Raw genomic sequence first — 82,258 nt, 5'->3', positions numbered from 1 at the left:
GCAGCGCCTCGTAGGCCATCGCCGGGCCCAGATCGGAGCCGCCGATACCGATGTTGACCACGTTGCGGATCGGCCGGCCGGTGTGCCCGGTCCACTGCCGTGAGCGCACCCGCTCGGCGAAGCCGGCCATCTTGTCCAGCACGGCGTGCACATCGGGCACCACGTTCTCGCCGTCGACCTCGATCACCGCGTCCCCAGGGGCGCGCAGCGCGGTGTGCAGCACCGCCCGGTTCTCGGTGGTGTTGATCCGCTCACCGCGGAACATCGCGTCCCGCAACCCGAACACGTCCGTCGCGACAGCCAGATCCCGCAACAGAGCCAGCGTCTCATCGGTGATCAGATGCTTGGAGTAGTCGATGTGCAGGTCCCCGACCCGCAGGGTGTAGGTGCTGCCGCGGCCGGAGTCGGCGGCGAACAGCTCGCGCAGCCCGACGCCGTCGAGCTTCTCGCGGTGCTGGGCGAGTGCGGTCCACTCGGGCGTCTGGTCGAGCCTGGTACGGCCGTCTGCGTTCATCCCGGTCTTCAGCCTTCTTTCCTGTCCTGCGTACCTTGCCCCGCGGTCCCAACCTAGTTGATCAGCGCGTGACGTCAGTCGCCGTACGGTCGTCCGCCTCGACGACAGATACGTCCGTGCGCAGCGCCGGTATCAGTGCGAGGACGGACAGGACGAAGAAGCCGGCCGTCAGCAGGGGCGGGGTGCCGGGCCCCCAGGCGGTGGCGACGGCACCGGCCAGCAGGGCGCCCAGGGGCACTCCGGCCGTGGCGAGGGTCCGGAAGGCCGAGCTGACCCGGCCGAGCATCCCGGCGGGAGCGCGCTCCTGCATCAGGGTGGTGGTGCTGACGTTCCACACCATGCCCATGAACCCGAAGACCGCCAGCGCACCCACGAGGGCGGCCAGGCTGCGCACGGTGCCCATGACGACCAGGGCGGCCGTCTGCACCACCCCGGCGAGCAGCACCGAGCGCAGGCGGCCCAGCCGCGTCACGATCCGGCCGGTCAGCACTCCCCCGGCCAGGCTGCCCACGGTGAAGGCGGTGCCGGCCGCCGCGTAGCCCCCGGGTCCCGCCCGCAGCCAGTCGGTGACGACGACCACGAGCAGGGCGAGCAGGCCGCCCATGCCGATGTTGCACAGGGCGGTCGCGGCGCACAGTCCGCGCAGCGGGCCGTCCCGCCACAGGGTGCGCAGGCCCTCGGCGATCTCCCGGCGCAGGGTGCTGCCGGCGGGTCCGGGCGCCCGGTCGGGCCGGGCCCCGGGCAGGGAGGCGATCAGGGTCGCGGCCACCAGGTAGGTGAGGGCGTCGACCGCGAACGGCACCGCCGCCCCGGCCACGAGCAGCAGCGGCACCGCAGGTCCGCCGAGCAGGCCTCCGGCGACGCGCTGGCCGGTCATCAGCCGGGCGTTGGCGGCGCCCAGCACCTCCCGGTCGACCAGGTCGGGCAGCAGCGCCGTGGCGGCGTTGTCGAAGAGGGTCTGGAGGGTGGTGAGCGCAAAGGCCAGGGCGAGGAGCAGGCCGATCGAGGCGTGGCCGAGGGCGACGGCCACCGCGAAGGCGCCGGTCAGCAGTGCGCGCACGGCGTCGACCGTCCACATGGCGCGCCGCTGGTCCACCCGGTCCGCGACGGCCCCGCCGAGCAGGCCGAAGACGATCCAGGGCAGGTAGCCGCAGGCCGTGACGGAGGCGACGAGCAGCGGCTCGTCGGTCAGGGTGACGGCCAGCAGCGGCAGCGCGGCCGTGCGCAGGGCGTCCCCGAAGCTGGAGAGCACCGCCGCGCTCCACAGCCGCCCGAAGCCCCCGCGCCAGGCGGGCGCACGGGTCTGCCCCTCCTCCACCACGGCCACCGCTCCCCCTCCGGTTCATCCGATGCGCACACCGTAGGGGGTGGCACTGACAACCGGCCGAGGGCGTCAGGCGGTCGAGCCGAGAGCAGCGGACAGCTTCGGCCGAGGGCCTCGAGCAGTTCCGGCCGGGCACCTGTGGGTGCCCGGCCGGTGTCGACTTCTAGATCTCGCCCCGCAGTTTGGCGAGCGCCTCGGCGAGGATCGCCTCACCGTCCGCGTCGCTGCGCCGCTCCCGGACGTACGCCAGGTGCGTCTTGTAGGGCTCGGTGCGCGGCGGGGCCGGGGGGTTGTCCCGGTCCTGGCCGGCTGGAAAGCCGCAGCGGGGACAGTCCCAGGTGTCCGGCACCTGCGCGTCGCTGGCGAAGCTCGGCTGGGTCTCGTGTCCGTTGGAGCACCAGAAGGAGACGCGCAGCCGCGGCGCGGACTCGCCGCGCTCGGCCTCGCCCATCGGCCCCGCCCCGACCCGGCTTCCCCGGATCGCGTTGCCACTTGCCACGGTCGTAACTCCCTGCGTGATGGTGCCGCGAAGCGATTCGGCGTTCCGCTTCGCTGCGAGCGCCTCAGTCTACGTAAGGCCCAACGCGCGTCCAGTGATTGGAGTTACAACCCTCACCCCTAGACGCAAGCCCCATGATAGGCCGCGCTCAGCTGCGCGTACCCGACATGGGGCCTTACGTACGAGTCCGTGCGGAGTGCCGCTCGGTCAGTTGTTCACCTTCATCAGGATGCCGAGCACGACAATGCACGCGAACCACAGCAGACCGATCACGACGGTGATCCGGTCGAGGTTGCGTTCGGCGACCGAGGAGCCACCGACGGAGGACTGCATGCCGCCACCGAACATGTCGGAGAGGCCGCCGCCCTTCCCCTTGTGCATCAGCACCAGCAGCATCAGCAGCAGGCTGAAGACGATCAGGGCGATCGAGAACCCCAAAACCACGGCTGGACCAACTTCCTCGGAATGCGGATGGACGACGCGGGGTCCAGCGCAGCGCTGGACCCCGCAAGGGTACGACGAATCGCCGTTAGCGCATACTCACTGGTCGCGGAAGCGGACGATCTTGACGAACTCGTCGGCGTCCAGTGAGGCACCGCCCACCAGGGCGCCGTCGATGTCGGCCTGGGCCATGATCTCGGCGACGTTGCCGGACTTCACGGAGCCGCCGTACTGGATGCGGACCTTGTCGGCCAGTTCCTGGGAGTACAGCTCGGCGATCTTGGCGCGGATGGCCGCGCAGACCTCCTGGGCGTCCTCGGCGCCGCAGACCTTGCCGGTGCCGATGGCCCAGACGGGCTCGTAGGCGATCACGACGGTCTCGGCCTGCTCGGCGGGGAGGTCCTTCAGACCGCCCTCGACCTGGGCGAGGGTGTGGGAGACGTGGTTGCCCGCCTCGCGGACCTCCAGCTCCTCGCCGACGCACAGGATCGGGGTGATGCCGTGCTTGTAGGCGGCCTTGACCTTGGCGTTCACCAGCTCGTCGGTCTCGTCGTGGTACTGGCGGCGCTCGCTGTGGCCGATGGCCACGTAGGTGCACTTCAGTTTGGCCAGCATGGGGCCGGAGATCTCGCCGGTGTAGGCACCGCCGTCGTGGGCCGAGATGTCCTGGGCGCCGTACTTGATCCTCAGCTTGTCGCCGTCGACCAGGGTCTGCACGGAGCGCAGGTCGGTGAAGGGCGGCAGGACGGCGACCTCGACGGCCTCGTAGTCCTTGTCGGCCAGGGCGAAGGCGAGCTTCTGGACGTGCGCGATGGCCTCGAGGTGGTTGAGGTTCATCTTCCAGTTGCCCGCCATCAGCGGCGTGCGCGTGCTCATAAGGGGTCAGTCCTCCAGTGCGGCGAGGCCGGGGAGCGTCTTGCCCTCGAGGTATTCGAGGGAGGCGCCGCCACCGGTCGAGATGTGGCCGAATGCGTTCTCGTCGAAGCCCAGGATGCGGACCGCGGCGGCGGAGTCGCCACCGCCGACCACCGTGAAGGCCTGGGAGTCGAGGAGGGCCTGGGCGACCGCCTTGGTGCCCTCGGCGAAATCGGGGTGCTCGAAGACGCCCATGGGGCCGTTCCAGAAGACGGTGGCGGCGTCGGCGATCTTCGAGGCGTACAGCGTGCGGGACTCGGGGCCGATGTCCAGGCCCATCTGTCCCTCCGGCATGGCGTCCGCGGCGACCGTGCTGGGCTTGGCCGGGGCCTTGGTCTTGAGGTCCGGGAACTCCGGCGCGACCACGACGTCCACGGGCAGGACCAGCTCGACGCCGTTCTTCTCGGCGCGCTCGATGTACTCCCGGACGGCCGGGAGCTGGTCCTCCTGGACCAGGGACGTGCCGATCTCGTGGCCCTTGGCCTTCAGGAAGGTGAAGACCATGCCGCCGCCGATGAGCAGGCGGTCGGCCTTGCCGAGCAGCTGGTCGATGACGGCGAGCTTGTCGGAGACCTTGGCGCCGCCCAGGATGACGGCGTAGGGCCGCTCGACGTCCTCGGTGAGCTTCTTCAGGACGCCGACCTCGGTGGCGATCAGGTGTCCGGCGTAGTGCGGCAGGCGCGCGGGGAGGTCGAAGACCGAGGCGTGCTTGCGGTGCACCGCGCCGAAGCCGTCACCGACGTAGACGTCGGCGAGGGCGGCCAGCCGGTCCGCGAAGGCGCCGCGCTCGGCGTCGTCCTTGCTGGTCTCGCCGGCGTTGAACCGCAGGTTCTCCACGACGGCGACCTGCCCGTCGGCCAGGCCGGCGACGACGCCCTGGGCGGACTCGCCGACCGTGTCGGTCGCGAAGGCCACGTCGGCGCCGAGCAGTTCACCGAGCCGTGCGGCGGCCGGGGCCAGCGAGAACGCCGGGTCCGGGGCGCCCTTGGGGCGGCCCAGGTGCGAGGCGACGACCACGCGGGCGCCCGCCTCGGCGAGGGCCTGGACCGTCGGCAGCACCGCGCGGATGCGGCCGTCGTCGGTGATGGTCGTGCCGTCCAGGGGGACGTTCAGGTCGGCGCGGACGAACACCCGCTTGCCTGCCACTCCCTCGGAGAGGAGTTCGTCGATCGTCTTCATGCAGGGGACTCCTGAAACAGCTCGTGAGCGCTCGCAAGCGCTCGTGATCGAACAGCTCTGATCTGTACGTGCGTCAGGGCTCGGGCAACGCGACCGCGCGCTGCCCGAGCCCTGCTCTCACACCGTGGTGCCCGGTCTATTCGATCAGAGCTGGTTACCGACGAAGACCGTGAGGTCGACGAGACGGTTGGAGTAGCCCCACTCGTTGTCGTACCAGCCGATGACCTTCACGTTCTTGCCCTCCTGGACCATGGTCAGGGAGGAGTCGAAGGTGCAGGACGCCGGGGCGTTGACGATGTCGGACGAGACGATCGGGTCCTCGGTGTACTCGAGGATGCCCTTCAGCTCGCCCTCGGCGGCCTTCTGGAAGGCGGCGTTGACCTCTTCCTTGGTGACCTCGCGCCCGAGCTCCAGCACCAGGTCGGTGACCGAGCCGGTCGGGACCGGGACGCGCATGGCCATGCCGTCCAGCTTGCCCTTGAGCTGCGGCAGGACCAGCGCGGTGGCCTTGGCGGCACCCGTGGTGGTCGGGATGATGTTCTCCGCGGCGGCCCGCGCGCGGCGCAGGTCCTTGTGCGGGAAGTCCAGGATGCGCTGGTCGTTGGTGTACGCGTGCACCGTCGTCATCAGGCCCTTGACGATGCCGAAGTTCTCGTCGAGGACCTTGGCCATCGGCGCCACACAGTTGGTGGTGCAGGAGGCGTTGGAGATGACGTGGTGGTTCGCCGGGTCGTACGTGTCCTGGTTGACGCCCATCACGATCGTGACGTCCTCGTCCTTGGCCGGAGCCGAGATGAGGACCTTCTTGGCGCCGCCGGCGATGTGCTTCTCGGCGTCCGCCTTCTTGGTGAAGATGCCGGTCGACTCGATGACGATGTCGACGCCCAGCTCGCCCCACGGGATGTCCGCGGGGTTGCGCTCGGCGAGGACCTTGATGGTCTTGCCGCCGACGGTGATGGTGTCCTCGGTGTGCGTGACCTCCTGCTTGAGGCGGCCGAGGATGGTGTCGTACTTCAGCAGGTGAGCGGTGGTCGCGGTGTCACCCAGGTCGTTGACAGCCACGATCTCGATGTCTGCACCCTGCTCCAGCAGCGCGCGGAAGTAGTTACGACCGATGCGGCCGAAGCCGTTGATGCCTACGCGGATCGTCACGAACCGATCTCCTCGTTGGTACGCCGGCCATGAGGTGCCGGCGAGCTCTGTTTGGGATGTCCCCGACCGCCTACGACCCTACCTCCCTGGAGCCCGGGTGGTGACATCCAGATGCCTCATACACGGCAGGGCGGTCCGTACCCGCCAGTAGGGGTACGGACCGCCCACCGCCGGAGGGGGATCAGCCGATCCCGCCGTACGGTGCGGGTCCCCGTCGACCGGGGTGTCACACGTCCAGGGAGGCCAGCGCCTTCCTCATCAGCGCCGCCCGGTCGGCCGGCGAGGCGACGTGCTCCAGGCCGAAGCCCAGCAGCACGGTGTCGTCGGTGGTGACCGCGCCGTACGTCTGGAACAGGGCGCCGGTGCGTGCCCAGTCCTTGAGGACGGCCGGGCTGCCCGCGGGAGGTCCGGCGACCTTCCAGGACCCGAGGGAGGTCTCGAAGCCCTCGGTGTCCTTCGCCGCGCCGCCGACGACGAGCGAGGCGTTGTCGGCGAGCACACCGCGCCCGCCGGTGCCCGGGTCGGTGACGTAGCTGATGGACAGCTCGACCGACTTGCCCGCGTAGGCGCTCAGGTCGAACTCCACCTGCTGCCAGCCGCCGGAGGAGCCGGTCAGGCTGTTCCAGGCGCCGGTGGTGCCGGTCGCGGTGCAGCCGTCGGTGCCCTGGGTCAGGTAGTGCTTCAGCCACGGGTGCTCGGCGATGAAGAACCCGCCCTCGCACTCGGTCGGCACGGTGCCGCGGGTCGCGCCGCCCTTCTCGGGCAGGGTCGTCCAGTCGTCGGCGCCGGTGGTGTGCGCCTCGACGACGACGTGGTCGTAGCCGGCCTCGGTGTCCCACAGCAGGCGGGTGCGCAGGGTGGGCTGCTCCGCCGCGGTGGTGCCGCTGAGGTCGACGGTGCGGCTGAGGCGCTTGTAGGCGTCGTCGGTGTGGACGGCGGCGGCCATGCCGGTGCCCTCGTAGGGGCCGTACGGATTGACGGTGCCGGCGAACTGCCCGGCGCCCTTGCCGGCGAACTGCGGGTACTGCGCGACCGGCAGCTCGTCGGAGGTGACGCTGTAGGTGCCCGCCTTGTCGAGCGGGTTGCCGGGGGCCGCGCCCAGCGCGCCGGTGACGCCGGCCAGCTCGCCGGAGCCGGTGAAGCCGGTGGCCCCAGGGGTGGAGGTGCGGGTGTAGGCACCGAGGTAGTACTGGCTGAAGTCGTTCGACAGGGCGCCGCCGAGGTCCACGCTGCCGCCGGCCTGCTCGCCCGCCTCGATCAGCCGGCCGCCCTCGTTGAGGAAGGCCCGCAGCTGAAGCTGGGTGGCCACCCCGGGGGTGCCGGCGCCGGTGTAGTGGACGACGGTGTCGAAGTGGCTGAGCACGCCGAGCGCGTCGGGCGCGCCCTGCCGGGTGACGTCCCAGACGACCGCCTTGCGGCCGTTGGCCTTGAGCGCGTCGACGTACTTCTGCGCCTGCGTGGCGGTCGCGCCCTCCTCGGCGACGACGAGGGTGCTCGCCCGGGGCCGTTCCGCGACGGTGTAGGTGAAGTGCTCGCTGGAGACCTTCCTGCCGTTCCTGGTCTCGCCGGTGAACCAGACCTCGACCTCGTCGCCCGGCTCGCCGTCCTTGACCTTGGCGCGGTACTCGTCGAAGTAGAGGTTGTCCTCGCCGCCGTAGGTCTCGCCGCCCTTCCAGGGCCGCAGCGCCATGTCGAGGGTCCGGCCGCCGTTGACGCGGTACTTGAGCTCCTTGTCGCGCACCGCCTTGCGGACGACGACGGACACTTCCTGGTCGGCGCCGCGGGAGTAGGACGTGCCGAACGCGGCCGGGGTGAAGTCGGCCGGCTTCAGTCCGACCGACGAGGCCGGGCGGTCGGGGCGCGCGGCGGACTCGGCGACGGAGAGCGCGAACGGGACGTTCTTGGCGAACTCCTGCTGGATCAGCTTCTCGTCGTCCGGGAAGGTGAAGACCGACTGGCAGTCGGATGCCTTCCACTCGTCGTTCGGGTCGAGGTCCGAGGCGCTCTGGCAGGTCGACATCTCGGGCGTGAACATCGCCAGGCCGTTGACGTTCGCCGCGTGGCCGTCGGCCTCGCCGTTGGTGGTGTACAGCTCCGAGGAGAGCTGCGGGTGGTAGCCGGGGATCGCGGAGTTGCCGGGCGTGCCGGCGAGCGCCTCGTACAGGACGTCGTCCGGGGTGTGCGTGGCGACCTGCCAGCCGACTCCGTAGAGCAACAGTTCGGCGGCGGAGTGGTAGTTGATGCCGTACGTGAAGCCGACGCGCTTCTGGAAGGCGTCCAGGGCCTTGGTCTCCGGTTCGGAGTTCGGCCCGGGGCCCCGGTAGGTCTGGCTGGTGGGGTTCGGGGACGAGCCCTCGTCGTCGTAGCCCCACTTGTAGGCGAAGTTGCGGTTCAGGTCGACGCCGTCGCCGGTGGTGATGGCGCCGTCGCCGTTGACGTCCCGCAGGTTCTTGCGCCACTGGCGGTTGGCGGGGTCGGCGAAGGTGAAGTCGTAGCCGTCGGGGTTGGCCGACAGCAGGAACCACAGCTCGGTGGAGTCGACGGCCTTCTTGATCCGCCGGTCCTTCTTGTAGTTGTCCAGGTAGTGGTGCATCAGGCGCCGGGTCATCTCCGGCGTGATCCACTCGCGGGCGTGCTGGTTGGACATGTAGAGGACGGCCGGCTTGGAGCCGTCCTCGGTCCTCTTCGCGCCCTTGGTGAGCTTCAGCGCCAGGATGTCCTGGCCCTTGACCGTCTTGCCGATGGAGACGACCTTGGTGAGGTCCGGGTTCTCCTGAGCGGTCCGCAGCAGTTCCTCGCGGAGCCCGCCCTTGCCGCTCCAGGGGCGGAACACGCCCTCGGCGGCGGCCTCGACGCGCTTCTCGGCCCGGGCCGAGAGGTCGTGCTCGGTGAGGCCGACGCCCTGCTTCTCCAGCTTCCGGGCCTGTGTGTCCGTCAGGTACACCTCAACGGTGGCGGTGCCCTTCTCGGGCACCCGCTCGCTGAGTTCGTGCCCGTCCTGGCCGGCCGCCAGCAGCAGGGGTAGCTGCTTCTGCGTGACGTCGGCGCGGAAGACCTTGACCTCGTCCGGGTCGGACGGGGCCGGACTCCCCGGTTGTGCCTGGGCGATGGGTGCGATGCTCGCTCCGCCGAACAGGAGCGCGCCGACAGCGAGGATCGATCTCGCTCTTCGTCTCATGAACCCCCCTAGCGTGGGTCCGCCACAGCAGCGAACAGATGCCAGGCTCATGACAGACCATGATCGAGTCAAGGGGGCCTCGGACACGCGGAACACCGGTGCCGACCACCCAAGTGGGCGTCGGCACCGGTGTGATGACGGACCGTGAGATCAGCCGACGAGGTTGTCGGCCAGCTCGTCGCTGAGGTTGGCCTCGGTGCCCGGGACGCCGAGGTCGGAGGCGCGCTTGTCGGCCATGGCCAGCAGGCGGCGGATCCGGCCGGCGACCGCGTCCTTGGTCAGCGGCGGGTCGGCCAGCGCACCGAGCTCCTCCAGGGAGGCCTGCTTGTGCTCCATGCGCAGCCGGCCGGCCGCGGCGAGGTGCTCGGGCACGTCCTCGCCGAGGATCTCCAGCGCGCGCTGCACGCGGGCACCGGCGGCGACGGCCGCGCGGGCCGAGCGGCGCAGGTTGGCGTCGTCGAAGTTGGCGAGCCGGTTGGCCGTGGCGCGCACCTCGCGGCGCATCCGGCGCTCCTCCCAGGCCAGCACCGACTCGTGGGCGCCGAGGCGGGTCAGCAGGGCGCCGATCGCGTCACCGTCACGGACGACGACCCGGTCCACGCCTCGCACCTCGCGGGCCTTCGCCGCGATCGACAGCCGGCGGGCCGCGCCGACCAGGGCGAGCGCCGCCTCGGGGCCCGGGCACGTCACCTCCAGGGAGGAGGAGCGGCCGGGCTCGGTGAGCGAGCCGTGCGCGAGGAACGCGCCGCGCCAGGCCGCCTCGGCGTCGCAGGTGGCCCCCGAGACCACCTGCGGGGGCAGGCCGCGGATCGGGCGGCCCCGCCCGTCGACCAGGCCGGTCTGGCGGGCGAGCTGGTCACCGCCCGCGACCACGCGCACCACGTACCGCGAGCCCCGGCGCAGACCGCCCGGGGCCATCACGATCAGTTCGGAGCTGTGGCCGAAGATCTCCAGGATGTCCCGCTTGAGGCGGCGGGCCGCCATCGCGGTGTCCAGCTCCGCCTCGATCACGATGCGGCCGCTCACCAGGTGGAGGCCGCCGGCGAACCGCAGGATGGCGGAGACCTCCGCCTTTCTGCAGCAGGTCCGGGTGACGGGGAGCCGGGAGATCTCGTCCTTCACCGCTGCCGTCATCGCCATGGGCCGATCCTTCCATGCATCCGAAAAATACGGTCGTACGCGGCGGCCAACAGCTCCGGGTCGTGCCTCGGGGTTCCGTCGGGCCTGGCCACCGGCGCCAGCTCGACCGCGGCCCCGAAGCGCTTGGCGGCGTCGGTCAGGGAGTCACGGTCGGGCACGGCGGCCTCGTCGGCCAGCACCACGTCCAGGGCGAGTTTAGGGGCGTGTCGTCCCAAAACCTCCAAATGACGCTGCGGGGAGAAGCCCTCGGTTTCTCCGGGCTGCGGGGCGAGGTTCAGCGAGAGTACCCGGCGCGCCTTGGTCTGCGAGAGCGCGTCCAGCAGCTCGGGCACCAGAAGGTGCGGGATGACCGAGGAGAACCAGGAGCCGGGGCCGAGCACCACCCAGTCGGCGTCCAGCACGGCCTCGACCGCCTCGGGCACGGCCGGCGGGTCGCAGGGCACCAGGTGCACGGACTGCACCTCGCCCGGGGTGAGGGCGACGGTGGCCTGGCCGCGGACCGTGTCGACCTCGTCGGGGCGCGCCGGGTCGTGGCCCCTGACCAGGGCCTGCAGCTCCAGCGGCACGGCCGACATCGGCAGCACCCGGCCCTGCGCGCCGAGCAGGCGTCCGACCAGGTCGAGGGCCTGGACGTGGTCGCCGAGCTGCTCCCACAGGGCGACGATCAGCAGGTTGCCGACCGCGTGCTCGTGCAGGTCGCCCTTGGACTGGAAGCGGTGCTGGATGACGCGCGCCCAGGTCTGGCCCCAGTCGTCGTCCCCGCACAGCGCGGCCAGCGCCTTGCGCAGGTCGCCGGGCGGCAGGACGCCCAGCTCGTCGCGCAGGCGCCCGCTGGAGCCGCCGTCGTCGGCCACGGTGACGACGGCGGTGAGGTCGCCGGTGATCCGGCGCAGTGCGGCGAGCGAGGCGGACAGGCCCATGCCGCCGCCGAGGGCGACGACCTTGGGCTGGGTGCCGCGGCGGCGCGGTCGGCCGCCCCGGGCCTCGGCGGGCCGGCCGCCCCGTTGCACGGTGCTGCCTTCGGGCACCACCCGGCGCAGCCGGCCCAGCCGCGGTGTACGTGGTGTCATTCGCGTCCCATGTCCCGGTGTACGACCACCGTCTCCACGCCCTCGGCGGCGAGCCGGGCGGCCAGCTTCTCCGACATGGCGACCGAGCGGTGCTTGCCGCCCGTGCAGCCCACGGCGATGGTCACGTAGCGCTTGCCCTCGCGGCGGTATCCGGTCGCGACGAGCTGGAGCAGCTCCGTGTAGCGGTCGAGGAACTCCTTGGCGCCGGGCTGGTTGAAGACGTAGCCCGAGACCTCCTCGTTGAGGCCCGTGTAGGGGCGCAGCTCGGGGACCCAGTGCGGGTTGGGCAGGAAGCGGCAGTCGACGACGAGGTCCGCGTCGACGGGCAGGCCGTACTTGTAGCCGAACGACATGACCGTGGCCCGCAGCTCCGGCTCCTCCTCGCCGGCGAACTGGGCGTCCATCTTGGCGCGCAGCTCGTGCACGTTCAGGCTGGAGGTGTCGATCACCAGGTCGGCGTCGCCGCGCAGCTCGCGCAGCAGTTCCCGCTCGGCGGCGATGCCGTCGACGATGCGGCCGTCGCCCTGGAGGGGGTGCGGGCGGCGCACCGACTCGAAGCGGCGCACCAGGGCCTCGTCGGACGACTCCAGGAAGACGATCCGGCGCGTGACGTGCTTGGCCTCCAGGTCGGCGAGGGACTCGCGGAGGTTGTCGAAGAAGCGCCGGCCGCGCACGTCCACGACGACGGCGATGCGGGCCACGTTGCCCTGGGAGCGGGCGCCGAGCTCCACCATGGTGGGGATCAGGGCGGGCGGCAGGTTGTCGACGACGAACCAGCCGAGGTCCTCCAGGCACTTCGCGGCCGTCGAGCGGCCGGCCCCGGACATGCCGGAGATGATCACCAGCTCGGGGATGGCCGCCTCGGGGACCTGGGCCTTGTCGTTGGGCTTGCCCGTACTCACCTGTGCTCCGTCTCCGGCTTGTTCGTGTGGCCCGTGGTGCTCGTTCACGTTCATGTCTCCTGCCCCCGTCGTTCGTCCGGGGCGCCCGCTGCCACGGGCTCCCCACCGGAACCCATCGTGCCCGGTTCCTCTTCCATGATCTCTCCAGTCGCCGTGTTGACGGCGGGTGCGGCCGGGGCCGAGCGGGCCAGGGCGACGGCGATCGTCTCGGCCGTCTTGCGGCCTATGCCGGGGACCTCGCAGATCTGGTCGATCGTGGCGGCCCGCAGCTTCTTCAACGAGCCGAAGTGCTTCAGGAGTGCCTGCTTGCGGGTGTCGCCGAGGCCGGGGACGTCGTCCAGGGGGCTGGACCGGAAGCGCTTGGAGCGCTTGGCGCGCTGGTAGGTGATCGCGAACCGGTGGGCCTCGTCACGGACCCGCTGGAGCAGGTAGAGGCCCTCGCTGGTGCGGGGCAGGACGATCGGGTCGTCGTCGCCGGGGACCCAGACCTCCTCCAGCCGCTTGGCCAGTCCGCACACGGCGATGTCGTCGATGCCCAGCTCGTCCAGGGCGCGCCGGGCGGCGGCGACCTGCGGGGCGCCGCCGTCGACGACGACGAGCTGGGGCGGGTAGGCGAACTTCCTGGGGCGGCCGTCCTCCTCCGTGAGGCCCCCCGAGGCGACCGGGGCGCCGGAGGCGGTGAGGACGTCCGGCGCGTCGTCCCCGGGGGCGCCGGGGCCGTCCGGGGTCCGCGTGAGGGCGTCCGGGCCCGCCGGGGGCTGCGTACCGGTGAGGGCGTCCGTGCCGGTGAGGGCGTCCGTGCCGGTGAGCGGCGTGTCATCCGCTCCCGGACCCGCTCCGTCCGTCCACTCGCCGGTCTTCTCCTTCTCCGCCAGGTAGCGGCGGAAGCGGCGGGTGATCACCTCGTGCATGGAGCGCACGTCGTCCTGCCCGGCGAAGCCCTTGATCTGGAAGCGCCGGTACTCGCTCTTGCGGGCGAGCCCGTCCTCGAAGACGACCATGGAGGCCACCACGTCGTCGCCCTGGAGGTGGGAGATGTCGTAGCACTCGATGCGCAGCGGGGCGCCGTCGAGGTCGAGAGCGTCGGCGATCTCCTCCAGGGCGCGCGAGCGCGTGGTCAGGTCGGAGGCGCGCTTGGTCTTGTGCAGCACCAGCGCCTGCTGGGCGTTGCGCTGCACGGTCTCCATCAGGGCCTTCTTGTCGCCGCGCTGCGGGATGCGCAGGGACACGTTCGAGCCGCGCCGCCCGGCCAGCCACTCCTGCACCGGCTCGACCGGGTCGGGCAGGGCGGGGACCAGCACCTCCTTGGGCACCGCGTCGCCGGTCTCCTCGCCGTACAGCTGCTGCAGGGCGTGCTCGACCAGGGCGCCGGTGGTGATCTCCTCCACCTTGTCGGTGACCCAGCCGCGCTGGCCGCGCACGCGTCCGCCGCGCACGTGGAAGATCTGGACGGCCGCCTCCAGCTCGTCCTCGGCGACCGCGATCAGGTCGGCGTCGGTGGCGTCGGCGAGCACGACCGCGTTCTTCTCCATGGCCTTCTTCAGGGCCCCGATGTCGTCCCGCAGCCGGGCCGCGCGCTCGTACTCCATCTCCTCGGCCGCCTCCGTCATCTGCCGCTCCAGGCGGCGGATGTACGTGCTCGTACGGCCGGTCATGAAGTCGCAGAACTCCTCGGCCAGTTCGCGGTGCTCGTCGGCGGTGACGCGGTCCACGCAGGGCGCGGAGCACTTGCCGATGTACCCGAGGAGGCAGGGGCGGCCGGTGCGGGCGGCGTTCTTGAAGACGCCCGCCGAGCAGGTGCGCACGGGGAAGACACGCAGCAGCAGGTCGACCGTGTCGCGGATCGCCCACGCGTGCGCGTACGGCCCGAAATAGCGCACGCCCTTCTTCTTGTGACCGCGCATCACCTGCACACGCGGGTACTCCTCGTTCATCGTCACCGCGAGGTACGGGTAGCTCTTGTCGTCGCGGTACTTGACGTTGAACCGGGGGTCGAACTCCTTGATCCACGAGTACTCCAGCTGGAGCGCCTCGACCTCCGTGGACACCACCGTCCACTCCACGGACGCCGCCGTGGTGACCATGGAGCGGGTGCGCGGGTGCAGCCCCGCCAGGTCCTGGAAGTAGTTCGCCAGGCGCTGGCGCAGGCTCTTCGCCTTTCCGACGTAGATCACCCGGCGGTGCTCGTCACGGAACCTGTAGACCCCCGGGGTGTCGGGGATCTCGCCCGGTTTGGGGCGGTAGCTGGAGGGGTCGGCCATGTCTCACACCCTACTGGCGGCGACCGACAGCGCGGCGGGCGGCGGGGCGTGCCCGGGGACCCGGTGAGCGGGCAGTTTCCAACGGCATGTCCCACCCCGGGATTACCGGGGCCCGGGAGCGGGAATGCAGGCTTCCCACGGGGCACGGTGACGTCCGGGCGGGCGGAGGCGTGTCGGTGCAGACACAGGTTGTCAGGCGGACCGGCCGCTTCCGGCGCGGAGGCGGTACGGGCCACGGGTCGGAGGGCTGCGCGGATGAAGCGGATGCGGATCGAGAAGAACCGGCGCACGACCCGTGCCCGCCGGTACGCGGACGAGCCGTTCGCCCTGAGCGACGTGCTGGACCCCCGCGACCCCGACATAGTGCGCGCCAAGCGGCTCGCCCTGGAGCAGCGCGCCGGGAGCGAGCCCTCCTAGGGCCTGTCGTTTGGATCTTGGCGCAGGGCATCGGCAGCACAGGTGAACGCCGGTGAGCGGGGTCTGGTGCGTGCAGCTGCAAGGCGGAGGAGGGAGTCGATGCGGAGCATCGGCGAGTGACGACAACGCGGCAGATGCGCGTGCCAGGCCCCGCGTCTGCGTCATGATCCGAACGACAGGCCCTAGGTGCCTGGCGGCACCGCCCGCCGGACACACGTCCACCACGAACGCCCGGGGCGCACGCCCCGGGCGTTCGCATGCCCGGCCCACCCCGGCCGGGAGTACGTCACTGTCCGGCATCAGGTGTTGTCGGGATCAGGTCAACACGCTTCAATGCGGGGGAACTCGGGGCCTGAACGCCGGCGTACGGATGTGAAGAACCGTCGCCCACGCCGGCCGGGCGTCCCGGGAGCACCGTGCGAACGGTCTGACCAGCCGTTGCCGACTCACAGAGAGGCCCCTGCATGCCGCACGCCACACAGCTCGCCGACGTCGCCCCCACGGAACTGGACTCGGTCCTGCGGGGCGGACCCTTCCACGTCGCCCTGCGTGCCGCGATCGCCGCCCGGGGGCTGCCGCTGCAACGCGTGCAGCACCACCTGTCCCGCCACGGTGTGAAGGTGGGCGTCACCAGCCTCAGTTACTGGCAGCAGGGCGCACGCCGCCCGCAGCGCCCCGAGTCCCTGCGGGCCGTACGGGCCCTGGAGGAGATCCTGCAGCTGCCCGAGGAGTCGCTGATCCGGCTCCTGGCCGAGCCGGGCGACGGTCCGGCCGGGCAGCGGTCCGCCGCCCGGTCCCACCGCTCCCTGGTGGAGGCCTCGGGAGTGCTCGACCAGCTGCTCGCCGAGCTGGACTGCCCGCCGGACACGGGCCTGCACACCCTCGCCCACCACGAGCGGCTGCGGATCGGTCCCCGACGCGAGCTGGCCGGCCGCGAGTCGCACCACATCGTGCGCGCCCACCGCGACGGCGTCGACCGCTTCGTCGCCGTCCACCACGGCGACCGGGGCGCCGTGCCGGAGCGCATACGGGTCCACGCCCTGGAGAACTGCCGTCTGGGGCGCGTGCGCCGCCACGGCGGCACCGGCGTCCTGGCGGCCGAGCTGCTGTTCGACACCCGGCTGCGCTCCGGGGACACGTTCCTGTTCCGCTACGGCGTCGAGGACGGGACGGCGGGCGTGTCAGGCGAGTACGTGCGCGGGTTCGACACCCCGGGCGGCCAGTACGCGCTCCAGGTGTCCTTCGACGCCGCGGCCCTCCCCGTACGCTGCCACCGGTTCGCCCAGCACTCGGCGGCGGCGCCGCGCAGCGGGTGCCAGGAGCTGCCGATCAGCGGGCACCACCGCTCGGTGCACCTCGTCGAGCCCCGGGTGCGGGCCGGGTTCCTGGGAATCGGGTGGGACTGGGAGTAGGCAGCGGCGGGCGGCACCGGCACCGGCACCGGCACCGGCACCGGCACCGGCACCGGCACCGGGCAGCGTCCCCGGGCGAGGGGGCGGACGCATGACCGGGGGCCTGCGCGTAAACGCTTGCGCAAGCGTTTACGCGCGCTGGTGGATGCGATACCTTCCCGCCTGAGCCTCCGAGCCCGCCGAGCCCGCCGAGCCCTCCCGGCCCTTCGCGCCGGTGAGTCGTGCGGAGCCCGGTGCGCTCGGTCGTGAGGAAGGGAGCGGCATGGCCACGATGGCCGACGTCGCCCGGAGCGCCGGAGTCTCCGTGGCGACCGTCTCCCACGTGCTGAACGGCACCCGGCCGGTGCTGCCGCACACCCGCCAGGCGGTGCTGGACGCCGTCGAGGAACTGGGCTACACGACGAACACGCTGGCCAGGTCTCTGGTGACAGCCCGTACCCGGTCCATCGGACTGGCCGTGTCGGTGATCGGCAACCCCTACTTCACCGAGATCCTCCAGGGCGTGGAGGCGGCGGCCCTGGAGGCCGGCCACAGCCTGCTCATCGCCGATCCCCACGACGACCCGGAGCACGAGCGCAAGGTCGTCCGGCTGCTCCACGAACGCCGGGTGGACGGCTTGATCGTCGCGCCGTCGGCGCACCCGAGCGGGCTGCTGGCGTACCTGTCCCGGCACCGCGTTCCGGCCGTGCTGCTCGACCGGCTGGCCGACGCGCCCGGCACGGAGGGCGGCCCCCGCTTCGACCAGGTCTGCGCCGACAACGCCGAGCCGATGTCCCGGCTGGTCACCCATCTCGCCGGGCTCGGCCACCGGCGGATCGGGCTGGTGGCGGGGCTGCCCGGGCTCAGCACCACGAGCGAGCGGATCATGGGCTACCGCAGCGGCCTCGCCTTCGCGGGGCTGCCGTACGACGGGCGGCTCCTGGTGCACGGAGACTCCGAGTCGGCCGGCGCCGAGCGGGCGACCGCCGCGCTGCTCTCCCTCGGCGCGCCGCCCACCGCGCTGGTGACCGGCAATAACGCCATGACCATCGGCGCCCTGCGGGCCCTGCGCTCCCAGGGCGTCCCGGTGCCGGACGGCATGGCGCTGTGCTGCTTCGACGACTTCCCCTGGGCGGACCTGTTCTCGCCCCGGCTCACCGCCGTCGCCCAGCCCGGCAGGGACATCGGCGCCCGGGCCGTCCGCGTGCTGCTGGAGCGTCTGCGCGAGCCGGACCGGCCCGCCCGGACCGTGCGCCTGCCCTGCACTTTCGTCCACCGCACGTCGTGCGGTTGCTCCGACGCGTCCGGGAAGCCGCCCGCGGACCCGGCCGCCGACCCCGTCAGCAACCCGTCCGAGAAGGGACCCCGTCGTGATCGTCGTCGCCGGTGAGGCACTGATCGACCTGGTACCGCGGGGCGCCGGCGCCCTCGCGGCGCTGCAGCCGGCGCTCGGCGGCGGCCCGTTCAACACGGCCGTGGCGCTCGGCCGCCTCGGCTCCCCCACCGCGTTCTGCTCCCGGGTGTCGGACGACGCCTTCGGCGAGGCCCTGCTGGACCGGCTGCGCGCGACCGGGGTGGACGTGTCGTCGGTGCAGCGGGGCGGCGAGCCCACCACGCTGGCCGTGGCCACGCTCGGCGAGGACGGTTCCGCCGCGTACACGTTCTACGTCGAGGGGACCGCGGACCGCCTCTTCTCGGCGCCCGCCGCGCTGCCGACCGGGACGCGGGCCGTCTCGTTCGGCACGTGCTCGCTCGTGCTGGAGCCGGGGGCGAGCGCGTACGAGGAGCTGATGCGCGCGGCCGCCGGGCAGGGGGCGTTCACGGCCCTGGACCCGAACATCCGGCCGGGGCTGATCGCGGACGCGGATGCCTACCGGGCGCGGTTCAAGAGCTGGCTGTCGTCGGTGTCGCTGCTGAAGCTGTCCGCGGAGGACGCCGAGTGGCTCGGCGGCACGCCCCGGGAATGGCTGGCGGCCGGTCCGGCGGCGGTCGTCGTCACCCGGGGCGGTGCCGGTCTGACCGCGTACACGCGCGACGGCGGCGAGTACACGGTGCCGGGCGAGCGGGTCGAGGTCGTCGACACGATCGGCGCGGGCGACACGGTGAACGCGGCGCTGCTGCACGGGCTCGCCGTCCGTGACGCCCTCACCGACCGGGGCGTGGCCGGCCTGGGCGAGGACGGCTGGACAGAGCTGCTGCGGTTCGCGGCCCGCGCTGCGGCGGTCACGTGCGCACGCGCGGGCGCGGAGCCGCCGTACGCCCGGGAGCTCGGGGACTGACGGACCTCGGTCCGTCAGTCGGCCCGGCTCCCAGGGCACGACTCACGACGACGCGCCGTGTCCCCGGGTACTCCCCGGGGACACGGCGCGTCATCAGCAGGCGAGTGGCGTCCGCAGACGCCGGGGTCAGCCCTTGGTCGAGCGCGTCGCCTTCTTGGCGGCGGCCTTGCCCGCGGCCTTCGTGGTCTTGGCCGCCGGCTTCTTGGCGGCGCCGACCGAGGAGGTGGCGGTACGGGCCGTCCGGGACTGCGACGGGACCGTCTTCTTGGCCGTCCGGCGCGGGGCCTTCACGGAGGACGAGGACGCGTCGCTGATCCGGTCGGCTCCGAGGATCTCCCGCAGGAACTTGCCGGTGTGGCTGGCCGGGACCGCGGCGACCTGCTCGGGCGTGCCCTCGGCGACGACCAGTCCGCCGCCGGCGCCGCCCTCGGGGCCCATGTCGACGATCCAGTCGGCGGTCTTGATCACGTCGAGGTTGTGCTCGATGACGATGACCGTGTTGCCCTTGTCGACCAGGCCGGACAGGACCTTCAGCAGCTTGCTGATGTCCTCGAAGTGCAGACCGGTGGTGGGCTCGTCCAGGACGTAGACCGTGCGGCCGGTGGAGCGCTTCTGCAGTTCGCTCGCGAGCTTCACGCGCTGCGCCTCACCGCCGGACAGGGTGGTCGCCGCCTGGCCGAGGCGGACGTAGCCGAGGCCGACGTCCTTGAGCGTGTTGAGGTGCCGGGCGATCGCGGGGACGGCCTCGAAGAAGTCGGTCGCCTCCTCGATCGGCATGTTCAGCACCTCGGCGATGGACTTGCCCTTGTAGTGGACCTCCAGGGTCTCCCGGTTGTACCGGGCACCGTGGCAGACCTCGCACGGGACGTAGACGTCCGGGAGGAAGTTCATCTCGATCTTGATGGTGCCGTCGCCCGCGCAGTTCTCGCAGCGGCCGCCCTTGACGTTGAAGGAGAAGCGGCCGGGCAGGTAGCCGCGGACCTTCGCCTCGGTGGTCTCGGCGAACAGCTTGCGGATGTGGTCGAAGACGCCGGTGTACGTCGCCGGGTTGGACCGCGGGGTGCGGCCGATGGGCGACTGGTCGACGTGGACGACCTTGTCGACGAGGTCGTCGCCTTCCACGCGCGTGTGCCGGCCGGGCACGCTCCGCGCGCCGTTGAGCTCGCGGGCCAGGTGCGTGTAGAGGATGTCGTTGACCAGGGTCGACTTGCCCGAGCCGGACACGCCGGTGACGGCGGTGAACACGCCCAGCGGGAAGGACACGTCGATGTCCTGGAGGTTGTTCTCCCGGGCGCCGTGCACCGTGAGCTGCCGGGACGGGTCCAGCGGGCGCCGGATGTCGGGCAGCGGGATGGCCTTCTTGCCGGACAGGTACTGGCCGGTCTGCGACTCTTCGTTGGCCAGGAGCTCCTTCAGGGAGCCGCTGTGCACGACCTTGCCGCCGTGCTCGCCGGCGCCGGGGCCGATGTCGACGACCCAGTCGGCGACCTTGATGGTGTCCTCGTCGTGCTCGACGACGATGAGCGTGTTGCCCATGTCGCGCAGCCGGACCAGGGTCTCGATCAGCCGGTGGTTGTCGCGCTGGTGCAGGCCGATGGACGGCTCGTCGAGGACGTACAGCACGCCGACGAGGCCGGAGCCGATCTGGGTGGCCAGGCGGATGCGCTGGGCCTCGCCGCCGGAGAGGGTGCCGGCGGCGCGGTTGAGGGAGAGGTAGTCCAGGCCGACGTCGACCAGGAAGCGCAGCCGCTCGTTGACCTCCTTCAGCACGCGCTCGGCGATCTTCTTGTCGCGGGCGGTGAGCTTCAGCTCGCCCAGGAAGTCCGCGCAGTCGCTGATCGACATGGCGGAGACCTCGGCGATGGACTTGCCCATGATCGTCACCGCGAGGACGATCGGCTTCAGCCGCGTGCCCTCACAGGTGGGGCAGGGCACCTCGCGCATGTAGCCCTCGAAGCGCTCGCGGCTGGAGTCGCTCTCGGCCTCGCTGTGCCGGCGCTTGACGAAGGGGACGGCGCCCTCGAAGGCCGTGGTGTAGCGGCGCTCGCGCCCGTAGCGGTTGCGGTAGCGCACCTCGACCTGGGTCTTGTGGCCGTACAGCAGGGCCTTCTTGGCGCGCTGCGGCAGCCCCCCGAAGGGGATGTCCGTGCGGAAGCCCAGCGCGTCGGCGAGGGCGCCGATGAGGCGGGCGAAGTAGTCCTTGGTGTGGCCGTGGGACCAGGGGTGGATGGCGCCCTCGTCCAGGCTCTTGTCCGGGTCCGGGACGATCAGCTCGGGGTCGACCTCCATGCGCGTGCCGATGCCGGTGCACTCGGGGCAGGCGCCGAAGGGCGAGTTGAAGGAGAAGGAGCGGGGCTCCAGCTCCTCGAAGGACAGGTCGTCGTAGGGGCAGTACAGGTGCTCCGAGAACATGCGCTCGCGCTCGGGGTCGTCCTCGGGGAGGTCGACGAAGTCGAGCACGACCATGCCGCCGGACAGGCCCAGGGCGGTCTCGACGGAGTCGGTGAGGCGGCGCTTGGCGCTGTCCTTGACGGTGAGGCGGTCGACGACCACCTCGATGGTGTGCTTCTCCTGCTTCTTCAGCGTCGGCGGGTTGGACAGCTGCACCGTCTCGCCGTCCACGCGCGCGCGGGAGTAGCCCTTGGTCTGCAGGTCCGCGAAGAGGTCGACGAACTCGCCCTTGCGCTCGCGCACCAGCGGGGACAGCACCTGGAAGCGGCTGCCCTCGGGCAGTTCCAGGACCCGGTCGACGATGGCCTGGGGCGACTGGCGGGAGATGGGGCGGCCGCACTGGGGGCAGTGCGGCTTGCCGATGCGGGCGAAGAGCAGCCGCAGGTAGTCGTAGACCTCGGTGATGGTGCCCACCGTGGAGCGCGGGTTGCGCGAGGTCGACTTCTGGTCGATGGAGACGGCCGGGGACAGGCCCTCGATGAAGTCGACGTCCGGCTTGTCCATCTGGCCGAGGAACTGCCGGGCGTAGGAGGAGAGGGACTCGACGTAGCGCCGCTGCCCCTCGGCGAAGATCGTGTCGAAGGCCAGCGAGGACTTGCCCGACCCCGACAGGCCCGTGAAGACGATGAGCGAGTCGCGCGGGAGGTCGAGCGAGACGTTCTTCAGGTTGTGCTCGCGCGCTCCACGGACGATGAGACGGTCGGCCACGCCGGTCCGCACCTTTCTTGAGAGAAGTGACAGGGGCGAGGCCCCCGTCTTTCCCAGACTAGGGGGAGCCACTGACAACGCCGGACGGATTCACGGGTGTCAACAATCCCCGGCTCTCCAGCATGCCCGACGCCACGTCCGACCATATAGCACGTGCTTTCGATTAACGGCACTCCTTCACCACCTTCACCCGAACGAGTGGCGGAGCTAAGGTCAGCACCATGATTGATCACGCTCATGACCTGGCCTCTGTACGGGACGCGACGGAACGGCTGCTGACCGCTGTCGGCACACTCGACAACGCGGCTGTGACGCAGCCGTCACGGCTGCCCGGCTGGAGCCGCGGCCACGTACTGGCCCACCTGGCCCGCAACGCGGACGCGCTGGTGAACGTCTTCGAGGGACGCCCCATGTACGCCTCCGCCGCGGCCCGGGAAGAGGACATCGAGCGGGACGCCCCGCGCGCCCTCGACGTCCAGCTCGCCGACGTGCGCGACAGCGCGGCCCGCCTCCAGGACGCCGGGGACGCCCTCGCGGACTGGTCGCGCACGGTGGAGCTGCGCAACGGGGTCACGGACTCCGCCTCCCGTGTGCCGTTCCGGCGGTGGGTCGAGGTCGAGCTGCACCACGTGGACCTCGGCATCGGCTACGAGCTGGAGGACCTGCCGGCCGACTTCACGGAACGGGAGATCGCGTTCCTCACCGAACGCTTCAGCGGGCACCCGGACGTGCCGCCGACCCGCGTCACGGACGGCACGCGCGCGTGGAGCACGGGCCGCGCCGCGGAGGGCGGCGGGGGCGCGGTGACCGTCACGGGCTCCCCGGCCGACCTCGTGGGCTGGCTCTCCGGCCGGCGCACCGGGGAGGCACTGCGCGTCGAGGGCGGCCCGCTCCCGGCGCTGCCGCCTCTGTAGGACCCGGGCCGGTCCCCCGCTATAGGCTGACGGACATGACGTACAGCGGACAGGTGACGGTCGGCGGGCCTGCCGACGTGCATGAGCTCAAGGACCTGATGATCACCAAGATCGCGGTCGGTCCGATGAACAACAACGCCTATCTGCTGCGCTGCCGGGCCACCGACGAGCAGGTGCTGATCGACGCCGCGAACGAGGCGTCCGTGCTGCTCGGCATGATCGGCGACGACGGCATCGCCTCGGTCGTGACGACCCACCGGCACGGCGACCACTGGCAGGCGCTCGCCGAGGTGGTGGGCGCCACCGGCGCCCGTACGTACGCGGGCCGGGACGACGCCGAGGGCATCCCCGTCCGCACCGACGTGCTCGTCGACGACGGCGACACCGTCCGGGTGGGGCGCGTGGAACTCACCGCGCGCCACCTGGTCGGGCACACCCCCGGCTCGATCGCCCTCGTCTACGACGATCCGCACGGGCATCCCCATGTGTTCACCGGGGACTGCCTGTTCCCCGGTGGTGTGGGCAACACCCATCAGGATCCGGAGGCGTTCGCCAGCCTGCTCCACGACGTCGAGACGAAGATCTTCGACGTCCTGCCGGACGAGACCTGGGTCTACCCGGGCCACGGCCACGACACCACCTTGGGCGCCGAGCGCCCGCAGCTGCCGGAGTGGCGCGCACGCGGGTGGTGAAGCACGCGCGCGGCGCGCGACACGCAGGGTGAAGGTCACGGGGGGGGGCGCGGGCGTCGGCCGGCGGGCCGGGTAAGCGCCCCGTCCAGCCCGTCGGTGTCCGGCCTCCGGGCTGCACACCGCTCGGCAGGATCCGGTCGCCTGCCGTCGCCCGGCCTCCCCTCTTATGCCGCGGGCCTAGGCGTCCGCCTTGCCCGTCCCGGCCAGTGCGGCCACCCGTTCGACTCCGAACACGTATCCCTGCACCCCGCAGCCGGCGATGACCCCGTCGGCGCGCAGCGACACGTAGGAGTGGTGCCGGAACGACTCGCGCTGGTGGATGTTGGAGATGTGGACCTCCAGCACCGGCATGCCGTCACAGGCGTTGAGGGCGTCCAGGATCGCGACCGACGTGTGCGAGTAGGCGCCGGGGTTGATCACGATGCCGCAGTGGTGCGTCCGCGCCTCCTGGATCCAGTCGACCAGCTCCCCCTCGTGGTTGGACTGCCGGAAGTCGACCGTGCCGCCGTGCGCGGCCGCCGCCTTGACGCACAGGGCCTCGACGTCGGCGAGGGTGTCGGATCCGTAGATCTCCGGCTGGCGCCGGCCGAGCAGGTTCAGGTTGGGGCCGTTGAGGATCATGATCGGGGCGTTGGCCAGGGTGCGGGGCACGGTTCCTCCGGTCCGGACGGGGTCGGCGGCCCGCGGCGGGCCGCTGCTCACAGCCGGTCTATCACGGTGCGCCGACCATCCGGCCGGCCGCGGCCTCCGGGCAGGACGCGCGCGATCGTCCCGACCCTCTGATCGGGCGAGCGTGGACTGCTCGGCCGCTTCGGCGCCCTGCTGATCGTCCGCGCACCACGGTCACGTCCTGAGTCCGGGCGGTGCGGGGCGGAGCGCGCCTCACGGGTTGATCGCCAGCTCCAGATACGCCGCGAACAGCACGAGGTGCACGCCGCCCTGCAGCGGTGTGGCCCGCCCCGGCACGACCGTCAGCGAGGCCACCACCACGGTGAGGGCGAGCAGCACCATGTGCGTCGCGCTCAGGCCGAGCACCAGCGGGCCGGAGAGCCACAGGGAGGCCAGGGCGACCGCGGGGATGGTCAGGCCGATGCTGGCCATGGCCGAGCCGAGGGCGAGGTTCAGGCTGGTCTGCACCCGGTCGCGGCGCGCGGAGCGCAGGGCGGCGATGGTCTCCGGGAGCAGGACGAGCAGCGCGATGACCACACCGACGACGGCTTGGTGCAGGCCGGCGGCCTCGACTCCCGACTCGATGGTGGGCGACACCCCCTTGGCCAGTCCGACCACGCCGACGAGGGCGAGACCGAGCAGTCCCAGGCTGATCAGTGCGGTACGGGCGGTGGGCGCCTCGGCGTGCTCCTCGGCGGTGATCACCTCGCCGTGGCGGGTGATCGGCAGGAAGTAGTCCCGGTGCCGCACGGTCTGCGTCGCGACGAACAGGCCGTAGAGGGCCAGCGAGGACAGGGCCGCGAAGGTCAGCTGGACGGTGGAGAACTCCGGTCCCGGCTTGGTGGTGGTGAACGTGGGCAGCACCAGGCTCAGCGTGGCCAGTGTCGCCACGGTCGCCAGCGCGGCGCCGGTGCCCTCGGGGTTGAAGACGGCCGTGCGGTGGCGCAGCGAGGCGACGAGCAGGGACAGTCCTACGATGCCGTTGCAGGTGATCATCACGGCCGCGAAGACGGTGTCCCTGGCCAGCGTCGCGCTCTTGTCGCCGCCGTCGATCATCAGGGTGACGATGAGGGCGACCTCGATGATCGTGACGGCCACGGCGAGGACGAGCGAGCCGAACGGCTCCCCCACCCGGTGGGCCACCACCTCCGCGTGGTGCACCGCCGCCAGCACCGCACCCGCCAGGACGAGGGTCACCACGGCGACGACCGCCGCCGGCAGGTCACGCCCCCAGGTGAAGACGAGCAGCACGGCAGCCAGCAGCGGCACCAAGGTCGTCCACTGTGCTGCGAGCGGCCTGCGCCGAGCGGTCATGCGGTGATCGTCGCAGAGGCGCGGGGGCCCCGCACTCCGGTCGCGCCGGGATCGTGACGACCAGCGGACCGGCTAGGTGAGGTCATGCTCGTCGACCACGTCGCAGTCGGTGTGCTTCCGTTCGCCGATGCTGAGCGCGTCGAGCCGTTGCGCCATCCTGCTGGTCTCGGGGTCGTCACTGTTGCGCATGGCCTCCTGATACGAGTCGAACTCGATCAGCGCAGGTGACGGTGGGGCCGGTCCCGGTCCTGAGCAGGATGCTGCGGGTGGGGCCGCCGGAACGGCCGGCGGTGCGCCGGCCCGCTTCCGCGACCAGCTGCTGCATCTCCTCCAGGCGCTCCGTCTCGAAGTCGATGATCTGGACGAACTTCATGGCGTCTCCCGCCGGCCGCGGCGTCCCCGGGCCGGGAACGCGTGTGCACCCAAGCAAGCACCGGGAGCGGAGCTCGGCCATTCGCCGCACTCCGCTCCCGGCTGCTGTGATTCCCTCAGGCGCAGGACGCGCTCAGACGTCGACGCTGTCCTTCGTGGCGTCCCCGTCCTTGCGCGATGCCGCCTCGGCCGCCGCCTGCTTCTTGGAAGCGCGCAGGCTGGTGATCGTGGTGACGATCAGGACGGCGCAGATCACGCCGAGCGAGACCGGGATGCTGATCTCGGGGACGTGCACCCCGGACTCGTGCAGGGCGTGGAGCACGAGTTTCACGCCGATGAAGCCCAGGATGATCGACAGGCCGTAGCTCAGGTGCACCAGCTTCTTGAGCAGGCCGCCGATGAGGAAGTACAGCTGGCGCAGACCCATCAGGGCGAACGCGTTGGCGGTGAAGACGATGTACGGGTCCTGGGTCAGGCCGAAGATCGCGGGGATGGAGTCCAGGGCGAACAGGACGTCCGTCATGCCGATCGCGAGCATCACGACCAGCATCGGGGTCATGACCCGCTTGCCGTTCTCCCGGATCCACAGCTTGGTGCCGTGGTAGCGGTCGGCCACGCCGAAGCGCCGCTCGGCGGCCTTGAGGAGCTTGTTCTCCTCCCACTCCTCGTCCTCCTCGTCCGCCCGGGCCTCCTGGATGAGCTTCCAGGCGGTCCAGATGAGGAAGGCGCCGAAGAGGTAGAACACCCACGAGAAGCTGGCGAGGATCGCCGCACCGGCGGCGATGAAGATCGCGCGCAGGACCAGGGCGATGAGCACACCGACCAGCAGCACACGCTGCTGGTACTGCGAGGGCACCGCGAACTTCGCCATGATCAGGACGAACACGAAGAGGTTGTCGACGCTCAGCGACTTCTCCGTGATGAAGCCCGCGAAGAACTCACCGGCCGGCTGTCCGCCCGCGAAGACGAACAGGCCGAGCCCGAACAGGACGGCCAGGACGATCCAGACGACCGTCCAGATCCCCGCTTCCTTGATCGACACGTCGTGCGGCTTGCGGCCGATGAAGAAGTCGACCGCGATGAGGGCGGCCAGGCCCACGATCGTCAGGACCCATAGGGTCACGGAAACATCCACTGCGCCTCCGGCAGTCGTAACGGCAAATGTCAGCGTCGTCGCTGCCGGAGGTCTCTTCCACCCAAGGTTGGGCCGACGCCCCGGGATCTGGCCTGATCCGTATTGACGGGTACGCCGCAGCAGACAGGGAGTACTCCCCTCCGTGCCGTCTACAGTACCCCCATCACCAAGAACAGGTAAAGCGCTTGGCAAAAGAAAGACCAAGACCCCAGGTCAGAGGTCTTTACCAATGCTTGGCGCGGGCTGCCGCCACCTGACTCAGCACCTGCTGCAGCACTTGGCTGCCCGGCGGCACGAGCGAAGGCTCGTAGGTCCAGGCATGGCCGACCCAGGGGTCGGCGAGGTGGTCGTCGGCCACCGGCGTCAGCCGCAGCAGCGAGCGCCACAGCGGATCGAGCAGCGGCCCGTAGGCCGAGGACTCCTCGCGGTCGGCCACCATCATCAGGTGGACGCCGAAGGCGGGTCCCTCGTCGGCGAGGTAGCGCAACTGGTTCACGGCACGGTCGTCGAAGCCGTGGGGGAAGTCGTTGACGATCAGCAACTGCTGCGCGGTGTCGAACCCGGGCGGGAGGGCGTCGGCGGCGCCCCCGCGCACGGCCATCTGCACCAGGTCGACCCGCTGGGTGAGCCGGCCCAGCACGTCCGCCACCCCGGCGGCGCCGAGCGCGGGCGGGCCCGCCAGCACACCGGTCTGCACCAGCGGGGCCAGGGCCTGCGCCCCGGATCCGGCCGGGTCGATGACGTGGACCGTGAACTCGCCCGTCGGGTAGACGGCCAGCAGCCGGGCCGCGTGCGCGACGGCCGTCTCCATGGCCAGCCGTCCCACCGCGTGCGCGTCGGTCAGCGATCCGCCGGCGGAGGAGACCCGTCCGCTGTCGATCCACAGACCGCGCTCCAGCGGCAGCCGGACCAGCATGGGGATGCGGATCCCGTCCGCCTCGGGCAGGTGCAGATCCCCCAGCCGCAGGGCCATGGGGAGTTCCATCGGCACCCGGTAGGCGTGCCAGACGGGGCTGTCCCAGCGGGCGTACGGCGCGGGCAGGGCCGGTTCGACGACGTCGGCCTCGGCCTTGAGCTGGGCGAGGTCCCGGTCGAGGGCTTCCCTGGCCTGATCGACGAGCTGGGCGTGGCGGGCACGGGCCGCCTCGCGGGCCGCGTCGCCCTGCCCGCCGATCCGGTTGCGCGGGTCGGACAGGACCTGTTCGAGCTCCTTGTCCATGCGGGACTCGGCGAAGTCGACGGCGCTGCGGTAGGCCGCGGTCGTGCGGGCCAGGTCCTCGAACATGCCCCAGACCTGGTTGTAGAGCCGCTCGTCCATGGACCAGCCGGTGGCGTCGCCCGCGACGGGCCGGGCGGGCTGCCCGGGTGCGGCCGGGGGCGCGGTCGGCGGGGGCGGGGGCGGCGCCGCGTTCTGCCGGCGCGGGTGGCTGTAGTCGACGGGGCCGCCGGCCGGGGGCGCGGACGGCTGGGTGACGGGACCCGGGTCGGGCGCGCCCCCGGCGTACGGGTGCTGCGGCTCTCCGGGCCCGCCGGGCAGCGGGCCGTCGTACGGGGACCGCGGCGGGACCGGACCGGGCTGGGGCGCGGTGCCGCCCTGGTCGGGGCCGAGGGCGGGGGCCGCGGTCTGCCGCGACCGGTCCCCGTCCGCCGTGCGCGGTGGCGGTGCCTGCACCGACCGGGCCAGGCCCCGGGCGACCGCCTCGTCGATGTCGGCCGCGAGCTGCCGGGCCTGCGGCAGGCCCTGGTCGGTGAGGAGTTCGGCCAGGCCGCCCGCGTAGCCCTGGCCGACGGCGCGCACCTTCCAGGCGCCCTGCCGCCGGTAGAGCTCCAGGGCGACGACGGCCGATTCGGTGTCCAGACCCGTGAGGGTGAAGTTGGCGATCTCACCGCCGTCGAGGCCGGTGACGGCCGTGAAGGGGGCGGCGACGGCCCCGAAACGGACCGGGCCGGCCCCGCCCGTGGGCAGGGCGAGCAGCACACCGACCCGGTGCACGGCCTCCGGCACGGCGTCCAGGTCGACCGCGAGGCGGTGCGCCGCAGCGGCCTGCCGGGAGACCTCGAGACCCGGCTGGGTGGGTGCGCCCGGGTGGGCCACCCACTCCACACCGTGGATCCGGCCGTTCTCGTCGCTGAGCGCGGCCGCGGCCACGATCGGCGTGCCGGCCGAGATCCGGATCTCGAGACGGGCCTGGGAGAGCGGGTGGTTCTGCCCCCGCACCAGCTCGGCCGTCATCGCCTTCGTCCCCCTGTGTCGTTGTGTGGTGTCGTGTGCTGCTCGCCGGCCCGGCGGCCGGGCCGGCGTGCCCTCAGAGGAGCGGCAGGATCGCCGGCATCAGGTCCTGGAAGGTGCGGCCGTTGGCCGGGTTGCCCAGGGCCGTCATCGTCCAGCCGCTGCCGGAGCGGTGCACCTTGGCCATGATCTGGGCGGTGTACTGGCCGCCACCGGCGAGCGTGTAGCGGGCGAGCTCCTGGCCGTTGGTCTCGTCGACCAGGCGGCAGAACGCGTTCTGCACCTCCTGGAAGGTCTGCCCCGTGAAGGAGTTCACGGTGAAGACGATCTGGTCGATGTGGACCGGGATCCGCGCGAGGTCGACGAGGATCGCCTCGTCGTCGCCGCCCTGCCCGACACCGCCGACCAGGTTGTCACCGGTGTGGCGCACCGAGCCGTCGTCGCTCACGAGGTGGCGGAAGAAGACCACGTCGACCGGCTGCTTGTCGGCGAACAGCACCGCGGAGGCGTCCAGGTCGATCTCCCGCGTGCGCGAGCCGAACAGGCCGCGCCGGGGAGCCGCCTGCCAGCCGAGACCCATGCGTACCGCGGTCAGGCTGCCCCCGTCGTTCTTCTGCAGACTGATGGCCTGACCCTTGGTCATGTTGACGGTCACGCGCTGATTCCCCTCTCGAACGTCCCCTGTTGCCGCGCGATCGCGGTTGACCAGAACCCTACGCAGGGGCACTGACAGCGACGTAGCCCCGGTCGTACTTTGTGTCGGTCTTGCAACACAGCCCGTACAGGGCCACGCCGTCAGGCCAGGCCGGCCTCCTTCATCTGGCGCAGTTCCTTCTTCATCTCGGAGACCTCGTCGCGCAGCCGGGCCGCGATCTCGAACTGGAGGTCGGCCGCGGCGGCCCGCATGCGCGTGGTGAGTTCCTCGATCTGCTCGGCGAGTTCGGCCGCGGGGCGGTCGGTCACCGCGGTCTCGGCGGCCTTGCCCTTCCCCTTGCCCTTGACGGCCTTGGCCGGTCCGCTCGCCTTGCTCAGGGCGGGCACCGGGGCCTTGGTGCCCCCGCCGTCCTTGCGGGACTTGCGGTAGCCGGACCCGAGGAGCTGCTCGGTGTCGATGTCCTCACGGGCGATCTGGGCGACGATGTCGTTGATCTTCTTGCGGAGGGGCTGGGGGTCGATGCCCTTCTCCGTGTTGTACGCGATCTGCTTCTCCCGGCGGCGGTTGGTCTCGTCGATGGCCTTCTCCATCGCCGGGGTGATCTTGTCGGCGTACATGTGGACCTGGCCGGAGACGTTGCGCGCGGCGCGGCCGATGGTCTGGATCAGCGAGGTGCCGGACCGCAGGAAGCCCTCCTTGTCGGCGTCCAGGATCGCCACCAGGGACACCTCGGGCAGGTCGAGCCCCTCGCGGAGGAGGTTGATGCCGACCAGCACGTCGTACTCGCCGGCGCGCAGCTCGCGCAGCAGTTCGACGCGGCGCAGGGTGTCGACGTCGCTGTGCAGGTAGCGCACCTGGATGCCCAGCTCCAGGAAGTAGTCCGTGAGGTCCTCGGCCATCTTCTTGGTGAGGGTGGTGACCAGGACGCGCTCGTCCCTCTCGGTGCGCTGCCGGATCTCGTGCACCAGGTCGTCGATCTGGCCCTCGGTCGGCTTGACGACGACCTCCGGGTCGACGAGGCCGGTGGGGCGGATGATCTGTTCGACGTAGCCGTCCGCGCGGGACATCTCGTAGGTGCCGGGGGTGGCCGAGAGGTAGACGGTCTGGCCGATGCGCTCCTGGAACTCCTCCCACTTCAGCGGGCGGTTGTCCAGGGCGGACGGCAGCCGGAAGCCGTGGTCGACGAGGGTCCGCTTGCGGGAGGCGTCACCTTCGTACATGGCGCCGATCTGGGGCACGGTGACGTGCGACTCGTCGATGACGAGGAGGAAGTCGTCCGGGAAGTAGTCCAGCAGGGTGTTGGGCGGGGAGCCGGGCAGGCGGCCGTCGAAGTGCATCGAGTAGTTCTCCACGCCGGAGCAGGTGCCGATCTGGCGGAGCATCTCGATGTCGTAGGTGGTGCGCATGCGCAGGCGCTGCGCCTCCAGGAGCTTGCCCTGCTTCTCCAGCTCCGCCAGGCGCTCGCCCAGCTCCTTCTCGATGTCGTTGACGGCCCGCTCCAGGCGCTCGGGGCCCGCGACGTAGTGGGAGGCCGGGAAGACGTAGAGCTGCTGGTCGTCGCTGATGATCTCGCCGGTGACCGGGTGCAGCGTGGACAGCGCCTCGATCTCGTCGCCGAACATCTCGATGCGGACGGCCAGCTCCTCGTAGACCGGGAAGATCTCGATGGTGTCGCCGCGTACGCGGAAGGTGCCCCGGGTGAAGGCCATGTCGTTGCGCGTGTACTGGATGTCCACGAAGCGGCGCAGCAGGTCGTCCCGGTCGATCTCCTCGCCGACCCGGAGGGGGACCATGCGGTCGACGTACTCCTGCGGGGTGCCCAGGCCGTAGATGCAGGACACCGAGGCGACCACGACCACGTCGCGCCGGGTGAGCAGCGAGTTCGTCGCGGAGTGGCGCAGGCGCTCGACCTCCTCGTTGATCGAGGAGTCCTTCTCGATGTAGGTGTCCGACTGCGGGACGTACGCCTCGGGCTGGTAGTAGTCGTAGTACGAGACGAAGTACTCGACGGCGTTGTTCGGCAGCAGCTCGCGGAACTCGTTGGCCAACTGGGCGGCGAGCGTCTTGTTCGGCGCCATGACGAGCGTGGGGCGCTGCAGCTTCTCGATCATCCACGCGGTGGTGGCGGACTTGCCCGTGCCGGTCGCGCCGAGCAGGACGACGTCCTTCTCGCCCGCCTGGATGCGCCGGGCGAGGTCGGCGATGGCCGCGGGCTGGTCGCCGTTGGGCTGGTAGGGACTGACGACCTCGAAGGGCGCCACCGAGCGTTCGATCTGGGAAACGGGCCGCATGCCATCAACGGTACGACCCCCCACTGACAACCGGCTCCGAGCAGCGGTTCCGCGGGGCGCGGGGGGGGTCGGACCTTCGCCGAGCGTCCGGGGAACGCGGGGCGCTCCGGTGCCGGCTCAGCGGTTCAGCGGTTCAGCGGTTCAGCGGGACGCGGACGCTCCGGCGCTCCGCTCCGCTCAGCGGTTCTGCGGGGCGCGGGCACCGCGGTGCTCGACCTGGCGGCGGGGGCGGAAGCGCAGGCGGCCCGCGGAGTGCCGGACGGTGGTGCGGGTGTGGGCGGGGACACCCGGCTTGCGCTCGTCGGTGACGACGGCGGGCCTGCCCATGACCATCATCGGGTCGAACATCACGACGACCCCGGCGAGCAGGAGGAAGGCGAGCGGGCCGATCATCATGGGCGCGAGCAGGGCCGCGGGCGACTCCCCCGCGACGGGCCCGGCCGCCTCGTGCAGGTGCACGTCGAGGGCGGCCATCCCGGTGTAGTGCATGCCGGTCACCGCCAGGCCCATGACGAGGCTCGCGCCGACGCTCCACGCCCACCCCCGGACCTGGCCGGCCGCCCACAGGGCCGCGGTGGCGGCGGCCATGGCGATCGCCACGGACACGGAGACGGTGAGCGTGTCGTACTCCAGCCGCCCGCGCAGGCGCATTCCGGCCATGCCGAGGTAGTGCATGGAGGCGATGCCCAGGCCGGTGAGCGTGCCGCCGGTGAACAGGGCCGTTCCGCGGGCGCCCTTGTAGCCGACGATGAAGATCCCGACGCCCACCATCACGATCGCGACGGCCAGACTCGCGAAGGTCATCGTCATGTCGTAGTGGATGGGGCTGCCGTGGACGGTGAAGCCCATCATGGCGATGAAGTGCATGGTCCAGATGCCCGAGCCGATGGCGGCGGAGCCGAGGGCGAGCCATCCGGGCCGCCAGGACCGGGCGACGAGCAGAGACCTGGTGGTGCAGCGCAGGCCCAGCGCGCCGCCCAGGCAGGCCATCAGGTAGGCCACCAGGGGTGTGACCAGGCCGTAGCTGAATCCGTCGACCGTGCCCTGCATGCGCGGCTGCCCTTCCCGCCGTGTGCTTCCCGCAATACCTGTTGTGCGCCCCCCTCCCGGGACCGCGCGGGCGGTCAGGGTCGACGCGAAGAGTATGACTCCCACCGGAATGGTCGAACGACTTTCCGGCAAAGAAACACGGCCTCGCCGCAGTTGTGCGGTACCGGTGAGCGGAGTTGGGCCTCGACTGTTCAGCGTGTGGCCATCTCGCACCCCTCTGCCGGCGACTCTCTGCTGTCACAGTTGTGCTGTCCGTGATGGCGTTGATCGCTCGACACGAGGAGTACGCATGCACGCGCGCGTTGTCGCCGCCTCGACCACCGCACTCCTGGGGACCGTCGTCCTTGTTCTTCCCTCCTCCCCCGCGCAGGCCGCCGACGACGGTCCGGTGCCGCTGGTGGTCGCGCACCGGGGGGCCTCCGCGTACGCGCCCGAGAACACGCTGGCGGCCGTCGACAAGGCGGCGGAGCTGGGCATCCGCTGGGTGGAGAACGACGTGCAGCGCACCAAGGACGGTGAGCTTGTCGTCGTGCACGACGACAACCTGCGGCGCACCACCGACGCCGAGGAGGTCTTTCCCGACCGTGCCCCGTGGAAGGTGAAGGACTTCACGGCCGCGGAGATCGCCCGCCTGGACGCGGGCAGCTGGTTCGATCCCGCGTACGCGGGCGCGCGCGTGCCGACGCTGGAGCAGTTCGTGGACCGTCTGGAGCTCCGTCACCAGAAGCTGGTGCTGGAGATCAAGAACCCGGAGCTGTATCCGGGCATCGAGCGGCAGACGCTGAAGGTCCTCAGCAACGAGGGCTGGCTCGACCGGTCGCACGTGTCGGCCCGGCTGATCGTGCAGAGCTTCAGCCCGGAGAGCGTGCGGACGGTCCACGAGCTGAGGCCCTCGGTGCGGACCGCGGTCCTCGGGACGCCGTCCGTGTCCGACGTGCTGGACTACGCGAGCTTCACCGACGCGATCAACCCGTCCGTGGGTTCGCTCACCCCGGCCTATGTGGCCTCGGTCCAGGCGTTCTCCGGACCGCACGGCCGGCCCTTGAAGGTGTTCGTGTGGACGGTCGACGACGGGACCACGGCCCGGCGGGTCGCCGACTACGGCGTCGACGGCATCATCACCAACCGGCCGGACGTGGTCCGGGACGCCGTGGGCGGATGAGCGGGCACCCGGTGCCCGGCGAGTGCGGATGACGACGGGGTGCCCGGTGCCCCGTGTGCGGATGACGGGGTGCCCGGTGCATGGCGTGCGCGGATGCCCGGGCGGGCAGCGGCCGCGCTGTCAGTGGTGGCACGTACGGTGGGCGCATGGACAGTCAGGGGCAGACCGGACCACGGGTGGTGTGGACGGTCGTCGAGAGCCGGATCGGGCCGCTGCTGCTGGCCGCCGGCCGGACCGGCCTGGTCAACGTCGTCTTCCACGCCACGGACGCGGTCCGGGACCGCGCGGTCGAGCGGTTGGCGTCGCGACTGGGCACCGAGCCCGTCGAAGCGCCCGGTTCGCCGCTGCTGGCCGAGGCGATACGCCAGTTCCGGAGTTACTTCGCCGGTGAGCGGCGCGACTTCGACCTGCCGCTGGACTGGTCGCTGATCTCCGGCTTCCCCCGCGAGGTGCTGCGCGAGCTGGCTTCGGGCGTCCCGTACGGCACGGTCGTGGGGTACGGCGAACTGGCCGGCCGCGTCGGGCAGCCCGGCGCGGCCCAGGCCGTCGGCATGGCGATGGGCGCCAATCCGCTGCCGGTGGTGGTCCCCTGCCACCGGGTCGTCGAGAGCGGCGGGGGCATCGGCGGCTTCGGCGGCGGCCTGGAGACCAAACGGCAGCTTCTCGCCCTGGAAGGGGTGCTTCCCGAGCCGCTGTTCTGAGCGGGTGCGCGTCCGCGCCCGTGTGTGGTCCGAAGCGCGTGCGCGGTCAGTCGTAGTGCCGGGCCTCCAGGACGTTGCCGTCCGGGTCGCGGAAGTAGAAGCTGCGCGTCGCGTGGCCGCGGGCGCCGAAGGAGTCGTACGACGGGTCCGACACGGGGACGGAGTGTTCCCGCAGCCGCGTGAGGAGGGCGTCGAAGTCATCGCGCGGCAGCGAGAGGCACACGTGGTTCACGGGATGCCCGGCACTCTCCACCGACCCCGGCAGCATCGTCATGCGGTCCGTGAAGGTCAGCGGCATCAGGTCGAGGAGCGTCTCGGCGTTGACGCGTACGGACGGGAAGGGCACCTCGCCGGCGGTGAACTCCTCCAGCCGCACCGCCTCCAGACCGACCGCCTCCGCGTAGAAGCGCGCGGTGGCGACGGGGTCGCGTACCCAGAGGACGACGTGGTCGAGGCGCGGCGTGTGATCCGTCATGCGTTCCAGGCTCCGGATCACGAGGGCCGTTCGCAAGGGCGCCGGTCTGACGTCGAGGGCCCGGACGACGGACGGAGGCGGCACCCTGTGCACAGGAGACCGTCCTGGCGCGGCGGGCCTGTCGGGGCCTGGGGGTTTGGCCCGGGGCGCGGCTCGCCAGAGATGAGGGTGAACCGACTGGCCGACTGACAGGAGGCGGGCGCGTGGTGCTGATGGTGTCGGAAGAGGTGCGGGCGGCGGTCGAGGAGCGGCGTCCCGTGGTGGCCCTGGAGTCCACGATCATCGCCCACGGCCTGCCACGGCCGCGCAACCTCCAGGTGGCGCTGGAGCTGGAGTCGGCCGTACGGCAGGAGGGCGCGGTGCCCGCCACGATCGCCGTGCTGGACGGGCGGCCGCATGTCGGGCTCGACAAGGAGCAACTGGAGCGGGTCGCGAACGAGGACGGCATCCGCAAGCTCGGCCACCGTGACCTGGCGCCGGCGGTGTCCGCGGGGGCGAGCGGGGCGACCACGGTGTCGGCGACCGCACTGCTCGCCTCCCTGGCCGGCGTGCGGGTGTTCGCGACGGGCGGGCTCGGCGGGGTGCACCGGGAGTGGACGGTGACCCAGGACGAGTCGGCCGACCTGGGACTGCTGGCGCGCACGCGGATCACCGTGGTGTGCGCCGGGGTGAAGTCCATCCTGGACGTGCCGGCGACCCTGCAGCGGCTGGAGACGCTGGGCGTCACGGTTGCCGGCTACGGCACGGACCGCTTCCCCGGCTTCTACCTCTCCGACTCGGGACATCCGGTCGACTGGACGCTGCGGACGCCGGAGGAGGTGGCGGGCGTGATGAGGGCTCAGGACGCGCTCGCCGGGCCGGAGGCCGCGCTGATCGTGGCCAACCCCGTTCCCGAGGAGGAGCAGCTCGACCCGGACCTGCACGCGCGCGTGCTCGCGGAGGCACTGCACGCGTGCGAGACCGAGGGCGTCACCGGTCAGGCGGTGACGCCGTTCCTGCTGGACTACCTCGTCCGGCACACCGACGGGGCGTCCCTGAACGCCAATCTCGCGGCGGTCCGCGGCAACGTACGACTGGCGGCACGGATCGCGGCGGCCTGGGCGCGGGGATGAGCGGGGTCGGCGACCCGGCGGTGCCCGGTGCCGGCAACCCGGGTGCCCGGGGAACCGACGCGGGCGAGGCCGGTCCTGGGGCCGTCGGTAGGGACGACACCGATCCGGTGGCCGTCGGGACGGGCGCAACCGATCCGGTGGCCGTCGGGGCGGGCGCTGGTGCCCGGGGGTCGGGACGGGCCCTGGGGCCGGGACGGGCCCTGCTGGTCGTCGGGGACGTGATCACCGACGTGGTCGCACGGCACCGCGGACCGCTGGCGGCCGGTACGGACACGGCCGCGTCGATCCTGACCGTGCCGGGCGGTGCCGGGGGCAACGTCGCCTGCTGGGCGGCCCACCAGGGTGCGGCCGACGTGCGGCTGCTGGGTCGCGTGGGTGCGGACTCAGCCGCTTGGCACGAACGGGAGCTCTTGGCCCGCGGGGTGCGGCCGCGGCTCGTCGTCGACCCTCACCTGCCCACCGGCACGGTGATCTGCATGGTGGACGAGGGCGCCGCGGCGGAGCGGACGTTCCTGACCGACAGTGGCGCGTCGCTGCGGCTGGACGCCGGCGACTGGTCGGACGTGCTGCTCGACGGGGTGGCCCGGCTGCACCTGTCCGGCTACCTCCTGTTCTCCGAGCCGAGCCGGGCGCTGGTGACGGTGGCGCTGCGCGCCGCACGCGCGCGTGGAGTGCCGGTGAGCCTGGACCCCGCCTCGGCCGGGTTCCTCGCCGGCCTGGGCCCGGCGCGGTTCCTGTCGCTCGTCGACGGCGTGGACGTGCTGATGCCCAGCCGGGACGAGGCGTGCCTGCTGACGGGGCTGGCCGACGCCTCCGACGCGTCCGCCGAGCTGAGTCTGCGCGTACCGCTGGTGGTGACCAAACAGGGCTGCGCAGGGGCGCTCGTGGCGCGCGCGGGGAAGGTGACCGCCCGCGTCCCGGCCGTTCCGGCGACGCCCGTGGACACCACGGGTGCCGGTGACGCGTTTACCGGTGGGTTCCTCGCCGCTCTGCTGGCGGGCGCCGGGCCGGAGGACGCCGCGGCGCAGGGCTGCCGGGCGGGTGCGCTGGCGGTGGCACGGATCGGTGGCAGGCCGCCGGCTGCCGGGTGAGAGCAGCGTCCGGCGGGCGCGTGCCGGGGGCGGCGCGCGCCCCTGGGCTCTTCTCCGCCACCGGCGACCCGGCTAGGGCTTGCGTCCCCACGCCGTGATCATCGGAGCCGTCGCCAGGTCGAGCGTGCCGGACGTGACGTTCCGCAGGTGCCGGTCGACGTCCTGCTCCGTGGCGAGGCCGGCGCCGACGAGCTGGTCGCGGATCTGGCGGATGGTGACGGCCTCGAGCGCGGCGCAGTCAGGTGACGCGAGAGGGAAGTAGGCGTCGGCGTGGACACGGCTCAGTCCCGCCTCGCGCAGGAGACGAGGCAGGGTCCGGCCGCAGGGCAGCTCGGTGCCGCGATCGGCGAGCAGCGTCCGGAAGCCCTGGCGCAGCCGGTTCGCGAGCCGCTGTTCGGGGCCGTGCTCGTCGGGGCAGGGCAAGGGCTGCAGGGCGGGATCGGCGTCCTCGACCAGGAGGCGGCCGCCGGGGCGCAGCGCCTTGACCATCGATCGCAGCGCCCGCTCCCGGTCGGTGACCTGGACCAGGGCGAGCCGGGCGTGCACCAGGTCGAAGCCCTCCCCCGGCGGCTCCGGCGCGCCGAGTTCGTGGACGCGCACCTCGACCGGTGGCCGGGCGGCGGACGCGAGCCGTGCGGTGTCGGTGTCGGTCGCCAGGACGCGTCCGGTCGGGCCGACCTTCTTGGCCAGCCAGGAGACGACCGTGGTGCCGGCGCCGACCTCCCAGCAGCGCCAGCCCGATCCGACGCCGAGTGCGTCGAGGTGGCGGAACGTCGTGGGGTCGAAGAGGGCGGCGAAGGCGCTGAAGTGCTCCGCCGTCTCGTGCCGGCGGTCGTCGAGCAGATACTCGTCGGTTGGCGTCATGCCGGGATCATCCCATTCAGCCGGACTTGTCGTACTGGTCGACGCTCCGGGACCGGTCGACGTGCCGGGACCGGTCGACGCGCCGGGACCGGTCGACGCGCCGGGACGGAGAACCGCGTGACACCCGCGGGGCGTCGATGTGGTCGGCGCGCCCAAGCCGGTCCGCCGAAGCCGGTCCGCCCAAGCCGGTGCGTCGAAGCCGGTCCGCCGAAGCCGCGGCCGCTGTGGCCACAGCCGCTGCGACCTGGCCGTCCACAGGTGGGCACCAAGCGGAATGCGCCGTTTCCACAGGCTCGCACGCCGCTCGCACGAGGCTGGCAGACTGGCGCGCCAAGGCACAGGACGGCACGAGAAGTCCACGCAAGGAGATCGGGATGTCCATGGCAGGGAATCTGCGGAAGGTGACGAGCCTCGGCGGGGTCGGCGGCCTGCGCAGGGTGGCCCGTCTGGCCCGGCGGCGTCCGCGTGTCGACCTCAGTCACCCCGCCCGGTCCCCGCTGGGCTCCTCGGTGGTGAACTGCGTGACGTACCGGGACGGTGCGCGCGTCGCCGCGCGCGGCGACCTGGTGGAGACCGTGGAGCGGGTGCGCAAGCACCGGGAGGGGTTCGTCTGGCTCGGGCTGCACGAGCCCACGGACGCCGAGTTCGCGGGCATCGCCGAGCTTTTCGACCTGCACCCCCTGGCCGTGGAGGACGCGGTCGAGGCGCATCAGCGTCCCAAGGTGGAGCGGTACGGGGAGACGCTCTTCGCGGTGTTCAAGACGGTCTGCTACGTGGAGCACGAGCAACTCACCGCCACCAGCGAGGTGGTGAACACCGGGGAGATCATGGTGTTCGTCGGCCACGACTTCGTCGTCACGGTGCGGCACGGCCGGCACGGTTCGCTCGGGCCACTGCGCGAGGAGCTGGAGTCCGCCCCCGAGCAGCTGGCCAAGGGCCCGTCCGCCGTGCTGCACGCGATCGCGGACCACGTGGTGGACGACTACCTGACCGTCACCGACGCGGTGCAACTGGACATCGACCAGGTCGAGACGGACGTGTTCGCCGAGAACGGCGCGCGGGCCGACCCGGGGCGCATCTACCAGCTCAAGCGTGAACTGCTGGAGCTGAAGCGGGCGGTGGTGCCGCTCAGCCGGCCGCTGGAGGATCTGGCCACCCGGCCGATGCGGGCGGTGGACCCCGAGATACAGGCGTACTTCCGCGACGTGGCCGACCATCTGCTGCGGGCGAAGGAGCAGATCGCCGCCTTCGACGAACTGCTCAACTCCATCCTGCAGGCGCACCTCGCGCAGGTCACGGTCGCGCAGAACGAGGACATGCGGAAGATCACCGCGTGGGCCGCCATCATCGCCGTGCCGACGATGGTGTGCGGGGTGTACGGCATGAACTTCGACCACATGCCGGAGCTGCACTGGCGGTACGGCTACGGCATGGTCGTCGGCGTCATATCCGTGGCGTGCCTGACGCTGTACCGCGCCTTCCGCCGCACCGGCTGGCTCTGACCGGGCCGCACCGCGGGGTGCTCACCCGGTCCGGGGCGTCGGCCCGGGGGTTCGACGGCTGCGCCGGTCAGGCCGTGGTGGTCCTGGCGTAGACGCTCTCCGCCCAGGTGGCCATCTGGTCGTCCGTCAGGTGCCGGGCCAGGTCGGCTTCGCTGATCATGCCGACCAGGCGCTTGTCCTGGATCACGGGCAGCCGGCGGATGCGGTGCTCCTGCATCTCGTGGAGCACCTCGCTGACATCGGCGTCCGCGTCGATCCAGCGGGGCGTGCCTTTGGCCAGGTCGCCCGCGGTGACCCTCGCGGGGTCGTGGCCCATGGCGACGCAGCCGACGACGATGTCGCGGTCGGTGAGGATGCCGCAGAGCCGCTCGTTCTCGTCGCTGATGGGCAGGGCGCCGACGTTCAGCTCGCGCATGAGCTGGGCGGCGCGGTCGAGGGTTTCGTGGGCGGGGATCCACTGGGCGCCGCGGTGCATGATGTCTCCGGCTGTGGTCATGGGGTACCTCCCGGTGCCGGACGGCCGGCGCGGCGCGGGTCGCACCGCGAGTCCCGGCCCTGCAATTCTCACCGGGCCCGGGGGCACCCGCACACCGAGCCGCCGGCGCCCCAGCCCGGTGCACCGGGGCCCGTCGACGCCCCAGCCCCCGGCCGTCGGCCCGTCGACGCCCCAGCCCGCCGGCACCCCAGCCCCCCGGCGCCCCGGCCGGGCGCTCGCGAGCTCGGGGCGTCACCCCGCCGGTGCCCGTGGCACCGGGCGGCCGGGGCGGCTCCGCTCAGCCGCTCCAGGCGGGATGCCGGGGGTCGTCCGCCCGGACCAGGACGTCGGCGGTGTGCACCGGGTCGGTCTCCTGCTCGTACCGCTCGAAGGCCGGGAGGGTCCAGTGCTCGTCCTCGGGCGTGCGGCGGCGCAGGGCACCTGGGGAGAGGAGGACATGGACGCTCAGATCGAAGGGGAACCAGTGCCGGAGGAGGAAGGGTCCGTGCAGCAGCAGGACGCCGCCGGGCGGGAGGGTGGTGTAGGGGGTGCGCGTGGCGCGGTCGGTCACCGGGTCCCACAGGTCGCGCAGGACCCGGCCGTCGCCCTCGGCTTCGAGGGGGCCGAACACCTCGCGCCACAGGGCGCCGGTGTCGTACCAGCCGCTGTAGTAGGCCTCCACGTCCCGGTGGCCGTACTCCAGACGTACGGAGGCAGGACGCAGGAATCCCTCGGTGCCGACGGCCAGCGAGGGGCGGCCCCGTTCGCGCAGCGCCTCGCCGACCCGCCGGGCGAGGTCACCGGGGCGGGCGGCGGGGGCGCCGTCGAAGGCGATGCGGGGCCAGGGACTGCCGTCGGCGGACTTCAGTTCGAGCAGGCGCTCGGCGAGCAGGTCGCCGAGCCGGTCCCAGGTGATCGCTTCGAGTCGCACACGGCCCATGATGCGTCAGCAGGCGGCAAGGGAGGCATCACGTGTCTCACCCGACCCGGCGCGGGCGGGGGGACGTCCCGGGTGGCCGGGCGGGCGGTGAGCACGCCGCCCGCCGTGGCCGTCCGGGTCCTGGGCCGCGGACGTGGTGCGCACCGCGTCAGAGGGAATGAACTCCTCATGGTCCCCCGCGTGACGCTCCCGCCCCTCGGCGGACTTGTCGTCTTCCAGCCCCTGAAGCGGCGGTACTGCGCCGAGTGCCGGCGCGGCCCACTGGCGTTGCTCGCTCTCGAAGAAGGCGCCCCGCGCTGCCTCGACTGCGCCGACCTCGGGCACCTGGTGTTCCTGCCGAGCGGCGACACCGCACTGACGCGCCGGTCCCGGGAGGAGAGCGCGCTGTCGGCGGTGGTGGTGCGGTTCAACCGGCGCAGGAACCGTTACGAGCGGCAGGGTGTCCTGGTCGAGGAGAGGGCGCTGGCGCGGGCCGAGCAGCGGTGTCTCGCGGACGCCGAGGCCCGGCGGCGGCGCCGGGTGCGGGACGCGCGGCGGCGGGCGGCGCAGGACGTGCTGTTCGCCCGGGCGTTCGCGGCGGAGATAGTCCGGTTGTTCCCGGGGTGCCCGGCCGATCGGGCGCTGGCCGTCGCCGCGCACGCCTCGGAGCGGGGCAGCGGCCGGGTCGGGCGCAGTGCGGCGGGCCGGGCGTTGTCCGAGGAGGCGGTGACGGCGGCCGTCGTGGCGTCCGTGCGGCATCTGGACACGCCGTACGACCGGCTGCTGATGAGCGGGGTGCCGCGGCAGGAGGCCCGGCGGCGGATCGCCGCGGCGGTGGAGACGGTGCTGCGGGGCTGGTCCGGGGCAGGACTGGGTTCGGCGGGGTGAGGGCGGCCGGGGCCGGCCGGCACGCCTTCGCCCGCCGCTGCCCGCCGCTGCCCGCCGCTGCCCGCCGCTGCCCGCTGCCCGCTGCCCGCTGCTGGGGCGTAAGCCGATCGCACCGGCCGTCGCCCTCGGCCGCCGGCGGGCACCGGTGTGCTCGCCCGACGCGAGCGGCCGGAGGGCAGGCCCGACCGGTGGACGCCCGCGCATGGCTGCGCGCCCCTCGGCCATGGTCCCGGGGGCCGTCGGGCACTTCACTGATGGGCAGGCAGGCGCCGGACGGCAACCGGCCCGACGGGTGGGAGAGGACATGATCGAGGGACCGTACTTCGCGCTGACGGTGCTGGGGGTGCTGGGGACGGGTCTGGTGGCCGGGGTGTTCTGCGGCTTCTCGGCCTTCGTGATGCGGGGCCTCGCGGCGCTGCCGCCGGCTCGGGGAGCTGCCGCGATGCAGGCGGTCAACGAGGCGGCGGTGCGACCGCCCTTCATGATCGTGTTCCTGGGCACGGCGGTGCTGTGCGCGGTGCTCGCCGTGGTGACGTTCGTGCTGTGGCCGGACCGTGGGGCGGTGGAGCTGCTGGTGGGCAGCGCCCTGTACCTGTTCGGCTCGTTCGGGCCGACCGTGACGGCGAACGTGCCGCGCAACGAGGCGCTGGCCAGGCTGGAGCCGGAGTCGGCCGAGGCGGCGGCGTACTGGCCGGTGTACCTGCGCGAGTGGACGCGGTGGAACCACGTCCGCACGGTCGCCTCGGCGGGGGCGGCCCTGTCGTACGTGCTGGCCCTCACCTGACCGCAGGCGGCGACGGGCACCGGGACGGACACGGACGTATCGTGGCGGGAAGGGGCGCCGCCCGACGACGCACGGCCCGTCACCGCCCACGCAAGGAAGACGGCCATGGCCGATCCCAAGGGTTTCCTGACCACCCCCCGGCAGGACTGGCCGCGCAGGCCGGTGGAGGAGCGGGCGCGGGACTGGGACGAGGTGTACGTCCCCGGTGCGCTGCTGCCGATCATCGGCGCGCAGGCCGGCCGGTGCATGGATTGCGGGATCCCCTTCTGCCACGACGCCTGCCCGCTGGGCAACCTGATCCCGGAGTGGAACGACCTGGTGTCGCGGGAGGACTGGCGGGCCGCGGCGGACCGGCTGCACGCGACGAACAACTTTCCCGAGTTCACCGGCCGGTTGTGCCCCGCGCCGTGCGAGGCGGGCTGCGTGCTGGCGATCAACCAGCCGGCGGTCACCATCAAGAACGTCGAGTGCGCGATCGCCGACCGGGCCTGGGAGGAGGGCTTCGCGCCGCCGCGGCCGCCGGAGCGGCTGTCCGGCAGGACGGTGGCGGTGATCGGTTCGGGCCCGGCGGGTCTGGCCGCGGCCCAGCAGCTCACCCGGGCCGGGCACACGGTCGCGGTCTACGAGCGGGACGACCGGCTGGGCGGGCTGATGCGGTACGGCATCCCCGAGTTCAAGATGGAGAAGCGCCATCTGGAGCGGCGGCTGGAGCAGATGCGGGCCGAGGGCACCAAGTTCCGCACGTCGACCGCCGTGGGACGTGACATCGGCGGGGACGAGCTGCACAGCCGCTACGACGCCGTGGTCGTCGCCACGGGTGCAACGGCGTGGCGCGAACTGCCCGTGCCGGGACGGGAGCTGACGGGGATCCACCAGGCGATGGAGTACCTGCCGCTGTCCAACCGCGTGCGCGAGGGGGACCTGGAGGCGTCCCCGTTGTCGGCGGCCGGCCGGCACGTCGTCATCGTGGGCGGCGGCGACACGGGGGCGGACTGCCTGGGCACCGCCGTGCGGGAGGGCGCCGCGTCGGTGACGCAGCTGGACATCTACGCGCTGCCCGACCCGGAGCGCGACGAGGACGCCGAGCCCTGGCCCACGTACCCGGTGCGGGTCTACCGGCTGTCGGCGGCCCACGAGGAGGCCCGTGACCTGCGCACGGCCCCGCTCGCGGACGCGGACGCCCGGCTGTTCGCGGCGTCCACGCTGCGCTTCGAGGACGACGGGAGCGGGCACGTGCGCGCGCTGCACCTGGTCGAGGTGGACGAGCGGCGGCGCCCGGTCGACGGTACGGGACGCACACTCCCCGCCGACCTGGTCCTGCTCGCCCTCGGCTTCACCGGCCCCGACCGGCACGACGGGCTCGTCGACCAGCTGGGGCTGGCGCTCGACCCGCGGGGCACGATCGCGCGGGACGCCGGTTTCGCCACCAACGTGCCCGGTGTGTTCGCCGCGGGCGACGCGGCCCGGGGCCAGTCGCTCGTCGTCTGGGCGATCGCCGAGGGGCGGGCGGTCGCGGCCGCCGTGGACCGCCATCTGACGGGCGGTTCGGTCCTGCCGGCTCCGATCGGCCCGTACGACCGGCCCATGACGGCCTGAACCGTCTCCGCCCCCACCCACCCCGGCGTCCGTTCACCGTTCGTCCGTGCCCGCCACCTTCCCGGTGGCCAGGGCCACCCGGTTCCAGGTGTTGATCGTGCAGATCAGGGCGAGGAGCTGGGACAGCTCCCGCTCGTCGAAGCATGCGGCGGCCTCGGCGTGGACGTCGTCCGGGACACCCGCGCCGGCCACGAGCGTCACCGCGTCCGTGAGGGCGAGGGCCGCCTGCTCGCGCTCGGTGAAGAAGTGGCGGGCCTCGCGCCACACGGCGACCATGTGCAGCCGGTCCTCGCTCTCGCCGGCCTTGCGGGCGTCGCCGGTGTGCAGGTGGAGGCAGTACGCGCAGTGGTTGAGGTGCGAGGCGCGGATCTGGACCAGTTCGACGAGGGCGAGGTCGAGCCCTTCGCGGGCGGCGGCGTCGAGTGCGACGAGCGCGCGGAAGGCCTTCGGCGCGGACTTCGCGAACTGCGGCCGGGGCGCGGCGACTTCGCTGGTGTGCGTGCTCGGGTTCGTCGTCATGCGTTCAGCCTAGGGATCGGAAAGACCCCCGCTAGGGTGCAGTTCCGTGACGGATTCGTGGGTCGATTCGGCGGAGCGGATCGGTTCGGACCTGCACTTGGTGCTGTCCGGGCCGGGTGGTCGGCGCGCGGCGCTGATCCGTGCGCTGCGGGACGCGGTGCGCGACGGCAGGCTGGCCCCGGGCACGCGGCTGCCGCCCTACCGCTCGCTCGCGGCGGACCTGGGAGTCGCCCGGAGAACGGTGGCGGACGCCTACGCCGAGCTGGTCGCGGAGGGCTGGCTGACCGCCCGGCAGGGGTCGGGCACCCGGGTCGCGGAGCGCGCCGAGCCGCTGCGGCCCGCCGCGCCCGCCTCACGGAAGGCACCGCCTCGCGCGCCGGGCCCCCGGCACGATCTGCGCCAGGGCAGCCCGGACGGCTCGGCCTTCCCGCGCACCGCCTGGCTGGCCTCCTACCGGCGGGCCCTGCAGCACGCGCCCGGCGAGGCGTTCGGCCCGGGCGACCCCGCGGGGCGGGCCGAGCTGCGGGAGGCGCTCGCCGAGTACCTGGCACGCGCGCGCGGGGTGCGGACCGAGCCCGGCCGGATCGTGATCTGCTCCGGTTTCGCGCACGCGCTCAGGCTGCTGTTCGGCGGGGGTGTCCTGCGCGGGCCGCTGGCCGTGGAGGCGTACGGGCTGGGCTTCCACCGGGGGCTGCTGGCCGCGGCCGGGGTGCGCACGGTGCCGCTCCCGCTCGACGAGGACGGCGCCCGGGTCGACCGGCTGGGGCGCGAGCGGGCCGTGCTGCTGACCCCCGCGCACCAGTTCCCGACCGGCGGGCCGCTGCATCCCGCGCGCCGGGCCGCGGTGACCGACTGGGCACGCGCGCGTGGCGGGCTGGTCCTGGAGGACGACTACGACGGCGAGTTCCGCTACGACCGCAAGCCGGTCGGCGCGCTGCAGGGCCTCGACCCGGAGCGCGTCATCCACCTGGGTTCGGTCAGCAAGAGCCTGTCGCCGGCGGTCCGGCTGGGCTGGATGGTGCTGCCGGAGGGGCTGGTCGACGCCGTGCTGGCCGCGAAGGGCGAACGTGAGGCGTGGGCGAGTGTGCTGGACCAGCTGAGCCTGGCGGACTTCATCGCCTCGGGCCGGTACGACCGGCACGTGCGGCGGATGCGGCAGCGCTACCGCCGGCGGCGGGACCGGCTGGTCGCGGCGCTCGCCGGGCACGCGCCGCACGTCGAGGTGACCGGTGTCGCGGCGGGCCTGCACGCGGTGCTGCGCCTGCCGCCCGGCAGCGAGGCGTCCGCGGTCGAGGCCGCCGCCCGGCACGGCGTCGCCCTCGACGGCCTGGCCGCGTTCCGGCACCCGGGGACGGACATGCCGGTGACCGACGGCCTGGTCGTCGGCTATGCGGCACCCCCGGAGCACGCCTACGGGGGTGCCCTGGAGGCGCTGTGCGGCGCGATGCCGCCGCCGTGACCGGCCCGTGGGACGCGCGTGCGGCTCAGGGCTTGCGCGCCACCGCCCCGTAGCCCGGGATGATCCCGTCGTCCTGGCCGGGTACCGGCTCGCCCAACTCGGGGTGCCACAGGTGCGGCACCTCGATGCCGGGCTCGACGAGGTCGAGGCCGTCGAAGAAGCGGGTGACCTCCTCGCGGGTGCGCAGGGCGAGGGTGACACCGGCGGCGCGCAGCTTCTCGGTGGCGGCCCTGGACTCCTCCGGCGTGAAGTCGGAGGTGGCGTGGGTCATCACCAGGTAGCTGCCGGACGGCAGTTCGGCGAGCAGCCGGCCGACCAGCCCGTGGGCGCCGTCCTCGTCGGGGACGAAGTGCAGCAGCGCGATCAGCGACAGGGCGACGGGCCGGGTCAGGTCCAGGACCTTCCGGGCGCCCTCCAGGATGGCGTCCGGGTCGCGGACGTCGGCCTGGAGGTACTCGGTCGCCCCCTCGTCCGTGCCGCGCAGCAGGGCGGCCGCGTGCGCCAGGACGATGGGGTCGTTGTCGCAGTAGACGACCCGGGCGTCGGGCGCGATCTGCTGGGCGACCTGGTGGAGGTTCGGCTCGGTCGGTATGCCCGTGCCGATGTCCAGGAACTGGCGGACGCCCCGGCCGGCGAGCCAGCGTGTGGCCCGCTGCATGAACGCGCGGTTGACGCGTGCCATCACCGGCACCCTCGGGTCGAGGGTGAGCATCTGCCGGCCCATCTCCTCGTCGACCGGATAGTTGTCCTTGCCGCCGAGGTACCAGTCGTACATCCGCGCGGGATGCGGCTTGGTGGTGTCGATCCGTGCGGCCGACGTGGGGTCCTGCCCGGTCATGAGGCACTCCATGAGGCACAGAGGGTGGTCGATTCGGTACCGGCGCTTCGCCGCGGGTGGCAAGCAGGGTGGAGCGGGAGCGGAGGCGATCGCCTCAGGACAGCAGGAAGTCGGCCTCCCCGGCCTTCGCCCCCTCGATGAAGGCCGTCATCTCGGCGGTGGTGTAGATCAGCGCCGGACCGTCCGGGTCGGTGGACTGGCGGACGGCGATGCGGCCGTCGGCGAGCTTCATCGCCTCCAGGCAGTTCCCCCCGTTCCCTCCGCTCCACGGCTTGTGCCAGCCTTCGCTGCCCAAGTCGCGCGCGGGCATGCCGTTGTAGACGTGTTTGCGCGGCTTGATGCGATCCATTTACAGCTCCTTGCGGAGATCCCGGAGGATCTCCTTCGTGCGATGTGCCGTAGCGGCCTGCGCCGCCATGCGGTCCATGACCTCCAGGTGGGTCGCCACCTCGGCGCGCGCGTCGAGGTAGACGGCGCCGGTCAGGTACTCGCTGTAGACCATGTCCGGCAGTTCGGGCATGGCGAATCGGAACAGCACGAACGGCCCGTAGGTCCCCGGATGCGGACCACCGGCGAACGGCGCCACCTGCAGCGTCACGTTCGGCAGCCGCGTGGCCTCGAGCAGCCTGTCGATCTGGGCGCGCATCACCTCCGGACCACCGACCGGACGCCGCAGCGCGGTCTCGTCCATCACGACCCACAGCCGGGGCGCGTCCTCGCGGGTGAGCAGGGCCTGGCGCTGCATGCGCAGGGCGACGTGGCGCTCGATGTCCTCGGGCCGGGTCTGCCCTATGGCGCCCGAGCGCAGCACCCCGCGCGCGTACTCCTCGGTCTGCAGCAGGCCGGGGACGAAGTGGGGCTCGTAGCTGCGGATGACGCTGGCGGCGCCCTCCAGGCTCACGTACATGGAGAACCAGCCGGGCAGGATGTCGTGGAACCGCTGCCACCAGCCGGGTTTGTTGGCCTCCTCGGCGAGCAGGACGAAGGCCTCGGCCTCCTCGTCGGAGATCCCGTAGGCCTTCAGCAGCAGCTGGAGGTACGGGATCTTGAGCGAGACCTCGGCCATCTCCATGCGGCGGACGGTGGCGGGGGCGACGCGCAGGATGCGGGCGGCTTCCTCGCGCTTCATCCCGGCGCGTTCGCGCAGGTCGAGCAGGCGCCGGCCGAGGACGACCTGGCCGACCGTCGGTGCGGACCGCGGTTCGCTCACGCCCCACCTCCACGCTGTTGACGAATCGGCCGTTCGAACACGCTGACAGCCCGGCGGCGCCACTCGAGAACCCGCCGAAGAGCTGGTTCGAACGGGTTTTTCGAACTGAGCTTCGACGATCTCAACTGGCGCCGCACGGGGTGCTGTTGCGAGCAGTGTGCCACGCCCTTCCAGACCGTCACACAGCACTCTGCAATTTTCAGAGTGACACTTGCCAAGTGTTCACGCCGGGGAGATAGTGGCAAGCGTGATTCCGTCCGCGCCCTTAGGAACAGACGCCGCCGCAGGCCTTCCCGGCCTCGGTGCCGGAGCAGACCCCCTCGGGGCCGCTGCCCCGCGCCGGTTCCGCTTCGAGCTGGCCGCACATCCGGGTTCTCCCGCCCAGGCCAGACGTCTCACCCGGGCTCGGCTGACCGGCTGGTCGGTGTGCGAGGACACCTGCGACAGCGCGGCCCTCGTGGTCTCCGAGCTGGTCACCAACGCCATCGTGCACACGGCGAGCACCCACATCGTGTGCGAGCTGCACGACGGCGACGACCTGGTGCGCATAGCCGTGCGCGACGAGGGCTGCGCCCCGGGACAGCCCCATGCGGCCAGCCGGACCCGTCCCGAGGAGGAGCACGGGAGGGGATTGCTTCTCGTCGACGCCCTGTGCCACGCCTGGGGCGCGCACGAGCACGGCCCGGGACTGCTCGTCTGGGCCGAGCTGCCGCGCACGGCGGACGCCGGCGCGGACCCCGCCGGGCCGTGGAACGACCTGGACTGGGCAGAGCCCGGCCAGGACGGCACCGCGCACCTGCCGGGAGAGCACGAACCCGACGGCACCGCGCACCTCCCGGGCGGGGACGACCGCGACCACCCCCGGACGACGTCGCCCGGCAGCGAGCCCGACCGGCACCCGGCCGCTCCGTTCCGCCCCGCCCCCGGCCACCACCTCGCGGCTCCGCTCCGGGACGAGCCCCGCAACGACCTCGGCTGGGGCGCCCGCCCCAAGCGGGGCACCTCCGACGGCTCGGAGGACGACGAGGACCCCGCCCCCGAGGCGTCGCGCCGGGCACCCGGTACCCCGGAGGTCCCCGCACAGCACCGCCGCACGGAGGGGGGGCCGGTATGAGCGCACCGCACGGCGCCTCCGTGCTGAGCCTGGACACACTGGTCCGCCTCGGCCGCGGTCTGCGCACCCCGGGGCCGGTCCTGCGGCTTCCCGTACCCGAGGGCATGACGGCCCCGCTCGGCTGCGACGCGGTGGCGATGCCCGCCCCTCTCGGCCACCGGGTCATGCCCCGCCTGCCACGCGTGGGCTGCGTCTACGCCGACGGCACGCACTGGTGGTGGCTGGTGCCGGCCGACTCCGACCACGCCCTGGAGTGGCCCTCCCCCGCGCACTACGCCACGGGCGCGGTCGTCCCGGACGCCGAGCGGCTGCCCGGCCTGGTCCACCGCCCGGAGGGCACCCTGCCCTACACTCCGCCGATCCCCCTGTACCTGGCGCTGTGCCGCGTGACGGGCACGGCCCCCTCGTGGTCACGGCCGGTCAGCGCGTAGCACCGCCCGGCCCCCGGCGGCAGCGGCACCCCGCGACGCCCCGGTCCAGCCCGCCGCCCCCGTTCCCGCCACCCGCGCCGCCCCGTGCCTCACCCGGCCGGGCCGTGCGCCCGCACGCCTCCGGCGCCCCGGACTGCGCCCTGCCCGGGCACGTCCCGCCCCCGCGATAGTGACCGTTCCGTCCGCGCACGGACGGGCGCGGATGCGAGCGGACCAGGTGGGGGAGGTCGGTCGACGGTGGCGAAGAAGCGGACCGCGCCGGAGGTGTCCGAGTCGGAGCGGCTGCTGTTCGGCGGGCCGCTGCGCTACGACATGGGCTGGAACCAGCACGCCGAGGCGTTCCTCGAACTCGGCTTCCGGGCCATGGTCCGGCGGCTGCCGTCGCTGCTGGTGTCCAGCCTGGGGCTCGCCCGGCAGGCCGACCCGGGTGCCGCGCGGACCGTCCTGGCCGCCGAGGCGGGCCGGGGCGTGGCGCAGGCGGTGAGCCTGCTCGCGGTGAACAGCGTGCTGGCCCGGCTGATGGGCGGCGGCTCCCTGGAGGAGCGGCTGCACGGAGCCGTCCCGGCCCTGGTCACCGTGGCCGCCGCGATGCTGGTCGCGGCCCTGCTGCGGGCGGCCAGCACCTACGCCACCGGCCGCCTGGAGCCGAAGGTGGAGCGGGTGGCGACCGAGCGGTACCTGGAGCGGGCGGCGGCCGTGGAGCTGTCCGCGATCGAGGACCACGCCTTCCACAAGCTGCTGGACACCGCCCAGTACGGCGCCGCCTCCGCCCGGCGGATGATCTCCTACGGGACCCGCGTCATCAACGCGATGATCTCGCTGACCGCGGCGGCGGGCGTGCTGACGGTGCTGCACCCGGCCCTGCTGCCGCTGCTGATCACGATGACCCTGCCGAGTGCCTGGAGCGCGCTGACCCTCGCCCGGCGGCGCTACGAGTCCTTCCACGCCTGGGTGCAGCACGCCCGGGCGGGCCGGCTGCTCGGCGCCCTGCTCATCGAGCCGGAGGCGGCCCCCGAGATCCGGGTGCACGGGGTGGGCGGCTTCCTGCTGCGGCACTTCCGCGCGATGTCGGAGACGGCCGAGGCCGAGCAGGCCCGGCTGGCCCGGCTCGCCGCCCGGACAGGGCTGATCGCGGCGGCGTGGACCGGCGTGGCGACGGTGGCGACGTACGCCACGCTCGGCGGGCTGCTGCTGGCCGGGGCGATGGCCCTGTCCGTGGCGGGGACGGCCGTCATCGCGATCCGCACCGGCTCCCAGAGCCTCGACACCCTCGTCGTCGAGGTGAACGCGCTGCACGAGGAGGCCCTGTTCGTCGGCGACCTGCACCGGCTGTACGCGGAGGCGGCGCAGCGGGCGATCCCGGAGGGCGGCCGGGCCCTGCCGGAGGAGCCCCACGAGATCCGCTTCGAGAACGTCACGTTCCGCTACCCGGGCGACTCGGCCCGCCCCGCGCTGGACGACGTGTCGCTCACCCTGCCGCTCGGCCGGATCGTCGCCCTGGTCGGGGAGAACGGCTCGGGCAAGACGACGCTGGTGAAGCTGCTCGCGGGGCTCTACACGCCGGACCGGGGACGGATCCTGTGGGACGACGTGGACGCGGCCACCGCGGACCGGCACCGGCTGGCCGAGCGGATCGCGATGGTGGCGCAGGACTTCAAGCGGTGGCCGTTCACGGCCCGGGTGAACATCGCCCTCGGCCGCACCTCCGCCCCGGTGAGCGAGGAGCGGCTGGCCGCGTCGATCGCCGAGGCAGGGGCCGAACCGGTGGTGGCGGACCTGCCCCGGGGCCTGGACACGCTGCTGGCCCGCAACTTCAGCGGCGGTCACGAACTGTCGGGCGGCCAGTGGCAGCGCCTGGGGATCGCCCGGGCGGCCTACCGGCGCGGACGCATCCTGATCGTGGACGAGCCGACGGCGGCCCTGGACGCCCGGGCCGAGCTGGAGGTCTTCGAGCGCATCCGGGCCCTGGCCGACAGCGGCCAGACGGTCGTGCTGATCACGCACCGGCTGGCGTCCGTGCGCCACGCCGACCTGGTGCACGTCCTGGACCAGGGCCGGCTGGTGGAGTCCGGCACCCCCGACGAGCTGCTCGCGACGGGCGGCCTGTACGCCGAGCTGTACGCGCTCCAGGCGGAGCAGTTCTCCCCGTCGGCCACGGCGGTGCCGCCGGTGCGCAAGGTGCCGGCGCCCAAGGCGGGATGAGGGCGCACGTCGCGCCACGGGCAGCGAGCGCCACGGGAGCGCGCCCCGGACGGGTGAGGGCCCGTTTCGGACGAGGCGCACGCCGGGCGGGGCAAGGGCGTGCCATCAGGCGGGGCAAGGGCGTGCCGTCAGGCGAGGCGCACCTCGGCAAGGCGAAGGCGCGCGGCAGGGGAAATGCGCCCCGGTCGGGTGAGGGCGCGCCTCAGGCAGTGGCGTCGGGGGCGTCTCCCCGGCGCACGATCACCAGGAACATGTCCGTGGCCAGATCCATCACGACCTCGGCGGGCATGCCTTCCAGACGCCGCGCCTGCGCGAACTCCTCCGCAGGCCAGGAGCCTCTCGGTCCGCCGGCGGGGAAGCGCTCGAGCACCGTTCGCCCGTTCACCCTGCACCTCCATGTAGCGCTGTACTCGTAGAGTTAAACGCCAACGATGGGGTGGACGGCTCGCGAAGTGACGGTTCTGAGACGTTATCGACACGCGTTCACCGTGAAGTGTGAGGAAGTTCTCAGCCGCTTGGCTGATTTCCTCACTGCCGGTGTCAGTCGTCGTACTCGTCGTGATACCTGATGCGCGCACTTCCCGCAGGCGCCCCACTGGCCGACGCGCGTCCCTCGGGCTCCTCCCACTCCTCCTGGCGGCCGAGCGCGGTCAGGTCGAGCAGGCTGGTGGTCGAGCCGAGCCCGTCGAGGCCGCGCTCGTACGTCGAGTAGGTGTGGAAGACCCGGCCGCGGTCGCGCAGGAAGCAGCTCAGGCCGGGCCGCTCGACCAGCTCCCCCTCGTGCTCCAGGGTCACCTCGAAGTCCCGGTTGAAGTCGCTGCCGTGTGCGGAGTACCAGGGCAGCGTCCAGCCCATCCGCGCCTTGAACGGCAGGATCTTCGGGTAGGGGGCGCGGGACACGACGGCGAAGGACGTCCCGCGGGCCTTCAGATGGGCGAGGTGCCCGATCTGGTCCAGGAACGCGGAGCAGCTGCGGCAGCCCGCGTCCCACTCGGGCGCGAACATGAAGTGGTGGACGACGAGCTGGGGCCGGCCCTCGAAGAGGTCGAGCAGCGTGGCCTTGCCGTCCCCGCCCTCGAAGACGTACTCCTCCCCCACCTCCACCATGGGGAGTCTGCGCCGCTCGGCGTTGAGCGCGTCCCGCGCGCGGGTCGCGGCCTTCTCCCGAGCCAGCAGGTCTGCGCGTGCCGCGCGCCACTGCGCGCGCGAGACGATCTCCGGAAGCGACATGGGCCCTCCTGTGACAACGGTCCGTCGGAGTGCAGACCGCGTGCGGCGGCGGAACTCATCGCCGCCCGGGGAAAGGGGCGCATCCGGCCCGTTCTTGATCGTCGTGCACGAGGGCCGGGCATGCGCCGATGATGAGCTCGGCGGGACCGTCCGCTGCGGAAGGCGTCATCACGCCGACGTACGGCTGTGTCGTGGGGCGGCATGAGCCGAGCCGCGCATCCCGTCACAGCTCTGTCGCGGGGCGGGCCGGGCACGCACGCTGGGCCCACCACCCCGTCTGTCGGCTTCTGGAAGGAGCCCGGCATGCTCCTCGGCACCTGGAACCTGGAGAACCTCTACCGCCCCGGCGGCCCGTACGGCCCGCAGGACGAGGCCGCCTACGAGGCGAAGCTCGCCGCGCTCGCCGCCGTGATCACGGAACTCGACCCGGCCCTGCTCGGCGTGCAGGAGGTCGGGGACCCCGAAGCCCTCGCGGACCTCACGGGCATGCTCGGCGACGACTGGCACCTCGCCCTGTCCGCCCACGCGGACAGCCGCGGCATACGCGTCGGCTTCCTCAGCCGACTGCCGCTGACCGTACTGGCGGACACCGCCGCCTTCCCGGCGGAGCTGCGGCCCGTGCAGGTGGACGACACGGGGACCACGGTGGCGGGGGCGGGACGAGGGTTCCTGGCCGTGGAGGCCGGGCAGCCCGGGGAGTCCGGGCCCGCCGGCGGGCCGCTGCGGGTGGCGGTCTGCCACCTCAAGTCCAAGCTGCTGTCGTACCCGGACGGCCGCTTCCAGCCGCGCGACGAGGGCGAACGGGCCCGCTACGGCGCCTACGCCCTGTACCGGCGGGCGGCCGAGGCGGCGGCGCTGCGCGCCCTGGCCGACGTGCTGCTGGCCGGGGACGGGCAGGGCCGGGACGTGGCGCTCGTCGGTGACCTGAACGACGAGGTGCAGGCGGCCACGACCCAGATCCTGCTCGGCCCGCCCGGCTCGGAGATCGGCACGCCGGGCTACGACCGGCCGGACCGGGGCGACGCGGCCCGGCTGTGGAACGTGGCCCCGCTCATCCCGCCCGGGCAGCGCTACTCCCGGGTGAACTCCGGGCGCCGCGAGCTGATCGACCACGTGCTGCTGAGCCACCGCCTGGTGCGCCGGGCGACGGCGGCGGGCACCGGACTGCCGGACGAGGGCCCGCCCGGCCTCCCCTCGGTCGGCCCGGACCCGGCGGACCGCAGGGGCGTGGCGGGCTCGGACCACGCGCCGGTGTGGGTGCGGATCGGGTGAGTGCCGACGCACGGGCTCCCGGCAGGGGCCCGGTGCTACCCGGCCAGGGGGGTCCGGGGCAGTCGCAGGCCCAGCCGCGCGCCGGGCCCGGCGAGTTCCTCGACCAGCGCGGCAAGCCGCTCGATGTGCCCCTGGCCGATGCGGCCGGTGTCGTCGAGGTGGACGGCACAGGCGGTCGTGGTGTCGACGAGGCGTTCGAGCAGGTCGGCCACCTCGTCGGCGCCCTGGGTGTGCCGGGCCAGGGCGGGCAGTTCGTGCGCGGCCAGGGTGAGGGCGGAGCGGGCCTCGGCGAGGGTCCGGTAGGCCTCGCGGCGCAGGGTCCAGCGGGCGGCGCGATGGTCGGAGGCGGTGTGGGGCCCGGACGGTCCCCGGCGCCGGCCGGTGCGCGTCCCACCGGCGGGAGCGCCCGCGGGCCGGTCCGGTCCGCGGTCCCGCACGACCGGCGCGGCCGGCCCGACGCGCGGGGTCTCGGCTTCGGCGAGGACGTGGGCGAGGTAGGCGTACGCGGCGTCGGCCGCCGCCGAGAGCCGGCCGCGTACGCCTCCGCCCTTCTGCCCCGGCATGGTCAGGTGCCCGACGAGGAGCACGATCGCGCAGGCCAGCAGCGTCTCGCCGATGCGGCCGGCGGAGGCCTGCGGCTCACCGCCGACCATGACCAGGGCGAGGACGAGGACGGTGACGACGGCGGTCTGGGCGGCGAAGTGCCGCGTGGCGACGGGGATGAGCGCCCCGCTGAGGGCGACCAGCGCGATGAGCCCCTCGGGGCGGGGCAGGACGGCGGCGAGCCCGGCGAAGAGCAGAGCGCCGAGGACGGTGCCGGCGGCCCGGTTGAGCACCCGTGAGGCCAGCGGCCCGAGGTCGGGCTTGACAAGGAAGACGGCCGTGGCGGGCAGCCAGTACCAGTGGTCGTGCTGCCCGTACCACTGGGCCCGGTGCAGGGCCTGGGCGAGTGCCGCTGCGGCCCCGAAGCTCAGGGCGACGCGCAGCCCGTACTCCCGCCCCGCGCTGCCGAGGGCGGCGCGCAGGCGGACTCGGGCGATCCGGGGACGGGTGTGCAGGGCGCCGCCGCGGCCCCGGTCGAAGACCTCGGCGGCGTGCAGCAGGGCGTCGTCGAGGGCGCGCAGGGCGGGCGCCGACCGGGCGGGGGCGGGCAGCGGCCCGGTGTGGGCGCTGCCGCGGACGGCGGCGGCGAGTCGCCGGGGGCCTTCACCGGCCCGCCCGGTGACGGGTTCACCGGCCCAGGCGAGGGCGGTGGCGGCCTCGGCGAGGGGCAGGGCGGCGGCGTACTGGGCGTGCAGTCGGCGCTCGGCCGAGGAGGACGCGTACCGGCGCAGCCGGGGCCCGGACAGGGCGTCCTGCGCGTGGTCGAGGGCGGCGGTGAGCGCGGCGCGCCGGCGGATGGCGTCCGCTCCTCCGGCGGCGTCGAGGAGTCCGGCGACGGCGTCGTAGACCCCGGCGACGGCCTCGCGCTCGCCGTCGAAGCGGAAGTCGCCGCCGAGGGAGCCGGGCGTGGGCAGGGCGAGCCGCAGCGCGAGCAGCCAGCCGGCCCCGGCGAGGAAGGCGAGCGCACGCTCCCAGCCGGGTTCGGGCAGGGGCATCCCGGCCCCCACCGCCGCGCCGACGAGCAGCTGGGTGCCGGTGGCGGAGGCGACGGGTCCGACGGCGCTGATCGCGCCGGCGACCAGACCCACGAGCGTGAGGATCACGGTCAGCACGACCGCGCCGGCGCCCTGCCCGGCATACGTCCCGACGACCAGCCCCGCGGCACCGCCCAGGGCGGGCACCCCGAGCCGGGTGACGGAGGCCCGCCGGCTGCCGGGCCGGTCGTTGATCCCGGCGAGCATGGCGGCGATGGCGGCCACGACACCCAGCGACGTGCGCCCGGCTTCCACGGCCACCAGCAGCAGCGGACCGGCCGACAGGGCCCCGCGGGTCACCGCGCTCCAGGGCACGGGCCCCCGCTGGGCGCGCAGCGCGTGTGCGAGCCAGGGCGGAAGGTGCGGGGCGGTGCGGCGGGACACGGGGCTCCTGTCGTCTCACAGAGGCGGGGACGAGCCTTCGGGCGACGGCGACCGGGGCGGGGTGGGGAGATCCACGGTAGGCCGGGTTCCTCGCCAGGAGGTTTCCGGAACGTGTCGGAGGCCGGCGAGGTGCGGGTTCTTTATGAACGCAACCTCAGACGCGGGCCGCCGCCAGGGCCCGGGTGAGCAGCGCCTCCACCTCGGTGAGAGTCCGGGCGAGGTCGTCGGGCCGGACGGTCAGCTGCCCGACGCACGCGTCGACCTCCTCCAGTCCCGCCCGCGCCACCAGGCCCTTCTCGTTCGTCACCCACTCCCCCCGGGCCGCCAGCACCGCGTGGGCCGTCTGCGTGGTGGCCAGGGCGATCGCGCCGGCGACCTGGGTGGCCGCGCCCTTCGGGGCGTGCCCTGCCCTGGCGTAGGCGAGGGTGGCCGCGGCCATGCCGTGCCAGCGCGGTGGAGCGCTCTCGCGCAGGGCCCGGGGGTAGGCCGCGGGGCGGGTCAGGTCGCCGCGCAGGACCTTGTTGATCGCGAGTTCGGCGACCAGGAGATAGGTGGGGATGCCCGCGAGGTGGAACATCAGGGGCTCGATCCGGAAGCGGCCCGCCGCCGCCTCGGCGCACTCGCGTTCGACGACGTCGAGGTCGCGGTAGTGGACGTCCACCCTCCGGCCCGCGACGGTGAGCCAGGCGCCGCCGTTGAAGACGCCTCCGCCCCACGCCCCGATCTCGGAGACCTCGCCCTCCCAGCCCACGGCGCGCAGCTCGGCCGGGTCGAACGCGCCGCGGTAGTAGACGGCCAGGTCCCAGTCGCTGTCGGGACGTGCGGCGCCCTGCGCGCGGGAGCCGCCCAGGGCGACGGCCCGGACGCCGGGCAGGGCGGCGAGACGGTCCGCCGTGGTGTCGAGGAAGGTCTGGTCCGAAACGGTGGGCACGCCGGCTCGCTCCTCGGCAGAACACTCGGGGTCCGGGACAGGGGCAGAGTAGGGAGGACGCCCTGCCTGCGTGAAGTGAAATACGGGTGCGCCCGGGGGCGGGGCCGCGCATGATCGGCGGGTTGCCCAGTCGCCGCACAGATCGGAGATTCCCGTGATCCGCCGCGTCACCGTCCCGAGCCTGTTCCCGCCGCCCGCCTACTCGCACGCGTCCGTCGTCGAGGCCGGCACACGGCTGGCGTTCCTCGCCGGGTCCGTGCCCCTGGACGCGCAGGGCGACCTCGTCGGCCCGGGGGATCCGGTCCGGCAGGCCGAGCAGGTCATCGCCAATCTGCGGGAGCAGCTGGATGCCGTGGGCAGCGATCCGGCCCACGTCGTGACGACCGACGTGTACGTGGTGAGCGCCGACCCGGCCGTGCTGTCCGCCGTGTGGGCCGTGGTCGAGGCGTCGGGGCTCAGCGCCGGTCCCCACGCGTCGACGCTGATCGGCGTGGCGTGCCTCGGGTACACCGGGCAGCTGGTCGAGATCACGGCGACGGCCGTCGTTCCCGACCAGGGGCTGTCGTTCGGATCTTGACGCAGGGCTCAGGAGCGTTTCGCCGGCCCGGGTGTCCCCGGCTCAGCCGTCACCGGCAGGCCCGCCGCCCGCGCCGCCGTGCGCAGCACGTCCCGCAGCATCGCCGGGGTGAGACGGCCGGTGAAGGTGTTGCGCTGGCTCACGTGGTAGCAGCCGAAGAGTTCCAGCCCGTCCAGGCGGACCCGCTCCCCGTGGCTGAACGCCGGCCGCGGCCTCGGCACCGGCCAGCCCGCCTCGGTGAACGCGGGCAGCGCGGCCTGCCAGCCGAAGGCGCCGAGCACGACCGCGGCCCGCAGGGTCGGTCGCAGCAGGCGCAGCTCCTGCACGAGCCAGGGGCGGCACGTGTCCCGCTCCTCCGGGGTGGGCTTGTTGGCGGGCGGGGCGCAGTGCACCGGTGCGGTCACGCGCACCCCGTACAGCTCCAGCCCGTCGTGGGCGTGCACGGCGGTCGGCTGCGAGGCGAGTCCGACGTCGTGCAGCGCCTCGTACAGGACGTCTCCCGAGCGGTCGCCCGTGAACATCCGTCCGGTGCGGTTCCCGCCGTGCGCCGCCGGGGCGAGACCCACGATCAGCAGCCGCGCGTCGGCCGGCCCGAACCCGGGCACCGGCCGCCCCCAGTACGTCCAGTCGGCGAAGGCCGCTCGCTTCACCCGGGCCGTCTCCTCGCGCCAGGAGACCAGCCGCGGACACGCCCGGCACTCCGCGATGCGCCGGTCGAGAACGGGAAGGCCGCTGGTGTCCATCACTCCACCGTAGGACGAGGCAGGGGCCGGGGACCTTCGGGGGCGTGATCTTCGGCGCGGCGGTCCCGGAGGAGGTACCCCCTCAGCCTGCGGCCGTCGCCCGTACGGCTCGGTCGTCGGTTCGGGAAGTGCCCGCCTCAGCCGACGGCCGCTGCTCCCGCGGCCCGTTCGTCCGCTCGCCGCAGCCACAGCAGCGCGCCCGCGGACAGTACGGCGCCGGTCAGCAGCCACGGCAGCGGCCCGGGCCGCATCCACCCCACGGCCAGCCCGGTGAGCGCGCCGACCAGTTGCTGGGCCAGGGACTGGACGGACAGGGCGGTGGCACGGCCCGCGCTGGAGACGCGGCGGTGCAGCAGCTCGTTCTCGTTCGGGGACGCGGCCCCGAGGCCGAGGTAGACCAGGCAGAACCCGGCGACCGCGGCAGCCGTGGCCATGGGGTGGACGGAGTTCGCGGAGATCCCGAGCAGGAGCAGTCCGGCCGCCCCGGCGCCGAAGCCGGCCAGCACGGCCCGCTCACCGCTGCCCGCGACGCGCGCGGTGAACGGCGCCAGATGGCTTCCGGCACCGCTGCACAGGAAGCCGGCGCAGGACAGCGCGGCGTAGGCCATCGCCCCGGAGCCCGGCGTCCCGGTCACCTCGGCCGTACGCCCGGGCACGAGCAGTTCGATCGCGGCCAGGGCGCTGCCGGCGGCCGCGGCGCTGAGCAGCACGCGGCGGACGAGTGCGTCCCGCCCGCCGAGCCGCAGTCCGTCCAGGACGGTGGCCGGGACCCCGCGCACCACGGAACGCACGGTGGCCGGCGGCCGCGGGGGCTCCCGCAGGACGGCGAGGACGTAGCAGACGAAGAGGATCCGCACCACGGCGCCGAGCAGCAGGGGGACGGCCAGGGGCAGCACCACCCCGCCGGTCGCCGCGCTCAGCCGGGCTCCGAGGCCGGGCCCGAGACCGAGCAGCCAGGGCAGCGCGCCGCCGAGCAGGATGCCGGCCGCGAGCGCGGCGGAGGTGGCGGAGCCGCCCCGGGCCAGCCCGGTGCGCACCTCGGTGTCCGGCCCGGAACACTCGTGCACGGTGTCGACGTACCAGGCCTCCGCCGTGCCGCTGGACAGCGCCCGGGCCGCACCCATGAGCACCATGCCGGCGGTGAGCACCCAGGCCGTGGCACCGAGCCCGAGCAGGACGCAGGCCACCGCGTTCAGCACGCCGGCCACGGCGAGCACCGGCCTGCGTCCCAGGACGTCGGACAGCCCGCCCGTGGGCAGCTCCAGCACCGCCACGGTCAGTGAGTGGACCGCGAACAGCCCCGCGATCGCGCCCAGGGACATCCCGCGCTCGCTGAACAGCAGCACCATCGAGGCCATGCCCAGGCCGGGCGGCAGCCAGAGCAGCGCGCAGAGGATGACGTACCGACGCCGAGCGGTCTGCGCCCCCAGTGCCCGGGAGGGGCCGGACAGGCCGGTGGAGCCGGCGACGGGCTCTCTCATGAGAGAGCCCCGTCCTCGGTGCTCGGGGTACCTGCGGCGCTTGCCCCACCTGCGGTGCTTGCCGTACTCGCGGTGCTCGCGGGACGTGCCTGTCCCCCGGCGTCTTCCGCCGCCCCGCTGCCGTCCTGCTCGTACCGGGCGACCGGCAGAGCCGCGGTGAGGAGCACGACCCGCTCCGCGTCCGGGTCGTCCGCGTCGCGCGCCGTCAGTTCCTCCAGCTTCGCCGCGACGGTGGCCCAGAGCTCGGAGACCGACCCGGGCGTCAGCCGGGGCATGAGGTCGCTGATGCCGGAGGGCTCGACCCACTCCGGGTCCAGCCGCCCGGCGGCCATGTCCGACTCGTGCTGGGCGAGGGACGCCTCCAGGTGCTCGATCTGCTTCCGCCGCGCCAGGCTGACGAACGCGCGCCCCGCCGAGGACGACTCCATCGACTCGTTGCTCCACGACGTCACCGTGTGCAGCGCCCGCCAGCGCCGCTCCCGCCCGTCCCGGTGCTCGGCCTCGGCGATGAACCGGTACTTCGCCAGCACCCGCAGGTGGTAACTGGCCGACGCGGACGACTCCCCCGTCCGCGCCGCCAGTTCACTCGCCGTCGCGGGCCCGTCCTGGCGGAGCAGCCCTAGCAGCCGGATCCGCAGCGGGTGCGTCAGGGCCTTCAGGGCGGCGGTGTCGTGCTCCGGGTCGAGTACGCGCTTGTGCTGGTCGCTCTCCATGCCGGGAGGTTAGGCGGAGCCGGGCACTTGGCAAAAGACTTTTTGCAAAAGTTCTTTTGGGTTAGGCGACCGGACCCCGAAATCCCCGTTCGGTCGGGCCACCGGGAGGGCTAAGGTCGGAGGCATGGCTTCACGAGGTCCGGAGTACGGCAGCACGGGCGCGACGGCCGACGCGGCGTCCGGGGACGACACGCCTGTGCGCAGGGCGCCCGACGGCGCGCCCTCCCCGCACTCTTCCCCCGCGGACCCCTCCACGGACGCACCCGCCGGTACGTCCGCCGACGAACCGGCCGCCGGCACCGCGCCCACGGAGGCCACCGACGGGTCCGCGGCCGACCGGGCCCGGGCCGGAGACGGGGCCCTCGACCCCAAGGTCGCCGCGGCCATCGCCGCCGCCGAGGCCGCCGGTCCGCAGAGCGGCCAGACCGTCCGCGTCGACAGCTGGATCTGGTCCGTACGCCTGGTCAAGACCCGCTCCATGGGCGCCACCGCGTGCCGGGGCGGCCACGTCCGCGTCAACGGCGAGCGCGTGAAGCCCGCCCATGCCGTGCGCATCGGTGACGAGGTGCGTCTGCGCCAGGAGGGCCGGGAACGGGTCGTCGTCGTCACCCGGCTGATCCGCAAGCGCGTCGGCGCTCCCGTGGCCGTCCAGTGCTACGTCGACAACTCCCCTCCGCCCCCGCCCCGCGAAGCCGTCGCCCCCGCCGGCATCCGCGATCGCGGCGCGGGCCGCCCGACCAAGCGCGACCGCCGCGAGCTGGAACGCCTGCGCGGGCTCCCTGGTTTCGGCAGCGCTGCTTCGGCTGCCGGCTTGGGCAGCGGCTCGCGCCCGGGCCCTGCCACGGGACAGGGGCAGAGGCAGGGACAGGGCCAGAGCACCAGCAGAGGCAGGGGCAAGTCCAAGCCCTGACCCACCACCCGAGGCCCCCACGAACCGGGCGCCCCTCCGGGCCGCTACCGGCCCGGCAGTGAGCACCGCCGGCACCGCCCCGAGCCGGACCGCCCGCAGCCGGACCGCCCCGGGTCGGCCCCCCGCACCTCTCACGCACGCACCCGCAGCAGCCGCAGCAGCTCCGCGTTGTGCCGGCGCCGCGCCCAGGCGATGAGGGCGAGCGGCAGGAGGAGGATCAGCGGCGTCGCCGCGTGCTCCCCGTCGAACGCGGTCATCTGGACCACGAACGCGCCCACCATCAAGGCACCCAGCGCCATCGCCGCCACCGACTGGAGCACGGGTATCAGGAGGGCGATCGCGCCGGCCAGTTCGAGCGCACCGATCGTGTACATCCCGGCGCTGCCCCAGCCCAGTCGGTCGAAGGACTCGGTGGCCGAGGCGTGCCCGATCAGCTTGGGCAGGGCACTGGCGACCGCGTAGAAGAGGGCGAGCAGGATCTGCAGGCCGCGCAGGGCGATGCGCGCACGCCGCCCGCGCGCGGTCGGCGCCTCGGCGAGGACGACGCCGGCCCGGGCGGAGGGTGCGGTGGCCGTGGTGGGAGCGGTGGTCTCGGACATGGGGGTCTCCTCGGAAAGCGATGCGTCGGTGTCGCAGGGAGAGACCGCGCGCTCCTCGGAAACTCATCGCCGCCCGGCGGACGAGGACCCCGCCGCCACCGCCCTCAGGAACCCGGTCCCGGGCGCGTCTCCCCGTCCGGCCCACCTGTGCGGGTCCGCCGCGCCGGAGCGACCGGTACCGCGCGCACCCATATGCGGTCCTCCGTCACATAGCGGTCCACGCGCAGCCCCGCCTCCCCCAGCGCCGCCTCGAACTGCTCTGTGCTCAAGGGCCGCGACCGGAACGTCTGCGTCCACACCGCGTCGGGAAACTCGTACTCCGCGCGCACCGAGTGCACCCCGTCGCCGACCGGCTCCGACGAGACGACCCGTACGGTGAAGCCGCCGGGATCCACGCGCTCGCGCGGCACGTTCGCGTGGTAGTCCTCGCCTTCGCGCTGGATCAGCACGCAGCCGCCCTCGGCCACATGACGCACGCAGGTGCGCAGCAGGCCCCGGCGCACCTCGGCGTCGCCCGCGTGCACGAGGAACGACGCGAGCAGCACGGCGTCGAACGTCTCACCGAGGTCGAGTTCCTCGATCGGGCTGCGTATCGTGCGGGCCCCGCGCACGCGCTCCAGCATCTCGGCCGACTCGTCCACCGCCGTCACCGCGAAGCCGCGCTCCAGCAAGGCGTGGGTCATCCGGCCGACCCCGCTGCCCAGCTCCAGAACGCGGGCGCCTGCGGGCACCGCGGCGGCGATGATCTCCGGCTCGTCCCCGACGGGCAGCCGTGTGTAGAACTCCACCGAGCAACCGTCCGGGGTGATCGCTCCGGGACCCGTCCCTTCGTATCCCTCACGCATTTTCTGCTTCATGCCCGTCCAACGGGCCGTCCCCGCACGCCCGTTCCCCCGTTCACCCGGTTCACCCGACCGAGTGACGGACGGTTCTCCGGGTTCGGGCAGGGCTCGGTCTCCCCTGTTGGTCAGCGCCCGCGGCGCGGAGTACGTTGCAGGCAGGAGTGGTGATCGCGATGCGTACAGGCAGTGAACCGAGAACCGCGCGCAGTGCCCTGCGGGCGCGTTTCTGGCTGAGCGTGTGGGGACTGGTCTGGGCGCTGTTCGGCACGGTGGCGTTCGCGCTCGTGGGCCGGACCGGCTGGGCCGTCGCGTGCGGAGCGCTGCTGCTGATCGTGACGATCGACCTGGCCGTCGTCCTCAGGCACATCCGTCAGGGCCCCCACTACCAGCCGGGCCCCGGCATCCCGCCGTACGAGCCTCCGCACCAGCCGCCGGACGACCGCCGCTGACGCGATGGCCTCCGACCGGGCCACGGAGCGCAGCCCGTTCGACGCCCCGAGGCGGCGCGGGGCACGGGCCGACCGCCCGGACGGGACACGCGCCGAGCGCTACGAGTCGAAGTGGGCCGCCTTGAGGAACTCCGGGTTGGGGTCCAGCGCGGCCGCCAGGCGGAAGTGGCGCTTGGCCTGCTCGGGACGGTTCTGCCGCTCGTAGGTGCGCGCCAGGGCGAAGTGCGCGAACGCGTTGTCCGGCTCCCGCTCCAGGACGATCTGGAACTCCAGTTCCGCGGGCCGGAGCTGCGCCGCGGCGAAGAAGGCACGGGCACGCAGCAGCCGTGCGGCGGTGTTCTCGGGGTGCGCGGCGATGACTCCGTCGAGCAGCTTCACCGCGCCCCGCGGGTCCCGGGCCGCCAGGAGATGCTCGGCGGCACGGAAGTCGATGACGTGGGTCTCCGGGGTACGTCCGGCGGAACCGCTGGTCTCGGGCACGGCACAGTCCTTCCCTCACTGGAGCACTTCAACGCCCCGCACGACTGCCGCTATTCCACGCGTGGCCGCTGCGGCTGGTCCGCGCGAGGCTGCATCGGTCCGCATTCGGCTGCCGTTGTTCCGCGCTCAGCCGCAGCCCGTCCGCACTCAGCCGCTACCGGCCCCCGATCAGCCGCTGCCGACCCGCGCTCAGCCGCCGCCGGCCCCCGCTCGGCCGCTACCGGCATCAGCCGCTGCCGGCCCCCGCTCGGCCGCTACTGGTCCGCGCTCGGCTGCCGCTGTTCCGCGCGGGACGCCCCGGACCTGCGCACCAGCTCGGACCACACCTCACGGACGCGCTGCTCCAGCTCCGCCAGCGGGACGTCGTTGTCGATCACGATGTCCGCGATCGCGCGGCGCTCCTCGCGCGTGGCCTGGGCGGCCATCCGCGCGCGAGCGTCCTCCTCGGTCATCCCGCGCAACCGGACGAGCCGGTCGAGCTGCGTGTCGGCGGAGGCGTCGACGACGATCACCAGGTCGTACAGCGGGGCCAGGCCGTTCTCCGTGAGGAGCGGGACGTCGTGCAGGACGACCGCGTCCTCGGCGGCGGCCTCCTCCAGTTCCCGGGACCGCTCGCCCACCAGCGGGTGCACGATGGCGTTGAGGGTGGCCAGCTCGGCGGCGTCCGCGAAGACGATCGAGCCCAGCTTGGGGCGGTCCAGGCCGCCGTCCTCGGTGAGGATCTCCTCGCCGAAAGCGTCCACGACCGCCGCGAGGCCGGGTGTTCCCGGCGCGACGACCTCCCGCGCGATGCGGTCCGCGTCGATCAGCACGGCCCCGCACTCCACGAGCAGCCGCGACACCTCGCTCTTGCCGGCGCCGATACCGCCGGTCAGGCCCACCTTCAGCATGAGCCGCAGCCTAGACGCTCCGGCGGGGCCGCCGTGGAGAAGGGTGCCCGAAGGGGTGCCGTGGAGAAGGGCGCCCTGCTTCACTCGCGGTCGCCGCCCGCACCCCTCCCCGACGGAGCTCTGTCAGTCCTCGCTTCGACAATGGCCTCGACGATGTCAGTCCTCCCCTTGACGCTGCCGGTTCTCGTCGGCGCCGTCAGTTCTCGCCTTCGCGTTCCGCCAGGAACTGCTCGAACTCGCGGCCGATCTCGTCCGCCGACGGGATGTCCACCGGTTCGGCGAGCATGTTGCCGCGGGTCTCGGCACCGGCGACCGCGTCGTACTGGTGCTCCAGCCCTTCGACGAGCGCCGTGAGGTCCTCGTCCCCCTCGCGGATCTGCCGGTCGATCTCCGTCTGGGTGCGGTGGGCGTCCGAGCGCAGGGCGTGGGCGATGCCGGGCAGGACCAGTCCGGTCGCCGCGGTGATGGCCTCCAGGACCGTGAGGGCCGCGTCCGGGTACGGGGAGCGGGCGATGTAGTGCGGGACGTGGGCGGCGACGCCCAGGACGTCGTGGCCGGCCTGGAGGAGCCGGTACTCGACGAGGGACTCGGCGCTGCCGGGCACCTGCGCCTCCTCGAACGGGCTGCGGTGGCCCGGGACGAGGTCGGTGCGGTTGCCGTGCGGGGTGAGGCCGACCGGCCGGGTGTGCGGGACGCCCATGGGGATGCCGTGGAAGTTCACGGACAGGCGGACACCGAGCCGCTCCACGATCTGGCGCACGGCGGCGGCGAAGCGCTCCCACTCCACGTCCGGCTCGGGCCCGGACAGCAGCAGGAAGGGCGCGCCGGTGGCGTCCTGCACGAGCCGCACCTCGATGGCGGGGTCCTCGTAGTCGCTCCAGCGGTCGCGCTTGAAGGTCAGCAGCGGGCGGCGGGCACGGTAGTCCACGAGCCGGTCGTGGTCGAAGCGGGCCACGACCTGGTTGGGCAGCGAGTCGAGCAGGCGGTCGACGATCTGGTCGCCCGTCTCGCCGGCGTCGATGTATCCGTCGAAGTGGTAGAGCATGACAAGTCCGGCCGACTCCTGGGCGAGCGCCATGTCGACGACGGCCAGGCCCTTCGGCTCCCATGCGTACAAATCCTGCGGATCAAGCACAGTGACCGTTCCTCCTCGTGTTCACCTGTCCACAACGCCGTTGCGGGCAGGGGCATTCCCGCCGGAGGAGATTCATGATCTTCGGGATACGCCGAAGGCCCGCACCCTGGGGGTGCGGGCCTCCGGTCAGGAGCTAGTGCTCAGCGGGCGTTCAGCTCTGCCCACCGGCCAGCTTCTCGCGAAGCGCGGCGAGCGCCTCGTCCGAGGCCAGCGCGCCGGAGTTGTCCGGGCCCTCGGAGGAGTACGAACCGCCACCGGACGCGGCCGGAGCGGCGGCCTCGCCACCCTCGGCAGCGGCCTTCTCGTCCGCCTCGCGGGACTTGATGACCTGCGCCTGGTGCTGCTCGAAGCGCTGCTGCGCCTCGGCGTACTGGCGCTCCCACTCCTCGCGCTGCTTCTCGTAGCCCTCGAGCCAGTCGTTGGTCTCGGGGTCGAAGCCCTCGGGGTAGATGTAGTTGCCCTGGTCGTCGTAGGACGCGGCCATGCCGTACAGGGTCGGGTCGAACTCGACCGCCGACGGGTCGGCACCGAAGGACTCGTTGGCCTGCTTCAGCGAGAGGCTGATGCGACGGCGCTCGAGGTCGATGTCGATGACCTTGACGAAGATCTCGTCGTTGACCTGGACGACCTGCTCCGGGATCTCCACGTGGCGCTCGGCCAGCTCGGAGATGTGGACCAGACCCTCGATGCCCTCGTCCACGCGGACGAACGCACCGAACGGAACCAGCTTCGTGACCTTGCCGGGCACGACCTGGCCGATCTGGTGGGTGCGGGCGAACTGCTGCCACGGGTCTTCCTGGGTCGCCTTCAGCGACAGGGAGACACGCTCGCGGTCCATGTCGACGTCGAGGACCTCGACGGTGACCTCCTGGCCGACCTCGACAACCTCGGACGGGTGGTCGATGTGCTTCCAGGACAGCTCGGAGACGTGGACCAGACCGTCGACGCCACCCAGGTCCACGAAGGCACCGAAGTTGACGATCGAGGAGACGACGCCGGAACGGACCTGACCCTTCTGGAGGGTCGTGAGGAACGTCTGGCGGACCTCGGACTGGGTCTGCTCCAGCCAGGCACGGCGGGACAGGACCACGTTGTTGCGGTTCTTGTCCAGCTCGATGATCTTGGCCTCGAGCTCCTTGCCCACGTAGGGCTGGAGGTCGCGGACGCGGCGCATCTCGACCAGGGAGGCCGGGAGGAAGCCACGGAGGCCGATGTCGAGGATGAGACCACCCTTGACGACCTCGATGACGGTACCGGTGACGATCCCGTCCTCTTCCTTGATCTTCTCGATGGTGCCCCAGGCACGCTCGTACTGGGCGCGCTTCTTCGAGAGGATCAGGCGGCCTTCCTTGTCCTCCTTCTGAAGGACGAGGGCCTCGATCTCGTCACCGACGGCGACGACCTCGTTCGGGTCGACGTCGTGCTTGATCGAGAGCTCGCGGCTCGGGATCACACCTTCGGTCTTGTAACCGATGTCGAGCAGGACCTCGTCCCGGTCGACCTTCACGATGACGCCGTCGACGATGTCGCCGTCGTTGAAGTACTTGATCGTCTCGTCGATCGCGGCGAGGAAGGCTTCCTCGTTACCGATGTCGTTGACCGCTACCTGCGGGGTGGTGGCGGTGGTCTCGGTGCTGCTCGTCATGTGGGAAAGGGCTCCGGTACGGACATTGAAGTCGTAGGTACTGCTACGCCGGGAGCCCGTTTCGCTCTGCAGAAGCCGGACAGCCAAGGAAGCGCCCCGCAAGAACGGTGGCGCCTCGACAACCGAGGGGACATACATACAGATGCGAGCGCAGCCTGCTACGTCTGAGGTGCGCAGGCCCGCAGCGCAACTTGTAGCATACGGGGGCAGCCGGGCAGGGTCAATGCGCGAAGCCGCCCACCCGGGGCGGAACGGCGCATACCCGGCACGATTCGTGTCGTCCGAGGCCACGCAGGGGCGCACGACGCCCCCTTTGTGACGTCGCCGGGACCGGCTGGACGGAAGAGTACGACGAGGGAGCCGATCATCCAAGAGCCCGAAGCGCCCGAACCCGAGGCCACCCGCCGCTCCGCCGGGGCCACGGAGAGCTCCCGCGCCAATCGTGGCTGGTGGGACCGGAACGCGGACGAGTACCAGACCGAGCACGGCACCTTCCTCGGCGACGACCGCTTCGTCTGGGGCCCCGAGGGACTGGACGAGGTCGAGGCCGAGCTGCTCGGCCCGCCGGAGGAGCTGAAGGGCCGCGACGTCCTGGAGATCGGCGCCGGCGCCGCCCAGTGCGCGCGCTGGCTGGCCGCCCAGGGAGCGCGTCCGGTCGCCCTGGACATCTCCCACCGGCAGCTGCAGCACGCGCTGCGCATCGGCGGCTCCTTCCCCCTGGTGTGCGCCGACGCCGGCGCCCTGCCCTTCGCGGACGGCTCCTTCGACCTGGCCTGCTCGGCGTACGGGGCGCTGCCCTTCGTCGCCGACCCGCGCCAGGTGCTGCGGGAGGTGCGCCGGGTGCTGCGCCCGGGGGGCCGTCTCGTCTTCTCGGTGACGCACCCGATCCGCTGGGCCTTCCCGGACGAGCCGGGACCCGAGGGCCTGACCGTCTCGGCGTCCTACTTCGACCGAACGCCCTACGTCGAGCAGGACGAGGAGGGCCGGGCCGTCTACGTGGAGCACCACCGCACCCTCGGCGACCGCGTCCGGGACGTCGTGGCGTCGGGCTTCCGCCTGGTCGACCTCGTGGAGCCGGAGTGGCCGGCCTGGAACACCTCCGAGTGGGGCGGCTGGTCCCCGCTGCGCGGCAACCTGATCCCCGGCACGGCCGTCTTCGTCTGCGAGCGCGGCTGACCCCGCGCGCGGGCACGGGCCGGCGCACCCGCGCGTGCCAGGCGCCGCGCCCGGCGTACGACACTGAGGGCGTGATCCGTTACGACGCCCTGGACGCCCTGCCCGTACGCGGTGCCCTGCCCGCGCTGGACGACGCGCTGGAGGGGCACGGCACCGCCGTGCTCGTCGCGCCGCCCGGCACCGGCAAGACCACCCTGGTGCCGCTCGTGCTGGCCGGGCTGGTCGGCGGCGGGGCGCGGCGGCGGGTCGTGGTGGCCGAACCGCGGCGGATCGCGGCCCGGGCGGCGGCGCGGCGGATGGCGTGGCTGCTGGGCGAGAGGACCGGCGAGAGCGTCGGCTACACCGTGCGCGGGGAGCGGGTCGTCGGGCGGCACACGCGCGTGGAGGTCGTCACGACCGGCGTGCTGGTGCAGCGGCTGCAGCGCGACCAGGAGCTGGCCGGGGCCGATGTCGTGGTCCTCGACGAGTGCCACGAGCGGCACCTGGACGCGGACACGGCGGCGGCGTTCCTGTGGGACGTGCGCCAGACGCTGCGTCCGGAGCTGCGGCTGGTCGCCGCCTCGGCGACGACCGACGCGCAGGGCTGGGCGGCGCTGCTGGGCGGGGCCCCGGTGGTCCGGGCCCGGGGTGCCGCGCATCCGGTGGAGGTGGTGTGGGCGCCGCCGGCGCGTCCGGTCCGGCCGCCGCACGGGATGCGGGTCGACCCGGCGCTCCTCGCGCACGTGGCGTCCGTGGTGCGGCGCGCGCTGGCCGAACGCGAGGGGGACGTCCTGTGCTTCCTGCCCGGCGTCGGCGAGATCGCCCGGGTCGCCGCGCAGCTCGGCGCCCTCGACGGGGTGGACGTGCTCCAGGTGCACGGGCGGGCTCCGGCGGCGGTGCAGGACGCGGTGCTGCAGCCCGGGGAGCGCCGGCGCGTGGTGCTGGCGACGTCCGTCGCCGAGTCGTCGCTGACGGTGCCGGGCGTGCGGGTCGTGGTGGACGCGGGCCTCGCGCGCGAGCCGCGGGTCGACCACGCACGCGGGCTGAGCGCGCTGGCCACGGTACGGGCCTCGCAGGCGGCCGGGCGGCAGCGGGCGGGCCGGGCCGGCCGTGAGGCGCCCGGGACGGTGTACCGCTGCTGGGCGGAGGCCGAGGACGCGCGCCTGCCGCGCTTCCCCGCTCCGGAGATCAAGGTGGCCGACCTGACGGCGTTCGCCTTGCAGGTGGCGTGCTGGGGGGATCCGGACGCCTCCGGGCTGGCGCTGCTGGATCCGCCGCCTTCCGGGGCCATGGCGGCGGCACGGGAGGTGCTGGAGGCCATGGGGGCCGTCGATCCGGCGGGGCGTGCCACCGAGCGGGGCGCCGCCCTGGCCGGGCTGGGGCTCCATCCCCGGCTGGGCAGGGCGCTGCTGGACTCCGTGCCGCTCGTGGGGGCCGAGCGGGCCGCGGAGGTGGTCGCGCTGCTCAGCGAGGAGGCTCCGCGGGAGTACGGGGACGACCTGGCGGGCGCGCTGCGCCGGGCCCGGCGCGGGGGTGACGCCTACTCCTCGCGGTGGCGCAGTGAGGTGCGGCGGCTGCGGGCCGCCGGCTCGGGGCTGTCCGGGTCACCGGCGGCCGGGTCGTGGCGAGACCTGCCGGAGGACCGGCAGGTCGGCGTCGTGGCCGCCCTCGCCTTCCCGGAGCGGGTCGCCCGGGCCGACGGCGGGTCGTACCTCATGGTCTCCGGCACCCGCGCCGAAGCCGGTGAGGCGAGCGCCCTGCGCGGGGTCCCGTGGATCGCCGTCGCCGTCGCCGACCGCCCCGTGGGGAAGGGACACGCGCGCGTGCAGCTCGGTGCCGTCGTCGACGAGGAGACGGCCCGGCTCGCGGCGGGCGCGCTGCACCGGGAACGGGAGGAGGTGCGCTGGGACGGCGGGGACGTCGTCGCGCGGCGGGTGGAGCGGCTCGGGGCGGTGGAACTGGCGGTGCGGGCGCTGAAGGACGCCGACCCCGCGCTGGTGCGCGCGGCACTTCTCGACGGGCTGCGGCGGGAGGGGCTGGGGCTGCTGCGGTGGCCGGCGGAGGCGGTCGTCCTGCGGCAGCGGCTGGCGTTCCTGCGGCTGCGGCTCGGGGAGCCCTGGCCGGACGTGTCGGACGAGGCGCTGCACGCGCGCGTGGACGAGTGGCTGGAGCCGGAGCTGAGCCGGGCGCGGCGCCGTGCGGATCTGGCGCGGATCGACGCCGGGGAGGCGCTCACCCGGCTGCTGCCGTGGGCCTCCGGGGATGCCGGGCGGCTCGACGAGCTGGCCCCGGAGCGGATGACCGTGCCCAGCGGGTCGAGGGTCCGGATCGACTACGCGCGGCCGGAGCAACCGGTGCTGGCGGTGAAGCTGCAGGAGATGTTCGGGCTGCAGGAGTCGCCGCGGGTCGCCGGGGTGCCGCTGCTGGTGCACCTGCTGTCCCCGGCGGGGCGCCCGGCGGCCGTGACCGCCGACCTGGCCTCCTTCTGGCGGGACGGATACCAGGGGGTGCGGGCGGAGCTGCGCGGGCGGTATCCGAAGCATCCGTGGCCCGAGGACCCGGCCGCGGCGGAGCCGACCCGGCACACCAACGCACGGCTCAGGCGCTGAAGCGGGCCCGCGACCGCACACGGCGAGAGGCGTGCCGCGCGACGGGACGCGGACGACGACGCCCCTCCCGGGTGGGAGGGGCGTCGTGCCGGTCGGCTGCTACGCGGTCGGCTCCGCCGAGGGGCTCGGTGAGGACGACTCGGCCACCGCCACGGTCAGTTCGACGGTGAGGGTCGCACCGCCCGCGGTGGTGACGCGGAGCAGGAACGTGCCGCTGGTGTCGTCCGCGTACAGCTCGGGCAGCGTCAGCAGGCCCTTGGCGTCCGTCCTCAGGCCCGCGAGGGTGCGTACGGGCTTGCCGTCGGCGCCCTTGAAGTAGGGGCCCTTGTCGTTGGCGGTGGCGTCGTCCGCCGACCTGACGAGGGTGGCCGTGGCCGCGACGCCGTCGGCCACGGCGCCGCCGTACGTGGCCTTCACCTGCACCTGGTCGGCGAACTCGCCGCCGGGGGCGCAGGTCAGGGCCGCGTCGCCGGTCCGGGTGAGCTTGTCGGCGGCGCGCTCGGTGACGGTGGCCTTGTAGTCGAGGCCCGGGACCGTGCGGCCCACGACGGTGGCGCGGACGGTGACGGTGCCGGTCTTCTCCCCCGCCTTCAGGGCGGGCGCGACGGCGACCCCGGCGCTGTTCGTGGCGACCGTGGCGACGCTCTCCCCTCCGGCGAAGGCGGTGTCGGTCTCGCCGAGGATCGTGAAGCGGACGCGGACCTTGCCGACGGCCTTGCCGGCTTCGGTCTCGGCGCGGGTGCTGATCCGCTGCGCGAAGGCGTCGCCGGCCATGGCCGTGAGCTTCGCCGTCCCGGCGTCCTCCAGGTGGTGCACCGTGTCGGTGGGCGTGGGGGTCGTCGTGGGCGGGGTGCTCGGGTTGTCCGTACCGGGCGGGGTGGTGGGCGGCTTGGGCGGGGTGCTCGGGTCGCCGCCGGGCTTGTCCGGCTTCGGTCCGGGCTGCGGCTTGGACGTGGCCGGAGGCTTCGTGGCGCCCGGGGTGCCGGGGGTGCTCGGGGCGATGGGGGTGCTCGGGCTCGTGCGGCCGGTGCCGGCGCCGCCGTCGCTGCGGTTGCCCGGCAGCGTGCCCGTGCCGTCGGGGACTTCGTGGGCGCCCTTGCGGTAGTAGTCCAGCCACCTCATCACGAGGTTGAGGTACTCGCGCGAGTTGTTGTAGCTGAGGATCGCCCGGTCCAGGTCGTTCTGGTCGGACAGGTCCCAGTTGTTGCGGCACAGGTAGTGGCCCGCGGCGAGCGCGGCGTCGTAGACGTTGTTGGGGTCCTTCGTGCCGTCGCCGTTGCCGTCGCGGCCCGCCCAGGCCCAGGTGGACGGGATGAACTGCATGGGGCCGACGGCCTGGTCGTAGGAGCTGTTGCCGTCGTAGGCACCCTTGTCGGTGTCCTTGATGAGGGCGAAGCCGTTGCCGTCGAGCTGCGGGCCCAGGATCCGCCCCAGCGTGGTGCCTTCGGCGTCCACGCGGCCGCCGCGGGCCTGGCCGGACTCCACCCGTCCGATGGCGGCGAGCAGTTGCCAGGGCAGGTTGCAGCCCGGCTTCGCCTCGCGCAGCGCGGCCTCGGCCTTCTTGTAGGCGTCGAGGACGGTCGCGGGGATGCCGGACTCCGTGCCGCCCTGGGCGATCGGCCCGGTTCCGGTGGACGGCGACGGGTTGGGGCTCTTGAGCGGCGGCAGGTCCGTGTAATAGGGCGAGTTGCCCGTGGCGCTGTCACCGGAGGCCGTGGCCTCCGGTGAGGGGATGGCGTCGGCTGCGGTCTGTCTGCCGTGGTCGTTGACGCCCGGAGCCTGGGAAGCGGACAGAGCCGCGACCGCTGCCGCGGCCACGGCGGTGCTTGCCGCTCCCTTGCGCAGCCTCCTGCCGAATTGCGCCGCCATAGAGTGAACCCCTCCCGTGGACGCCGTGACGTCCTGTCTCCGCCTGCAGTGTTCGCCCTGTTGTGACGATCGGCCCGCCCGAGTGGTTGCCCTCGGACGGTCACCTCTCTTCTTCCGTGCGCGTTCTGCGTCCTCCGCCGTACCCGCCGCGCGCCGCGTCCGAGCGGTGTGAGGCGCTCCGGCGCGGCGGCTGTGGCGACCCTACGACAACTTCGTTTCCTCGGGCACCCGTTCGTGCCCGGTATTCACCGATGGGCCATATGCGATCGTGACGGTGCCGGCACGTCGGCGCCCCGCACCTCCGGGCCGCCGGCCGCCGGGCCCCTTTCCCGGGCCGCCGACCACCCGCTCGAGGAGCCGAGTTGCCGTTCACGCTGAGCCATGCGGCCGCCGTACTGCCCGCCGTCCGCACCGACGGGACAGGCCGGGGCCGGCTGGTGCCGGCCGTCCTGGTGGCGGGGACCTTCGCGCCCGACATGACCTACTACGCGGCGAGTGCGCTGTCCGGGGCGATGGAGTTCGGTGACGTCACGCACGGCCTGCCGGGGGTGTTCACGGTGGACGTGCTCATCGCCTGGGCGCTGGTGGGGCTGTGGCTGCTCGTGCGGGAACCGGTGGTGGCGCTGCTGCCGCGCGCGAGGCAGGGTCGGGTGGCGGTGCTGCTGCGGTGCGGGGTGCCGCGCGCCCGGGTGCGGCCGTCGCTGGTGGCGTGGTGGTACGTGTCCGCCGTGCTCGGGGCGCTGACGCACGTGGTCTGGGACGCGTTCACGCACCTCGACCGGTGGGGCATGCGGGTGTTCCCGGTCCTCGGCCGCGAGGTGGCGGGCTCACCGCTGTACTGGTACCTGCAGTACGGCGGTTCCGCCCTGGCCGCGGTCGTGCTCGCGGTGTTCGTGGCGCGGGCGCTGCGCCGGGTGCCGGGTGGGGAGCCGGTGGGGGTGCCGGTGCTGTCCGGGCCGGACCGGTGGACGGCCGCCGCCGTGATCGGCGGTTTCGCGCTGGCGGGGGCGGTGCAGCGGGTGTCTCGCTGGTGGGCGTACTGGGGTGCCGTGGCCAAGCCGTGGGAGGTCGTTCCGACGGTGTGCTTCGGCGCGGGCGCCGGAGTGGTCCTCGCGCTGCCGCTGTACGCCGTGGGCGTCAGGCTGTGGCGTCCGGCTCCGGGCCGTGCGGATCCTGCCCGTGGCGCCGATGCGGAGCCGAGCCGTCCCGGCGCTCGCTGAGCGGGGCGCCGGGCGTGGTGATGTACACGGTGATGGTGGTGGTGTGGGCCGGGCGGGGCCGCGGGAGCAGGGCGAGGACGTAGGTGAGGTAGTCACGGGCCCGCCGGGTCCACGGCCGGGCGGGCCCCCGGGCCGTACGGCTGCGCGGCGGCCGGGCCGCGCGACGGGCTTGCGCGCGGCCGCCGCTGTGCGGGTGGCCCGCGCCGGCCGCTCCGTGCGGGGCGACGGCGGCCGGCAGGTCGCATGCGGGGCCGGCGGGCCCGGGGGCCGCGGGCAGGTTCCCCGGGCCGGTGAGACCGAGGGCCTCGGGCAGGTCCCGCGGGTCGTCGAGACCGAGCAGGGCGGCCAGGTCGCGGGGGCCAGTGATGCCGGGAGGGCCGGCGGGGCCGCCGTCGGCCCGGGCCGGGTCCGCGGACCGTCCGCCCCGGGTCAGGCGCTGCCGGAGGTCCGCCGTCGCCTCGCGCACGGCCGCGGTGAGGGTGAAGGGGACACGGACCGTGCTCGCGGCGGCCTCGAACGCCGGCACCGGCGGGTGCGCCGTGCCGGCTGCCGTGCGCTTGAGGAGCGTACGTATACCCATGACCCGCATCCTGACCATGCGCGGGGCCGCGGGGCGCCTTGTCGGGGTCCACGCGAGTGACGGGCCGGGCGGGGTGCGGGAGAAGGGCCGGGCCGGGCGGGAACAGCCGGGTGCTCCCCCGCCCGGTGTGCGGCGAGCGGCTAGGGTCTGTCGTTTGGATCATGGCGCAGGGCGTCGGCAGCATCTGTGAACGCCGGTGAGCGGGGCCTGGTGCGTGCAGCTGCAAGGCGGAGGAGGGAGTCGATGCGGAGCATCGGCGAGTGACGACAACGCGGCAGATGCGCGTGCCAGGCCCCGCGTCTGCGGCGTGATCCGAACGACAGGCCCTAGTGGGCCGCCGATTCCCAGTCGGAGCCCGCTCCGACCGAGACGCCCAGCGGGACGCGCAGCTCCACGGCGTGGGACATCTCGCGGCGGACGAGTTCCTCCGCGGCGGCCCGCTCGCCCGGGGCGATCTCCAGCACGATCTCGTCGTGCACCTGGAGGAGCATCCGGGAGGCCAGGCCCGCCTCCCGCAGGGCGTCGTCCACCTTCAGCATGGCGATCTTGACGATGTCGGCCGCCGTGCCCTGGATGGGCGCGTTGAGGGCCATCCGCTCGGCGGCCTCGCGGCGCTGGCGGTTGTCGCTGTTGAGGTCGGGCAGGTAGCGGCGGCGCCCGAACAGCGTCGCCGTGTAGCCCGTGGCACGGGCCTCGTCGACCGCCCGGCGCAGGTAGTCCCGGACGCCGCCGAACCGCTCGAAGTAGGCGTCCATCAGCGCGCGGGCCTCGGCCGCCTCGATGTTCAGCTGCTGGGAGAGGCCGAAGGCGGACAGGCCGTAGGCCAGGCCGTACGACATGGCCTTGATCTTGCGGCGCATCTCGGCGTCCACCGCGGCCGGCTCGACCGCGAAGACCTGGGAGGCGGCCGTGGTGTGCAGGTCCTCGCCGGAGGTGAACGCCTCGATCAGGCCCTCGTCCTCGGAGAGGTGGGCCATCACGCGCAGTTCGATCTGGCTGTAGTCGGCCGTCATGAGGGACTCGAAGCCCTCGCCGACGACGAAGCCGCGGCGGATGGCGCGGCCCTCGTCCGTACGGACCGGGATGTTCTGCAGGTTCGGGTCCGTGGAGGAGAGGCGGCCGGTGGCGGCGACGGTCTGGTTGAACGTCGTGTGGATGCGGCCGTCCGCGGCGATCGTCTTGATCAGGCCCTCGACGGTGACGCGGAGCTTGGCCTGCTCGCGGTGGCGCAGCATGATCACCGGCAGCTCGTTGTCCGTCTGCGTGGCGAGCCAGGCCAGGGCGTCGGCGTCCGTCGTGTAGCCGGTCTTGGTGCGCTTGGTCTTGGGCAGGGCCAGCTCGCCGAAGAGGACCTCCTGGAGCTGCTTGGGCGAGCCCAGGTTGAACTCGTGGCCGGCCGCCGCGTGGGCCTCCTTCACCGCCTGCTGGACCGCACCCGCGAACATCTGCTCCATGGCCTCCAGATGGGACCGGTCGGCCGCGATGCCGTGCCGTTCCATGCGGGCGAGCAGGGCGGACGTGGGCAGCTCCATGTCCCGCAGCAGGTCGGCGGCGCCCACCTCCTCCAGCCGGCCCTCGAAGGCCTCGCCGAGGTCGAGGACGGTACGGGCCTGGATCATCAGGGCCTCGGCCTCGGCCCCCTCGTCGGCGCCGAAGGCGAGCTGCCCGTCGGCCGCGGCGGCCGGGGTCAGCTCGCGGTGCAGGTACTCCAGGGACAGCGCGTCCAGGTCGAAGGAGCGGCGGCCCGGCTTGACCAGGTACGCGGCGAGGGCCGTGTCCATGGTGACGCCCTCGACGCTCCAGCCGTGCTCGGCGAAGACGCGCATGGCGCCCTTGGCGTTGTGGAACACCTTGGGCCGGCCGGCGTCGGCGAGCCAGGCGGCGAAGGCCCGCTCGTCGGCCTCGTCCAGCTGGGAGGGGTCGAACCAGGCGGCCGCGCCGCCCGGGGCGGCGAGCGCGACCTCGGCGACCGAGCCGGTGCCGAGCGCCCAGGCGTCGACCGTGGCGACGCCGAGGGGCTGCGCGGCGTGCTCGGTGAGCCAGGCGGTCAGCTCGCCGGTGGCGATCACCGTGCCGTCCAGCTGCACGCCCTCGGTGCTGATCGGGGTGGCCTCGGCCTCCTCGGCGCCCGGGTCGACGGCGAAGAGCCGCTCGCGCAGCGACGGGTTCCGGATCTCCAGCGTGTCCAGGACCATCGCGACGGCCTTGCGGTCGTACGGGGCCCGCTCCAGCTCGGTGACGCCCTTGGGGAGCTCGACCCGGCGCTCCAGCTCGGTGAGGCGGCGGTTGAGCTTGACGGACTCCAGGTGGTCGCGGAGGTTCTGCCCGGCCTTGCCCTTGACCTCGTCGACGCGCTCGACGAGGTCGGCGAAGGAACCGAACTGGTTGATCCACTTCGCGGCCGTCTTCTCACCGACACCGGGGATGCCGGGCAGGTTGTCGGAGGGGTCGCCGCGCAGGGCGGCGAAGTCCGGGTACTGCGCGGGCGTCAGCCCGTACTTCTCGAACACCTTCTCCGGGGTGAAGCGGGTCAGCTCGGAGACGCCCTTGGTCGGGTACAGGACGGTCGTGTGCTCGCTGACCAGCTGGAAGGAGTCCCGGTCGCCGGTGACGATCAGGACCTCGAAGCCCTCGGCCTCGGCCTGCGTGGCGAGCGTGGCGATCACGTCGTCGGCCTCGAAGCCGTCCACGGCGAAGCGGGCGGCGCCCATCGCGTCGAGCAGCTCGCAGATCAGCTCGACCTGGCCGCGGAACTCGTCCGGGGTCTTGGAGCGGTTCGCCTTGTACTCCGTGAACTCCTGGGAGCGCCAGGTCTTGCGGGAGACGTCGAAGGCGACGGCGAAGTGCGTGGGCGCCTCGTCGCGCAGCGTGTTGGCCAGCATCGAGGCGAAGCCGTAGATCGCGTTCGTCGGCTGGCCCGTCGCGGTGGTGAAGTTCTCCGCGGGCAGCGCGAAGAACGCGCGGTAGGCCAGCGAGTGCCCGTCCATGAGCATCAGTCGGGGGCGGCTGCCGCCGGAGGTCTTGTCGGTCGTCTTCGATGCTGTCTCTGCCACGCCCCCGATCCTGCCACGCCCCACTGACACTCCGCCCCGCCCCGCCCCGGCGCACGCCGACGGCCGGCGACCCGTCACGCAGGCAGGGGCCGACGGGACACCCCCTGCCCGCCCCGGGTGACGGGTCCAACGCCCCGTGCGGCTGGTCCTGCTCGCCCGGCTGCCCGGATGCCCCGCCCGGCTTCCCGGCTGCCCCCGCCCGGCTGCCCGGCCGCCCCCGCGCCCGCCCGCTGCCCCTCCCGGACCCGTTGCCCCACCCCCCGTCCGCCCGTTCCGGGCCCCGGCGGCCGGTGCCCGGACCCCGCCCTGTCCCGTCCCGCCCGCCCCCCCTCCGCCGTCACCCCCGCGTGGGAGGATCGGAGACGTACCTCACAGCGCAGTGGAAGGGGAGCGGGCGATGGCCTCCAAGCCGCCCAAGAGTGATCCGGTTCAGGACGCACCGCAGGTCGCCGGGCCGCAGCACGCGGCGGCCGGGCTCCCCGCGATCGGGCACACCCTGCGCGTCGCGCAGCGCCAGATGGGCGTCAAGCGCACCGCGCTGACCCTGCTGAGCGTCAACCAGAAGGACGGCTTCGACTGCCCGGGCTGCGCCTGGCCGGAGCCCGAGCACCGGCACAAGGCCGAGTTCTGCGAGAACGGCGCGAAGGCCGTGGCCGAGGAGGCCACCCTGCGCCGGGTCACGCCCGAGTTCTTCGCCGCGCACCCGGTCGCCGACCTGGCCGGCCGCAGCGGCTACTGGCTGGGCCAGCAGGGCCGCCTCACCCACCCCGTGTACCTCCCCGAGGGCGGCACGCACTACGAGCCGGTCACCTGGGAGCGCGCCTTCGACATCGTCGCGGAGGAGATCGGCGCCCTCGGCTCCCCGGACGAGGCCGTGTTCTACACGTCGGGCCGCACCAGCAACGAGGCCGCGTTCCTCTACCAGCTGTTCGCCCGCGAACTCGGCACGAACAACCTGCCCGACTGCTCGAACATGTGCCACGAGTCGTCCGGCTCGGCCCTGTCGCAGACCATCGGCATCGGCAAGGGCAGCGTGCTGCTGGAGGACCTGTACCAGGCCGACCTGATCATCGTCGCCGGGCAGAACCCGGGCACGAACCACCCGCGCATGCTGACGGCCCTGGAGAAGGCCAAAGCGGGCGGTGCCAGGGTCATCAGCGTCAACCCGCTGCCCGAGGCGGGCCTGGAGCGGTTCCGGAACCCGCAGACCGCGCAGGGCATGCTGCGGGGCGCCGCCCTCACCGACCTGTTCCTGCAGATCCGCATCGGCGGCGACCAGGCCCTGTTCCGCCTGCTCAACAAGCTGATCCTGGAGACGGAGGGCGCGGTCGACGAGGCGTTCGTACGCGAGCACACGCACGGCTTCGAGGAGTTCGCCGAGGCCGCCCGCGCCGCCGGCTGGGACGAGACGCTGACGGCGACCGGCCTGGCCCGCGAGGACATCGAGAAGGCGTTGGCCATGGTGCTGGCCTCGCAGCGGACCGTCGTGTGCTGGGCGATGGGCCTCACCCAGCACAAGCACTCGGTGCCCACCATCCGCGAGATCGTGAACTTCCTCCTGCTGCGCGGGAACATCGGCCGCCCGGGTGCGGGCGTGTGCCCGGTGCGCGGCCACTCGAACGTGCAGGGCGACCGCACGATGGGCATCTTCGAGCGCCCGGCCCCGGCGTTCCTGGACGCCCTGGAGCGGGAGTTCGGCTTCGCCCCGCCGCGCGAGCACGGCTACGACGTCGTCCGGGCCATCCGCGCGCTGCGCGACGGCCGGGCGAAGGTCTTCTTCGCCATGGGCGGCAACTTCGTCTCCGCCTCGCCCGACACGGAGGTCACCGAGGCGGCCGTGCGGCGGGCCCGGCTGACCGTGCACGTGTCGACGAAGCTGAACCGCTCGCACGTGGTCACGGGCGCGCGGGCCCTGATCCTGCCCACGCTCGGCCGCACCGAGCGCGATGTGCAGGGCGGCGGCGAGCAGTTCGTGACGGTCGAGGACTCCATGGGCATGGTCCACGCCTCCCGGGGCCGGCTGGAACCGGCGAGCCGGCACCTGCTGTCGGAGCCGGCCATCGTCTGCCGTCTGGCCCGCCGCGTCCTGGGCGGGAGGAGCACCACCCCGTGGGAGGAGTTCGAGAAGGACTACGCGACGATCCGCGACCGCATCGCACGCGTGATCCCCGGCTTCGAGGACTTCAACGCGCGCGTGGCCCGCCCCGGCGGCTTCGCGCTGCCCCACGCCCCGCGCGACGAGCGCCGATTCCCCACGGCCACCGGCAAGGCCAACTTCACGGCCGCGCCCGTGGAGTACCCGGACCTGCCCGAGGGCCGGCTGCTGCTGCAGACCCTGCGCTCGCACGACCAGTACAACACCACGATCTACGGCCTCGACGACCGCTACCGGGGCATCCGGGGCGGCCGCCGGGTCGTGCTGGTCAACCCCGAGGACGCGCGGACGCTGGGGCTGGCCGACGGCACCTACGTGGACCTGGTGAGCGAGTGGCGCGACGGCGTGGAGCGCCGGGCACCCGGCTTCCGCGTCGTGCACTACCCGACCGCCCGGGGCTGCGCCGCGGCCTACTACCCGGAGACCAACGTGCTGGTGCCGCTGGACGCCACGGCCGACGTCAGCAACACCCCGGCCAGCAAGTCCGTGGTGGTGCGTCTGGAACAATCGGCGACCGACTGAGCGTTCGCTCAGGCACAGTGGTCGAGTGACGAGGACGAACGGAGCCGGGCCCCATGGGTGAGCAGCAGCAAGTGAAGTTCCCGCAAGAGGTCGTCGACGAGTACGCAGCGCTCGGCGTGGACCTTCCGGCGTTGTTCTCCGCGGGCCACCTCGGGACCCGGATGGGCGTCCAGATCACCGAGGCCTCCCCGGACCGGGTCGTGGGCACGATGCCGGTCGAGGGCAACACCCAGCCGTACGGACTGCTGCACGGCGGTGCCTCCGCGGTGCTGGCGGAGACGCTCGGCTCGATCGGTTCGATGCTGCACGGCGGCAGCTCCAAGATCGCCGTCGGCGTGGACCTGAACTGCACCCACCACCGCGGCGTGCGCTCCGGCCTGGTCACCGGGGTGGCCACGCCCGTGCACCGGGGCCGCTCCACCGCCACCTACGAGATCGTGATCACCGAGGAGAGCGGCAAGCGGGTGTGCACCGCCCGCCTGACGTGCCTGCTGCGCGACGTGAAGCCGGGCGACGCGGAGATCGTCCGCGACGCGGGCTGAACCGACGTAGGGAAAACCCTGGAGGGGGGGGGGGGGGGGGGGGGCCGCCCCCCCCCCCCCCCCCCCCCCCCCGCCCCCCCCCCCCCCCCGCCCCCCCCCCCCCCCGCCCCCCCCCCCCCCCCCCCCCCCCCCCCCCCCCCCCCCCGTCCG

At 73.2% G+C, this 82,258-nt stretch carries 71 protein-coding genes and 1 pseudogene; 27 read left to right on the top strand and 45 right to left on the bottom strand.

All coding sequences use genetic code 11. The annotated features are described in order from the left end of the window. From ACFYWG_RS16135 to uvrC, 12 genes and pseudogenes are all read right to left on the bottom strand, one after another. Nucleotides 1-514: pseudogene (locus ACFYWG_RS16135) on the bottom strand (glucose-6-phosphate isomerase); the annotation flags it as partial. A gap of 61 nt (nt 515-575) precedes the next feature. After that, complete coding sequence (locus ACFYWG_RS16130; RefSeq protein ID WP_389201779.1) at nt 576-1,841, bottom strand: MFS transporter; 1,266 nt, start codon at nt 1,839-1,841, stop codon at nt 576-578. 160 nt (nt 1,842-2,001) lie between these two features. After that, nucleotides 2,002-2,337 (bottom strand): RNA polymerase-binding protein RbpA, encoded by a 336-nt coding sequence (locus tag ACFYWG_RS16125; RefSeq protein ID WP_129797281.1) that lies wholly within the window; start codon nt 2,335-2,337, stop codon nt 2,002-2,004. Nucleotides 2,338-2,544: 207 nt separating this feature from the next. Further along, nucleotides 2,545-2,781 (bottom strand): preprotein translocase subunit SecG, encoded by a 237-nt coding sequence (gene secG, locus ACFYWG_RS16120; protein WP_094052663.1) that lies wholly within the window; start codon nt 2,779-2,781, stop codon nt 2,545-2,547. Nucleotides 2,782-2,877: 96 nt separating this feature from the next. After that, nucleotides 2,878-3,654, bottom strand: a complete 777-nt coding sequence (gene tpiA, locus ACFYWG_RS16115; RefSeq protein ID WP_376331891.1) for a triose-phosphate isomerase — start codon at nt 3,652-3,654, stop codon at nt 2,878-2,880. Between the two features lie 6 nt (nt 3,655-3,660). Then, on the bottom strand, nt 3,661-4,872 hold the full coding sequence (locus ACFYWG_RS16110) for a phosphoglycerate kinase (protein WP_383510460.1): 1,212 nt from the start codon (nt 4,870-4,872) through the stop codon (nt 3,661-3,663). 144 nt (nt 4,873-5,016) lie between these two features. Beyond that, on the bottom strand, nt 5,017-6,024 hold the full coding sequence (gene gap / locus ACFYWG_RS16105) for a type I glyceraldehyde-3-phosphate dehydrogenase (RefSeq protein ID WP_309094746.1): 1,008 nt from the start codon (nt 6,022-6,024) through the stop codon (nt 5,017-5,019). A 226-nt stretch (nt 6,025-6,250) separates the two neighbouring features. Continuing rightward, nucleotides 6,251-9,202: a M14 family zinc carboxypeptidase gene (locus ACFYWG_RS16100; RefSeq protein ID WP_389201775.1), complete on the bottom strand. Its 2,952-nt coding sequence runs from the start codon at nt 9,200-9,202 to the stop codon at nt 6,251-6,253. Between the two features lie 150 nt (nt 9,203-9,352). Then, nucleotides 9,353-10,342 (bottom strand): DNA-binding protein WhiA, encoded by a 990-nt coding sequence (gene whiA, locus ACFYWG_RS16095; RefSeq protein ID WP_376331896.1) that lies wholly within the window; start codon nt 10,340-10,342, stop codon nt 9,353-9,355. Beyond that, entirely contained in the window at nt 10,333-11,412 is a 1,080-nt protein-coding gene (gene yvcK, locus ACFYWG_RS16090; protein ID WP_376331898.1) for a uridine diphosphate-N-acetylglucosamine-binding protein YvcK, read from the bottom strand. The genes whiA and yvcK overlap by 10 nt, the downstream gene beginning before the upstream one ends. Beyond that, a complete protein-coding gene (gene rapZ, locus ACFYWG_RS16085; protein WP_376331900.1) occupies nt 11,409-12,368 on the bottom strand; it encodes an RNase adapter RapZ in 960 nt (319 codons plus the stop codon). Before rapZ ends, yvcK begins: the two co-directional genes overlap by 4 nt. Further along, nucleotides 12,365-14,575: an excinuclease ABC subunit UvrC gene (gene uvrC, locus ACFYWG_RS16080; protein WP_389201771.1), complete on the bottom strand. Its 2,211-nt coding sequence runs from the start codon at nt 14,573-14,575 to the stop codon at nt 12,365-12,367. Before uvrC ends, rapZ begins: the two co-directional genes overlap by 4 nt. Before the next feature lie 255 nt (nt 14,576-14,830). Between uvrC and ACFYWG_RS16075 the strand changes: the two genes are divergently transcribed. From ACFYWG_RS16075 to ACFYWG_RS16060, 4 genes are all read left to right on the top strand, one after another. Then, the gene (locus tag ACFYWG_RS16075; protein WP_376331903.1) at nt 14,831-14,992 is read left to right on the top strand and encodes a hypothetical protein; all 162 of its coding nucleotides are present in this window, start codon (nt 14,831-14,833) and stop codon (nt 14,990-14,992) included. A gap of 464 nt (nt 14,993-15,456) precedes the next feature. Then, nucleotides 15,457-16,404, top strand: a complete 948-nt coding sequence (locus ACFYWG_RS16070; RefSeq protein WP_389201769.1) for a hypothetical protein — start codon at nt 15,457-15,459, stop codon at nt 16,402-16,404. A 262-nt stretch (nt 16,405-16,666) separates the two neighbouring features. After that, entirely contained in the window at nt 16,667-17,773 is a 1,107-nt protein-coding gene (locus ACFYWG_RS16065) for a LacI family DNA-binding transcriptional regulator (protein ID WP_389201767.1), read from the top strand. Beyond that, nucleotides 17,754-18,662, top strand: a complete 909-nt coding sequence (locus tag ACFYWG_RS16060; protein ID WP_389201765.1) for a carbohydrate kinase — start codon at nt 17,754-17,756, stop codon at nt 18,660-18,662. The genes ACFYWG_RS16065 and ACFYWG_RS16060 overlap by 20 nt, the downstream gene beginning before the upstream one ends. A gap of 126 nt (nt 18,663-18,788) precedes the next feature. On the opposite strand, the gene uvrA is transcribed toward ACFYWG_RS16060, so the two are convergent. Further along, entirely contained in the window at nt 18,789-21,821 is a 3,033-nt protein-coding gene (gene uvrA, locus ACFYWG_RS16055) for an excinuclease ABC subunit UvrA (RefSeq protein ID WP_389201763.1), read from the bottom strand. A 221-nt stretch (nt 21,822-22,042) separates the two neighbouring features. Between uvrA and ACFYWG_RS16050 the strand changes: the two genes are divergently transcribed. Both ACFYWG_RS16050 and ACFYWG_RS16045 read left to right on the top strand, forming a co-directional pair. Further along, the gene (locus ACFYWG_RS16050) at nt 22,043-22,735 is read left to right on the top strand and encodes a maleylpyruvate isomerase family mycothiol-dependent enzyme (protein WP_383503457.1); all 693 of its coding nucleotides are present in this window, start codon (nt 22,043-22,045) and stop codon (nt 22,733-22,735) included. 35 nt (nt 22,736-22,770) lie between these two features. Further along, nucleotides 22,771-23,427: an MBL fold metallo-hydrolase gene (locus tag ACFYWG_RS16045; RefSeq protein WP_389201760.1), complete on the top strand. Its 657-nt coding sequence runs from the start codon at nt 22,771-22,773 to the stop codon at nt 23,425-23,427. Between the two features lie 177 nt (nt 23,428-23,604). Here the strand turns inward: ACFYWG_RS16045 and aroQ are convergent, their stop codons facing one another. From aroQ to ACFYWG_RS16005, 8 genes are all read right to left on the bottom strand, one after another. Continuing rightward, nucleotides 23,605-24,078, bottom strand: coding sequence for a type II 3-dehydroquinate dehydratase (gene aroQ / locus ACFYWG_RS16040; protein WP_376331919.1), 474 nt, complete (start codon nt 24,076-24,078; stop codon nt 23,605-23,607). Nucleotides 24,079-24,309: 231 nt separating this feature from the next. Further along, nucleotides 24,310-25,410, bottom strand: a complete 1,101-nt coding sequence (locus ACFYWG_RS16035; protein ID WP_389201757.1) for a calcium:proton antiporter — start codon at nt 25,408-25,410, stop codon at nt 24,310-24,312. Between the two features lie 175 nt (nt 25,411-25,585). Further along, complete coding sequence (locus tag ACFYWG_RS16030) at nt 25,586-25,783, bottom strand: hypothetical protein (RefSeq protein ID WP_389201755.1); 198 nt, start codon at nt 25,781-25,783, stop codon at nt 25,586-25,588. A 132-nt stretch (nt 25,784-25,915) separates the two neighbouring features. Next, nucleotides 25,916-26,917: a TerC family protein gene (locus tag ACFYWG_RS16025; RefSeq protein ID WP_383503461.1), complete on the bottom strand. Its 1,002-nt coding sequence runs from the start codon at nt 26,915-26,917 to the stop codon at nt 25,916-25,918. A gap of 223 nt (nt 26,918-27,140) precedes the next feature. After that, nucleotides 27,141-29,150 carry a TerD family protein gene (locus ACFYWG_RS16020; protein ID WP_389201753.1) on the bottom strand — a complete coding sequence of 670 codons (2,010 nt, stop codon included), beginning with the start codon at nt 29,148-29,150 and terminating at the stop codon, nt 27,141-27,143. 73 nt (nt 29,151-29,223) lie between these two features. After that, nucleotides 29,224-29,802 carry a TerD family protein gene (locus ACFYWG_RS16015; protein ID WP_369196340.1) on the bottom strand — a complete coding sequence of 193 codons (579 nt, stop codon included), beginning with the start codon at nt 29,800-29,802 and terminating at the stop codon, nt 29,224-29,226. 140 nt (nt 29,803-29,942) lie between these two features. Next, complete coding sequence (uvrB, locus tag ACFYWG_RS16010) at nt 29,943-32,093, bottom strand: excinuclease ABC subunit UvrB (RefSeq protein ID WP_389201750.1); 2,151 nt, start codon at nt 32,091-32,093, stop codon at nt 29,943-29,945. A 177-nt stretch (nt 32,094-32,270) separates the two neighbouring features. After that, nucleotides 32,271-33,143 carry an MHYT domain-containing protein gene (locus ACFYWG_RS16005; RefSeq protein WP_383503464.1) on the bottom strand — a complete coding sequence of 291 codons (873 nt, stop codon included), beginning with the start codon at nt 33,141-33,143 and terminating at the stop codon, nt 32,271-32,273. A 289-nt stretch (nt 33,144-33,432) separates the two neighbouring features. Between ACFYWG_RS16005 and ACFYWG_RS16000 the strand changes: the two genes are divergently transcribed. Beyond that, entirely contained in the window at nt 33,433-34,305 is an 873-nt protein-coding gene (locus ACFYWG_RS16000; RefSeq protein ID WP_383503465.1) for a glycerophosphodiester phosphodiesterase, read from the top strand. Nucleotides 34,306-34,451: 146 nt separating this feature from the next. Beyond that, nucleotides 34,452-35,006 carry a methylated-DNA--[protein]-cysteine S-methyltransferase gene (locus ACFYWG_RS15995; protein ID WP_385418144.1) on the top strand — a complete coding sequence of 185 codons (555 nt, stop codon included), beginning with the start codon at nt 34,452-34,454 and terminating at the stop codon, nt 35,004-35,006. A 46-nt stretch (nt 35,007-35,052) separates the two neighbouring features. Here ACFYWG_RS15995 and ACFYWG_RS15990 read toward each other — a convergent pair whose 3' ends face one another. After that, nucleotides 35,053-35,481 (bottom strand): VOC family protein, encoded by a 429-nt coding sequence (locus ACFYWG_RS15990; RefSeq protein WP_389201747.1) that lies wholly within the window; start codon nt 35,479-35,481, stop codon nt 35,053-35,055. 206 nt (nt 35,482-35,687) lie between these two features. Between ACFYWG_RS15990 and ACFYWG_RS15985 the strand changes: the two genes are divergently transcribed. Both ACFYWG_RS15985 and ACFYWG_RS15980 read left to right on the top strand, forming a co-directional pair. Continuing rightward, on the top strand, nt 35,688-36,593 hold the full coding sequence (locus ACFYWG_RS15985) for a pseudouridine-5'-phosphate glycosidase (RefSeq protein WP_383503496.1): 906 nt from the start codon (nt 35,688-35,690) through the stop codon (nt 36,591-36,593). Nucleotides 36,594-36,700: 107 nt separating this feature from the next. Continuing rightward, on the top strand, nt 36,701-37,684 hold the full coding sequence (locus ACFYWG_RS15980; protein WP_389201745.1) for a carbohydrate kinase family protein: 984 nt from the start codon (nt 36,701-36,703) through the stop codon (nt 37,682-37,684). Between the two features lie 72 nt (nt 37,685-37,756). Here the strand turns inward: ACFYWG_RS15980 and ACFYWG_RS15975 are convergent, their stop codons facing one another. Then, nucleotides 37,757-38,548, bottom strand: a complete 792-nt coding sequence (locus ACFYWG_RS15975) for a methyltransferase (RefSeq protein WP_385418138.1) — start codon at nt 38,546-38,548, stop codon at nt 37,757-37,759. A gap of 374 nt (nt 38,549-38,922) precedes the next feature. Between ACFYWG_RS15975 and ACFYWG_RS15970 the strand changes: the two genes are divergently transcribed. Beyond that, nucleotides 38,923-40,050, top strand: a complete 1,128-nt coding sequence (locus ACFYWG_RS15970) for a magnesium and cobalt transport protein CorA (RefSeq protein ID WP_376331940.1) — start codon at nt 38,923-38,925, stop codon at nt 40,048-40,050. A gap of 67 nt (nt 40,051-40,117) precedes the next feature. Here ACFYWG_RS15970 and ACFYWG_RS15965 read toward each other — a convergent pair whose 3' ends face one another. Together ACFYWG_RS15965 and ACFYWG_RS15960 are read right to left on the bottom strand one after the other, a co-directional pair. Beyond that, entirely contained in the window at nt 40,118-40,546 is a 429-nt protein-coding gene (locus tag ACFYWG_RS15965) for a CBS domain-containing protein (RefSeq protein WP_376331942.1), read from the bottom strand. Nucleotides 40,547-40,823: 277 nt separating this feature from the next. Then, nucleotides 40,824-41,456, bottom strand: coding sequence for a uridine kinase (locus tag ACFYWG_RS15960; protein ID WP_389201742.1), 633 nt, complete (start codon nt 41,454-41,456; stop codon nt 40,824-40,826). 177 nt (nt 41,457-41,633) lie between these two features. Between ACFYWG_RS15960 and ACFYWG_RS15955 the strand changes: the two genes are divergently transcribed. The 3 genes from ACFYWG_RS15955 to ACFYWG_RS15945 all read left to right on the top strand — a co-directional run bounded on the left by ACFYWG_RS15955 (nt 41,634) and on the right by ACFYWG_RS15945 (nt 44,712). Next, nucleotides 41,634-42,332, top strand: a complete 699-nt coding sequence (locus ACFYWG_RS15955) for a DUF2293 domain-containing protein (protein ID WP_389201740.1) — start codon at nt 41,634-41,636, stop codon at nt 42,330-42,332. A 304-nt stretch (nt 42,333-42,636) separates the two neighbouring features. Continuing rightward, the gene (locus tag ACFYWG_RS15950; protein ID WP_389201738.1) at nt 42,637-43,116 is read left to right on the top strand and encodes a DUF1772 domain-containing protein; all 480 of its coding nucleotides are present in this window, start codon (nt 42,637-42,639) and stop codon (nt 43,114-43,116) included. Between the two features lie 105 nt (nt 43,117-43,221). Then, nucleotides 43,222-44,712, top strand: a complete 1,491-nt coding sequence (locus tag ACFYWG_RS15945; RefSeq protein WP_383503471.1) for a glutamate synthase subunit beta — start codon at nt 43,222-43,224, stop codon at nt 44,710-44,712. Nucleotides 44,713-44,745: 33 nt separating this feature from the next. On the opposite strand, the gene ACFYWG_RS15940 is transcribed toward ACFYWG_RS15945, so the two are convergent. Continuing rightward, a complete protein-coding gene (locus tag ACFYWG_RS15940; RefSeq protein WP_389201736.1) occupies nt 44,746-45,231 on the bottom strand; it encodes a carboxymuconolactone decarboxylase family protein in 486 nt (161 codons plus the stop codon). 46 nt (nt 45,232-45,277) lie between these two features. On the opposite strand from ACFYWG_RS15940, the gene ACFYWG_RS15935 reads away from it, so the two are divergent. Continuing rightward, on the top strand, nt 45,278-46,690 hold the full coding sequence (locus ACFYWG_RS15935) for a PLP-dependent aminotransferase family protein (protein ID WP_389201733.1): 1,413 nt from the start codon (nt 45,278-45,280) through the stop codon (nt 46,688-46,690). A gap of 25 nt (nt 46,691-46,715) precedes the next feature. Here ACFYWG_RS15935 and ACFYWG_RS15930 read toward each other — a convergent pair whose 3' ends face one another. The 3 genes from ACFYWG_RS15930 to ACFYWG_RS15920 form a co-directional block, all read right to left on the bottom strand. Next, entirely contained in the window at nt 46,716-47,528 is an 813-nt protein-coding gene (locus tag ACFYWG_RS15930; protein WP_383503474.1) for an SAM-dependent methyltransferase, read from the bottom strand. Between the two features lie 94 nt (nt 47,529-47,622). Further along, a complete protein-coding gene (locus ACFYWG_RS15925; protein WP_030246665.1) occupies nt 47,623-47,877 on the bottom strand; it encodes a DUF397 domain-containing protein in 255 nt (84 codons plus the stop codon). Then, the gene (locus ACFYWG_RS15920; RefSeq protein ID WP_383503475.1) at nt 47,878-48,738 is read right to left on the bottom strand and encodes a helix-turn-helix transcriptional regulator; all 861 of its coding nucleotides are present in this window, start codon (nt 48,736-48,738) and stop codon (nt 47,878-47,880) included. A gap of 238 nt (nt 48,739-48,976) precedes the next feature. Here ACFYWG_RS15920 and ACFYWG_RS15915 point away from each other — a divergent pair, with 238 nt between their 5' ends. The 3 genes from ACFYWG_RS15915 to ACFYWG_RS15905 all read left to right on the top strand — a co-directional run bounded on the left by ACFYWG_RS15915 (nt 48,977) and on the right by ACFYWG_RS15905 (nt 52,485). Continuing rightward, nucleotides 48,977-49,852: an ATP-binding protein gene (locus ACFYWG_RS15915; protein ID WP_389201730.1), complete on the top strand. Its 876-nt coding sequence runs from the start codon at nt 48,977-48,979 to the stop codon at nt 49,850-49,852. Further along, the gene (locus ACFYWG_RS15910; protein WP_376331961.1) at nt 49,849-50,283 is read left to right on the top strand and encodes a hypothetical protein; all 435 of its coding nucleotides are present in this window, start codon (nt 49,849-49,851) and stop codon (nt 50,281-50,283) included. The genes ACFYWG_RS15915 and ACFYWG_RS15910 overlap by 4 nt, the downstream gene beginning before the upstream one ends. 237 nt (nt 50,284-50,520) lie before the next feature. Then, nucleotides 50,521-52,485: an ABC transporter ATP-binding protein gene (locus tag ACFYWG_RS15905; protein ID WP_389201727.1), complete on the top strand. Its 1,965-nt coding sequence runs from the start codon at nt 50,521-50,523 to the stop codon at nt 52,483-52,485. 202 nt (nt 52,486-52,687) lie between these two features. On the opposite strand, the gene ACFYWG_RS15900 is transcribed toward ACFYWG_RS15905, so the two are convergent. Both ACFYWG_RS15900 and ACFYWG_RS15895 read right to left on the bottom strand, forming a co-directional pair. Then, complete coding sequence (locus ACFYWG_RS15900) at nt 52,688-52,870, bottom strand: hypothetical protein (RefSeq protein ID WP_383503477.1); 183 nt, start codon at nt 52,868-52,870, stop codon at nt 52,688-52,690. A 155-nt stretch (nt 52,871-53,025) separates the two neighbouring features. Continuing rightward, nucleotides 53,026-53,715 (bottom strand): DUF899 domain-containing protein, encoded by a 690-nt coding sequence (locus ACFYWG_RS15895; protein WP_389201725.1) that lies wholly within the window; start codon nt 53,713-53,715, stop codon nt 53,026-53,028. A gap of 303 nt (nt 53,716-54,018) precedes the next feature. On the opposite strand from ACFYWG_RS15895, the gene ACFYWG_RS15890 reads away from it, so the two are divergent. Further along, nucleotides 54,019-54,987, top strand: coding sequence for an endonuclease/exonuclease/phosphatase family protein (locus ACFYWG_RS15890; RefSeq protein ID WP_385418112.1), 969 nt, complete (start codon nt 54,019-54,021; stop codon nt 54,985-54,987). Nucleotides 54,988-55,022: 35 nt separating this feature from the next. Here ACFYWG_RS15890 and ACFYWG_RS15885 read toward each other — a convergent pair whose 3' ends face one another. Together ACFYWG_RS15885 and ACFYWG_RS15880 are read right to left on the bottom strand one after the other, a co-directional pair. Next, the gene (locus ACFYWG_RS15885; RefSeq protein ID WP_389201722.1) at nt 55,023-57,008 is read right to left on the bottom strand and encodes an FUSC family protein; all 1,986 of its coding nucleotides are present in this window, start codon (nt 57,006-57,008) and stop codon (nt 55,023-55,025) included. Nucleotides 57,009-57,162: 154 nt separating this feature from the next. Beyond that, the gene (locus ACFYWG_RS15880) at nt 57,163-57,939 is read right to left on the bottom strand and encodes a nucleotidyltransferase family protein (protein ID WP_389201720.1); all 777 of its coding nucleotides are present in this window, start codon (nt 57,937-57,939) and stop codon (nt 57,163-57,165) included. Between the two features lie 154 nt (nt 57,940-58,093). On the opposite strand from ACFYWG_RS15880, the gene ACFYWG_RS15875 reads away from it, so the two are divergent. Then, nucleotides 58,094-58,516 carry a RidA family protein gene (locus tag ACFYWG_RS15875; protein WP_376331969.1) on the top strand — a complete coding sequence of 141 codons (423 nt, stop codon included), beginning with the start codon at nt 58,094-58,096 and terminating at the stop codon, nt 58,514-58,516. An 8-nt stretch (nt 58,517-58,524) separates the two neighbouring features. On the opposite strand, the gene ACFYWG_RS15870 is transcribed toward ACFYWG_RS15875, so the two are convergent. From ACFYWG_RS15870 to ACFYWG_RS15860, 3 genes are all read right to left on the bottom strand, one after another. After that, the gene (locus tag ACFYWG_RS15870; RefSeq protein WP_385418100.1) at nt 58,525-59,259 is read right to left on the bottom strand and encodes a uracil-DNA glycosylase; all 735 of its coding nucleotides are present in this window, start codon (nt 59,257-59,259) and stop codon (nt 58,525-58,527) included. Between the two features lie 137 nt (nt 59,260-59,396). Next, nucleotides 59,397-60,740, bottom strand: a complete 1,344-nt coding sequence (locus ACFYWG_RS15865) for an MFS transporter (RefSeq protein WP_389201717.1) — start codon at nt 60,738-60,740, stop codon at nt 59,397-59,399. Next, a complete protein-coding gene (locus tag ACFYWG_RS15860) occupies nt 60,737-61,453 on the bottom strand; it encodes an ArsR/SmtB family transcription factor (RefSeq protein ID WP_389201715.1) in 717 nt (238 codons plus the stop codon). Before ACFYWG_RS15860 ends, ACFYWG_RS15865 begins: the two co-directional genes overlap by 4 nt. A 385-nt stretch (nt 61,454-61,838) precedes the next feature. Here ACFYWG_RS15860 and ACFYWG_RS15855 point away from each other — a divergent pair, with 385 nt between their 5' ends. Continuing rightward, nucleotides 61,839-62,363 carry an RNA-binding S4 domain-containing protein gene (locus ACFYWG_RS15855; RefSeq protein WP_383503499.1) on the top strand — a complete coding sequence of 175 codons (525 nt, stop codon included), beginning with the start codon at nt 61,839-61,841 and terminating at the stop codon, nt 62,361-62,363. Between the two features lie 131 nt (nt 62,364-62,494). Here ACFYWG_RS15855 and ACFYWG_RS15850 read toward each other — a convergent pair whose 3' ends face one another. Then, nucleotides 62,495-62,962 carry a DoxX family protein gene (locus ACFYWG_RS15850; protein ID WP_389201713.1) on the bottom strand — a complete coding sequence of 156 codons (468 nt, stop codon included), beginning with the start codon at nt 62,960-62,962 and terminating at the stop codon, nt 62,495-62,497. A 104-nt stretch (nt 62,963-63,066) separates the two neighbouring features. Next, nucleotides 63,067-63,807: a class I SAM-dependent methyltransferase gene (locus ACFYWG_RS15845; RefSeq protein WP_389201711.1), complete on the bottom strand. Its 741-nt coding sequence runs from the start codon at nt 63,805-63,807 to the stop codon at nt 63,067-63,069. A gap of 170 nt (nt 63,808-63,977) precedes the next feature. On the opposite strand from ACFYWG_RS15845, the gene ACFYWG_RS15840 reads away from it, so the two are divergent. Then, entirely contained in the window at nt 63,978-64,253 is a 276-nt protein-coding gene (locus tag ACFYWG_RS15840; RefSeq protein ID WP_376331979.1) for a DUF6343 family protein, read from the top strand. A gap of 99 nt (nt 64,254-64,352) precedes the next feature. Here ACFYWG_RS15840 and ACFYWG_RS15835 read toward each other — a convergent pair whose 3' ends face one another. From ACFYWG_RS15835 to rpsA, 4 genes are all read right to left on the bottom strand, one after another. Then, nucleotides 64,353-64,733, bottom strand: coding sequence for a tetratricopeptide repeat protein (locus tag ACFYWG_RS15835; RefSeq protein WP_383503487.1), 381 nt, complete (start codon nt 64,731-64,733; stop codon nt 64,353-64,355). Nucleotides 64,734-64,987: 254 nt separating this feature from the next. Beyond that, nucleotides 64,988-65,623: a dephospho-CoA kinase gene (coaE, locus tag ACFYWG_RS15830; protein ID WP_385418086.1), complete on the bottom strand. Its 636-nt coding sequence runs from the start codon at nt 65,621-65,623 to the stop codon at nt 64,988-64,990. Between the two features lie 196 nt (nt 65,624-65,819). Further along, on the bottom strand, nt 65,820-66,758 hold the full coding sequence (locus ACFYWG_RS15825) for a PAC2 family protein (RefSeq protein WP_383503489.1): 939 nt from the start codon (nt 66,756-66,758) through the stop codon (nt 65,820-65,822). Nucleotides 66,759-66,909: 151 nt separating this feature from the next. Then, entirely contained in the window at nt 66,910-68,403 is a 1,494-nt protein-coding gene (rpsA, locus tag ACFYWG_RS15820) for a 30S ribosomal protein S1 (RefSeq protein ID WP_114251453.1), read from the bottom strand. A gap of 315 nt (nt 68,404-68,718) precedes the next feature. Here rpsA and ACFYWG_RS15815 point away from each other — a divergent pair, with 315 nt between their 5' ends. Both ACFYWG_RS15815 and hrpB read left to right on the top strand, forming a co-directional pair. Further along, nucleotides 68,719-69,579 (top strand): class I SAM-dependent methyltransferase, encoded by an 861-nt coding sequence (locus ACFYWG_RS15815; RefSeq protein WP_376331985.1) that lies wholly within the window; start codon nt 68,719-68,721, stop codon nt 69,577-69,579. Nucleotides 69,580-69,650: 71 nt separating this feature from the next. Beyond that, nucleotides 69,651-72,167, top strand: coding sequence for an ATP-dependent helicase HrpB (gene hrpB, locus ACFYWG_RS15810; protein ID WP_389201706.1), 2,517 nt, complete (start codon nt 69,651-69,653; stop codon nt 72,165-72,167). Between the two features lie 99 nt (nt 72,168-72,266). On the opposite strand, the gene ACFYWG_RS15805 is transcribed toward hrpB, so the two are convergent. Beyond that, nucleotides 72,267-74,036, bottom strand: coding sequence for a lytic transglycosylase domain-containing protein (locus ACFYWG_RS15805; RefSeq protein WP_389201704.1), 1,770 nt, complete (start codon nt 74,034-74,036; stop codon nt 72,267-72,269). Between the two features lie 362 nt (nt 74,037-74,398). Here ACFYWG_RS15805 and ACFYWG_RS15800 point away from each other — a divergent pair, with 362 nt between their 5' ends. Then, entirely contained in the window at nt 74,399-75,256 is an 858-nt protein-coding gene (locus ACFYWG_RS15800) for a DUF4184 family protein (RefSeq protein WP_383503492.1), read from the top strand. On the opposite strand, the gene ACFYWG_RS15795 is transcribed toward ACFYWG_RS15800, so the two are convergent. Both ACFYWG_RS15795 and polA read right to left on the bottom strand, forming a co-directional pair. Then, entirely contained in the window at nt 75,174-75,836 is a 663-nt protein-coding gene (locus ACFYWG_RS15795) for a hypothetical protein (RefSeq protein ID WP_383503493.1), read from the bottom strand. The genes ACFYWG_RS15800 and ACFYWG_RS15795 overlap by 83 nt on opposite strands. 326 nt (nt 75,837-76,162) lie before the next feature. Beyond that, nucleotides 76,163-78,889 carry a DNA polymerase I gene (gene polA, locus ACFYWG_RS15790; protein ID WP_385418074.1) on the bottom strand — a complete coding sequence of 909 codons (2,727 nt, stop codon included), beginning with the start codon at nt 78,887-78,889 and terminating at the stop codon, nt 76,163-76,165. Nucleotides 78,890-79,286: 397 nt separating this feature from the next. Between polA and ACFYWG_RS15785 the strand changes: the two genes are divergently transcribed. Next, complete coding sequence (locus ACFYWG_RS15785; protein WP_385418071.1) at nt 79,287-81,566, top strand: FdhF/YdeP family oxidoreductase; 2,280 nt, start codon at nt 79,287-79,289, stop codon at nt 81,564-81,566. 53 nt (nt 81,567-81,619) lie between these two features. After that, entirely contained in the window at nt 81,620-82,108 is a 489-nt protein-coding gene (locus ACFYWG_RS15780; protein ID WP_376323882.1) for a PaaI family thioesterase, read from the top strand. Nucleotides 82,109-82,258 lie beyond the last annotated feature (150 nt).

The sequence above is a fragment of the Streptomyces sp. NPDC003456 genome, assembly GCF_042878735.1.
Classification (GTDB): Bacteria; Actinomycetota; Actinomycetes; order Streptomycetales; family Streptomycetaceae; genus Streptomyces.
The sequence above is the reverse complement of the archived record's forward strand: the minus strand, read 5'-3'. Positions and strand labels throughout refer to the sequence as shown.

Coding starts and splice junctions, on each gene's coding strand:
- ACFYWG_RS15940 (WP_389201736.1), bottom strand. CDS start 45,231: ATGACGACGAACCCGAGCACGCACACCAGCGAAGTCGCCGCGCCCCGG.
- ACFYWG_RS15910 (WP_376331961.1), top strand. CDS start 49,849: ATGAGCGCACCGCACGGCGCCTCCGTGCTGAGCCTGGACACACTGGTC.
- ACFYWG_RS15845 (WP_389201711.1), bottom strand. CDS start 63,807: ATGCGTGAGGGATACGAAGGGACGGGTCCCGGAGCGATCACCCCGGAC.
- ACFYWG_RS15865 (WP_389201717.1), bottom strand. CDS start 60,740: ATGAGAGAGCCCGTCGCCGGCTCCACCGGCCTGTCCGGCCCCTCCCGG.
- ACFYWG_RS16035 (WP_389201757.1), bottom strand. CDS start 25,410: ATGACCGCTCGGCGCAGGCCGCTCGCAGCACAGTGGACGACCTTGGTG.
- ACFYWG_RS15930 (WP_383503474.1), bottom strand. CDS start 47,528: ATGACCGGGCAGGACCCCACGTCGGCCGCACGGATCGACACCACCAAG.
- ACFYWG_RS15950 (WP_389201738.1), top strand. CDS start 42,637: ATGATCGAGGGACCGTACTTCGCGCTGACGGTGCTGGGGGTGCTGGGG.
- ACFYWG_RS15870 (WP_385418100.1), bottom strand. CDS start 59,259: ATGGACACCAGCGGCCTTCCCGTTCTCGACCGGCGCATCGCGGAGTGC.
- ACFYWG_RS15890 (WP_385418112.1), top strand. CDS start 54,019: ATGCTCCTCGGCACCTGGAACCTGGAGAACCTCTACCGCCCCGGCGGC.
- ACFYWG_RS16050 (WP_383503457.1), top strand. CDS start 22,043: ATGATTGATCACGCTCATGACCTGGCCTCTGTACGGGACGCGACGGAA.
- uvrB (WP_389201750.1), bottom strand. CDS start 32,093: ATGCGGCCCGTTTCCCAGATCGAACGCTCGGTGGCGCCCTTCGAGGTC.
- ACFYWG_RS15895 (WP_389201725.1), bottom strand. CDS start 53,715: ATGTCGCTTCCGGAGATCGTCTCGCGCGCGCAGTGGCGCGCGGCACGC.
- ACFYWG_RS15850 (WP_389201713.1), bottom strand. CDS start 62,962: ATGTCCGAGACCACCGCTCCCACCACGGCCACCGCACCCTCCGCCCGG.
- ACFYWG_RS15840 (WP_376331979.1), top strand. CDS start 63,978: ATGCGTACAGGCAGTGAACCGAGAACCGCGCGCAGTGCCCTGCGGGCG.
- ACFYWG_RS15970 (WP_376331940.1), top strand. CDS start 38,923: ATGTCCATGGCAGGGAATCTGCGGAAGGTGACGAGCCTCGGCGGGGTC.
- ACFYWG_RS15780 (WP_376323882.1), top strand. CDS start 81,620: ATGGGTGAGCAGCAGCAAGTGAAGTTCCCGCAAGAGGTCGTCGACGAG.
- ACFYWG_RS15955 (WP_389201740.1), top strand. CDS start 41,634: ATGGTCCCCCGCGTGACGCTCCCGCCCCTCGGCGGACTTGTCGTCTTC.
- uvrC (WP_389201771.1), bottom strand. CDS start 14,575: ATGGCCGACCCCTCCAGCTACCGCCCCAAACCGGGCGAGATCCCCGAC.
- ACFYWG_RS15965 (WP_376331942.1), bottom strand. CDS start 40,546: ATGACCACAGCCGGAGACATCATGCACCGCGGCGCCCAGTGGATCCCC.
- ACFYWG_RS15990 (WP_389201747.1), bottom strand. CDS start 35,481: ATGACGGATCACACGCCGCGCCTCGACCACGTCGTCCTCTGGGTACGC.
- coaE (WP_385418086.1), bottom strand. CDS start 65,623: ATGCTGAAGGTGGGCCTGACCGGCGGTATCGGCGCCGGCAAGAGCGAG.
- ACFYWG_RS16110 (WP_383510460.1), bottom strand. CDS start 4,872: ATGAAGACGATCGACGAACTCCTCTCCGAGGGAGTGGCAGGCAAGCGG.
- whiA (WP_376331896.1), bottom strand. CDS start 10,342: ATGGCGATGACGGCAGCGGTGAAGGACGAGATCTCCCGGCTCCCCGTC.
- tpiA (WP_376331891.1), bottom strand. CDS start 3,654: ATGAGCACGCGCACGCCGCTGATGGCGGGCAACTGGAAGATGAACCTC.
- ACFYWG_RS16020 (WP_389201753.1), bottom strand. CDS start 29,150: ATGACGGCCGAGCTGGTGCGGGGGCAGAACCACCCGCTCTCCCAGGCC.
- ACFYWG_RS15785 (WP_385418071.1), top strand. CDS start 79,287: ATGGCCTCCAAGCCGCCCAAGAGTGATCCGGTTCAGGACGCACCGCAG.
- ACFYWG_RS15805 (WP_389201704.1), bottom strand. CDS start 74,036: ATGGCGGCGCAATTCGGCAGGAGGCTGCGCAAGGGAGCGGCAAGCACC.
- ACFYWG_RS15925 (WP_030246665.1), bottom strand. CDS start 47,877: ATGGATCGCATCAAGCCGCGCAAACACGTCTACAACGGCATGCCCGCG.
- ACFYWG_RS15975 (WP_385418138.1), bottom strand. CDS start 38,548: ATGACGCCAACCGACGAGTATCTGCTCGACGACCGCCGGCACGAGACG.
- ACFYWG_RS15945 (WP_383503471.1), top strand. CDS start 43,222: ATGGCCGATCCCAAGGGTTTCCTGACCACCCCCCGGCAGGACTGGCCG.
- rpsA (WP_114251453.1), bottom strand. CDS start 68,403: ATGACGAGCAGCACCGAGACCACCGCCACCACCCCGCAGGTAGCGGTC.
- yvcK (WP_376331898.1), bottom strand. CDS start 11,412: ATGACACCACGTACACCGCGGCTGGGCCGGCTGCGCCGGGTGGTGCCC.
- ACFYWG_RS16065 (WP_389201767.1), top strand. CDS start 16,667: ATGGCCACGATGGCCGACGTCGCCCGGAGCGCCGGAGTCTCCGTGGCG.
- ACFYWG_RS16005 (WP_383503464.1), bottom strand. CDS start 33,143: ATGCAGGGCACGGTCGACGGATTCAGCTACGGCCTGGTCACACCCCTG.
- ACFYWG_RS16075 (WP_376331903.1), top strand. CDS start 14,831: ATGAAGCGGATGCGGATCGAGAAGAACCGGCGCACGACCCGTGCCCGC.
- ACFYWG_RS16070 (WP_389201769.1), top strand. CDS start 15,457: ATGCCGCACGCCACACAGCTCGCCGACGTCGCCCCCACGGAACTGGAC.
- rapZ (WP_376331900.1), bottom strand. CDS start 12,368: ATGAACGTGAACGAGCACCACGGGCCACACGAACAAGCCGGAGACGGA.
- ACFYWG_RS15795 (WP_383503493.1), bottom strand. CDS start 75,836: ATGGGTATACGTACGCTCCTCAAGCGCACGGCAGCCGGCACGGCGCAC.
- ACFYWG_RS16030 (WP_389201755.1), bottom strand. CDS start 25,783: ATGAAGTTCGTCCAGATCATCGACTTCGAGACGGAGCGCCTGGAGGAG.
- ACFYWG_RS15860 (WP_389201715.1), bottom strand. CDS start 61,453: ATGGAGAGCGACCAGCACAAGCGCGTACTCGACCCGGAGCACGACACC.
- ACFYWG_RS16045 (WP_389201760.1), top strand. CDS start 22,771: ATGACGTACAGCGGACAGGTGACGGTCGGCGGGCCTGCCGACGTGCAT.
- ACFYWG_RS15995 (WP_385418144.1), top strand. CDS start 34,452: ATGGACAGTCAGGGGCAGACCGGACCACGGGTGGTGTGGACGGTCGTC.
- ACFYWG_RS16000 (WP_383503465.1), top strand. CDS start 33,433: ATGCACGCGCGCGTTGTCGCCGCCTCGACCACCGCACTCCTGGGGACC.
- ACFYWG_RS16100 (WP_389201775.1), bottom strand. CDS start 9,202: ATGAGACGAAGAGCGAGATCGATCCTCGCTGTCGGCGCGCTCCTGTTC.